General features: G+C 66.1%; 96 protein-coding genes and 2 tRNA genes (2 of these 98 cut by a window edge). 49 read left to right on the top strand and 49 right to left on the bottom strand.

Features of this window, described 5'->3' with window-relative positions; genetic code table 11:
- The 6 genes from ACNO8X_RS23915 to ACNO8X_RS23890 form a co-directional block, all read left to right on the top strand.
- On the top strand, positions 1-1,006 hold the 3' portion of the coding sequence (locus ACNO8X_RS23915; protein WP_418003018.1) for an ABC transporter substrate-binding protein. It extends 446 nt beyond the left edge of the window; 1,006 of the gene's 1,452 nt are visible here — the last part of the coding sequence; its start codon lies beyond the left edge, outside the window; its stop codon occupies positions 1,004-1,006.
- 28 nt (positions 1,007-1,034) lie between these two features.
- A complete protein-coding gene (locus tag ACNO8X_RS23910) occupies positions 1,035-1,922 on the top strand; it encodes an ABC transporter permease (RefSeq protein ID WP_418003017.1) in 888 nt (295 codons plus the stop codon).
- Complete coding sequence (locus tag ACNO8X_RS23905) at positions 1,919-2,668, top strand: ABC transporter ATP-binding protein (protein ID WP_418003016.1); 750 nt, start codon at positions 1,919-1,921, stop codon at positions 2,666-2,668. The genes ACNO8X_RS23910 and ACNO8X_RS23905 overlap by 4 nt, the downstream gene beginning before the upstream one ends.
- 29 nt (positions 2,669-2,697) lie before the next feature.
- Positions 2,698-4,179, top strand: coding sequence for a SulP family inorganic anion transporter (locus tag ACNO8X_RS23900; RefSeq protein ID WP_418003015.1), 1,482 nt, complete (start codon positions 2,698-2,700; stop codon positions 4,177-4,179).
- A 135-nt stretch (positions 4,180-4,314) separates the two neighbouring features.
- Complete coding sequence (locus ACNO8X_RS23895; RefSeq protein WP_418003014.1) at positions 4,315-4,977, top strand: DsbA family protein; 663 nt, start codon at positions 4,315-4,317, stop codon at positions 4,975-4,977.
- A gap of 398 nt (positions 4,978-5,375) precedes the next feature.
- Positions 5,376-5,576 carry a hypothetical protein gene (locus tag ACNO8X_RS23890; RefSeq protein WP_418003013.1) on the top strand — a complete coding sequence of 67 codons (201 nt, stop codon included), beginning with the start codon at positions 5,376-5,378 and terminating at the stop codon, positions 5,574-5,576.
- A gap of 47 nt (positions 5,577-5,623) precedes the next feature.
- Here the strand turns inward: ACNO8X_RS23890 and ACNO8X_RS23885 are convergent, their stop codons facing one another.
- Positions 5,624-6,214, bottom strand: coding sequence for a TIGR03086 family metal-binding protein (locus tag ACNO8X_RS23885; RefSeq protein ID WP_418003012.1), 591 nt, complete (start codon positions 6,212-6,214; stop codon positions 5,624-5,626).
- Between the two features lie 129 nt (positions 6,215-6,343).
- Here ACNO8X_RS23885 and ACNO8X_RS23880 point away from each other — a divergent pair, with 129 nt between their 5' ends.
- Together ACNO8X_RS23880 and ACNO8X_RS23875 are read left to right on the top strand one after the other, a co-directional pair.
- Positions 6,344-7,762: an SDR family NAD(P)-dependent oxidoreductase gene (locus ACNO8X_RS23880; RefSeq protein ID WP_418003011.1), complete on the top strand. Its 1,419-nt coding sequence runs from the start codon at positions 6,344-6,346 to the stop codon at positions 7,760-7,762.
- A 59-nt stretch (positions 7,763-7,821) separates the two neighbouring features.
- Entirely contained in the window at positions 7,822-8,220 is a 399-nt protein-coding gene (locus ACNO8X_RS23875) for a DUF4267 domain-containing protein (protein WP_418003010.1), read from the top strand.
- Positions 8,221-8,238: 18 nt separating this feature from the next.
- Here ACNO8X_RS23875 and ACNO8X_RS23870 read toward each other — a convergent pair whose 3' ends face one another.
- The 8 genes from ACNO8X_RS23870 to ACNO8X_RS23835 form a co-directional block, all read right to left on the bottom strand.
- A complete protein-coding gene (locus ACNO8X_RS23870; RefSeq protein ID WP_418003009.1) occupies positions 8,239-9,138 on the bottom strand; it encodes a hypothetical protein in 900 nt (299 codons plus the stop codon).
- Positions 9,139-9,146: 8 nt separating this feature from the next.
- A complete protein-coding gene (locus ACNO8X_RS23865) occupies positions 9,147-9,482 on the bottom strand; it encodes a hypothetical protein (RefSeq protein ID WP_418003008.1) in 336 nt (111 codons plus the stop codon).
- Between the two features lie 456 nt (positions 9,483-9,938).
- Complete coding sequence (locus ACNO8X_RS23860) at positions 9,939-13,034, bottom strand: Z1 domain-containing protein (RefSeq protein WP_418003007.1); 3,096 nt, start codon at positions 13,032-13,034, stop codon at positions 9,939-9,941.
- A 1-nt stretch (position 13,035) separates the two neighbouring features.
- Complete coding sequence (locus ACNO8X_RS23855; protein WP_418003006.1) at positions 13,036-13,983, bottom strand: PD-(D/E)XK motif protein; 948 nt, start codon at positions 13,981-13,983, stop codon at positions 13,036-13,038.
- 45 nt (positions 13,984-14,028) lie between these two features.
- Positions 14,029-15,537: an ATP-binding protein gene (locus ACNO8X_RS23850; protein ID WP_418003005.1), complete on the bottom strand. Its 1,509-nt coding sequence runs from the start codon at positions 15,535-15,537 to the stop codon at positions 14,029-14,031.
- The gene (locus ACNO8X_RS23845; protein ID WP_418003004.1) at positions 15,537-18,950 is read right to left on the bottom strand and encodes a Swt1 family HEPN domain-containing protein; all 3,414 of its coding nucleotides are present in this window, start codon (positions 18,948-18,950) and stop codon (positions 15,537-15,539) included. Before ACNO8X_RS23845 ends, ACNO8X_RS23850 begins: the two co-directional genes overlap by 1 nt.
- The gene (locus ACNO8X_RS23840; RefSeq protein ID WP_418003003.1) at positions 18,950-21,781 is read right to left on the bottom strand and encodes a DUF1156 domain-containing protein; all 2,832 of its coding nucleotides are present in this window, start codon (positions 21,779-21,781) and stop codon (positions 18,950-18,952) included. The genes ACNO8X_RS23845 and ACNO8X_RS23840 overlap by 1 nt, the downstream gene beginning before the upstream one ends.
- Positions 21,782-21,931: 150 nt before the next feature.
- Complete coding sequence (locus ACNO8X_RS23835; RefSeq protein WP_418006013.1) at positions 21,932-22,357, bottom strand: very short patch repair endonuclease; 426 nt, start codon at positions 22,355-22,357, stop codon at positions 21,932-21,934.
- A gap of 90 nt (positions 22,358-22,447) precedes the next feature.
- Between ACNO8X_RS23835 and ACNO8X_RS23830 the strand changes: the two genes are divergently transcribed.
- The 3 genes from ACNO8X_RS23830 (at position 22,448) to ACNO8X_RS23820 (ending at position 27,296) form a co-directional block, all read left to right on the top strand.
- Positions 22,448-23,605: a DNA cytosine methyltransferase gene (locus ACNO8X_RS23830; protein WP_418003002.1), complete on the top strand. Its 1,158-nt coding sequence runs from the start codon at positions 22,448-22,450 to the stop codon at positions 23,603-23,605.
- 582 nt (positions 23,606-24,187) lie between these two features.
- Entirely contained in the window at positions 24,188-26,170 is a 1,983-nt protein-coding gene (locus ACNO8X_RS23825) for a hypothetical protein (RefSeq protein WP_418003001.1), read from the top strand.
- Positions 26,171-26,345: 175 nt separating this feature from the next.
- Complete coding sequence (locus ACNO8X_RS23820; protein WP_418003000.1) at positions 26,346-27,296, top strand: metallophosphoesterase; 951 nt, start codon at positions 26,346-26,348, stop codon at positions 27,294-27,296.
- An 87-nt stretch (positions 27,297-27,383) separates the two neighbouring features.
- Here ACNO8X_RS23820 and ACNO8X_RS23815 read toward each other — a convergent pair whose 3' ends face one another.
- The 7 genes from ACNO8X_RS23815 to ACNO8X_RS23785 all read right to left on the bottom strand — a co-directional run bounded on the left by ACNO8X_RS23815 (position 27,384) and on the right by ACNO8X_RS23785 (position 32,479).
- Positions 27,384-27,959: a hypothetical protein gene (locus ACNO8X_RS23815; RefSeq protein WP_418002999.1), complete on the bottom strand. Its 576-nt coding sequence runs from the start codon at positions 27,957-27,959 to the stop codon at positions 27,384-27,386.
- A gap of 87 nt (positions 27,960-28,046) precedes the next feature.
- Positions 28,047-28,310, bottom strand: a complete 264-nt coding sequence (locus ACNO8X_RS23810; RefSeq protein ID WP_418002998.1) for a hypothetical protein — start codon at positions 28,308-28,310, stop codon at positions 28,047-28,049.
- A 32-nt stretch (positions 28,311-28,342) separates the two neighbouring features.
- Entirely contained in the window at positions 28,343-28,792 is a 450-nt protein-coding gene (locus ACNO8X_RS23805; protein WP_418002997.1) for a hypothetical protein, read from the bottom strand.
- A gap of 108 nt (positions 28,793-28,900) precedes the next feature.
- A complete protein-coding gene (locus ACNO8X_RS23800) occupies positions 28,901-29,464 on the bottom strand; it encodes a hypothetical protein (RefSeq protein ID WP_418002996.1) in 564 nt (187 codons plus the stop codon).
- 16 nt (positions 29,465-29,480) lie between these two features.
- The gene (locus ACNO8X_RS23795; RefSeq protein WP_418002995.1) at positions 29,481-31,886 is read right to left on the bottom strand and encodes a TNT domain-containing protein; all 2,406 of its coding nucleotides are present in this window, start codon (positions 31,884-31,886) and stop codon (positions 29,481-29,483) included.
- Positions 31,887-31,889: 3 nt separating this feature from the next.
- Entirely contained in the window at positions 31,890-32,177 is a 288-nt protein-coding gene (locus ACNO8X_RS23790) for a WXG100 family type VII secretion target (protein WP_418002994.1), read from the bottom strand.
- A complete protein-coding gene (locus ACNO8X_RS23785) occupies positions 32,177-32,479 on the bottom strand; it encodes a WXG100 family type VII secretion target (RefSeq protein WP_418002993.1) in 303 nt (100 codons plus the stop codon). Before ACNO8X_RS23785 ends, ACNO8X_RS23790 begins: the two co-directional genes overlap by 1 nt.
- Before the next feature lie 274 nt (positions 32,480-32,753).
- On the opposite strand from ACNO8X_RS23785, the gene ACNO8X_RS23780 reads away from it, so the two are divergent.
- Positions 32,754-33,710: a mechanosensitive ion channel family protein gene (locus ACNO8X_RS23780; RefSeq protein ID WP_418002992.1), complete on the top strand. Its 957-nt coding sequence runs from the start codon at positions 32,754-32,756 to the stop codon at positions 33,708-33,710.
- Between the two features lie 38 nt (positions 33,711-33,748).
- Here the strand turns inward: ACNO8X_RS23780 and ACNO8X_RS23775 are convergent, their stop codons facing one another.
- Complete coding sequence (locus ACNO8X_RS23775) at positions 33,749-34,114, bottom strand: GreA/GreB family elongation factor (protein WP_418002991.1); 366 nt, start codon at positions 34,112-34,114, stop codon at positions 33,749-33,751.
- Positions 34,115-34,466: 352 nt separating this feature from the next.
- Here ACNO8X_RS23775 and ACNO8X_RS23770 point away from each other — a divergent pair, with 352 nt between their 5' ends.
- Positions 34,467-34,844, top strand: a complete 378-nt coding sequence (locus tag ACNO8X_RS23770) for a hypothetical protein (RefSeq protein WP_418002990.1) — start codon at positions 34,467-34,469, stop codon at positions 34,842-34,844.
- Positions 34,845-35,005: 161 nt separating this feature from the next.
- Here ACNO8X_RS23770 and ACNO8X_RS23765 read toward each other — a convergent pair whose 3' ends face one another.
- The 4 genes from ACNO8X_RS23765 to ACNO8X_RS23750 form a co-directional block, all read right to left on the bottom strand.
- The gene (locus ACNO8X_RS23765) at positions 35,006-36,982 is read right to left on the bottom strand and encodes an OPT family oligopeptide transporter (protein WP_418002989.1); all 1,977 of its coding nucleotides are present in this window, start codon (positions 36,980-36,982) and stop codon (positions 35,006-35,008) included.
- A gap of 78 nt (positions 36,983-37,060) precedes the next feature.
- Positions 37,061-38,677: a peptide chain release factor 3 gene (locus tag ACNO8X_RS23760; RefSeq protein ID WP_418002988.1), complete on the bottom strand. Its 1,617-nt coding sequence runs from the start codon at positions 38,675-38,677 to the stop codon at positions 37,061-37,063.
- A 68-nt stretch (positions 38,678-38,745) separates the two neighbouring features.
- A complete protein-coding gene (locus ACNO8X_RS23755; RefSeq protein WP_260940215.1) occupies positions 38,746-40,557 on the bottom strand; it encodes a sulfatase-like hydrolase/transferase in 1,812 nt (603 codons plus the stop codon).
- 186 nt (positions 40,558-40,743) lie between these two features.
- Positions 40,744-42,567: a fatty acyl-AMP ligase gene (locus ACNO8X_RS23750; protein WP_418002987.1), complete on the bottom strand. Its 1,824-nt coding sequence runs from the start codon at positions 42,565-42,567 to the stop codon at positions 40,744-40,746.
- Positions 42,568-42,772: 205 nt separating this feature from the next.
- On the opposite strand from ACNO8X_RS23750, the gene ACNO8X_RS23745 reads away from it, so the two are divergent.
- Both ACNO8X_RS23745 and ACNO8X_RS23740 read left to right on the top strand, forming a co-directional pair.
- On the top strand, positions 42,773-43,168 hold the full coding sequence (locus ACNO8X_RS23745) for a DUF6153 family protein (protein WP_418002986.1): 396 nt from the start codon (positions 42,773-42,775) through the stop codon (positions 43,166-43,168).
- Positions 43,169-43,215: 47 nt separating this feature from the next.
- Positions 43,216-43,863 (top strand): DUF305 domain-containing protein, encoded by a 648-nt coding sequence (locus ACNO8X_RS23740; RefSeq protein ID WP_418002985.1) that lies wholly within the window; start codon positions 43,216-43,218, stop codon positions 43,861-43,863.
- A gap of 182 nt (positions 43,864-44,045) precedes the next feature.
- On the opposite strand, the gene ACNO8X_RS23735 is transcribed toward ACNO8X_RS23740, so the two are convergent.
- Both ACNO8X_RS23735 and ACNO8X_RS23730 read right to left on the bottom strand, forming a co-directional pair.
- Complete coding sequence (locus tag ACNO8X_RS23735; protein ID WP_418002984.1) at positions 44,046-46,409, bottom strand: lysylphosphatidylglycerol synthase domain-containing protein; 2,364 nt, start codon at positions 46,407-46,409, stop codon at positions 44,046-44,048.
- A gap of 48 nt (positions 46,410-46,457) precedes the next feature.
- Entirely contained in the window at positions 46,458-48,239 is a 1,782-nt protein-coding gene (locus tag ACNO8X_RS23730) for a penicillin-binding transpeptidase domain-containing protein (RefSeq protein ID WP_418002983.1), read from the bottom strand.
- Positions 48,240-48,365: 126 nt separating this feature from the next.
- Between ACNO8X_RS23730 and ACNO8X_RS23725 the strand changes: the two genes are divergently transcribed.
- Entirely contained in the window at positions 48,366-49,103 is a 738-nt protein-coding gene (locus ACNO8X_RS23725) for an SDR family NAD(P)-dependent oxidoreductase (RefSeq protein WP_418002982.1), read from the top strand.
- A 235-nt stretch (positions 49,104-49,338) separates the two neighbouring features.
- On the opposite strand, the gene ACNO8X_RS23720 is transcribed toward ACNO8X_RS23725, so the two are convergent.
- Positions 49,339-50,913, bottom strand: a complete 1,575-nt coding sequence (locus ACNO8X_RS23720; RefSeq protein ID WP_418002981.1) for a hypothetical protein — start codon at positions 50,911-50,913, stop codon at positions 49,339-49,341.
- Positions 50,914-51,339: 426 nt separating this feature from the next.
- Here ACNO8X_RS23720 and ACNO8X_RS23715 point away from each other — a divergent pair, with 426 nt between their 5' ends.
- Complete coding sequence (locus ACNO8X_RS23715; RefSeq protein WP_418002980.1) at positions 51,340-51,999, top strand: hypothetical protein; 660 nt, start codon at positions 51,340-51,342, stop codon at positions 51,997-51,999.
- 22 nt (positions 52,000-52,021) lie between these two features.
- On the opposite strand, the gene ACNO8X_RS23710 is transcribed toward ACNO8X_RS23715, so the two are convergent.
- Positions 52,022-53,161 carry an ATP-binding protein gene (locus ACNO8X_RS23710; protein ID WP_418002979.1) on the bottom strand — a complete coding sequence of 380 codons (1,140 nt, stop codon included), beginning with the start codon at positions 53,159-53,161 and terminating at the stop codon, positions 52,022-52,024.
- Positions 53,161-53,895: a response regulator transcription factor gene (locus ACNO8X_RS23705; RefSeq protein ID WP_418002978.1), complete on the bottom strand. Its 735-nt coding sequence runs from the start codon at positions 53,893-53,895 to the stop codon at positions 53,161-53,163. The genes ACNO8X_RS23710 and ACNO8X_RS23705 overlap by 1 nt, the downstream gene beginning before the upstream one ends.
- Before the next feature lie 137 nt (positions 53,896-54,032).
- On the opposite strand from ACNO8X_RS23705, the gene ACNO8X_RS23700 reads away from it, so the two are divergent.
- The 3 genes from ACNO8X_RS23700 to ACNO8X_RS23690 are packed head-to-tail and all read left to right on the top strand — an operon-like array spanning position 54,033 to position 56,759.
- Entirely contained in the window at positions 54,033-54,332 is a 300-nt protein-coding gene (locus ACNO8X_RS23700; protein ID WP_418002977.1) for a hypothetical protein, read from the top strand.
- 50 nt (positions 54,333-54,382) lie between these two features.
- Positions 54,383-55,618 carry a CaiB/BaiF CoA transferase family protein gene (locus tag ACNO8X_RS23695; RefSeq protein WP_418002976.1) on the top strand — a complete coding sequence of 412 codons (1,236 nt, stop codon included), beginning with the start codon at positions 54,383-54,385 and terminating at the stop codon, positions 55,616-55,618.
- Positions 55,611-56,759: a thiolase family protein gene (locus ACNO8X_RS23690; RefSeq protein WP_418002975.1), complete on the top strand. Its 1,149-nt coding sequence runs from the start codon at positions 55,611-55,613 to the stop codon at positions 56,757-56,759. The genes ACNO8X_RS23695 and ACNO8X_RS23690 overlap by 8 nt, the downstream gene beginning before the upstream one ends.
- On the opposite strand, the gene dmpG is transcribed toward ACNO8X_RS23690, so the two are convergent.
- The 3 genes from dmpG to ACNO8X_RS23675 are packed head-to-tail and all read right to left on the bottom strand — an operon-like array spanning position 56,756 to position 58,838.
- Positions 56,756-57,763 carry a 4-hydroxy-2-oxovalerate aldolase gene (gene dmpG / locus ACNO8X_RS23685; RefSeq protein ID WP_418002974.1) on the bottom strand — a complete coding sequence of 336 codons (1,008 nt, stop codon included), beginning with the start codon at positions 57,761-57,763 and terminating at the stop codon, positions 56,756-56,758. The two genes, ACNO8X_RS23690 and dmpG, sit on opposite strands and share 4 nt — an antisense overlap.
- A complete protein-coding gene (locus ACNO8X_RS23680) occupies positions 57,760-58,215 on the bottom strand; it encodes a hypothetical protein (RefSeq protein WP_418002973.1) in 456 nt (151 codons plus the stop codon). The genes dmpG and ACNO8X_RS23680 overlap by 4 nt, the downstream gene beginning before the upstream one ends.
- Positions 58,212-58,838, bottom strand: coding sequence for a TetR/AcrR family transcriptional regulator (locus ACNO8X_RS23675; protein ID WP_418002972.1), 627 nt, complete (start codon positions 58,836-58,838; stop codon positions 58,212-58,214). Before ACNO8X_RS23675 ends, ACNO8X_RS23680 begins: the two co-directional genes overlap by 4 nt.
- Positions 58,839-58,914: 76 nt before the next feature.
- Between ACNO8X_RS23675 and ACNO8X_RS23670 the strand changes: the two genes are divergently transcribed.
- Genes ACNO8X_RS23670 through ACNO8X_RS23655 form a run of 4 tightly spaced genes read left to right on the top strand, consistent with a single transcriptional unit; the run spans position 58,915 to position 63,322 of the window.
- Positions 58,915-60,429, top strand: a complete 1,515-nt coding sequence (locus tag ACNO8X_RS23670; RefSeq protein WP_418002971.1) for a bifunctional 3-(3-hydroxy-phenyl)propionate/3-hydroxycinnamic acid hydroxylase — start codon at positions 58,915-58,917, stop codon at positions 60,427-60,429.
- Entirely contained in the window at positions 60,426-61,295 is an 870-nt protein-coding gene (locus tag ACNO8X_RS23665) for an alpha/beta fold hydrolase (RefSeq protein WP_418002970.1), read from the top strand. The genes ACNO8X_RS23670 and ACNO8X_RS23665 overlap by 4 nt, the downstream gene beginning before the upstream one ends.
- Positions 61,292-62,275 carry a VOC family protein gene (locus ACNO8X_RS23660; RefSeq protein WP_418002969.1) on the top strand — a complete coding sequence of 328 codons (984 nt, stop codon included), beginning with the start codon at positions 61,292-61,294 and terminating at the stop codon, positions 62,273-62,275. The genes ACNO8X_RS23665 and ACNO8X_RS23660 overlap by 4 nt, the downstream gene beginning before the upstream one ends.
- Before the next feature lie 18 nt (positions 62,276-62,293).
- Positions 62,294-63,322: an amidohydrolase family protein gene (locus tag ACNO8X_RS23655; protein ID WP_418002968.1), complete on the top strand. Its 1,029-nt coding sequence runs from the start codon at positions 62,294-62,296 to the stop codon at positions 63,320-63,322.
- A 15-nt stretch (positions 63,323-63,337) separates the two neighbouring features.
- On the opposite strand, the gene ACNO8X_RS23650 is transcribed toward ACNO8X_RS23655, so the two are convergent.
- On the bottom strand, positions 63,338-64,639 hold the full coding sequence (locus ACNO8X_RS23650) for an acyl-CoA dehydrogenase family protein (RefSeq protein WP_418002967.1): 1,302 nt from the start codon (positions 64,637-64,639) through the stop codon (positions 63,338-63,340).
- A gap of 315 nt (positions 64,640-64,954) precedes the next feature.
- Here ACNO8X_RS23650 and ACNO8X_RS23645 point away from each other — a divergent pair, with 315 nt between their 5' ends.
- Positions 64,955-67,807 carry an RND family transporter gene (locus tag ACNO8X_RS23645; protein ID WP_418002966.1) on the top strand — a complete coding sequence of 951 codons (2,853 nt, stop codon included), beginning with the start codon at positions 64,955-64,957 and terminating at the stop codon, positions 67,805-67,807.
- Here ACNO8X_RS23645 and ACNO8X_RS23640 read toward each other — a convergent pair.
- On the bottom strand, positions 67,783-68,394 hold the full coding sequence (locus ACNO8X_RS23640; protein WP_418002965.1) for a TetR/AcrR family transcriptional regulator: 612 nt from the start codon (positions 68,392-68,394) through the stop codon (positions 67,783-67,785). The two genes, ACNO8X_RS23645 and ACNO8X_RS23640, sit on opposite strands and share 25 nt — an antisense overlap.
- A 92-nt stretch (positions 68,395-68,486) precedes the next feature.
- On the opposite strand from ACNO8X_RS23640, the gene ACNO8X_RS23635 reads away from it, so the two are divergent.
- Genes ACNO8X_RS23635 through ACNO8X_RS23610 form a run of 6 tightly spaced genes read left to right on the top strand, consistent with a single transcriptional unit; the run spans position 68,487 to position 73,320 of the window.
- Complete coding sequence (locus ACNO8X_RS23635; RefSeq protein WP_418002964.1) at positions 68,487-69,011, top strand: DUF4242 domain-containing protein; 525 nt, start codon at positions 68,487-68,489, stop codon at positions 69,009-69,011.
- Positions 69,008-70,030, top strand: coding sequence for an acyl-CoA dehydrogenase (locus tag ACNO8X_RS23630; protein WP_418002963.1), 1,023 nt, complete (start codon positions 69,008-69,010; stop codon positions 70,028-70,030). The genes ACNO8X_RS23635 and ACNO8X_RS23630 overlap by 4 nt, the downstream gene beginning before the upstream one ends.
- Positions 70,006-70,725 carry an ABC transporter ATP-binding protein gene (locus ACNO8X_RS23625; protein ID WP_418002962.1) on the top strand — a complete coding sequence of 240 codons (720 nt, stop codon included), beginning with the start codon at positions 70,006-70,008 and terminating at the stop codon, positions 70,723-70,725. Before ACNO8X_RS23630 ends, ACNO8X_RS23625 begins: the two co-directional genes overlap by 25 nt.
- Entirely contained in the window at positions 70,722-71,870 is a 1,149-nt protein-coding gene (locus tag ACNO8X_RS23620) for an ABC transporter substrate-binding protein (protein WP_418002961.1), read from the top strand. Before ACNO8X_RS23625 ends, ACNO8X_RS23620 begins: the two co-directional genes overlap by 4 nt.
- The gene (locus ACNO8X_RS23615) at positions 71,867-72,685 is read left to right on the top strand and encodes an ABC transporter permease (RefSeq protein WP_418002960.1); all 819 of its coding nucleotides are present in this window, start codon (positions 71,867-71,869) and stop codon (positions 72,683-72,685) included. The genes ACNO8X_RS23620 and ACNO8X_RS23615 overlap by 4 nt, the downstream gene beginning before the upstream one ends.
- Positions 72,682-73,320, top strand: a complete 639-nt coding sequence (locus ACNO8X_RS23610; protein ID WP_418002959.1) for an IspD/TarI family cytidylyltransferase — start codon at positions 72,682-72,684, stop codon at positions 73,318-73,320. The genes ACNO8X_RS23615 and ACNO8X_RS23610 overlap by 4 nt, the downstream gene beginning before the upstream one ends.
- On the opposite strand, the gene ACNO8X_RS23605 is transcribed toward ACNO8X_RS23610, so the two are convergent.
- Positions 73,307-74,008 (bottom strand): IspD/TarI family cytidylyltransferase, encoded by a 702-nt coding sequence (locus ACNO8X_RS23605; protein ID WP_418002958.1) that lies wholly within the window; start codon positions 74,006-74,008, stop codon positions 73,307-73,309. The genes ACNO8X_RS23610 and ACNO8X_RS23605 overlap by 14 nt on opposite strands.
- A gap of 158 nt (positions 74,009-74,166) precedes the next feature.
- On the opposite strand from ACNO8X_RS23605, the gene ACNO8X_RS23600 reads away from it, so the two are divergent.
- From ACNO8X_RS23600 to ACNO8X_RS23585, 4 genes are all read left to right on the top strand, one after another.
- Positions 74,167-75,369: a low temperature requirement protein A gene (locus ACNO8X_RS23600; protein WP_418006012.1), complete on the top strand. Its 1,203-nt coding sequence runs from the start codon at positions 74,167-74,169 to the stop codon at positions 75,367-75,369.
- Between the two features lie 123 nt (positions 75,370-75,492).
- Positions 75,493-76,218 (top strand): DUF1906 domain-containing protein, encoded by a 726-nt coding sequence (locus tag ACNO8X_RS23595; RefSeq protein WP_071289652.1) that lies wholly within the window; start codon positions 75,493-75,495, stop codon positions 76,216-76,218.
- Between the two features lie 538 nt (positions 76,219-76,756).
- A complete protein-coding gene (locus tag ACNO8X_RS23590; RefSeq protein ID WP_418002957.1) occupies positions 76,757-86,005 on the top strand; it encodes a fatty acid synthase subunit beta domain-containing protein in 9,249 nt (3,082 codons plus the stop codon).
- 43 nt (positions 86,006-86,048) lie between these two features.
- Positions 86,049-86,441 (top strand): holo-ACP synthase, encoded by a 393-nt coding sequence (locus ACNO8X_RS23585; RefSeq protein WP_020102278.1) that lies wholly within the window; start codon positions 86,049-86,051, stop codon positions 86,439-86,441.
- A gap of 77 nt (positions 86,442-86,518) precedes the next feature.
- Here ACNO8X_RS23585 and ACNO8X_RS23580 read toward each other — a convergent pair whose 3' ends face one another.
- Entirely contained in the window at positions 86,519-87,157 is a 639-nt protein-coding gene (locus ACNO8X_RS23580) for a LysE family translocator (protein ID WP_418002956.1), read from the bottom strand.
- Positions 87,158-87,205: 48 nt separating this feature from the next.
- Between ACNO8X_RS23580 and ACNO8X_RS23575 the strand changes: the two genes are divergently transcribed.
- Complete coding sequence (locus ACNO8X_RS23575) at positions 87,206-88,552, top strand: dipeptidase (RefSeq protein WP_418002955.1); 1,347 nt, start codon at positions 87,206-87,208, stop codon at positions 88,550-88,552.
- On the opposite strand, the gene ACNO8X_RS23570 is transcribed toward ACNO8X_RS23575, so the two are convergent.
- The 6 genes from ACNO8X_RS23570 to bcp form a co-directional block, all read right to left on the bottom strand.
- Positions 88,528-89,796, bottom strand: coding sequence for an amidohydrolase family protein (locus ACNO8X_RS23570; RefSeq protein ID WP_418002954.1), 1,269 nt, complete (start codon positions 89,794-89,796; stop codon positions 88,528-88,530). The two genes, ACNO8X_RS23575 and ACNO8X_RS23570, sit on opposite strands and share 25 nt — an antisense overlap.
- Before the next feature lie 15 nt (positions 89,797-89,811).
- Positions 89,812-90,588, bottom strand: a complete 777-nt coding sequence (locus ACNO8X_RS23565; protein ID WP_418002953.1) for a class II aldolase/adducin family protein — start codon at positions 90,586-90,588, stop codon at positions 89,812-89,814.
- On the bottom strand, positions 90,575-92,197 hold the full coding sequence (locus ACNO8X_RS23560; protein WP_418002952.1) for a class I adenylate-forming enzyme family protein: 1,623 nt from the start codon (positions 92,195-92,197) through the stop codon (positions 90,575-90,577). Before ACNO8X_RS23560 ends, ACNO8X_RS23565 begins: the two co-directional genes overlap by 14 nt.
- A 41-nt stretch (positions 92,198-92,238) precedes the next feature.
- On the bottom strand, positions 92,239-93,009 hold the full coding sequence (locus ACNO8X_RS23555) for a FadR/GntR family transcriptional regulator (protein ID WP_418002951.1): 771 nt from the start codon (positions 93,007-93,009) through the stop codon (positions 92,239-92,241).
- Positions 93,010-93,113: 104 nt separating this feature from the next.
- The gene (locus ACNO8X_RS23550) at positions 93,114-93,350 is read right to left on the bottom strand and encodes a hypothetical protein (RefSeq protein WP_418002950.1); all 237 of its coding nucleotides are present in this window, start codon (positions 93,348-93,350) and stop codon (positions 93,114-93,116) included.
- Positions 93,351-93,514: 164 nt separating this feature from the next.
- Positions 93,515-93,988 (bottom strand): thioredoxin-dependent thiol peroxidase, encoded by a 474-nt coding sequence (bcp, locus tag ACNO8X_RS23545; RefSeq protein ID WP_418002949.1) that lies wholly within the window; start codon positions 93,986-93,988, stop codon positions 93,515-93,517.
- Between the two features lie 91 nt (positions 93,989-94,079).
- Here bcp and ACNO8X_RS23540 point away from each other — a divergent pair, with 91 nt between their 5' ends.
- Positions 94,080-94,304: a DUF3618 domain-containing protein gene (locus tag ACNO8X_RS23540; RefSeq protein WP_043394403.1), complete on the top strand. Its 225-nt coding sequence runs from the start codon at positions 94,080-94,082 to the stop codon at positions 94,302-94,304.
- Positions 94,305-94,313: 9 nt separating this feature from the next.
- On the opposite strand, the gene ACNO8X_RS23535 is transcribed toward ACNO8X_RS23540, so the two are convergent.
- A complete protein-coding gene (locus tag ACNO8X_RS23535) occupies positions 94,314-94,478 on the bottom strand; it encodes a hypothetical protein (RefSeq protein WP_418002948.1) in 165 nt (54 codons plus the stop codon).
- Positions 94,479-94,896: 418 nt separating this feature from the next.
- Between ACNO8X_RS23535 and ACNO8X_RS23530 the strand changes: the two genes are divergently transcribed.
- Positions 94,897-94,969, top strand: a tRNA-Lys gene (locus ACNO8X_RS23530).
- Positions 94,970-95,194: 225 nt separating this feature from the next.
- A complete protein-coding gene (locus ACNO8X_RS23525; RefSeq protein ID WP_043984322.1) occupies positions 95,195-95,548 on the top strand; it encodes a nuclear transport factor 2 family protein in 354 nt (117 codons plus the stop codon).
- Positions 95,549-95,550: 2 nt separating this feature from the next.
- Here ACNO8X_RS23525 and ACNO8X_RS23520 read toward each other — a convergent pair whose 3' ends face one another.
- From ACNO8X_RS23520 to orn, 3 genes are all read right to left on the bottom strand, one after another.
- Positions 95,551-96,120, bottom strand: coding sequence for a GNAT family N-acetyltransferase (locus ACNO8X_RS23520; protein WP_418002947.1), 570 nt, complete (start codon positions 96,118-96,120; stop codon positions 95,551-95,553).
- Positions 96,121-96,209: 89 nt separating this feature from the next.
- A tRNA-His gene (locus tag ACNO8X_RS23515) sits at positions 96,210-96,282 on the bottom strand.
- Positions 96,283-96,339: 57 nt separating this feature from the next.
- Positions 96,340-96,969: an oligoribonuclease gene (orn, locus tag ACNO8X_RS23510; RefSeq protein WP_418002946.1), complete on the bottom strand. Its 630-nt coding sequence runs from the start codon at positions 96,967-96,969 to the stop codon at positions 96,340-96,342.
- 80 nt (positions 96,970-97,049) lie between these two features.
- Between orn and ACNO8X_RS23505 the strand changes: the two genes are divergently transcribed.
- Positions 97,050-98,636: a helicase HerA-like domain-containing protein gene (locus tag ACNO8X_RS23505; protein WP_418002945.1), complete on the top strand. Its 1,587-nt coding sequence runs from the start codon at positions 97,050-97,052 to the stop codon at positions 98,634-98,636.
- 93 nt (positions 98,637-98,729) lie between these two features.
- Here the strand turns inward: ACNO8X_RS23505 and cmrA are convergent, their stop codons facing one another.
- Positions 98,730-99,536, bottom strand: a complete 807-nt coding sequence (gene cmrA, locus ACNO8X_RS23500) for a mycolate reductase (RefSeq protein WP_043394393.1) — start codon at positions 99,534-99,536, stop codon at positions 98,730-98,732.
- 33 nt (positions 99,537-99,569) lie between these two features.
- Here cmrA and ACNO8X_RS23495 point away from each other — a divergent pair, with 33 nt between their 5' ends.
- On the top strand, positions 99,570-100,895 hold the full coding sequence (locus ACNO8X_RS23495) for an MFS transporter (RefSeq protein ID WP_418002944.1): 1,326 nt from the start codon (positions 99,570-99,572) through the stop codon (positions 100,893-100,895).
- Here ACNO8X_RS23495 and ACNO8X_RS23490 read toward each other — a convergent pair.
- Both ACNO8X_RS23490 and ACNO8X_RS23485 read right to left on the bottom strand, forming a co-directional pair.
- A complete protein-coding gene (locus tag ACNO8X_RS23490; RefSeq protein WP_131630662.1) occupies positions 100,892-101,554 on the bottom strand; it encodes an MmpS family transport accessory protein in 663 nt (220 codons plus the stop codon). The genes ACNO8X_RS23495 and ACNO8X_RS23490 overlap by 4 nt on opposite strands.
- A gap of 67 nt (positions 101,555-101,621) precedes the next feature.
- Complete coding sequence (locus tag ACNO8X_RS23485) at positions 101,622-102,236, bottom strand: TetR/AcrR family transcriptional regulator (RefSeq protein ID WP_418002943.1); 615 nt, start codon at positions 102,234-102,236, stop codon at positions 101,622-101,624.
- A 91-nt stretch (positions 102,237-102,327) separates the two neighbouring features.
- On the opposite strand from ACNO8X_RS23485, the gene ACNO8X_RS23480 reads away from it, so the two are divergent.
- Genes ACNO8X_RS23480 through ACNO8X_RS23460 form a run of 5 tightly spaced genes read left to right on the top strand, consistent with a single transcriptional unit; the run spans position 102,328 to position 108,322 of the window.
- Positions 102,328-103,890, top strand: coding sequence for a carboxyl transferase domain-containing protein (locus ACNO8X_RS23480; RefSeq protein WP_418002942.1), 1,563 nt, complete (start codon positions 102,328-102,330; stop codon positions 103,888-103,890).
- A 1-nt stretch (position 103,891) separates the two neighbouring features.
- Entirely contained in the window at positions 103,892-105,871 is a 1,980-nt protein-coding gene (locus ACNO8X_RS23475; RefSeq protein ID WP_418002941.1) for an acetyl/propionyl/methylcrotonyl-CoA carboxylase subunit alpha, read from the top strand.
- Positions 105,868-107,031 (top strand): acyl-CoA dehydrogenase family protein, encoded by a 1,164-nt coding sequence (locus ACNO8X_RS23470; RefSeq protein WP_418002940.1) that lies wholly within the window; start codon positions 105,868-105,870, stop codon positions 107,029-107,031. Before ACNO8X_RS23475 ends, ACNO8X_RS23470 begins: the two co-directional genes overlap by 4 nt.
- Complete coding sequence (locus ACNO8X_RS23465; RefSeq protein ID WP_133761364.1) at positions 107,028-107,516, top strand: MaoC family dehydratase; 489 nt, start codon at positions 107,028-107,030, stop codon at positions 107,514-107,516. Before ACNO8X_RS23470 ends, ACNO8X_RS23465 begins: the two co-directional genes overlap by 4 nt.
- A complete protein-coding gene (locus tag ACNO8X_RS23460; RefSeq protein ID WP_418002939.1) occupies positions 107,516-108,322 on the top strand; it encodes an HpcH/HpaI aldolase/citrate lyase family protein in 807 nt (268 codons plus the stop codon). Before ACNO8X_RS23465 ends, ACNO8X_RS23460 begins: the two co-directional genes overlap by 1 nt.
- Before the next feature lie 78 nt (positions 108,323-108,400).
- Here the strand turns inward: ACNO8X_RS23460 and ACNO8X_RS23455 are convergent, their stop codons facing one another.
- Positions 108,401-109,078 carry a DNA-binding response regulator gene (locus ACNO8X_RS23455; protein WP_418002938.1) on the bottom strand — a complete coding sequence of 226 codons (678 nt, stop codon included), beginning with the start codon at positions 109,076-109,078 and terminating at the stop codon, positions 108,401-108,403.
- On the bottom strand, positions 109,053-111,284 hold the full coding sequence (locus tag ACNO8X_RS23450) for a sensor histidine kinase (RefSeq protein WP_418002937.1): 2,232 nt from the start codon (positions 111,282-111,284) through the stop codon (positions 109,053-109,055). The genes ACNO8X_RS23455 and ACNO8X_RS23450 overlap by 26 nt, the downstream gene beginning before the upstream one ends.
- A 630-nt stretch (positions 111,285-111,914) precedes the next feature.
- On the opposite strand from ACNO8X_RS23450, the gene pdhA reads away from it, so the two are divergent.
- The 3 genes from pdhA to ACNO8X_RS23435 are packed head-to-tail and all read left to right on the top strand — an operon-like array spanning position 111,915 to position 115,262.
- Complete coding sequence (pdhA, locus tag ACNO8X_RS23445; RefSeq protein ID WP_418002936.1) at positions 111,915-113,012, top strand: pyruvate dehydrogenase (acetyl-transferring) E1 component subunit alpha; 1,098 nt, start codon at positions 111,915-111,917, stop codon at positions 113,010-113,012.
- 1 nt (position 113,013) lies between these two features.
- The gene (locus ACNO8X_RS23440; RefSeq protein WP_418002935.1) at positions 113,014-114,066 is read left to right on the top strand and encodes an alpha-ketoacid dehydrogenase subunit beta; all 1,053 of its coding nucleotides are present in this window, start codon (positions 113,014-113,016) and stop codon (positions 114,064-114,066) included.
- Positions 114,066-115,262, top strand: coding sequence for a dihydrolipoamide acetyltransferase family protein (locus tag ACNO8X_RS23435; protein ID WP_418006011.1), 1,197 nt, complete (start codon positions 114,066-114,068; stop codon positions 115,260-115,262). The genes ACNO8X_RS23440 and ACNO8X_RS23435 overlap by 1 nt, the downstream gene beginning before the upstream one ends.
- On the opposite strand, the gene ACNO8X_RS23430 is transcribed toward ACNO8X_RS23435, so the two are convergent.
- A protein-coding gene (locus tag ACNO8X_RS23430; RefSeq protein WP_418002934.1) for an enoyl-CoA hydratase crosses the window boundary here: on the bottom strand, positions 115,263-115,343 show its final stretch. 672 nt of this gene lie beyond the right edge of the window; the window shows 81 of its 753 coding nt (coding positions 673-753); its start codon lies off the right edge, out of view; its stop codon occupies positions 115,263-115,265. It lies immediately after the preceding gene.

Genomic DNA, 115,343 nt, shown 5'->3' with positions numbered 1-115,343 from the left:
GTCCGACTCGTCGGCCCGCGCCCTGGCCGACCTGGCCGGCAAGAAGGTGTCCACCAGCCTGGGATCGGCCGGTGACGGCATGTTCTCGACGGCGGTGAAAACCGTTGGTGTCAGTAAAGACTCGGTGCACGTCGTCAATCAGGACCCGTCCGTCGGCGCATCATCCATCGATGGCGGCCAGGTCGATGCCCTGGCGCAGTTCGTGCCCTGGCCGCAGCTGGTGATCTTCCGCAATCAGGGGCGCCTGCTGTACGACGGCGGCGACAACAATGTGCCGACTTTCCATGGGGTGGTGGCGCGCCGGCGGTTCGCGGACGGCCACCCTGAAGTGATGGCGGCCTTCCTGCGGGCGATGAAGAGCACGACCGACGACATCGTCGCGCATCCGTTGCAGTCGGCCCTGCGGGTCAGCGCGCTGACCGGGATCGAACCCGAGGTGATCTACCTCTACAACGGGCCCAACGGCTTGGTCAGTTTCGACATGACGCTCAAGGATCAGGTTCTCGCGGCGTTCAAGCCCATCAAGACCTACCTGGTCGGTCGTGGTGCGGTGACAAAGGATTTCGATGTAGCCGGGTTCGTCAACGACGGCTACCTGCGGCAGCTGTTCGGAACTGACTATGCGCAGCGTCGGTCCAGCCTGGCGAATCCGATGGCGCTCAACGGTTTCGACGAGGTATGCGGACTGCCGGTGAACGACCCGGCGCAGGCCTCCGAACTGTGGGCATCAGGCACGACCACCGATGTCGCCGCGACTCCGGACTGTCTGCTGCGCCGTCTGGCGGCGACGCCGCACGTCCGGGCTGCCTACGTACCCGACACCTTGACCGGACTTCGGATCTTCGCCGATCACGCTGTCTGGCTGCAGGATCCGGACGCGCCGCCAACGCAGCGGTACAAGCCGTTCGCCACCTCCGCAGGCGCCGACACCTACCGCGCCGCTCATCCGCAAGCAGTCACCGTCGGCTATACCGCCGCAATAGGACAGTCCCGCACCGCGGGCTAGTCACACCATCAGGAGAGAAAGGAATCGCATGACCGAGCTCATGACCCGACCCACGTTGGCCGTCCCTCGCCTGTGGTCACCGTCGAAGCGGACCGGAAAACCGATGCGGCACAGGGTGGCCGATCTGATGTCCGGATCCGTGGCGCGGCGCCTCCCCGCCGTGCTGCTGCCGCTGCTGCCGATCGCGGCCTTCCTGGCACTCTGGCACCTGCTGACCGCCCACAACGTCGTCGCCTGGCTGCGGTTCAACCGGATGCCGGCCCCGGAAGCTGTGTGGCACACGCTGCTGACACGGGTCGGCTCCGGCGGCTACTACGACGACCTGCTGGCCAGCCTGCAGCGGATTCTGTTGGGCTTCGGACTGGCGGCCGTCGTCGGAATCGGGTTGGGTGTGCTGGTCGGTCGCTCGGACATCGCCCGAATGACGTTGCGGCCGTTCATCGAATTGATCCGCCCGATCCCCGCGATCGCGCTGGTGCCGCTGACCATCCTGCTGTTCCCGTCCAGCGAGCAGGGCATCGTGTTCATCACCTTCTTCGCGGCGTTCTTCCCCGTGGTGGTCAGCACCATTCACGCCATGGACTCGATGCCGAAGGTGTGGGAGGAGGCCGCCCAGACCATGGGAGCCGGACGAATGTCGTTGCTGTTCCACGTGATCATCCCGGGCGCGTTGCCCGGCATCTTCGCCGGACTGTCGGTCGCGATGGGTGTGGCGTGGATCTGCGTGGTGAGCGCGGAGATGATCTCGGGCCAGTTCGGCATCGGGTACTACACCTGGCAGGCCTACGGTTTGCTCGACTACGCCGGTGTGGTCGTCGGCATGATCTCGATCGGCGCGCTCGGGCTCGGCACCGCGTGGCTGGTGGAGCGGGTCGGACGGCGGGTCAACCGCTGGCTGCCGAGGGCCGCCCGATGAGCACCGGCGCCGTCAATCTGCAACAGCTGCAGCTGGGTTTCAACGGAGTCGTCGCGGCGAACATCACCTTGAGCATCGAGCCCGGCGAGGTGGTCGTGTTCCTCGGCCCGTCCGGGTGCGGCAAGTCGACCATCCTGCGGGCGCTGGCCGGGCTGCTCAAGCCCATGGGTGGCACCGCCACCGTGGACGGTGCACCCGTCACCGGCAATGCGGCCCAGTGCGCCATGGTGTTTCAGGAGGACGCACTGTTCCCGTGGCGCACCGCCCGTAAGAACGTCGAGTTTCCGCTGAAGCTGCGTGGCGTGCGCGGCAAGGAACTGAAGGAGACGGCGACGGCTCGGCTCGAACAGGTCGGGCTCGGTGCGTACCTCGATCATCTGCCGAGCCAGCTGTCCGGCGGTATGCGGCAGCGCGTCCAGCTGGCCCGCACCCTGGCCTGCAAGCCGCGGGTGATGCTCATGGACGAGCCGTTCGGCGCCCTGGATGCGCAGACCCGGCTGGAAATGCAGCAGCTGCTGATGTCGGTGTGGGAGCAACACAAGATGACGCTGCTGTTCGTCACTCACGATGTCGACGAGGCACTGCTGCTGGCCGACCGTGTCATACTGCTCAGCCACCGGCCGGCGACCGTCGCCGACATCATCACCATCGAGCAGCCACGGACGCCCGAGGCGCAATTCGAGGAGTCTTACCAGCGGCGTCGACGCGCCATCCTCGACTTCCTCGGTCACCGCCCGGCTGCCTGACCGATCTGACTGCCTGCCAAGGAGATTCAATGATCATCACCGTGCCCGGACGGCGCGCGCCCGGCGTCGACAGGCCGTCGCTGTGGTCGCCGGCGGTGCTACGCACCGAGGTGCTCGCCGGACTGGTTGTCGGGCTGGCGCTGATCCCGGAAGCCATCGCGTTCTCGGTGATAGCGGGGGTTGATCCCCGGGTCGGGCTGTTCTCGTCGGTCACCATGGCCATCACGATTGCGTTCGCGGGCGGACGCCCGGCGATGGTGTCGGCCGCCACGGCGGCCGTGGCCCTGGTCGTCGCACCGATGGCCCGCGAGCATGGGGTCGGTTACCTGGTCGCCACCATCGCCTTGGCCGGGATCATCCAGATGCTGCTGGCCTTCTTCGGCGTCGCCAAACTCATGAGGTTCATTCCCCGCAGCGTGATGGTCGGATTCGTCAACGCGCTCGCGATTCTGGTGTTCGTGGCGCAGTTGCGGCATCTGATCGATGTGCCGTGGTTGGTGTATCCGCTCACCGCGATCGGCATCGTGCTGATGGTGCTGCTGCCGAAGGTCACCACCGCGGTGCCGGCGCCGCTGGTTGTTGTGCTGGTGCTGACGTTGGCGGTCGTGGCTTTCGGCTGGCATGTGCCCAACGTGGGAGATCAAGGGGCCCTGCCGGATTCGCTGCCGGTGCTCGGTATGCCGCAGGTGCCGTTGACACTGCACACGTTGCAGATCATCGGGCCGTACGCGCTGGGTGCGGCATTGGTCGGGCTGCTGGAATCATTGATGACGGCCAAACTCGTCGACGACATCACCGACACCCGATCGAACAAGACCCGCGAAGCCTGGGGGCAAGGCATGGCCAACGTGGTGACCGCGGCGTTCGGCGGCATGGGCGGTTGCGCCGTGGTGGGGCAGACCATGATGAACGTCAAGATCGCCGGTGCCCGAACCCGACTCTCGACGTTGCTGACCGGAGTCTTCGTGCTGATCCTGGTGCTGGCCTTGGGCGACCTGGTGGGACGCATCCCGATGGCCGCGCTGGTGGCGGTGATGATCGTGGTGTCGGTGGCGACCTTCGACTGGCACAGCGTTGCGCCGCAGACGCTGAAGATGTTGCCGCGCAGCGAAACTCTGGTCATGGTGATCACCGTCGTCGCGACGGTCGCCACCGGGAACCTCGCCATCGGTGTCTCGCTCGGGGTGCTGGCCGCGATGGTCGCCTTCGCGCGCCGGGTCGCGCACTGCACCTCGGTGTCGGCGGTGGAACCCGGTGCCTATCGGGTACGCGGTGACCTGTTCTTCGTGTCCAGCAATGACCTGGTGCATCAGTTCGACTACGCGGGAGATCCCGCCGAGGTAGTTATCGACCTGTCGGGCACCGCGGTCTGGGACGCCTCGTCGGTGGCGACCCTGGATGCGATCCGGCTGAAGTATTCATCGCGGGGAAAGACCGTGCAGTTCATCGGGCTTGACGACGCGAGCTCGGCCCGACTGAACCGGATGTCGGGGCGGTTGGGCGCAACCTAGACGGTGCGTGCCGGTGGCTCCATCGAAACCGGTGCCCCCAAGATGGTCTTGGTAGCGGGACTCCGACGCCGAGCCAACTACCGGACCTACGGGAAACCGGCTGAACTCGCCGGGTGGGCACGGCATGATGGAGGCATGGATTGGACACGGCTGGCCCGATTGGTTCGCGCGCTCGGCGCTGTCGCAGCGGTGGTCGTGTCGCTGCTGTGCGGCCCGATCGCCGGGCAAGCGAGCGCCGCCGTCGCGGCACCGGCGGGGGACGTCATCTCCATCGGTGACCCCAACGCCCTCGGGCAGGTCGATCTGTACCTCGACCCGCTGTGCCCGTACAGCGGCAAGCTGATCCGGAAAGAGGGCGACGAGCTGGGCCGTCGCATCGAGAGCGGCGCAGTCCGGGTGAACGTGCGGCTGGTGAACTTCCTCGAAAAGTATTCGGCGAGTGGCACATACGATCGTCGCGCGATCTATGCGGCGTTCGTCGTGGCCGGCGAATCGAAATCCAGCGACGTCACGTGGCGCTTCGTCCAGCAGATTTTCTCGAAAGAGCAGCAGCCGAAAGAGGGCGGGCCGACGGACCTGAGCAACGATCAGCTGGCTGTCTTGGCGGGGGATGCCGGTGCGCCGCAGCCGGCTCAGGACCTGATTCGGGCCGGCCTGACGGTCGGCTATGACTCCCGGGCGATTGCCGCCAACAACCTCACGCTCTTGCACGAGTTTCCGAATCCCGGGGTGCCGCAGGTTGTGATCGATGGGCAGATCATCGATGACGACGATTGGCTGAACCGGATTCCGGCCTGAGGTCTGGCAAGTAGCGACGATCCCACCTCGATAGGCCGCTCCGTTCTTCGACGGGGCGGCCTCGTGCGTTGTGGCGTCAGGGGAGACCGTGGCGCCGGTTAGGGGAGATGCGTTCGGGCTCCCTACGTCGAGCGTGGGCCGTGGCGTGATCCGCGTCGGCGTGTCGACACAGAAAGCCGCACGTTCGACGTACGGCGTTTCTCTGCATCTCGGGTGAACGACGGTGCTGCGCCCAGCGGCTGGCCTGGGTGCGGTTCCCCCGATTGGGGGACACGGGATTCAACCGGTGCGGGGGCCGGTTAGCGGATACCCGTCGACCTCGGCGGACGGCATTCTTAGTTCAACACCGGAACACACCGGAAAGAATTTGAAAAGCCTTCCCGCACAAAGGAGTCGACATGAACCTCACCCACCGCATCGCCGCCGGATTCGCCCTCGCCGCCGCCCCGGCCATCATCTTCCTGGGCGCCGCTACCGCGCACGCCGATGTCTCGACCGCCAACACCCCGGTCGGCACCCACCACGCGTTCCCGCATCAGCAGAACGCCCCGCAGCCCGGCTCCCCGGTGCATCACCACCACCAGCACAACCACCGCTGAGACTTTCCGTCACCGCTGAGGCCGCCCCTGTCATCGACGGGGCGGCCTTACGCACTGGGGCTGACAGTCCTGCCGAGGAACGCCATGAGTTTGGTGGTGCGCGAGGAACCGGCCGGCGCGAGTTGCTCCGGCCCGAAGGCGCCAGGCCGTCGGAGGAGCTGCTCCGGAACTGACTGCACCAGCCCTTCGGACAGGGCGAGCAGGTCGTCGGGCAGCTCGATCGATTCGCCCAGAGAATGACGCAGATCCCAGCTGTGCAGCGCCAGATCGGCCACCGGGAACATCAGCGCCCGGCGCAGCGGAACCTCGCCCTGCGGGGACTTGCGTGGCGCGTCGAGATCCGCTGTGGGCAGGGCGTCGCGCAGCCGAATGCCCAACTCGGCCAGCTGCGTGGCAGGGTCGGTGTACACCCAGTCCGACGGTTTCGACGGTCCGTCCCAGAGCTCGCCATTCTCGGCGAGCACGATGATTCTGGTGGCGCTACCCGTTGTGTGCCCGACCAATTCGCGCACCGTCCACTCCTGCAGGTTCGATGGATCGTCCCAGCGTTGTGCGGGAATCTGGCGCACCGAAGCGGTGAACAGGTCGAGTGCCTCGGCGGCCAACACGTCAATCTGGGGAGTCGTGTCTTCGCTCATGAACACCACCGTACGAGCCGGCACCGACAGATCCTGGCTGCCGAATCGAGGGGATGGGCGGCCGGCACCCCGAACTGTGGTCGGTTCGCTAATTGGCCTGTTCAGACCCAGTCCCCGTACCCTTCCACAGTGACCGCGATCGATCCCGACCAGCTCAGCACGTGCCTGCGGGTGCTGTCCGAGGTGAGCGCGCTGCCGCCCGAGCACCCCGACGCCGTTGCCGTGCGCCTGGCCACCGCGAAGATGTTCAAAGCGCTGAAGAAGGAGCGCCGGACCGCCAAACGTGACGCGGTGGCGGCCGCTGACCGTGCTGTCATCGCCGCTACCGCCACGGGTGCGCCGGGACGGATCGACGACGAAACCCAGGGGTTACCGCTGGTATCCACCGCGGTCGGGGCCAGTGCGGGCACACTGCTGCGCTCGCGCGCCTGCTACATCTGCAAGAACCACCACACCGTGGTCGACGCGTTCTACCACCAGCTTTGTCCGGACTGCGCCGCCTTCAACCGGGCCAAGCGGGACGCTCGCACCGACCTGACCGGCCGTACCGCGCTGCTCACGGGTGGGCGCGCGAAGATCGGGATGTACATCGCGCTGCGGTTGTTGCGCGACGGCGCGCACACCACGATCACCACGCGGTTTCCCAACGACGCGGTGCGCCGCTTCGCCGCGATGGAGGACAGCGCCGATTGGTTGCACCGGCTGCGGGTGGTCGGGATCGACCTGCGTGACCCGGCCCAGGTGGTCGCTCTGGCCGACGAGGTGGCCGCGCAGGGGCCGCTCGACATTTTGATCAACAACGCGGCCCAGACGGTGCGCCGCGCGCCGGGCTCGTACGCCGCGCTGGTGGAGGCCGAGCGCACCCCGCCGCCGGAGTTGGTGGACGTGATCACCTTCGACCACGTCAGTGACGCGCATCCGCATGCCCTGGCCGGGAGTCTCGGCGAGCACCCCACCGCGCACACGCTGACGTCGCTTGCGTTGCAGGCCCGGAGCGCGTCGCCGGAGCGGATTGCCGCGGGCCTCGCGATCGACGCGGGTGGGTTGTTGCCGGATACCGCGTCGGTCAACAGTTGGACCCAACGGGTGCACGAGGTCGACGCGATGGAGCTGCTCGAGGTGCAGCTGTGCAACCAGACGGCGCCGTTCATTCTGGTGAGTCGGCTGCGTCCGTCTCTGGCCGCCTCGCCCGCCCGGCGCAAGTACGTGGTCAACGTGTCGGCGATGGAAGGCCAGTTCGGCCGCGGCTACAAGGGGCCCGGGCATCCGCACACCAACATGGCCAAGGCCGCGCTGAACATGCTGACCCGCACGAGCGCAGGGGAGATGCTGGAGCAGGACGGCATTCTGATGACCGCCGTCGACACCGGCTGGATCACCGACGAACGCCCGCATCCGACCAAGCTGCGGCTGGCCGAAGAAGGCTTCCACGCCCCCCTGGATCTGGTGGATGGTGCTGCGCGCGTGTATGACCCGATTGTGCGGGGGGAATTGGGCGAGGATCTCTTCGGGTGTTTCTTGAAGGACTACTCGAAGAGTTCTTGGTAGGGCAGGACTCTCGCGCAACTTGCCCCACAGCGGCGAGGTGACGCCCTACGCTGCGAATCATGTCGATCGATCGTGTTGGGCTCGTCGTCGGTGGTCTCCGCCTTGCATCAGGGGTCTCGTTTCTGGTTGACCCGGCTCGAGCGAATCGGCTGTGGGGTGACCCCGAGAAGCCGACGGGATCGACGTGGTTGCTGCTGCACTCGATGGGTTACCGCGATGCGTTGATCGGCGGGCTGCTCGCCGCGGCGGCGCTGCGGGGTCGGGACACCCGCGGATGGTTCCTGGCCTCGGGTGGCGCCGACGCGGCAGACCTGTTGGGCGGCATGGGCGTTCATCATGAGATGAGGCCGTCGCAGAAGTACATCGGCCTCGGCGGCGCCGTGGATGGGATCGGTGTCGGGTTGTGGGGTGCGACGCGGCGCCGGCCGCTCGGTGTGGGAGCTGCCGGTACTCCCTGACCGTGTTGGGACGCCGCGCTACGCCGCCATCCGTGCCGAGGTGGCCGCCGCGATCTGGTTGAGGTGGTTGGTGGCGACCTGCACCGAGCTCTGGTGGGGGAGTGCGTCGACGTACTCGTAGGTGATGTGCGGCAGGGTCGGCGGGTTGGTGGCGTAGAAGGCGACGGCCCGGTCGATGGCTTCGACGAGAGCGGGGCCACCGACGATCGGATCGATGACGAACGCCAGCACCTGTTGGGCGAGGCTGCCCTGGCCGGTCAGGCCGGCGATCAGCGCGACGGCCGCGTTGATGCTGATGCCGAGTTGGACGGCGGCTTTGTAGACGGCGGTGATGTCGGCGCCGGCTTGGTTGTTGGGTGTGGTGGTGTAGAGGTCGCCGGGGTTGGCGAAGTCCCACCAGGTGTCAATGCCGTTGCTGTCCTTGGGGATTTGTGCGGCGGTCAGGTTGGTGCTGGCGATGCCTCTGCCGCCGGGGTCGGTGCCGCCGGGGAAGGTGTGTCCGGTCAGGCGCCACGGGTTGCCGAAGGTGTAGCCGCCGATCAGGTTGGGCTTGGCCCATTGCAGGGTGCCGGTCATGATCTCGGCGAGGACCCGGGAGGCGGCTTCGGCGCCCTGGCTGTAACCGCCGAGGGCGAAGGTTTGCTTCGGGTAGTTGTTGATCCAGCCGATGGCGTTGGTGACCGCGATCCGCACTGACTCGGCGTAGCTGGGGGAGAGCGGCGCTCCGGGCGGGATGGGCCCGAAGGTCCACGGCGCTTGGATGGGGACTTCGAAGACGAGGTCGGGGTCGGCGGCGGCCACGACCTCGGAGGGGTAGCCAGTGCCGGGTGCGGCCCAGGTGCCGGCGAAGGTCAGGACGGCGTGGCGGACGTGGTAGGTGCCGGCGATGTTGGCGGCGATGTCGCTGAAAGTGGTCATCGCTCAGCTCATTTCGCGGTGGTGGGCAGTCCGTTGGCTTTGCGCCACTGGATGGCGAACTCCATGAGTTCGATGAGGACGTCGCCGCTGTCGCGGGTGATGCCGTCGCTGAAGGTGTGTACCCAGGCGATTTGTTCGGCGGTTGTCACCTGCTGTTCGAAGGCGTCGAAGGTGCCCTGGTAGGTCTGGCCGTTGTGGGTGGAGTTCCACGGTCCGCGGTTGGGGTCGTCGACGATGTCGCCGATGTTGCGGGGGTGACGGGCCAGGACCGCACGCCAGGGTTCGGGCATGCCGTTGGCGGTGACGCCGGAGATGTCGGTCTGGAGCGATTGTGCATCAGCCATGGTGGGGCCTCCTGGTTGGTGGGGTGGACGTGGCTTGGTGCTGTTCGGGCGACCCATGAAAGTCGGTGGTGCTCGGCTGAGATGCTCTGGTGGAGAGCAGGAATGCGATGCGCGCGACTCACGATCGTCGGGTCTGCATCCCAGGATCGTGCTGTGCGTCGCTTCACCGGCTGCCATCGATGTCGTCCGTTGTTTACGGGAACGTCCATTTCCCACAGTAGGCCGGGATCGATAGGCCGTCGAACTTGTCGTGGGCGGTGCGACTATGTGCGGCTCACTCCAATGGGGAGGGCGGCATGAAGAATCTGTTACTGCGTGTAATGACCACAGGGGCGGTCGCCGCGATTAGCCCTGCAGCGACCGTGCGAGGCGACCCTGTTGCCGAAGAGCTTCCTCGATCGTCGCTGTTGGGACACTCGGGAGTATGGCGTACCGCCAGGGTGGGCGCTCGCCGGTTCAGTCGCCTGGCTCTGCTTCGACGATGGCGTCGTCGGGACGGTCCTCTCGGCGCACTTTGAATGCAATGCGGCCAGCGGGTGCCGACGCCAGTGGCAGTGCATAGGAGAACAGTGTCGCGATGTTCTTCGGATCGGTCGGTTTAGGGAGCTTCTTCGGGTCCGTTGTACCCGTCGCGTCGTGGAACCTCGTCGACGAGCTATCCGCCGCGAACGTCAAGAGGAACGCACCCCGGGTTGCTACCTTGAGTTCCTTCAGATGCCCGTATTCGGGCAGTTCGAGTGCCGACGCGATCAGGCCATTCACATCCACCGTCTGCTTGTTTATCCCGTTGGAGATGGCCAGCAACGGGTCACGCTGGCGCTTCGATGATCCCGAGAACTGGCCGTCTCGGTCCTCTCGACGGCTGCGCCGCATGATCGTGAGGTCGCGGCCGCCAACGTTTCTGCGCTCTAGCTCAACGAGGTCGGGCATTATGATCGCCCAATCCCTCAGTGTGCCTTCATCAATCGCGCTATGCATGAAGGCGAGGTAGGGATCGAACTTGAAGTTCTTCGCCCACCGGAATTTCCTGACAACATCGATGAGAGCTCGTGCGTCGACGACTCCGTATTTGGCTCTCCACGGCCGGAGAATCCCGGAATCGTCGATGTGAAAAAACTGCCCTTCCGCGCTGGCAGCATCGAGCAGTGGCTGTACCGCCTCGAAGTGCACGGCGTTCATATCGCCGTCGTGTTTGCCCTGCTGGTTGAAGTCAACGACCTTGCCGCCCTCACCCTGCTCGGTGAGCTCGGCGTTGTACATCTTGTTGCTGCTTGTCGGCTTGAGGTAGGGGAGGCTTTGGTAGACCAGCGGAGGAACATCCATCGGGCGAACACGCGGCCGCCCGTCGTCGTCAAACCCCTGAAACTTCCGTAGCTCCTCGCGAAAGTCCTCCTCGTCACGCACGATGGCCTCGAAGGACTTGTACAGATCGATGACCGTTTTTCTGGGCGCCGGCACGTTGCGGCCGATGTACAGCCGCACGAGGTCGCGATAGTGGGGTCGGTAACCGAACCAACGTCCCATCTGCATCAGCGTGTCGGCGGCGGTAGTCCTGCGCGTGTAGTACGAAACCGTCAACCCTTCGACTGTGAAGCCGCGAGATAGCTTGGTGCCACCGACGAGGATCTTCCAAACATCGCCAGCTTGAAAGTTGATGTCGGCCTGCAGGTAGTCCTTCTCGGCTTTGCCGTTAACGATGACGACGGGGTTCACGCCCTCCTGGATGCGGTCGACCGCGTGCCCGATGAAAGGGATCAAGTCGACGAAGCTGCCGATGGTCGGCTCCTCCGGTGCACGTGCGGCCGTGACTGGCCCGAAGTCGGTCGTCCACAGATCCTGGAGTCGCTTGAGGCCCATCGGCAGGTCGTATCCGGCCGCAGCCCAGACCCGGCGGATGTCATCGGCGAGCGCCGCGTGCTCTGCCGTGCTGACTGATTCGTGGACGAGCATCGTGTGGTGGCGAAAGAGCTTCGGCTTGCTGAGCACCGAGGCCCGGTGGAGCTTGATGGCTCCAGTGAGGACGTAGGCGTCCAGAGCCTTGAGCATTTCGCCGTCCCGGGCGTCCTGGTCATCTGGTCCGGCGAGCAGCGACCGAACGAAGGCCTTCTCGTTCGAGTTCGCGACGGTGTGTTCCTCGTTCGGTTCGCCGTCGTCGTCCGACGCGTCCGCGTCCAGATCATGAAAGGCCTTGCCCCCCATGTACCCCGGGGGCGGTTCGAGACTGACGATGAAGTCCTTCGGGAAGATGTCCTCCGAGTCGTCGACGTCGACGAATACGTTTGCAAAGGGCGTCGCGGTGTAGCCGATGTATTGTGCGCGATGAAGCTCTTTCAGGAGTTGTGCGATCAGACGATTGATCGCCGTACGCTCTTTCTCCTCGTCAGTTTTCTTGTCTTTATCTTTCTTTGGACGCGTTGTGTTGATCGAGGCTTGGTCTGCCTCGTCATCGATGATGAGTGTGGGGATTTCACCGAGGTCTGTCTTTGTGGACTGGAGGTCGTGGACGAGTTTTTTCAGCACCGTCGAGTTCTTCTTCACGACGGCAACCCTGATGTCCGGCCGGTAGAGGTTTTGCGGGTCGTAAAGCGGCCGCGCCGGGTCGACAAGATGGTCGGTCTGACGGAAGTCGAGGTAACCGAGTCCAGCTTTGAGGAGCTTGTAGTCGTCGCGGGCTCCCGTCAGTCGACGGATGCCGGGGAGTCCGAGTTCCTTGGGGTCCTTGCCGTAGGAGACGAACTTCCCCTCGTACCAGTCGATGTCGCCGTCGCCGATGTAGTCGACCGAGGCGGTGAGCTCGGCGTTATCGCGAGGCACCCCACCGAGGATGTTCTCTTCTCCGACGAGCTCCATGTCGAGGCGGCGTTGGGTTTGGCCGCGCAGGAGCTCGATAGTTCCCGTGAGGATGATGACGAGCTTGTAGCCTGCGTCGATCGCCTTGGCGATGACACCGGTGAAGTTCGCAGTCTTGCCGGACTGCACATGGCCGACCACAAGGCCCTTCGACTGGTACGGGTCTTCCCGCGCCGGATTCGCCAAGCGCTTGACCACCTCGTCCGTGGCGCGGTTCAGCTCTCCGATCGCATCCGGGTCCCAGCCCTTGGACTCCAGGACACTGCGATACCCGTCCCAGTAGAAGGTGCGCCCCGCTTCGGCGTCGTACCAAGGATCCCAATCGGCTGGCTGGCCCGAGATGACGACGGCGCCAGACAGATTCACCTGAAATGCATGGTTGATTCTCTCCTGAGCCTCATCGGAGAAGCCGAGAGCTGCGAGGATCGCATCTCGTCGTTGCTGTGAATAGGCCGCCACATTTGTTGCCCACGTCGGGTCAGTCAGAGCGTCCCACTTGGAGAGCTGGATATGAAACTCGTAGCGCGCGGGAGCGTTCACATCGGTGGATGTGATCGCGTCCACCAAGCTGGTCTCCGCGAAGTCATCGCCGACGCCCGCTTCCTCCAGCTCGAACCGCACACGCTTGAGCATCAGCTTGGGCTCACTCTTGCTCATGCCGCGCACGACGCTGACAATTGCGTTGGTATACGTGTCGGTCACGTCATGCCTCCTGTGCGGGTGTTGGATTAGTGAATCCAGTGAGCGGCTCACCGGGGTCTCCCGGCGTGCGCGAGGAGACGTCGACACGGTAGGTCACAGCACTGACAAGATCGCTGTGCGGAACGACCGAATGCAGCCGGCTGTGCGTCACCGCAGGGAAATCATCGTCCACCAGGTACGCAGCGGGCGTGGTGCGAAGGGTGTACGCCGTCGGGTACATGGCTGCGTCGTCGTCTTCCCAACTCTCAGATGTCAGGTACGCCACGAACCGGTCTCGCGTTGCGGTGAGCCGTTCGCGGATTTCCTGGATCAACCCGGGGAGAGTAAACCCGTTCGGATCGCCACCAGCACGGGTGATCTGGATGGACACGAGCCACAGCGGTCGGCCGGGACTTGGTTCGAGCTGCCCCGCTCCGTGAATGACGTGCGTCCGTGATTCGCCGGTGGTGGTCTTGACTTCGGCGTCGAATGCTGGGAACGCGTAGTCGCGTTCCTCGGCGAGCGGGCCTAGCCACCAGTCGATGACCGAATATTCGTCGGATTCGTCAAGTAGGCGGCGGAACAGCAGAAGCTCGCCGACCAACCCAATCTGCTTTTCTTCTGAGATTCGCGGCTTGGCGGCAAGCAGGGTTTTCATGTTCGTCATCGCGGCCGACGTAGCGGCAGCAAACGTCGCGCCGCCGCGCATCGCCTGGACGATGGAGAGCATCAGCCCGTACGCCTCGGTGTACATATTGCGCGCATCGACGGTGATGCAGGCCCACTGACGTCCGTTCCAAGTCTCGAGGCCGGTGCTGAGGCGCTTCAGTTCAGCGGTGTTCTGAACCGTGCCGGTGTGCGGCGTCAGCAGTGAAATCTTTTGGCCCGTACCGTCGATCCTGACGACGGCGTCCGGCGATTCGCTAACAAGATGAGTGGTTACGGCCCCACTGCAAAAGTACTTCTCCAACGTTTCCGGGTTAAGCTCCGACCCTGGCTCACTCAATCTGGACTCTCACTCTCCTTGCGCGGGTTGCGCTCCGATTGCAGCTAGGAGGATGGCCTGCCATGCCTCCTCCTCCCGTTTCTTCTTCGCACCGCCACCTGTCCCAACGAAGTGGTCTTCGAGCAGAAGAAGCAGCAAACTCTTGATGAGTGGCGCATCGTCGACGTCCAGGCTCTTGTGCCCGACAATCGCTGAACGGTACCTCGCATTTAGGAGAAGCTGGTGCTTGTCGATTTCGATGTCGTAGACCTGGTCCTCGGGGAGCAGGCGCCAACGGATGTCAATTGGGAACGCATCGTTGGGCTCTGTGTGGGTCGTGAACGCGTCCTTGACCGAGACCGGGACTCCATTGCCGGGCAGCGGCGCTTCGATGGGGGAGGCCGTACGTTGCCGGGCGAGCGTCGCTGCACGCTTCGCGTGTTCCCGGAACGCTGCGAGCGTCGTGCCGTCCGTCGCCTGTGCACGTGCCAACGCATTGCGCAATTCATCATCGAATGTCGTCCCGATCTTCTCAGGGTTGATTGTGACGTGATCTTCCATTTCGGGCGTCAGATCGATCGCCACGCGCGCGAAGGCCAGATCGACCCTTGATGTGGACAGCCCGTTCCAACCTCCGGCTTGCAGGAGTCGGTCGTGGCGATAGATGTAGAGCCCTTGCGTTTCGGTCTCAGACCTGCCGCCCTGTACGAAACCTGGTCCCCTATCTCGATGCGGCCAGATGTGCAACTGTGCAGTTCCAGTCGCGCCCGGGAGGCTGACGGGCAGTTCTTTTGGATAGCCGGGCTGTCCCACACCTCGATACGCGAAAGGGTCAATGGCCTTGACTGGCCGTGGTGGGCCGGGGAACTCAAAACCGATGTCGAAGGTATCGACGGTTAGCGTCAGATCGCCTCGTTCCAGGATTCGATGTAGTACCAAGCCGAGATGGTTGACAAGCTCCTGAATGGTTTGGTTTACCCAAGCCCGCTGTTCGTCGTCGTGCGATGAGGTCAAGAACGTCTGGACGTCCTGCCATTCGACGATGGTGCCGGTATCTATCGAGAAGCCAATTGCCGGATCGGCCAGGCGTTCGGCGGCGTCGGTCGTGGAGAACTCCTCGACCACGGGACCGCTGTCGATGGTCTGCTTGCACAAGCGCCGGCCGACCGGCGGTGATCCGTAACGTTTCGACCACACGATCAACGTGTTTGCCTGACTAAGCGAGGCCGCCTTGAGCCCGATGCCGAAGTGGCCGAGATCGTGGCCGTTGTACTCGCGCTTCTTGGCGTAGGTCATCGCGTCATCGATGGCGACGGAGTCCATGCCCGACGCGTTGTCTATAACCTGTAGGCCAATTGGTCGTGGCCCTTGCATCAGGAACCGGACCAGGACGTCCGTTGCGCCAGCATCGATGCTGTTGTCCACCAGATCGGCCACGGCCGTTGCGAGCGTGTGATGGCGGCCGATGGCCGAGGTGATGGATGGATCGGGGGGGACGGTCTTAGATCCGATCGGTTGTGGCGCGGAATTCAACACCACTAGAGGTCCTTGAAGCGGCAGTCCGTCACGCCGAGGTCGCCTGCGTTCTGTGTAACGGCCCGAACGATATTCGCGTCGAAACCGTCGGCCTTTTGAGCGTCCACGGTCAAGGTGATGTCGAGGACGTCGGGGCTGGCGTTGTGCAGCACGTCGAGGATCTCTTTAGCGATCGTCTGAAGCTCACCTGGCATGTCGGTAGTGGGGTCGACAACGTACCGGAGCGAGAATGTCGCGTTGGTGACCACTTGGGGCACATGCCTCGGCGAGGGCGACGGTGCAGGCGTCACCCGGGGACCCTGCGTGGTTGTTGGCTCCGGGTCGGGTCCGGGCTCGCTCTCTTTGTCCTGTTCTCGCTTTCTCTGCTCGACTGCAAGGTCGGGCCGCACGACAAGCGTCTTCTCATCGAACGGGCCGAACTCTGTGTCCTCCAACGGAACCGAAAGTCCGAGGAAGTCGCCAGTCGCCGAGTCGAATCCTGTCGCAAGTGCGAACCCGGTCTCGACGAAGGCGGCGTCGAGCAGCGATTCCTCCAGGGCTCTGACGAGCACGGACTTGTCACGCAGCCTATGCAGGTACGGGTAACGGCAGTAGTAGCTCCACAGCTCGGTGAAGTTGATGAATCCGCGGGTCCACCGCGCCCGCAGGAACTCCTCAATGTCCAGACGGACGACGCGGTTGGCAACGTACGAGTGGGCGGCGTCGACGGAGGCGAGTTTGGCGCCGATGCGCTTGGTAAGGTTCTTCTCCTGTCCGTCCGCGCGAACTTGTCCGACTACGAACGGTGCCTGCGGGTTGTCTTGCACCGCATGCAATCCCCATATCCACGTGTGGGCCAATCGGTCGTCCACAGTCCGATTGGTGGTCTCCAGCGTTGTCTGCGCCTGCCCGGCAGCTGAGTGGGTCAGATCAAGTCGTGCGGTCTCGTCGAATATCGAGCTCCAGGCTAGGTACGAACGTACAGCAGATTCCAAAGTGCCCCATTGCTTTTCGTCTGCGGCGACCGCAACGATAGTGTTGACGTTCGAACGCGGCGCGTTGCCGCGCTGGCGCAGTAAATCGTGTACCCATTTGGAGGCGCTGGACTCTTTGTCTTTGCCGTTGTGGGTGCAGCGCGGCGGGACGACAACCAGGCGAAGGTAGTCGGCCTCGTCGACATCGGACGATGACTCGGGGTGTACGACGTCGGCGATCACGTCGGTGGAGCCCTTGAACACCCGCTTGAGCCGTGCCGTTACCTCGCCGTGGACGGCGTCCACCGACAGCTGCGAAGCTCGTTCGGCGGCGAGGCGATTGAGCGACGGCTGGGTGTCGTACCAGTACCGGCCGTCGTCGAAGTAGTAGTGGGACGATTTCTCCTGGAGCCCCTCCAACGCCGATCCGATATTTCCGAGCACGTCGCCAGGCATGGCGACGCCGAGCGTAATGCTCTTGCGGTCCTTGCCTTTGAGCGCGGCATCGAGTGTTGGCGTGGCTTCGACGAAAATCGTTCGCGCCGTTCGGAGCGCGAGCGCGCGGTCCTTCAGTACCGGACGTTCGGCGTCCACGATCCGGGCGACAGCGTTGTCGCCGTCGATCTCGGACTGGACGATTGCGTCCCATGTGTTGTCGACGTACTGCGTGATCTCCGACCGCACGGACTGCGCATCTAGCGGAACTGATCCGGGCATGATGAGCGGTGATGGGTCCTGGCGTACATACAGTTGGTGGATCACGTGGCTCATTAGGCGCAGCACGCCTCGGGTGCGTTGAAACTTCTCCAACGTGGACCAATCGGAATACAGACGGTCGAGTAGTTCAGGATGGATCGGGTAAGCGGCCCTGAGGCGCGACTCGTAGGCGGACTCTCCAACCCCTGTAGGGAACTCCTTGGGGTGGTGGCGGTAATAGTCAGAGAACCGACGCGCCGCAGTGGCGATGGTTGCGATCGCTTTCGCGTCCGGCTCGACGAATAGCCGGCGTCGCACTATTTCGTACGACTCGTCCCGCGTTGCCGGACTCCACTGGTAGGCCACCCGTCGTATGACGTAGTCCAGCCGATGCAGGGCGTCGTGTCCGCGCTGACCGCCGACCTCAAGATCGCTCGCAGTCGCCTCTGCAAGCTCCGTATCTCCGTCGCCGGAATCGATCTGTCGCCCTTCGCTGGCCGGTACGGATACCAACAACAGTGTTCCGGGCACGTTCTCCGCCGCGAGTGTCAATGCCTGTGCAAAGGTGAACTGTGTCTCGAACAGACCGGCTGCCACGCGCCGGGCGTGCGGGTCAGTCTGGTCGTAGTTATCTGGGAGCTGGCGAGCGTAGGCGACCCACTCGTCGATCAGGACGACGGCAGGTCCGAACTTCGTAAACAGTTCGCGGAGCAGGTTTCCGGGATTAGTGCCCGTCTGGTCGGCATCGGCGACGATCGCGTAGCCTGCCGCACCGCCGAGCTGCCATGCGAGTTCGCCCCAAAGGGTATGCACGACGGTGCCGTCGGGTTTCGGCGTCGGGGCGGCTGGCGGGATTTCATTGCCCACGAGTGCGGCCTTGTGCACCGGTTGGCCGAGGATGCTGGCGTTTTCGCCCGCCAGTACGTCCTGCACGCTCTGCGGGAACTCATGCAGCGCCCGACCCGAGAACAAGTGCCAGACGGCCAGCATCGAGTGCGTCTTGCCGCCGCCGAACGTGGTCTGCAGGTTGATTACTGGGTTGGCCGACTCCGATCCGGCGACGCGGTCTACCGCCCGGCGCAGCAGTTCCTTAAGACCGTCGGTCAGGTAGGTCCGGCGGAAGAACTCGACCGGGTCCTGGTACTCCTTGGCGGCGTTCTGTTGCACGGCAACGGAATAGAGGTCGGCGGCGAACTCGGCGTTGTTGTACTGGCCAGAAGCCACGTCGGGGTGCGGCTTGAGCACCTCACGCCACGGCGGCAACTCGGTGTCCGGAGTGCCGGGCAGGGAGGCCGCCTCGCGAACGGCCCTACGTGTCTGTTGCTCGAAGCTGCCCCGCAGGATGTCCAGGCGCGACGTCCGCACCGCGTCGGCTTCTCTCACTGCACCGATCGCGCGCATTACGCGCTCGATCGTGTCCAGTGCGCGGACCGCGTCGTCGGGGGAGAATGGCTTGAAATGGGCGACGTTATTGCGCACATTGCGCAGCTCGCCGACGAAACCTTGTTCTCCCCGCGATAAGTGGGCGTTGAAGATGTACCCGAGCGAGGAAATCGGCTCGGTGATGATCCGGAACTGATCCTGCGGGTCGGTACGCGAATAGTCTTTGCCGCGGATACCTTTCTCGGCGTCTTTGGCTGCGAGCAGTACTGTCCAGTCCTTGCCTGCCGGCACGTGCTTGGCCGTGATCTGTTCGATGTACGGATCGAGGACGTCAGAAAGGGACTGCAGCGCTGTGCGGACCACATCGATGTTGCTTTTCGACATCAGTTCTCATCCTCAAAGTCGATTTCCGTCTGCACAGCGTCAGGGCCGCGTACGTGGCCAGCGGCCTCGGTCAGGTCCGTCCATGATCCCCCGACCAGGTTGAACAGCCGTGCGTCATCCGTACGCGACGTCTTGGTCATTTCGTATAGCCGGTAAGCCAGCCGTTGCACGGCCTCGAGGTCGATTTCGGTGCGTGTGGCCGCGGCAGCCATGAGGTCCGCAGCCGGCTTTACTCCTCCGTCCTCGGCAGAGAGCATCCGACCTAGGTGGCACATCACCTCCCACACGGAGATACGGGCGTCCTTCGCGGGATCCCAGGACGTCGGGAGATCCTCGGGTGCGATGAGCTGAACGACGCCCTCGCCCTGCGTCAGTACTCCGGAGTCTGCGATGCCTCGAACCGACGTGTTGAACGACCGCGCTAGCACGTCGGCTTCACCGAAACGACCCTTTTGCCAGCCATATTGCTCGTACCACTTGAGGCAGAATCGGGTGTCTGCATCGAGGTCACCTTCGCCCTCGGCTAGTACTTCATCGAGTGCCTGATTGATCAGCCTCAGTGCCGCTTTAACATTCATGTCTGTGCCATCGTTCTCGACCACGCGGTCGTAGCGTGAGAACACAGCCATCCCGGGCCCGACGGTCGCCTGGGTGAGGTCGACAGGGGCGATAGCCCCCTGGCGCAGCTTTTCTAGCGCCGCCGGAAGCTCACGCCTCAGCGATGCGAGGAATCCGCGGCGCGTGGTCTGCCCCGCCGTTTCCTGACGTGGTCTCAGTACCAGGACGATCGACGAGGCGAGCGCATTCGAGCCGACGTCGCGCATTCGGCCTGCACGCTCCGATCGCATGGGCCAAGTGGCCGTGATCGCCCAACCTTCCCGGATCATGCCTTCCAGGATGGCGGCCCATCCGGTACTGGTGATGCCCTCGGCCGTCAGCTCGGACTGCTTGAACGCGTAAAACACCGTGATCGGGTATTGACCAGATGCCCCTTTTCGCGCTCGGGCGAATACATGCTCGAATCCCGTCGCGAAGAATTGCTCCGCACCGTCGCTCCCACCGTGACGGTACGGGTTCGCGACGAGTTCCTCTGTCTTTGGCACGAGCATCGAGGCGAACAACCCCGGATGGATGGCACGGAGCGAACGCCGCAGCCAGACGTAAAAGAAGTCCGAGAGGTCCGAATATCCGATATTGTCGTAGTACGGAGGATCGGTCGAGACAACAACAGACGTGTAGTCCTGCGATGCAGCGTCGGCCTGTGCGGCGTGGGCAGCGGGCCGAGCGGGCAGATTCTCGATAGCGTCCGCCTGAGTTTTAGTCGCTATCGACAGGTCACCCGCAGCACGCGCGAATGGTGAAACTTCGACGAAATCCCATGCCATCGGAATCGCCTGACGTGCGAAGAGATTTCGCGCCTGGTCGCGAGAGTTGGACCAGGTGACTAGCGAGTTGTTGAGATCGGTCGTGCGGCTCACTCCCATGCTGAGATAGGTGGCGACGGCGTCCGCGTAGGCCTCGGCCCCGTCTCCGCCGTCGGCAAGGCGGTCGCCCATTGGGAGACCTGAGGCGACGGCATCGCTAAGAACCTTCTCGCGCGCTGTTAGAACGAGGTCGCTGAACGTCGTAAGCGCCACCAATTGCCGGTTGGTGAACAGATCCGACCATCTCGTGAGCCCGTAGCCCTGAACTCTGAAGCCAAGTGCTGCCGCAGGTAGTGCCCCCGAGGGAACCCACTCAGGGCGCGCGCAGCGAGCTGCTTCGATTTGGACGCCATCCGGCGACACGTAGACGCGTCGCCGGTTTCCATCAGCGACGACCGCCATAAGTAGAGCGCGCAACCGGTTTGCGCGGCCCTCTTCACGAATGTATTTGAATTCGGCTGCAGAGCCGCAGGCCAAGCAGATTGCGCCCTGGCGACTGACGGTTCCATCAGTAGCAACGGCGGGTCCCTTCGCTTTGTCGTACCCGATCGTAAACGCGACTCGCCGGCCACCGGGCGCACTAGCGTCCTCGACCACGTCGGGCACGACGTACGCTTCCTTTCCCTTCTTCTTACCGAGCCACCACGAGTTGACGAGGGGCATCTCGATGCCGCAGGCCGGGTTGGGGCAGATGACCGTGCGTGCCCAGATCCAGGCGATCGTCGTTGCGCTCGACTTCCTTCCGGTCTTCTCGTCGACGATGGTGGCGTCTGGGTAGAGATGCCCGATGCGTTCCTCAGCTTGATCACGCATCCAGGCGCCGTAGCGACGTACGTCGTCAGCCAGTCCGGTGGCGCGCGGCCAGTCTCCGAGCCTTGCTTCAGCAACACCGGGGAAGACTGGTGATTGGCCTGCGAACTTTGGCGGGATTTCTATGAGCGCCTTGGCGATGAGTACGGCCACCGGGTTGAGATCCGAGGCACGCGCCTGCAGACCGAGGCGCTGGGCTTCGAGAGGAATTGAACCGCCACCGGAGAAAGGGTCGAGGATGGCTGGTGGGTTCCCGCCGGTGGACTTGAGGATCTCCTCGTGCGCCTCGCGGAGCAGGACCTCGTTGTTGATGTTTTCCCATTTGACAAGTCGTCGAATGAGCCCATGTAGGCGCTCACGCTCGACCGTTTGCTCGCGCTCTGTCAGCTCCGGGTCCGAAGAAGGGTCGTCTACGAGTTGCGCGAAGAGCACGGCGCGAGCCGTGGCAAGCGGCTTCCGAGACCACCACAGGTGCAGCGTTGAGGGGTGGCCGTGCCGGATGGATTTCTCTCGCGCGGATTCGGCGTTGATCTCTTCCAGAGGTATCGACACCTCGATCAGCTTCTTGCGGATCGGAGTGTCAGGGGGCGTCGTCATGCGTGAAAACTCCAGGTGGCTCGGGTGCTCCGATGCTAGCGGCCGGACCCGACATCCAGTCGTAGGTCGGGCAGTCGGGTCCCACGCTTCTCACCGGGCGTCACGCGACGATATCGACTACATCCAGGAGCAACGCCCGATGTAGTGAAGCTAGCTGCTTCGATCGGCGCCTGACACGTAGGCGTTGGAACTTGCGGCGAGAAGCCGAGCGCGGCGGACAATCTCTTCTATGTCGGTGGCTGCGTGTGTAATGTCTTCGTGTTCCCAGACTCGGAGCACAATCCACCCCAGGGAGCGCAGATGAGCATCCGTCTCACGATCCCGTTCGATGTTCCGCGCGAGTTTGGCCGCCCACCACGCGCCGTTCGAAGTAGGCGCGGTCTTGTGCTCGGGACAGCTGTGCCAGAAGCAGCCGTCGACGAACACAGCGACTCTGGCACGGGTGAAGAGGATGTCCGCACGTCGACGGGACAGCCCGGGAAGCGATGCGTCGACGCGGTATCGCAGACCTCGTCGATGGAGCTCGCGTCGGAGGAGCATTTCGGGCCCGGTGTCGCGAGTTCGTTGACGGGACATGCGTCGAGAAGTGACGACGTTAGTCGGCGTCGGGGAACTCGCCGAGGTCTTCATGGCGTGCCCTCCCAGGGCCGGCTAATCTGACGTACCATGCCGACTTCCTTGACATTATCCGACTCTGCGCTGACTGCGGCAAAGTCGCGGGACCAGGTCGCGAAGATCACGACGTTGGATCTGTTCGCTGGGGCCGGTGGGCTGTCCGAAGGGTTGAACACCGCCCCCGGCAAGAGATTTCGGGCCGCGCGGGCGGTGGAATGGGAGCTTGCAGCTGCGGCCACCTACACCCTGAATCACGGTGGGCGCCTGCGTGGGGGAAGGATCGAAGGAGGCTCTGTGTATGCGGGCGCGATCGAGGACTGGCTCGCCGAAGACGACGTTCCAGAGGTTGATGTGGTCGTCGGAGGGCCACCGTGCCAAGGGTTTTCGACACTGAACCGCGACGGCGTCGGAGCTCATCGGAACGAACTCTGGCGCCTCTATGCGCAGACTGTCCAGAAGGCCACGCCGAGGTATTTTGTGTTGGAGAACGTTCCAGCCTTCCTGAAGTCCGACCAGTGGCGCGTGTTTCAAGAGGCGCTTGAGTGCGGGATCCTCGGGGACTACAGGATCGATGTCGACGTCCTCAACGCCGCGGATTACGGAGCGTTCCAGGCACGCAAGCGAGTGATCGTTATCGGCCACCATAAGGATGTCCCGGCGCTCGGCTTGCCCAAGCCAACCTATGCCGGTGGACACCGCCATCTTTCGGAGGCGCTCCTTGGTGTGCCTCACGCCGTTGACCGAATGGGTATCCCGGACGGCACCGTCGCGTTCCGGGAGGAAGAGCTGCCTGGCGCCTTCTCCACCCGCGACCTCCACTTCGGCCGTTTCTATACGCAGCTGTCGCTCGATCGGTTCAGGTCGATCTCACGCAACGGTGGCAGCCGATCCGAGCTGCCCGACCACCTCAAGGCTCCGTGCTGGCTTAAGCACAGCAAGGGCACCGGCGACGTTATGGGTCGGTTGACCTGGGAGAAGCCGTCGGTCACGATCCGAACTGAGTTCTTCAAACCGGAGAAGGGTCGCTACATACATCCCGATGAGGACCGCGTCATTACGCATTACGAGGCCGCGCTCATTCAGGGGTTTCGGCAGGACTATCGGTGGGTTGGGACTCGCGAGGAGATTGCACGTCAGATTGGCAACGCGGTGCCGATTCCTCTTGGCGAAGCCATTGGGCGCTTGCTGATCGATGCGTTCGACGGATAGGCCGATTCACCTCGACGCTTCTCATAGGGAGCAGTCGGTAGCTGGTGGTCTCGTGAGGTGTCGGTGAGCGATGCGACGATCGGTTTGCGTGCGGTTCCGGCACTGCGTTGTGGCCAGATACTCCTGGTCCTGGCCACCAGATGGTGTTTTGTCGTTCAAACATATTGCATTGGAGCCCAAGCGGTTTCGATGAGATCACTCGAGCGCCAGCCATGGGGCAGATACAGGCAACGCTGACCGTCTGCTTGGCGTCGGCAACGACTTGGGGGCCAGACCGGCAGGACAGCGGCAAGCGTGGTGAGCTCGGCCCGGATTTCGTTCTGACCGAATCTGTGTAACGGCTGGTGGTCGCAGGGGAATGCAGAGCAGCTCACGGCGGTACAGGAGACCACGTCTCGACCATCGGGCATTGAGCAGAGCTACGCCGCCTAAGGTCTTGTCAACATCACTGCCCAAGAAGGCGGGGCAGTTCCCATTGGTTTCTATCGATGGTGTGGGCGTTTGGGTTGGGACTGCGCCGAACTGGAGTCGGCGCGCGTGTCAACGCGGGTGGCTGTCGCCATCATTCCTTACCGTCTGGGTATGCCGTTGCCTCTCGACGCCAGACAGCGTCTTGCTGCGCCTTTGCGCAACGAGATGCTCAGCAATGCTGGCTTTCGCGACATTCATTCTCTGCCAGTGTCATCGCAGTCGTGGGCGTTTCATTCGACGGCCCTCAGCTCCGTTATTGCTGAGCTCGCGACGGCGAGCTCGCCGCAAGCAGACGGCTTCGCGATGTGTCGGCAGCGTGTGGCACAGGTTCAAGCGCTCGCAGGTAACGCGCTATCTATGTTGCTGGCGATCCAGCCGTTCGTTCCTTTCGACCGTCCGACGGCAGAACGCCTCGTAGTGCTGATTGCTGGCCGGATGGGGGCTGTAGCAGATGGGATCGAGGGCGCCACTGATGTCGCCGTAGACGCTGAGTTGCTTGCTGAGAGCGAGAGGTGGAGTGAGATTGCGGGCGTGGCCGACGCACGAAGCGCTCTCGGCGATGCGTTCGCGATGTCTGATCCGCCAATTGATGACGCTGGTCGGTTTCGTCCAGAGTGGGTTTTTCAGCACTACGCCTATCGCCTGAATGATTTGATGTCCTGCTTGCTGCCGCACCTCGCATCGCTAGGTGTGCCGGGCCTCCGCGATGCCCTGACTGCAGTAACTGTCGTCGGCGAGATTCTTGCGTGCGATGATTCCGTCGGTGCCTACGTTCATATGGACGCCCTTATCGGCAGCTTTCTGACTGCAGATCCTGCGACGAAGAGTCAGGCACGCCAACACCTGACTGAGATGGAACCGGCAATACATCGCGCCAGGGATGCTGCCGCACGATCGTGGCACGTGGTTAGAGACGTCAATGCCGAGAATGAGATACGGGCGAATGCGCTCGCCGATTGTTACAAGCGCCTAGTAGAGGGCCCGTTTCGTCAATTCGCTTGGGCGTACTACTGCCTCAATATGGGGTCATGGCAGCGTCCACCGATGCTTGGTGTGCTTCGGGACCGCATGGTTGCTGTCGGCGGGGGACACGCGGAGGTGGCTTCGCACGTCGTAATCCCCGAACTCAGGAATGGCGAAGCGCATGAGACCGTCGTCTGGGATGGTTTCGCTGAGCACTATTCGACCGAGGGCGTGCATATACCGCCGGACAGAGTCGTAGCGAGTACACAAATTGCCCGTTCGTTCGTTGCGGGGTGCGAGGCCGCAATTGCGGTCGTGAGATTCCTCGATCTTCCTACTGAGATTCCGCCGCTACCGCTCTGCGATGAGGAAGGACGTATGCCAGCGTGGCGACGGGTTCAGGCGTTTTTTGGCACGAACGGTATGCGTTTACACAATGCAAGCCTTAACACCAGACATGCTTCGCTACAGGTAAATGGACTGTTGCAGAAAGACGTCAACCCTTGCTTTCAAGCGCTTGTACTCGCGCATCGCTTGATGCCTAATATCGAGAGTTTTTCGGTCGGGGTTGCTGATAGTGAACCAACTATCGTCGTCACGGTGGGTGCGTTGGCTGCGTGTATGCCGGCATGGGAGTTGGCGGTATCGAACCTCGACAAGATCCCATTGTCGACTTTCCTTCCTGCAAATCTTGATGCGCGATTGGAGCATGAGCCGGATTCGGTCGCAGTTCGTTCGGTGGCCTGGATCGCGGTGGATGATGTCCTCGATGCTATCGACGGGAGCCCGGCGACATGGACCGACGTCGACCGTCGGCTCCTGGATGTGCGCCTGAACATAGTTGAACTTTCTGCCCAATCCACTGAGCGTTCGCTGGATTCACACGCTGCGAGGCTAGAAAGTGTGGCGGAGTCAGTTGCATCGCTTAGGGAGTGGATTTGTGACGAGTCGCCAAACGCCGCGCATCTGGCGGAACGCAAGCTGGAGATGGTGCGGCTACGGGCACAGTGGGAGAGTTGGGGACCGGTGCCGCGGCATCCACTAATCGCTATCGACGGCGGACCCGGTGGAATCGAGCGTCAACCTGGCTTGCAAAAGGGGCCCAAACTACCGCGTTATCATGCATTTTGAGGCGATCAGGCCGCTGGGGTGTCTAATGCGGGCCTTCGATGGTGGCTACAAGTCTGCAATTGTTCGCAGTGTCCGCGATGGACCGCCTGTGCTTTGACGCTGTGAGTCATGGTTGAGCCGTTCCTGTATTCAGCTGGCAACGGCAGTGTGCAAGCATGGGTGCGATGATCAGCCTGTGGCCGGTTACGACGTCATCGGAGACATCCACGGCTGTGTCGACCCGCTGGAATCCCTGCTGGATGTGATGGGATACCAGCACGCTGATGGTGCGTACCGGCACCCGAGCCGACAGGCCGTGTTCGTCGGCGACCTGATCGACCGTGGACCGCAACAGCTGCGTGTCCTGGACACGGTGAAGGCGATGGTCGACGCCGGCAGCGGACAGATCGTCATGGGCAACCATGAGTTCAACGCTGTCTGCTACGGCATTCCCGGCATCGATGGTGAGTACCTGCGCCTGCACTCGGAGAAAAACGCCCGACAGCACCAGGCGTTCCTGGAGCAGCTGACCGCCGACCAGCAGCAGTACTACCTGAACTGGTTCCGCACCATCCCGCTGTGGTTGGACCTGGGCGGGTTGCGTGTAGTGCACGCCTGCTGGCACCAGCCGTCGATGAAAGTCGTTGAGCTGGAACTTGGTTCGAACGTACTCGGCAGCGACGATCACTTCGCCAACGCCTCGATCGAGGGCCACCCGCTGTACGAGGCGGTGGAAACCCTCATCAAGGGCCCAGAGCTGAGCCTGACCGACCACGGGCAGCTGCCATATCTCGACAAGGATGGGCACCGTCGCCGGCGGGCGCGACTGCGGTGGTGGAGTACCGGCTCAACGCTGCGCGAACTCGCGGAGATGACAAGAACTTTCACCACACCGGACGGGGCGCCGTATCCACAGCTGCCGTCAACTGCCGTCGAGAACGATGACCACGTGTACGCAGGCGACGTGCCGGTGGTCTACGGCCACTATTGGCGGACGGGAACGCCGGAGCAGGGACTCGACTGGACCGATCGCACGGCTTGCGTCGACTTCAGCGCCGTGAAGGGCGGGGCGCTGACGGCATACCGGTGGTCGGGGGAATCGACTGTACGGGTGGAGAACTACTTTCAAGTCCCGAACTGGCCATAGCGAGGTTTTCGCGAAGCTGCAAGGACTCGAACTGGCGATGGCTAGTCAAACTCCAGCCTCGGATCTTTCGCCGGCATCGAGGCGGCGTCACCTTGCGTTATCGCGCTTAGCCTGAATCGCGCTCAGGGTCGAATGCGCCGCCCGCCGCACCCACTCGTCGTCACGTGCCTCGCCATGGACGTACCACTGCCAACTGCCGACGTAGGTCAGCTCATTGTCGTGGATGCCGGGAAAGCCTATTTGGATGATCTGGTCAGCGGTGCCTGGACGCGGCGGGGGAGCAGATAGGCGTTTGATTATTTCGAGTACGACTTGCGCTGAGTTGCCGACGTACATCGCATGGCCTTCGGCCCACTGTCGGATCAAAAACTCGGAAGGACCTTCCGCTCGGGTGGATTCTCCGTTCGCCGCAACCCAAACCACGATGCCGGAGTGGCTGATGCGCACCGTGCGATCTGTCGCCACGATCGAAGCGTTGAGCTGCAGGAGCCCTGCAGCCATGGTTGCGATCTCGTCGTGTGGGAACGTCCATAGGGAGTGGGATGGCTCGCAGCCGCCGATTGCCCACTTCCGCGCGTAGGGGACCGTCAATCCGGCACCGACGCGCATTCGTTGGCGCAATACCGCGACGATTTCGTCGTGTGTGGTTATTTCTGTGGTCATTTCCGTCTGTCGATCGGTATGTAGGTTCAAGCATTGCGAGGATCAGAGGGAGTAACTCGACAAGGGGTGAGCTGTTGGCGGGCCGCGTCACACTGGTGTGCCCCGGTTGGTGCCCGGTTTCTGAATCAGGAGGTCGTCGTGCTGACGCCGCCGACATTCCTCGGCGAACTCGACCGCCGCCGTCCTGTCAGCCAGAAAGACTTCGGACTGTTGTGGTGAAATCGCGTAGTACTCTTCGTAATCCACCAGCCCGTTGCTCATCGGGACCGCAATGTAGTCGACGTTCGAATCGAGTTCGGTGCCGATCGAGTACCGATCTCCTCTGGAAACGAAGACGTCGCTGAACCTCATGTCAGCCTCAGGATCTTTCGTCCGCCGCGAGGTCAAACCCCGCCGGTGAGGTTATTGGCCACTGCCGACTCGGAGAACTCGGGCTGTTCGCGCAGACTCCAGCCGTCGGGGACGGCGTGAGTGTCGTAGTAGTGCAGGAAGAGTTCGATGGCGTCGGTGGCTGTGAGCACCTCGGAGGGGCGCACCAAATAAGTGTTGTCGCCGTTCTGGATTGGCTCAGTGGCGCCTGATTCTTGCGCAACGTCTTGGTATCCGATCGTGTACAACCGGTGCTCGCCCTTGGCGTCTCGTTGCTTGATTTCGACGGTCAGGCGCTCTGGCGCGACACCTGTCGCTTGTATCCATTCGTGCGAATAGGGGAGCTCGTCGTACGGCACCTCGGGGGCGACGGGATAGATCGAGTAGTAGGTGTACCTGCCGTCGCCGAGGCGGTTGATCCCCGCAGCGATTTGACCGGGAATCTCTTCGGTGAATTCGCTCATGCGCATCTTTGCCCTGTTGGACTCAAGGATATGTGTCGCCTGTTCGAGTCTCATTCGGTCGATCTTTCAGTATGTGAGAAACGGGCACTGCCCGCCTGTCCACGTCTGCTACAGCTGGGACAAGACGGATTCGGGCATTCCGGCGAGCAACTGGGCATCCAGTTCGTCGTATGTCAAAGGCAGCAGATGGTTTGCGGGTTGAATGCCGCCGGCGCGCAAGATGAAGTACCTGTTGGGTTCTGACTTCAGCGTGTACTTGGACACATACTGTTCTAGTGATATCTGTTGGACGCGCGGGTCCAGCCCAGCGTCTTCCCACGCCCACATTATTGGGTCTAGTCGGCATGACATTCGGAGTGATTCGCCGACATTCCAGATGACGTACTTTCCAGCGTCGTCGGCATCGGTGAAAAACCCGGACAGGCTCTCAAGCGGTTCGTTCCGGCGCTCAGTGGTTGCGGTAAGGACGTTGTATCCACCGTCGATCGGCTCGACGATGTACGACGTCCAGTCCGGGTACGGATATCCTCGTCGAAGGTGCAGACGATCTGCTTCCCACACGGGTGCGTCGCGCGCAGGCTGGCCAGCAAGTGCGTAGATGCGCCGCCAGTTGTCGTAGTGATTGATCAGCTCTTCCAGTCGCGAATCCGAGCTTGATTCAGTTCCTGTCATGTTCACCCTCCCTGCGTCATTCCCCAGTTGTTTCGCGAATCAGACGCCATAGTTTCAGCTCTTCGATCGAAACAGGTCTGCCGGTGTCCAAGTTGATTGCCGCCCATTGCTCAGCCCCGCCGGGCTGACCGAAGGCCGCCTTGGCGGGTCCGTATTCAACCCTCCAATTGAGGCCATCAGGTATCGGCCGCCCGGTTCCGACAAACGTGTGATAGTCGTTGGCGACTCCAGGCGGCATCGAACGTGTGGAGAGAGGTGCCCCTTCATCTCCCATGAACCCACCTCCGTTCGATCCCAGCCGATCGAGTTGATGCCCAGCAGGAATGTGGTCCGAGAGCGACGGCGGCCCATCGAACCCATTGTTGGGCGCTTGTCCGTCCCAATCCCATTGGAGCCGACCCTTCCCGTCGACTGTAGTGAACTCGCTCTTGAACTCTGCTTCAGTCCGGCCCGCAAGCGGGTCATATCCGTCGGTGACGCTGGGCGGTACGCCACCTTCATGAAGTCGGGCAATGTCGTCCGCAGGGTTCTTTACATGCTCAAAAGCGCTGTCGGGTGGGAAGCCGTAGTCGTGACCCGCAACGGGAGGGGGAGGAGTTGAGGGCTGGGCGTGGTGGCTGGGCTCAGGCGGCGGTGGGTGGTTGTCGATCGGTCCGTCGGCGGCGCGTGGAGATTCTGATGGGGCGCCGGCGTGGTGTTCGCTTGGGCTGCCGTGATCGGTCGGGCCGTGTTCCACGGGTGCGGGAGTATGCGGCTCGCTCGGCCCCGTCGGCTGAGATGTATGCGGGGCAGGTGCCTCCTGTGTCGGTGGTGGGGGAGGTGCGGGCTCGGGCTTCGGAACCGGCGCCGCCTCCGGCTTCGGCGCAGCAGCCGGCGGTTCCACCGGCGCCTTCCCCGCAGCACTTGGCTCGGGCGCTGCCTCGGGTACGCCAACCTTGTCGAGGTTCTTGGTGATGTTTCCGGCTCGGCCGGCCACCTCGTCGGCGCCCGCTGCGGCCGCACCACCACGAGACGCGACGGCACCCGTATCGCGTGCGACGGTGCCACCCACCCGCGTCTCCGCTTCAGCGCTGGCCGCACCGACGCGCGCCGCCCCGCCGGCAGCGTCGGCTGCCGGTGCCGCCTCGCCCACGCCGGGAATGATCAACGATCCGACTTGTGCTGCGTCGTAAGCGAGTCCGCGTAACGGGTGGCCGTTCTTGAAGTCGTCGAGGTCGATCATCGACTTGCCGAGATTCGTCACGTCGTTGCGGATACCAGGGTTCGCGAGCGCCAACGGAGCGGTAAAGGGATCGCCGACCAGCGCCATTTCACCTAGCGCCTTGGCGGTGCCCAGCCACGATTTGCCTGCACCCTCGGGGTCGTACAGGAAGCGGGTCGGATCAAGCTGTTCGAGCCCTTCTGCCGTCTGGGCGACGAATTTGAATCCGCCTTCGGTGATATCAGCCAGGGCAGTGAAATCCGCGCCCAGCGCGCCGCCGACTTCCTGCCCGAACACCTCGACGAACTCCTTGTTCGCCCACGCCTCCAGTTTGTTGGTCAACCCGTCGAGGTCGTTGATGCCCTGGCTGACAGCCTGATCCATGGCGTTGGCTTCACGCTTCATGTTGTTCAGGACGGTGTCGATGTCGTGGGCGATCTGCTTGATCTTCTCGATGGGATTGTGACCCTCGAACATGCCGCCGATGGTGCTGAGAATGCCGCTGGGACTCAACTGGTGGAGCAGATCGCGGATGGCGTTCTGCGCGTTCTCGACAGTGGTTGCGAACGAATCGATCTGGCCGGCCAGCGCTTGCGCCTGCTTGTCGATGTTGGTCAGGCCGCCGCCGATGTCGTTGGCGGCCTTCTGCATCTGCGGCGCTTCGGGAATCTGAAAACCACCCAAAGTCGTTCCCGCAGCGGTCATTGCGCCCGAACCGCCACTGATCGACGAGCCGAACGTGCGCCACGCGGCGGCCGTCGCGCGCATCTGTGCAGGGTCGCCGTCCGGCCACACCCCGCCGACGAAGGCCTCGACAATGCCCCAGCCGATCGGGGCGGCGATGGCACCGCCGAACACCGACGGCACACCCGGCGCCGAGAATTTTCCGGGATCACCCGGTTTCGCCACGGGCGACTCGCCGCCTCCGACCGTGGAGTGGGCGTTCGCGGTCCCGTAGTTGTAGGCGGACATCTGGATGCCTTGCCCCGTGCGCCGTGACGCGTTGACGGCCGACGCCGCCGAGTGCAGCAGTGCGTTCGCCGCATTGGTGTAGCTGCGCGAAAACACAAACGCGGCGGCATCATGACCGAATCCGGACTCGTGCCCAGACAGTGCAGCCGTCAGCGTCGAGATGGCGCTGGTGACAGCGTTGGATTCAGCGCCGACCGACGCCCCCGCTGAGTTGAGCGCCGTCGGATCGACCGTGATCGGGCCGGTCACAGATCAGGACCACATCTGGTGGTTCTTGCTCGCGGCGGACGAGTAGTTCTCGTGAGCGCCTTCCGCGATCTGGCGGAGCCGTGCCAGCGCCTCCCGCATCTCCCGGGCGCCTTCGTTCCACTGCGCCTGCGCCGACCGTTCCGCCTCGCCGGCGTCGCCGTACCAGCTGGAGCCCAGGCGGGCGACCGAACCGGCCGCCTGCGCCAGGTGGGCTTCGAGGTCGGAATCGAACTTCGTCATCCGATCGATGACCGCCGCCAGTGCCGCCGGGTTGACGCTGAACTCGCTCATCAGAGGCCCGATCCCGCGATGTGGGCGCCACCGGCGGCATCGGTGCTCGTGTACTTGGCCGCCGCGTCATTGAGCAGGCCCGACATGCGCGTCAGGCCGGCAGCCACCTGGGCCGCGCCTTCATGCCATTCCTTCCAGACACCCGCGTACGCAGAGGCCGCGGACCCCGTCCACCCGGTGCCCATGAGGCCCGAGACGTCGTTGTCCAGGGACGTGATACCAGTGCGGAGCCCGTCCGCGACGGTGGACAATTCGTGTGACACCGCGACCAACTCCGACGGTTCGACCTGTAACTCGGCCATGCGATACCCCCAACGCGTTTGGCTGACGAATGGAGCTTACCGAGGGCGCCAGGGGGTCGCCGACGCGAATATCCTTGTCGCTCACAGGTTTTAGACAGGTTCCTGCCAGATTGCTGGCAGGATTGACTCTCGGGCGGCGTCGTCGTTGTGAGCCCCGCAACGATGAGCCCCATCGACCGACTGGATCTCTCGGCGACGGAAACCCGCTGGTGCAGCTTGCGGCCAAGATTCGCCGTGGCCAGGGGATTCGGCGACCTCTCGTAGGGTCGAACCCGTGCATGTCTACCAACTGGCTTTCGAATGGACCGAAACGAACCGACACTGGCTGGTCGAGGTGCCGATCCGCATCGTGTCCTACGGCGTCATCGCCCTCATCGCCCGGTTGGTGCTGCATCACCTGATCGACAGCGCTACCACCGGCCGGGCCGGTAAGACCATGGCCGTCGACGAGGAGTCGCAGGCCAACCGCCCGCCGCTGCTGCGCTACCTCCGCGACCGGACGTCGTCGTCCAACGCACGCAAGGCCGCCGAACGGCGCCGCCAGCGTGCCCAGACCATCGGGTCAGTATTGAAGTCCACGGTGTCGATCCTGCTGCTGGTGTGGCTGGTGCTCGCGATCCTGAGCGTGCTGGGTGTGAACATCGCGCCGTTCATCGCCTCGGCCGGCGTCGTGGGCCTGGCGATCGGTTTCGGCGCCCAGAACCTGGTCCGCGACTTCGTCAGCGGCATCTTCATGCTGCTCGAGGATCAGTACGGCGTCGGCGACAACGTCGACCTCGGCGACGTGACCGGCGAGGTGCAGAGCGTCGGCCTGCGCGTCACCACCGTCCGCGACGGCGACGGCACCCTCTGGTACGTCCGCAACGGTGAGATCAAGCGCGTCGGCAACATGAGCCAGGATTACGCCGTTGCGCACGTTGAGGTTCCGGTCGCGCTGACCGCGGACCTCGACCGGGCCGAGCTGGTGGCCATCGAAGCGGCGGAGGCCGCCATCCTCGATCCGGCGATCGCCGCCAACGTGCTGGGTGATCCGGAAATGCTTGGCGTGCAGGAGCTCTCGCCCGATCTGCTCATTCTGCGGATGTCGGTGAGAACCCGGCCGAACACGCAGGGTGCGGTGCAACGCCGGCTCCGCCGCGAGGTTCTGCGCGCCTACGACGAGCACGGCATCGCACTGCCGTATCCGCAGGGGCGGATTCACGCGGTGGTCGGCGGTCGCACAGCGGAGTAGTGCCTTGGGCTCCCCGAACAACATTGGTCGGGGAGCGGTCAGCGCCCCGCCGTTTCCTTCGGGTTCACCCCGTCGACGGCGAGGACCGTGATCGCCATGCTCCGACCGGATTCTGTCACGTATCTGCGTGTTTCGCCGACATGCGTGGCGACGAGTGCTTTGCCCAGCGGGCATTCCACGGAGCAGGTGTCGCCCAGTGGCTTGGCGTCGGCGGGGAGAACGAGCTGGAAGACGTCGGTGTCGTTGGGGTCGCCGTTGAACGACACGGTGACCCATGCGCCCGGCACGGCCTGACCCTCGAGGATCAGCTCGTCGCGGGCATCGATTGTGTTGGTGGATGAGGTTTCTCGCGGGTGCCGGTCTGCGATGACCGCACCGTGTTGTCCAGCGGCATTCGGTGACACCGGGTGTGAGGGTGGAACCCTTGACGCGGTGTTCGGGTGAATTACAGCGTCCACATCTTTACTATCCGTCGACGCGCGGGTCGCGACGCGTGCACGCGAGCTTGTTTGCCGTGATGTCACGCGATGTACGTCCGGGTGTCAGGCGGGCGGTGAAAACGGCGGCGACGTTGTTGTCATAGCCCGGGCGTAGCGTCCGCGACATGACCGACAAACGACGTTTACGGAGCCTCAAACAGGCTCGACGCGATGTGCGGCGAGCGAAGAAACGCAACGCGGAAAGTGCGGCCGACGGGTCTCTCGTCGGCGCGATACGTAGGGCGCTGACGGCGAAGGTCGACCTCCGGCGAGCGATGTGGAGTTCGACGAACAGCTGTCTGACAAGTTCTTCGCGAGTAGATCGGGAGCGCCATTCACTGAGTCCGGGCATCGCGAGCTGCTGATGGAGCTGTTCGAAAGTGGTTCGGGCGATCCATTGCGGTGGAGTGCGGCCCGGGTCCATCAGGCGCTCGATGACCCGTACTACGACGACTACTGCAGGCTTCCCCTCGAGGTCGTGCTGGACGTTCCCGACCTGCTTCGTGCGTTCATCCCGTATGCACATGTCCTCAGTGGGATTCGCGAAGGGCTTACGGCGCAGGCGCTCGGCGTCATTGATGAGCTGAGATCGGGTTACAAGAAGGAGATTCTCGAGCAGGCGCAAAGGATGTGGGGATACGACGACGCGGGGTAGCGGCGGTACGCGGACTCTCCTGCGGCACACGCGATTTGGAGCCGTCAAGGAGACTTGACGGCTCCAAATCGAACATGTCAGGAGAGCTGGCCGGCGACGCAGCGAGCGTGCGCAGGGATCGCAAATCGGCTCAGCGACGCGCTGGCCGCACGCTCGAAGGGTCAGCCTGCAGAAACCGGCTCGCTCCCCGCAATCGTGCGCGTCCGCTTGTACATCCACGTCAGCACCGCCGCGAAGGCCACGACGCCGATCACTTCAGGAACTGACCCGCCAAAACCCGAGAACAGCGCGAAGGGTTCATCGGAACCAGTCCCGGCGACGAACCCCGCGAACACCACCCCGTACAGGCTCTCGCCGACGATCATGCCCGTCGCCAGCAGCACGCCGAGCCGCTTCTTGCGCTCGACATCTCCGCCCGTCCGCACGGCCCAGCGGTTGTAGAAGTACCCGAGGACGGCGCCCAAGGGAATGATCAGCGTCAGGCTCATGGGCAGGTACATGCCCATGCCGACAGCCAGCGGTGGCAGCGCGAATCGTGATGTCCGGGTGAGGGTCTCGTCGACGAGAATCGCAGCCACCCCGATCACCGCGCCGAGGCCGATCAGCCCCCAGTTCAAAGACCCGCCGAACACCCCCTTGGCCAGCGACGAAATCAATGCGGCCTGCGGTGCGGCCAAGGCATGGTCGCCGGCACCGGGTGCGCCGAGGAACCCGAACGCACGCTGCATCAGGTTGAGCACCGGCGGGATGATGGCCGACCCGAACACCACGCCAATCACCAACGCCACCTGCTGTTTCCACGGTGTCGCCCCGACCAGCTGGCCGGTCTTGAGGTCCTGCAAGTTGTCATTGGAGATGGTCGCAACGCCGAACGTGATGGCCGCCGCGAACAACGTGTAGGCGACCAGCGCCAGAGACTGGCCACTGTCGGCACGGCCGAACACCACCTTGATCAGCACCGCGGCGATGAGCACCGTCAGGATGCCGACGCCGGAGATGGGGCTGTTCGACGAGCCGATGAGCCCGGCCATGTACCCACACACCGACGCGATGACCATGCCGATGACGAAGATGAACACCAGGCTCGCCACGATGATCCCGGCCGAATGCCCTTGCAGCGCAGTGCCGCGACCGAAATCCCACAGCAGCACGGCGATCGGCAGCAGGAGCAGCACGACGGTGCCGATGACGATGGGGAAGGGGATGTCGCGCTCGGTGAGGTCGACCAGTTGGCCCTGGCGCCGGTTGCGCGCCGACGTCAAGGCGTCGGTAATGCCCTTGATGATGGGCCGCAAAATCTTCAGCAGCGTCCAGATGGCGGCGACGGCGATCGCGCCGGCGCCGACGAACCGCACCTCGTGCACGAAGATGCCGTCGATGATGTCGCCGATCGGCTCACCGGTCCCGAACGCCCCGATGGTGCGGATCGGCAGCAGCACCCCGAATGAGATGACCAGCCCGACGAGCATCGCGATACCGACCGTCATCCCGATCAGGTGCCCCACGCCGATCATCGCCATCGACAGACCGGCGCTGAACATCGTCCCGCCGGCACCGATACGGGCATACGCCGTAACGGAATTCGCGAGCAGCTTCATGTTGGCGAGCAACCCGAAGGCCGCCGAGACCAGGGAACCGAAGACGATCACCCGCAGCCCGGTGCGGTTGGCTTCCGCGCCGCCGGTGCTGTCACCGACCTTGAGCACCTCGGCGGCAGCGACCCCTTCGGGGTATGGCAGGTCCGAGCCGGTGACCAGGGCGCGCCGCAGCGGGATGGAGTACATGACGCCGAGGGTGCCGCCGACCGCGCACACGGCGAGGGTGATCCAGTAGGGGAATCCGGTCCACCAACCGATCATGATGAGGCCCGGCAGCACGAAGATGATCGCGGAGAGCGTGCCCGCCGCCGAGGCGATGGTCTGCACGATGTTGTTCTCGACCACCGAGTGGTTGGCGAAGCTGCGCAGTACCGCCATCGAGATCACCGCGGCCGGGATGGACGTGGCGAACGTCAGACCGACCTTCAATCCGAGGTAGACGTTGGCGGCAGTGAACACCAGCGTGATGACACCGCCGAGCAGAATCCCGCGGACGGTCAGTTCACGCAGGGTCGGGGTGGCGGGGGTCGCGACGGCCAACTCGTCGTCCTCTCTCTTACGGGTGCTCTACACCGTAAGGGCTCAGGACCGACGTGCGCCCGCTATGAGGGCGTGCCGCTAGCTTTCGGCTGCGGCCACCAGAGAGCGCAGCTTCACCGACGGGTTGTCCCGCTGGAATCCTTCGAGGCGCCACGGCGTCGAGAACAGCACCAGCAGGACGCCGTCGGAGCGGGTCAGCACCTCGCAGGACACCTGCTTGTTCATGAACTCGGCGTCCTCGGGGTCGACGACCCGCGCCACCTGGTACGGCAGCGATTCCATCGTGATGGCGGCCCCGATCTCGGTCGCCATCCGGTGCGCCGCCACCTCGAACTGCATGGGGCCGACGGCCGCGAACACCGGCGCCTGCTCACCGCGCTTGTCCGAGCGCAGCACCTGGACGACGCCCTCTTGGTCGAGCTGCTCGATGCCCTTGCGGAACTGCTTGTGCTTGCTCGGATCCTTGCCGCGGACCACCGAGAAGTACTCGGGGGAGAAGCTCGGGATCGGCGGAAACTCCACGGGCGCATCGCGATACAGCGTGTCGCCGGGGCGCAGCGCCGCCGCGTTGGCGAGGCCGATCACGTCACCGGGCCACGCGTCGTCCAGCGTCGAACGCTCCCGGCCGAACACCGACTGCGCGTACTTGGTCACGAACGGCTTGCCGGTCCCGGCGTGGGTCAGCACATCACCGCGCTCGAACGTGCCCGAGCACACGCGCGCGTAGGCGATGCGGTCGCGGTGCGAGCTGTCCATGCCGGCCTGCACCTTGAACACGAACGCGCTGAACGGCGAATCCACCGGACGCGGCTCTTTGGCGACGTCGATGATCGCCCCGGGCGAGGGTGCCAGCTCGACCAGCACGTCGAGCAGCTGGTTGACGCCGAAGTTCAGCGCCGCCGAGGTGAACAGCACCGGCGAGGACTCGCCGGACAGGAAGGTCTCGCGGTCGTAGTCCGAGCCGTCCATCGACAGCAGTTCGGACTCTTCGACGGCGGTGTCCCAGTCACCCTCGGCGGCATCGTGCGCTTTGTCCGCGGGAATGTGCTCTTCCGGCGCGGCGGTGGCGCCACCGGCGGTGCGGGTGAAGCGGATGTAGTGGCCCTTGCGGCGGTCCATCACACCCTTGAAATCGCCGGCGATGCCCACCGGCCAGGTCAGCGGCGTCGTCCGCAGCCCGATGCGCTCGTGGATCTCGTCCATCAGCTCCAGCGCGTGCCGGCCCGGACGGTCCCACTTGTTGATCACCGTGATGATCGGGATGCCGCGGTGCTTACACACCTGGAACAGCTTCAGAGTCTGCGGCTCAAGGCCTTTCGCGGCATCGATGAGCATCACCGCGCAGTCGACGGCCGTCAGCACCCGGTAGGTGTCTTCGGAAAAGTCGGCGTGGCCTGGGGTGTCCAGCAGGTTGATGACGCAGTCGCGGTACGGGAACTGCAGCGCCGTCGAGGTGATCGAGATGCCGCGGGCCTTCTCCATCTCCATCCAGTCCGACACCGTGGACTTGCGGCCCGCCTTGCCGTGGATCGCGCCCGCCTCGGTGATCACCCGGGCATGCAGGGCCAGCGCCTCGGTCAGCGTCGATTTACCGGCGTCAGGGTGACTGATGACGGCGAAGGTACGGCGACGGGCGGCTTCGGTCGCGACCCGGCCGGTGGCGCGGGTATCGCTGGCGGGGGCGGTGTCGGTCATAGCACCAGACATGTTATTGGCCGACCAGGCAAAACCTGTAATCGCGACGGCGTGACCTGCAGGTTTACCTACGGGCGGAACCGGCACAGCAGGCGGCGGACGGCGCTGCCCGGCTCCGGTGGCCGCCGGCTCACATACGGCCACGGATCGTTGCGCTCCGGTACCGACGCCGTCCGGACCAGCTTGAGCTGTGTCCGCAGATGCTGGCGCAGCTCGTGCAGGCTGGGATCGGCCCAGCGGTTGGAGGCCTCGATCGGGTCGGCGGTCAGGTCGTAGAGCTCCCACTGATCGTCGAGCGGGTCGGTGCGGTAGGTGTCGCCGCCCCGGCTGTTCGCCGCCAGATGCCGGACGCCCGGTTCGGTCCAGGTCGCCGGATCGTCGAACGTGCGCACGAGCTTCCACAGGTGTCCGGATCCACCGGACGCCTCGGCGTTGGTGACGCGCGAGACCAGCCCTTCGAAGTTGGCCGCGACGTTCGCGGGCACCTTGATGCGCAGCAGCGCAGGCGGATTCGTGTTGGCGCCGATGGCCTGCGCCGCGCCCGACGCCCCCGTGTCACCCTCGAGGATGTTGTCGCGGGTCATGATGTAGATCGGCCGATCCTGTTCGGCCACAGCGCCATTCACCACCGGCATGAGGTCGCGGCCCGGCAGGGGATGCACTTCGCTGAACGTGGCGGCCAGGGTTTCGGCGGTCGCGGTGACGTCGACCCCGGCGGCGCCGAGCAGTGTCGGCACCAGGTCGACGTGTGACGTCGGCGCTTCGACTTCGCGGGCCGCGGTCGCGTCCGCGCCGATCCGGGCGATGACGAACGGCACCCGCGTCGCCTCGTCGTACAGGTTGAACCACTTCTGGTGCAGCCCGCCGTGCGCGCCGAGCAGGTCGCCGTGATCGGAAGTCCGTACCAGCACGGCGTTTTCGGACCCGCCGTCGGTGACGGCCCGCCGCACCCGGTCCAGCGGCCCGTCGACTTCGGCGTGCAGCCGGTAGTAGAGGTCGCGGTACTGCTGCGCGTTGCGACGGTAGGTGCGCTCGATCACCGCGGCCGGGCCGTAGCCGGAGTAGTAGGCCTCGCGGAACGCGGCCTGCGCGGCCGGCTTGTCGCTCAGGTCTTCGGTGGCAGTGGGCGCTGCGGGCACATGCGGCGGTTCGAGGACGGGGTAATCGAGCAGCGGGCTGCGGCGCACCCAGCCCGGAAACAGCACGATGTCATGGGGATTGACGAAGCTGGCCACCAACAGGAACGGGCGCAGCGCATCCGCGTCGCCGGCGCGCCGCCGCGCGTACCGGTCCTCGAGCCAGGACACCACCCGATCGGCGACCAACGGGTCGCGTCGAAAACCACTGTTGGACATGGCCGCTCCGTGCGGCTCGGGTCCGACCCAACCGGAGAAGCCGTACGGCCCCAGCGGATCGGCATCGAGGTAGGCCTGCACGGCCACGGGGTCGACGACACCGTCGGCGTCGTTGGTGGCCAGCGGCTTGCCGGTCTTGGGGTCCTCGAGGTCGGCGTGCGAGATGTGCCACTTGCCGTCGTAATGCGTGTCGTAGCCCGCGGCCCGCAGCCAGTTGCCTAGCGTCGGCACCTCGCCGCGGCGTAGCCACCGCAGCCGTGAGTCGTCGTACCGCTTGCCGAGGCCGTCGGTCTGCGTGACGCCGTGCAGGTCGGGGTACTGGCCCGTGAACAGGGTCGGCCGGCTGGGGGCACACGCCAGCGAGCCCGTGTAGTGCCGGGTGAAGCGCACACCGTTCTCGTCGAACCAGCGCCGGCCGGTGAGGGTGCGGTGGCGCCAGTCCATAACGTCGTCGGCCTCGTACGGCGGGATCGCGCGCTCTTCGTCCGTCATGAGGATGACGATGTCGGGCCGCTGCGGCGTCATCTGGGTGCTCCCGTCGGAGGACTGGCCTATGTGGGCTACAGCGTCATCCAACACGAGCAGCGACCGCGACGGTGCAAATTGGCATGATCGACAAATAACGTTCTGTTAACTGGAGACGACTCGTGCCCCAGTGGGCCTAGGCGCCCCAAAACAGAAGTGCCGCAACCGCGCCCGACCCGCCGGCCGTCAGTCGAATTGACCGGACAGAAACTCCGCGCGCGAAGCAGTGCGGGCCAGTTTTCCCGACGTCGTGCGGGGGATACGGCCGGCCGCCACCAGTCGCACCTCGGCGACGCGAACCTGGTGATGACGCGACACCGCGGCCCGCACGGCCTCGGCAACAGGCTCCAACTCGGCGCGGCCGGCACCCACCGCGCGCTCTGCGACCACGACCAGTTGCTCGCCCGAATCACCAGGCACAGCAAAGGCTGTCACGTAGCCGGAGCGCACGGCCGACGAGGCGCGACTGACCGTCGCCTCGATGTCCTGCGGGTAGTGGTTGCGCCCGTCGACGATCACGAGATCTTTGATCCGGCCGGTGACGAACAGCTCGTCGCCCACGTAAACGCCCAGATCGCCTGTGGCCAACCACAATGCGTTGTCCTCGGCGCCGTCGGCGTGGCTGACGGTCTGCCGGGTCTGCAGCTTGTTGCCGAACACCCGCTCGGACTCCTCGGGCCGGCCGAAGTAGCCCCGGCCGATGTTGTTGCCGTGCAACCAGATTTCGCCGACCGTGCCGTCGGCGGCCTCGTCGCCGTCGGGGGTCACGATGGTCACCCACTGGTCGGGGATGGCCCGCCCGCACGACACGTGGGGGACCGCGCCGTCGGCATGCCGGCCGACCACGGCGGCCCGGCCCGCCGCGAGCTCGTCGCGGTCCAGATATGTGGCGCACGGCTTTTCGTCCGCGGCGATGCTGGCCACCGAGAGCGTGGCTTCGGCCATGCCGTACGACGGCTTCACCACCGTCTCGGGCAGCCCGTACGGCTTGAAGGCTGCCATGAACTGCTCGATGGACGGCAGCGTCACGGGCTCGGATCCGTTGAGCAGCGTCACCACATTGCTGAGGTCGAGCGGTTCACCGGCCGGCGGCAGGCCCCGCTGCGCACACAACTCGAAGGCGAAATTGGGTGCGGCCGCGAAAGTCCGGCCGTGCGCGGCCTCGTCGGCCAGCCGCCGGATCCACCGGTAGGGCCGGCGGACGAACGCCATCGGGTCCATCAGGCTGATCTGGCCGCCGCACAGCGCGGGGAACATGATCATGATCAAGCCCATGTCGTGGTACAGCGGCAGCCAGCTGACGCTGCGGATGTCGGTGTCGAGGCCGCCGGCCAGGATCATCTGAATGACGTTGGTGCACACATTCCGATGTGTGATCTCCACGCCGGCGGGGGTGCGCGTCGAGCCCGAGGTGTACTGCAGGTACGCGACGTCGTCGGTACCCGTTTCCGGGCTGACGTGCATCTCGGCCAGGGTGGCGGGAACGGCGTCGACCGCGATGACCCGCGGGCGCTCGGCGGCGGGCAGCGTCTTGATGAACGCGCGGACCGCTTCCGCGGCGGCGGTGGTGGTGAGCACCGCGGAGGGCTTGGCGTCGGACAGCACCGCGGCCAGTCGCTCGGCGTGCCCGGCGAGGGCGGGCGCGAACAGTGGGACGGCGATGTTTCCGGCGTGCACGGCCGCGAAGAACGCCGTCACGTAGTCGACGCCCTGCGGCGCCAGGATCGCCACCCGGTCGCGGGGCTTGGTTACCTGCTGCAGCCGGGCCGCGACAGCGTTGACCTGAGCCCAGAGGCCGTTCCAGCTGAGTTCGATGATCTCGCCGTCGGGGTTCTGCGCGTAGTCGATGAACCGGTACGACGGGCTGTCGCCCATGGCCGCGCGGTTGCGTTCCAGGAACGACGTCAGCGTGATGCCGTCAGGTATGACGATCCTGCCGTCCGGCTGAACGTATTGCTCCAGCGACTCTGCCGCCCCAATAATGCTGTGACTCAAGGCTTCCCGACCCATATGTCGACACTAGTAGCGGGTCTAACTAAGTGGCGAGTCTGACAACGGTGAAAGTCACCACTGCGAATGACGCGATGTGATGCGGCCCACCGACGATCTGCCGTGGGACGCGGTCCCGCATGTGGTGGTCGCGAATTTATTCCCGGAGATATACCCCCCTCGGGTACTATAATTTGAGAAACCGATACCCGAACCGGAGGCCGACGTGACGCATCGCAGCACGCGCGTCCATGTCGGCTGGCGGGTTGTCGGGCTGCTGGTCTTGATCGCGGGCATCATCGGCATGCATTCGCTGATCGTCACGCCCGGGCATGGTCCGTCGCATCATTCGCAGGTGGCTGTGCATCAGCACGCGAGCGTCCCGGCTGCGCAAACCTCCTTGTCGGATGCCTGCGACTGCAACGGACACAACGGCTTTCACGCCTGCGTCTTCGTCATGACCGAACTGCTGACCATCCTGGGTCTGGCTTTGCTGTACTGGCTGGGCGTCGCACCTGCGCAGAATGTGCAGGCCCGGATTCGGCAGGCGTTGCGGCGCAGGCAAAGAGCCCCGCCGTGGACGGTGCTCACCCTCGCGGAACTGTCCCTACTCCGAATCTGATGGGCCGCGCCCCGCGTCAACCCATCCAATTCTCAAGGAGTTCAACCATGTTCAAAATCGCCTCAATCGCCACCGTTGCGGTAGCCGGAACCGCTGCTGCCATCGCACTCGCGGCGTGTAGCCCGCCCAGCGAGCACGCCTCGACCATGCCCGCGACCAGCTCGTCCATGCCGATGTCGGGCCACAACATGCCCGGGCATTCGATGCCGGGTATGTCGGGCACCAGCACTGCGCCGGCCGCCAATTTCAACGACGCCGACGTGATGTTCCTGCAGATGATGTACCCGCACCACGCCCAGGCCGTCGAGATGGCCAAGCTGGTCCCGACCCGCTCGCAGAACCAGCAGGTCAAGGATCTCGCCACGGCCATCGAGAACGCCCAGGCCCCCGAGATGCAGCAGATGACGACGTTGCTGGCCGGCTTCGGCACGCCCGCGCCGTCGGCCACCATGAGCCACTCGATGCCGGGCCTCATGACCCCGCAGCAGATGACTGAGCTGACGGGCCTGTCCGGCGCGGCGTTCGACAAGATGTGGCTGCAGATGATGGTCGAGCATCACCAGGGCGCCATCACCATGGCCAACGACGAGCTGAAGAACGGCACCAACGCGGACGCCAAGAAGATGGCTGAAGCGATCGTTGCCGCGCAGCAGGGCGAGATCACCACGATGAACGGCATGCTCGCCAAGATGTAGGGCAATGCCGAGGCACTGTAGTCACAGCTGTGACTGCAGCACCGGTGTCTCTTGGCAGTCTTCGCTGGGAAGCGTCAACTTTCCCTGACGCGTCAGGGAAAGTTGACGGCTCCAGATCGCATGTGTCACAAGACAGAACGACACGCCGCCGACGACACGCCGTGGCACGCGCAGGCCAGCGCTCAGATCATGTCCTTCTCGGTCAGCCAGCGCATGACGGGCCAGCCGATGAACACCGGCAGCCAGCACGTCAGCACCCGGTAGAGCAGCACCGACGGCACTGCGACGGCTGCGGGCAGGCCGAACGCGGCCAGACCACCGATCAGTGCGGCCTCCACGGCGCCCACACCGCCGGGCGTCGGCGCCGCCGAGGCGAGCGTCCCACCGATCATCGTCACGACGCACACCGTCACGAACGACGTCGACCCGCCGAAGGCCTCGACGCTCGCCCACAGCGCCAGCGCCGCACCTAGAGTCGTTGCGGCGCAACCCAATACGATCAGCCCAAGGCGCCGGGGTTGGCGGGCCAGATCCACCAGGTCGGCCCAGACCTCGGTCAGGCGGGGGCGCACCGCCGTGCCGAGCCAATGCCGGGCCCGCGGCACCAGCATGAACGTGCCGACCACGCCGAGCGCGGCACCGGCGAGCAGATAGAGGACCGTCGATGACGGGACAAAATGCGACAGGTCGGCCGACGCCCCCGCGGCCGCGCTGAAGAAGATCAGCAGCGCCACGTGGGTGAGCACCTGCACCGACTGCTGCAGCGCCACCGCGGCCGTCGCCCGCAGTGCGCCGAGCCCGGCCTTCGTCAAGAACCGGGTGCTCAACGCCAGGCCGCCGACGCCGGCGGGCGTCGTCGTCGCCGCAAAGGTGTTGGCCACCTGCATGATGGTCAAGTTCTTGAAGCTCACGGCCTCCGACGCGCTGGCCCACAACGCCGCAGCCGCCCCGACGTACGTCAGCGCCGAGACCGCCAGCCCGAGCAGGGCCCACCACCAGTTGGCCGACCGCAGCTCGGAGAAGAATGTCGGCACCGTGCTGATGAACGGGTAGGCCACGTAAACCAGGGCGATCATCAACACCAGCTGGATGACCTGGTTGCGGGTGAAGCGGGTGATGGTCTCGGTCTGGATGCGGTCGGCGCCGGTCTGGTGCTTCACCTCGTCGCGCGCCGCGGTGATCACGGCGCGCGAATCGGGCAGCGACTCCCGTAGCCGCAGCGGCATCGCCGACTTCGTCAGCCGTCGTGACGCGGTCAGCACGGTCTCCTCGCCGAACTGCTCGATGGCCGCCGCCACCGCCGGCTCGGCGCCGTACATGGCGGTCGTCGTCACCAGCAATTGCGCCATGTCGGATTGCAGCTGCACATCCGAGGCCCCGTACTCGGCGTTGCCCAACCCGCCGAACACCACCGTGCGGTCGTCGACGGTGATCTCGGAGGCGCGTAGGTCGCCGTGCGAGATCTGGTGGTGGTGCAGCGCGTTGAGCGCCTGCCACACGTCGGCGACCGGCGTCTCGTTGGTCAGTGGGACTCCGCACGCCGGGGTGTGCGCGAACATCGTCCAGCCGCGGTCGAGCGCCGCGAGCGCCACGGTCCGGGTGTTCGCCAGCTCGAGGTCGCCGACCGCGATGGTCATGAGCGCGCGGTGCTCGACGGCGCGGCGCATCGAGGTTTGCAGGGGAGCGGTCTCGTCGTTGCGCAGCGTGATCTTGCGCCAGAGCTGGCTCATGGCGCCGCCCACGCGTTGGTTCGGCCCGTACAGCTCGACGACGGCACGGGTGCCGTCGGCCGAATCGGCGCTGAGGACCAGCGGCCCGGTCCCGGCCGGTCGGATGACCGTCAGCGCCGACACCTCGAACTGGCGGCGGGCCAGCGCCTGGACCCCGCCGGCCAGCGGAACTTCCAGGGCCGGGGTGCCGCTGACCAGAACCACCAGCGCGCCGACGAACCACCCGACGGCCAGGCCGAGCAGCGACCGGGCCGGCACGATGGCGCTGACCACGAGGTGGATCGGCACGAACGCCAGCAGCAGCGTCCACCACCAGCGGCGCAGCCGGGCCGGCTGCCAGGGACCCGATACCGTCAGCACCGCGGCCAGGAGTGCGATCCAGCGCGGGTCGTCGAGGAACTGGGAGAAGACGGTGTTGAGGCGGTCGGAGAGGTCGAAGTGCCAGTTCGGTGCGGCGATGCCGTTGGAGTTGATGGACAGCGACAGCACCGCGAGCAGCCCGGCGGCGGCATACGGACCCAGCAGCTTCCACTGTCGCGTGACCAGCAGGCTGAGCAGGATGACGAAGGGCAGCGCCAGGATCGCGATGGCGTAGGCGATGTAGACCAGGTTCGACTGGGTCGGCGTGAGGACGCCGACGATGCGCGACACCGACCGTTCCAGCCGGACCCAGTCGTTGCGGGTGATCAGCGAGCTGGTGACGACGGTGACCAAGAAGGCCGACGCCGCCACCAGTCGAAGGATGTCGTTGGTCCGCCGGGTGATCGGTTGCAGCAGGCTGCCCGAGACCGCGACCTCGCGTCCGTCAACCCGCATCAGCCCAGAATCCCAAGTACCGGGCCGGTTGGTGAAATTGGCACGCCGTTATCCGGCCAGCGCGGCACGCAGAAAGTCCCCGCTGACGGCCACCGCGGGCGCTGACGAGTCCCCGCCGACCACCAGCGTCGCGAACGCGAGGTCCCCGTCGATCCCCGCGAACCAGCCGTGCGAGTGGGTGTTGTCGCCGAACTCGGCGGTTCCGGTCTTGCCGCCCAGGCCGTCGATGTCCTTGAGTGCGGTCGCGGTGCCCTCGGTGACGGTCAGCCGCATCATGGCGCGCAGGGCGTCGGCGGTCGGCTTGTCGACCGGCGCCGACGGCGTGCTGGCCGTGGTCTGCTCGCCGGGCAGCAGCGTGGGGGTGATGGTCGAGCCGTGCGCCAGGCTGGCCTCGGCGACCGCCAATCCGAACGGGCTGACGGTGACGGTGCCTTGGCCGATGCCGTTCTCGACGCGCTGGGCGGGCGTGTCGGCATTGGGCACCTTGCCGGTCACCGTGGTGATGCCGGGGACGACGAAGTCGACGCCGATGCCGAGGGTCTTGGCGGTGTTGGGCAGCGCGTCGGCGGGGAGCTTGTCGGCGAGCGCCCCCATGGTGGTGTTGCAGGAGTGTGCGAAGGCCTGCGCCAGCGGGACGGTGCCGAGGTCGAACTTGTCCTCGTTGGGGATGGTCCGGTTCTCGATGGTCACGGTGCCCGGGCAGGGTTCGGGGGTGTCGGCGGTCGCGAGCCCTTTCTCGAGGGCGGCCGCGGTGGTGACGGTCTTGAACGTCGACCCCGGCGGGTACAGGCCGGTAAACGCGATGGGTCCCTGCGCGTTGGCGGCGTCGTTCTGGGCCGCCGCGAGGATCGCGCCGGTGCTGGGTGCGATGGCGACGAGGACCGTCGGGCGCGGGTCGGTGGCCACGGCATGCTGCGCGAGGAGCTGCAGGCGCGGGTCCAGGGTGGTGCGGACGGGTTTGGTGTCGGCGGGGCCGTTGTTCGCGAGTTCGTCGGTGGGCTGGCCCTGATCGTCGACCAGGTCGACCGACCAGCCGGCGGTCGCGTCGATGGTCTTCTGCCAGGCCTCGGGTAGTCCGCTGATGGCCGGCGAGTGCAGGTTCGGGTCGGCGGTCAGCAGCGCGCCCTGCTTGGTGACGGTGACGCCGGGAATCTGGGTGAGCTCGTCGGCGACCTGGGCGAGGTCGGCCTCGCGGAGCTTGATGACGGTGACTCGGTCGTCCTGATTCCCGTTGAACTCGCCGGCGATCGACTCGGCGGTGATGGTGTCGTCGAATCGGGCAACCACCGGAGCCAGTGCCGCGGCGGTGTCGAGGTGGTCGCGGCCGAGGGTGATGACGCCGACGGTCTGCCAGTTGAGCAGCGGCTGGCCGTTGCGGTCGACGACGGGCGTGAGCAGCGCTTTGTCTTCGCTGAACTGGAATGTGCCGCCCTGCCGGAGCTTGGCGTGCAAAAGCGCCGGGGCCCAGCGGATTTTCCAGTCCTCGCCGACCTTGGTGGCGATTGCCGTTGTGTCGTAACGGAATTCGCGACCAGGTCCGAACGACCAGGTGTAGGCGAGTTTGGCGGTCGACTTGTTGTCGCCCTCGCCGGCAGTGGCCTTGACATCCAGTGTGGCGTTTTTGCCCATGCCATCGAACATCGACTTGATGGCGGGTTCCGATGCGGCGGCGTCGGTGGTGTCCTTGGCCGCGGCGCTGGAGTCCTTGCGGTGCAACGCATCAGCAAACGCGTTGAAGGCGTCCTCGGGCTCGGGGCTGTCGAACATCGAGCATCCGGTGGTGCCGAGGAGCAGCGTGCAGGTCAGTAGCAGCGCAATACGTTTCGTCATGACCCTTCGAGCCAACCATGAGTGGCTATGAATTCCGGCGTTGAAACGCTGGGGTGGGCCGGTATCGCGTAGTGTCCGAGCCGATCAGCATTCCGCTACGGAGCGGAGCGTATTGAAAGGTCTGGCATGAGTGGTGTGGTGGTTACCGGTGGCGCATCGGGTATCGGCCTGGCGTCGGCCAAGGCGCTGATCGCCGACGGTCGCGCGGTGTCGCTGTTCGACATTTCGCCGCAGGTGGTGGCAGTGGCTGAAGCTCTTGGGGCGCACGGCGTCGTCGTCGACGTCAGTGACACCGATTCCATGGCCACCGCTGTCGAGCAGGCCGCTGCGGCGATGGGCGGCATCGACGGCCTGGTCCACGCCGCCGGCCGCGTGCTGCCGGAACCGGTCGGGATGTTCACCGTGGAGTCCTGGGACGCCGTCGTCGACGTGAACCTGCGCGCACAGGCGCTGCTGTCCCAGCTGCTGCTGCCGCATTTCGAGAAGGCACTGGCCGCCGGTGCTTCGCCGGCGATCGTGGGGATTTCGAGCATCGAGGGACTGGTCGGCAATCCGTTCATTCCGGCGTACTGCGCGTCCAAGGCCGGGCTGCTGGGCCTGACCCGGTCGATGGCAGGGCAGTTGGGGCCGTTAGGAATTCGCGTCAATGCCGTGTGTCCGGGCTTCATCGAAACCCCGATGCTGGCCGACGCGCTGGCCGTTCCCGAGGTGAAGACGGCCTTTGTGTCGGCGGCGCCGCTGGGCAGGCTGGGACAACCCGAGGAGATCGGGGCGGCCGTCGCATTTCTCATGTCGCCCAAGGCGTCGTTCATCACCGGCACCCAGATCGTGGTCGACGGGGGAGTGACCTCGCGGCACGCCTAGATGGCGGTTCTGACGTTGCGGCGTGTCGCGAGCTGGGCGTGTCGGCGCTACCCAAGGTGTGTGCGATCCGGAGCTGTCATCATGTGCTGACCATGTCATCATGCGTTGACAGTGTCAGCACATGATGACAGCTCCCAGCGCGAAGTGGTGGGGAGAGCGCGGCCAGTGTGATGGCTTCATCGGCGTCACTGCTGCCGCCGATGAAGCCACCCCTCGACACTGGTTTCTGGCAGGGCTACTTGCCGCCGCCGTGGTCCCCACCACCACCGTGGGTTCCGGTGCTGCCGTGCCCATCGCTGGTTCCGTGACTGCTCGACCCCGCCTTGCCCGACGAGTGCTGCAATCCGTCACTGCCATGAGAGCCGTTGCCGCTCTTGGTCTCTCCGGCTCCGGTCTTGCCGGAGCCGGCTTCGGTCTGACTGTTGCCGGGCTGCTCCGAGTCGGTGGACTTGCTGTGCTTGCCGCCCGGCTTCAGTCCGGTCTTGAATGCGCCGGTCTTGTCGGTACCGGACTTATCGGAGCCCATCTGGTCCGACTTCGAGCCGGCAGCAGTGTTGGGTGCTGTCACCGCCGCGGTGGGCTTGCTGACCTTGATCAGGTTGGTCTGCACCTTGGGCACACTCGTGGCCGCGAGCGGCGCCGCTGCCGCTGGGACGAGGCCACCGAGACTCGCGACGAATTGTCCTGCCTGCGAGACGATTCCGCTCACGGTGTTGGTGAGGGCAAACCGCAGGGCGTTCGGCAGGTTGGTGGTGAGTAGTCCGAGCAGCGCCTGTGGGGCCAGGGTGTAGGGCAGGCCCGTCACCAGTGGCACGACCACTGGCGCTGCGACGGCCAACGGCAGATTCACCGCGTAGGCGACGTCGTTGGCGACCATCGACACCGCGGATGACACCACATTGCCCACGCCGCCGACCACGTCCTGCGGCGCGGAGATCGAGGGGCTGATGGCGGGCGTCACTGCCGAGGCGGTCTGCACCTTCGGTGCGTCCGCAGCTGCCAGCGGCGCCGCTGCGGCTGGCAGCAGACCCGCGAAACTGGCGAGGAATTGCGTTGTGGTACTGACGATTCCGGAGATGCCGCCGCTGAGGTAGGCCTGAATGACGGGCAGCGCATAGCTGGTGAAGAAGTTGACAAGTAGGTCTGGGTGGAACAGCAGCGCCGGCCCATCTGTGAGCAGCGGCCAGCCCACTCCGACGCCAATATTCAAAGCCGTGTTCAACAAGTAGGCCGCGTCGGTCCACGCCGTGCCCAAAGCGCCGGTCAGCACGCCTCCGAGGCCGCCAATCACGTCCTGTGGCGTGGCGGCCGCAGGGGTGATGGCCGGCGACAGCGCCGCGTTGGTCGCCGCATTGGGCACCAGATTGCCGGGCAAGGGCAGAGGAATCCCCAGTTTCTCCAACAACGTCACGGCTGCCGGAAACAGGGCGCTCGCCGGGGCGGTGAAGTCGACGAGCGAAGCGAGCACCAGGTCGTAGAAGTTGAAGCCCGTGAGGCCCCCGCCGGAAAAGGCGGTGGGAGGGAAAGCCGCATTCTTGAAGTACTCCTGCAGAGCGGCCTCGACCGCCGGCGCCACCGGTGTCGTGGCAAGCGGCGACAGCAACGTCGTGACGGCGTTCATGACCACCGGCGCGGCCGCGGTATCGAGCGCGTAGAGCGCGCTGTCGGCAGCCACCAGCGGCTGCGCCGCGACGTACGCCAAGTTGTTGATCCATTGCCCGTTGCCGAGGAGCTGTTGTACGACGGTCGTCGGCAGCGCCAGCAGGCCCTGGATCAGCGAGATCGGGTCCGAACCAGCAGTCAGCTTCACCTGCCTCGTGATTTCTGGCAGTTGAGCCACCGCCGTCTTGGCTTGTGGACTGGCCGCGACGAAGCTCGCGCTTACCGCCGTAGCGCTAGCTACGAGAGCCACCGCCACCTTCTGGGAGTTTGCTGTGGATTTTCTGGCATGTGTAGCCGGCATGACATGGTCCCCGCTTCCGTGATCGCTAATGCCAGCGGCCACAGCGTCGTCTACGGTAGGCGCATCAACCCCGCCCCGTGTGTCATGGTCGCCGACGATTGAACCCCGTACTCAAAATACCAACAGTATGTTTGCTGAGTCAATAACTGATTAGCCGAATAAATTAGCTGTTGAACCGCCGATCGAACTGCTCGCTTGGCCGTCTGTGCGACTACCTCGAAGGTGACGAACTCCTGCCGCTCCGGCATTGGGGCGCGTGTGAGAATTCGGGGCATGGGGAGTACAGGGGGCCGTAGCCCGATAGGCCGAGTGATCGGGACGCTGTTCGGGTTCGGGATGTTGGCACTGGCGGTGATGGTCTTTCTGGGCTCCCAGAGCGAGCCGGGGGCATCGATCAGATCAGGTGGCGTGGTAACGCCCACCGACAGCAGCTACGTCGTGTATCTCGAAAAATCGCAATCGAACATTCGTTGTACGGCAACGACATCTGATGGGAAGACGCAGTCGTTGGCGCCCTTCACCGGCGCGCATCCCGAGAAGAAATTCGGTGGCAAGCGGCGCCTTTTCTTCTCCAGGGGCAAGACCTACCGCGCGGTGGGAGAGCTGCCGCGCGACCGCGGGCCAGTGACAGTTCGATGCCCCGGCGCGAACAACATCCGGGTGAGTGCGCCGCACAACGGCTGGTCGTGGCCCATCGTCGTCTTCGTCGTGCTCGGGGTGGCGTGCCTCGTGGTGTTCATTGTTGTGACGTTGCGCCGCCGGGGCAGTCAGAACGGCGGCGGGCAGAGCGGCGGTTCGGGGCCGTCGTATCCCATGCCGCCGCAGCAGGGGTATCCCGGCTATCCACAACAGGGTTATCCGGGCTATCCGCCGCCGGGATATCCCAACCAGGGCCACCCGCCGAACCCCAACTACCCGAACTATCCGGGCTAGTTGTCGTACCTGGGCGTCGGGATCAGGACTCGCGCGAACCGGCGAGCGACGTTGCGCGGCTGGGTAATTCCAGGGTGAAGGTCGCGCCCGTGCCGACGCCGGCACTGGTCGCGGTGATCCGGCCGTGGTGGGCGTCGACCAGGGCCTTGGCGATTGCCAGCCCGATGCCCGAGCCGCCATGTGCCCGGTCGCGCGCCGAGTCGGCCCGGTAGAACCGCTCGAACAGTCGCGGCAGATGCTCGGCGGCGATGCCGTCGCCGTCGTCGCAGACCTTGATCTGCACCGATCCGCCAACGGATGTTGCCGTCACCCGCACCGTGCCGCCGGCTTCCGTGTGTCGCAGCGCATTGGTCAGTAGATTGGCCAGCACCTGGTCGAGTCGCTGCGGGTCGGCCCAGAGGTCCGGCAGGCGCGGAGCGATATCCGACGTCAATGCAACGCCTTTGGCGCGATACGGCGCTGCGAAGGCGTCGACGGCAGCAGCGATCACGGTCGCCGGGGCGACGGACTCGGTGTCGACGAGCGCCATGTCGCGTTCGGCATCGGACAGTGCCCGCACGTCGGAGCTGAGTCGGGTGAGCCGTCGGGTCTGGTCGCGCAGCACGCCGATGGTGGTCGCGTCGAGAGGATGGATGCCGTCTTCGATCGACTCGAGATAGGCGTCGATCACGGAGACAGGCGTGCGGAGCTCGTGGGCGAGATCGGCCAACAGCTGGCGACGGGTCGTCTCGACGGAGCCCAGCTGCTCGGCCATCGTGTTGAAAGCGTCTGCGATGGCGTCGAATTCAGTGCCCAGATGGGGCGGGGAGACTCGGATGTCGTAGTTCCCGTCGGCCACGGCGGTCGCCGCGGCGGCGAGCTCGGCGGTCGAGCGGTGCATCCGTCGGCTCAGATACCAGCTCAGCGCCAGCGCGGTGGTCGCGGCCACCGCGAGCGACATGCCCACCGAGACGGCGGTAGCCTGCCGGAACACATGCTCGTAGGGGTGCGGGCCGGTGCGGCCGGGAACCAGCACGTCCTGCATCACCTGCCGGAACATCGGCGGGCCGATGATCAGGGCGACGGTGGTCGTGGTGGCGATCGCCGCGACAACCACCACCGCATTGGTGACGAGCAGGCGGCTGCGGATTCCGTGCTTGCTGCGCGGATGGTGCTGGGCCATCAGCCTTCTCCCATTCGATAACCGACGCCGCGGACCGTCGTGACATACCGCGGCTCGACCGAGTTGTCGCCGAGCTTGCGCCGCAGATGCCCGACGTGGACGTCGACGACGTTGTCGTTGCCGAACCACGACTCGCCCCATACGGCTTCCAACAGTTGGTGCCGCGTCCACACTTGACGTGGACGTGACGACAGGGCCGCCAGCACATCGAACTCGGTGCGGGTCAGCATGATTGGCGCGCCACCGAGCAAGGTCTGTCGGCTGTCGGTGTCGATGTGCAGCTCCCCGAAAACGCGGGGCGGTGTTCCTGTTGCCGGGACGGGATCGGGAGTACGCCTGGGTCGTCGCAACATGGCGCGGATCCGTGCCACCAGCTCGCGGGGACTGAAGGGTTTGGTGACGTAGTCGTCCGCGCCGACCGACAGTCCGACGATGGTGTCGATCTCGGTATCGCGGGCGGTGAGCATGACCACGTACGCGTCGGAGAACACCCGCAGCTGGCGGCACACCTCGATGCCGTCGAGCCCGGGCAGACCGATGTCGAGGATCACCACGTCGGGGTCGAGTTCGCGGGCCGTGACCAGGGCCGACGGGCCGTCGGCGGCGACGCGCACCTCGAACTGCTCGCGCTTGAGATAGCTGGCCACGACGTCGGCCAGCGCCGTCTCGTCGTCGACGACCAGCGCGCGCAGGCTCGGCGTGGGTTCGGTGCCGTTCACCTGCTCATGGTGCACCCGCGTGGCGGCCCGGTCGACCGGTTGGCCTGGTCGGCGGCGGGTTCTTTAACGAATCTTCATCGTTCCTCCGGGGAACCCTTGTCGGCCGATTCGAGGCTGGAAGCCGTCAGCACCTCAACTTGAAGGGAACCGAGATGACCAGCAAGATCGCATTGATCTCCACCGCCGCCTCAGCTCTGGCAGTCGCCGCCCTGACGGCCGCCGGCCCGGCGCAGGCCTCCAGCGTGTCCGGGAACAACGGCGCCGACGTCGTGTCCACACTGCGCAGCGAGGGTTACAACGTGCAGGTCGATGGTGCGCCGAGCGCACCGCTATCGGCGTGCACGGTGACCGACGTGCATGGCCTGCCGAATGCGGCGGACCCGACCCAGCGCGCTGACACCCGCATGATCAACAACGTCTACGTCGACGTGACCTGTGCGTCGGACTCCTGAGTGGGCGGCCCGCAGCGCGCCCGCCGGCGGCGGCATGGTTATGTGAGGGTGTGACCGAAGCGTCGTCGCTGCCGCTGGCCGGGATCACCGTCGTCGCGATGGAGCAGGCGGTGTCCGCGCCGATGTGCACGCGCGTCCTGGCCGACTTCGGCGCCCGGGTGATCAAAGTCGAGAATCCCCAGGGCGGCGATTTCGCCCGCGACTACGACGACGTGGTGCTGGGCCAGGCCGCACATTTCGTCTGGGCCAACCGGGGCAAGCAGTCGGTCACCCTGAACCTCAAGTCCGACAGAGGCATTGCGGTCCTGCACCAATTGCTCGATGGTGCTGACGCGTTCGTCTCCAACCTGGCGCCCGGCGCCACCGCGCGATTGGGTTTGTCCCCCGAGGAACTCGGCAAGCGGCACCCGCAGGTGATCCCCGTCGAAATCGACGGCTACGGCCCGGGTGGTCCCCTTTCCCAGAAACGCGCGTACGACCTTCTGGTGCAGGCGGAGTCGGGATCGTGCGCCGCCACCGGCTTTCCGGAGATGCCGGCCAAACCCGGTCCGCCCGTCGCCGACATCAGCACGGGCCTCTACTCGGCACTGTCGATCATGGCGTTGCTGTTGGGCCGGGCCCGCGGGGTGTCGGTCGGCCCGGCACCGTCGGTCGCCGTCAGCCTGTTCGACACGATGACCGACATCATGGGATACCCGCTGACCTACACCCAGCATTCCGGCGTGAACCAGCAGCCGCTCGGCATGGCGTCGCCGGCCGTTGCGCCATATGGCGCCTTCGGAACCCGGGATGGTCAGACCGTGGTGCTCGGCACCACGAATGACAGGGAATGGCAGCGGCTGGCACTGGAGATCATCGACCGGCCCGACCTCGCCGCGGATCCCCGCTTCGCAAGCAACTCGGATCGCTGCGCGCACCGCGACGAGCTCCATTCAGCCATCGGATCCTGGTGCGCAGAGCGCGATCTCGAGGATATTCAGCGGATCGCCGACCAGGCCGGGATCGGCAACTCGCGGTACAACCGGCCCAGTGAAGTGATCGCGCATCCGCACCTGCAGGCCCGTGATCGGTGGCGTCAGGTCAGCACGCCGGGCGGCCCCATCGAGGCCTTGTTGCCGCCACCGGTGATCAGCGGACTCGAGCTGAACATGGGTGCAATTCCAGGGCTAGGCGAGCACACAGATGTGATACTCGGCGAATTGGGTTACAGCGCTGAAGATATTGCCGGCCTACGAGCCGACGGTGCCATCGGAGATGTCTACGGAGCAGGGAGCGACCATGCGTGAAGTCGTCATTGTGGAGGCCGTGCGGACCGCCGTCGGCAAGCGCAACGGAGGATTGGCCGGCCAGCATGCCGCCGACCTGTCCGCGGTGGTGCTCAATGAACTGATGGAACGATCCGGGGTGGCACCGGATCTCGTCGACGACGTCGTCTGGGGCTGCGTCTCGCAGGTCGGCGACCAGTCCAGCAATATTGCCCGCTGGTCGGTGCTGGCGGCCGGCTGGCCCGAGTCGATTCCGGGGACGACGGTCAACCGGGCCTGCGGATCATCCCAGCAGGCACTGGATTTCGCGGTACAGGCGGTGATGTCGGGGCAGCAGGACATCGTGGTGGCCGGTGGCGTCGAGGTGATGAGCCGGGTGCCGCTCGGCGCGGCCCGCCAGACGGGGGAGCCGTACGGGCCGAAAGCGCTTGCCCGGTATGACGGTTTCAATTTCAATCAGGGCATCTCGGCCGAGATGATCGCGAAGAGATGGGGACTGTCGCGGGCGCGGCTGGACGAATACTCCGCGCGGTCGCATGAACTCGCCGCGGCCGCACAGGATTCGGGCGCGTTCGTCACGCAGATCGTTCCGGTGTTCACCGACGACGGTGGTGTGGTGCACGAGGACGAGGGCATCCGGCGGGGGACGACCGTCGAGAAGCTCGGCGGACTCAAACCGGCTTTCCAGGAGGACGGCGTGATCCACGCCGGCAACTCGTCGCAGATTTCCGACGGTGCGGCAGCGCTTTTGGTGATGACGCTGGAGAACGCGTTGCAGCTCGACCTCACCCCGCTGGTGCGGTACGTCGGCGGCGCGGTGACGGGCGCCGACCCGGTGCTGATGCTGACCGGCCCGATCCCGGCCACGCAGAAGGTGCTGCGCAAGACGGGCGTACGCATCGACGAGATCGGGGCGTTCGAGGTGAACGAGGCGTTCGCCCCGGTACCGCTGGCCTGGCTGGCGGAGACCGGCGCATCGGAAGCAGCGCTGAATCCGCTGGGTGGCGCGATCGCGCTGGGGCACCCGCTCGGCGCGTCCGGCGCGGTGCTGATGACGCGCATGATCAATCACATGCGGGACAACGGTATTCGCTACGGCCTGCAGACCATGTGCGAGGGTGGCGGTACCGCGAACGCGACGCTGGTGGAGCTGGTCGCCTAGCCGGTTTCGGCGCGTGTGAGGTCCAGCGCGATGTCGACCAGCATGTCCTCCTGGCCACCGACGAGCCCGCGCCGCCCCGCTTCCTCCAACAGCATCCGGGCATCGACATCGAAACGCCCGGCGGTGATCTCGGCGTGCCGCAGGAAGCTCGAGTACACACCTGCGTAGCCGAGTGTCAGGGTTTCCCGGTCGACGCGGACGGGGCGTTCCTGCAGCGGCCGGACCAGATCGTCGGCGGCGTCCTGCAACGCATGCAGATCGCAGCCGTGCTCCCAGCCCAGCTTGGTGGCCGCGGCGATGAAAACCTCCAACGGTGCGTTGCCGGCGCCGGCACCCATCCCGGCCAGCGACGCGTCGACGCGGGTCGCACCGTGTTCGACTGCGGCTATCGAGTTCGCGACACCCAACGACAGGTTGTGGTGGGCGTGGATACCGATTTCTGTTGCGGGGGCCAGGGTTTGGCGTAGCGCGTCGACACGGTCGGCGACATCCCGCATCGTCATGGCCCCACCGGAGTCGACGACGTAGACGCACGTCGCGCCGTAGCACTCCATCAACTTCGCCTGCCCGGCGAGCGCCGCCGGCGTGGTGAGGTGGCTCATCATCAGGAACCCGACGGCGTCCATCCCCAGTTCGCGGGCAGCAGCGAGATGGCGCGCGGAGACGTCGGCCTCGGTGCAGTGGGTGCCGACGCGGACGACGGTCACGCCGGCGCGATGGGCGTCGCGCAGCTGCCGCACCGTGCCGATGCCGGGCAGGATCAGCGTGGCGATACGCGCGCGGGACACCGCGGAGGCGACGGCAGAGATCCACTCCAGGTCGGTGTGCGCACCGAAGCCGTACACGCAACTGGATCCGCCCAGTCCATCTCCGTGCGCGACCTCGATGGAGGCGACACCCGCGGCGTCGAGCGCGGTGGCGATCTCGACGGCCTGCGCGATGCTGTACTGGTGGCGCACGGCGTGCATGCCGTCGCGCAGGGTGACGTCGCTGATGTAGATCATGTTGGGACTCCGGCGCTTTCGCTGGCGACCTCGACGAGTGCGGTCACCTTGGTGCCCGCGAATGCGCCGATTTCTGGGATGTGTATCGGGCCGATGCGCTCGAACTGCACGGCCTGCTTGAGTCGGAAGCCAGGAACCTCGGCGCTGACGCGATCGACCGCGCTATGAACGTCGCGTTCAATGGCATCGCGGTCGACGTCGCCGTCGACCAGGCAATAGACGGTGTTCCGCGCTGCCGGAGCTGGGCTGAGTAGAGAGATGACCTTCGCCTGACGGGCGCCCGCGATCTGCATTGCAGCACAGGTGGTTTCGATGAGATCGTCGATGCCGGCGCGGATATCCGGTCCTGCGGACCCCGTGGGGATCGACGACACGATCTCGGCATAGGTCACGCACCCCGATCGCGCGACGGCGGCAACGATGGGCACGGCGGCCCCGAGGGTCTCGGTCATTGCGCGTTCTCGGCGAGCATTCGGAGCGCCGTGTCATAGATGGCATTGGCGTGCATCTCGAACAGCTCGAGCAGGTCGACCGAGTCGCCGCCGAGTTCCTTGGCGACAAACAGGCCGTCGGCGCCGGCAATCGAGTAGTTCACCAGCAGCCGGACTTGGGCGTCGGTGAGGCCAGGGGCCAGCTCGCCGAGTGCTTCCGTGAGTGACGCGGAGGCCTGCGTTCGCGCTTGAAGGAACTGTGCACGGGCTCGCGGTTCCACCGGCCGGCGCTCCAGTGCGAGCATCAGCCCGAGGCGCAGGAAGTCCGGATGGTCGAGCAGACCTTTCGCGAGCTGCGTGGCCAGGCCGATTACGCGTTCGCGCGGCTGGCCGTCGAAGGGGAGCTCCCAGACGCGCAGCCAGGTCTCGAAGCTGCGATCGATGACTGCGGCCAGCAGATCGTCCTTGTCCTTGAAGTGCCAGTAGATGGAGCTGGCGGGGAGCCCGCACTTCTTGCTGACCAGAGCGATGCTCGTGCCCTCGTAACCGCGTTCGGAGGCAATCTCGTTGGCGGCGTCCAGGATTCGCTCGCGGGACTGTTCGCCGTCGGCGCGCTTGCGGCGAGCCTTGGGTGCTTCGGTCACTTTCACTCCCCACTATTGACTCTGTAGCGATCACTACATTACCGTAGCGATCACTACAGAACAAGCGGAGGCATCCATGAGTAGTGAAAGCACGTACGACGTGGCCGTGATCGGATATGGCCCGACGGGTGCCACTGCGGCCAACCTGCTGGGGCAACTGGGTTTGAAGGTGCTGGTGATCGAGCGTGACCCGGACATCTACAGCCGGGCGCGCGCCATCTCGACCGACGAGGAAGTGCTGCGCGTCTGGCAGTCGGTCGGACTGTCCGAACGACTCCAGCGCGACATGTTGCCGGACCGCCCGGTCGCGTTCGTCGACGCCGATGGGCGCCCGTTCATCGAAACCGTGATCTACGGACGCGGCTGCGGGCATCCGCCGCAACAGTTCCTGTACCAACCGGCGGTCGACTCGGTGCTCCGCGAGGGCGTCGCGCGTTTCGTCAACGTCGAGGTGCTGCTGGAACACGAATGCCTGCGGGTGACCAACCGGAGCGACGACGTCGAGCTGCTGCTCGCCGATCTGCGTACCGATACCTTCAAGCGGGTGACGGCCCGCTACGTCATCGCCTCGGACGGCGGATCGTCGGCGACGCGCGGTGTACTCGGTATCGGATACAGCGGACGCACCTACGGCGAGCGTTGGGTCGTCATCGACACCAAGGTGCTCAAGGAATGGGATGCCCACGACCGCTTGCGGTTTCACTGCAATCCAGAACGACCGACTGTCGACTGTCCGACCCCGCTGGGGCATCACCGGTGGGAGTATCCGGCCCGGGCGGGGGAGGACGAGAAAGACCTCGTCAGCGATGCGGCGGTGTGGAAGGTGTTGCGGGAGCAAGGCGTCACGCCCGAGCATGTCGAGGTCCTACGCGCCGTCGTGTACAGCCATCATGTGCGGGTGGCGGACCGCTGGCGCGTCGGCCGGGTGTTCCTGGCCGGTGATGCCGCACACGCCATGCCGCCGTGGATCGGCCAGGGCATGTCCGCCGGCGTGCGCGATGCCGCCAACCTCTGCTGGAAACTCGCCGCAGTCCTGCGGGGGCAGGCTCCCGATTCACTACTGGATTCGTATGCCGCAGAACGCAAACCACACGTCACCGAGGTCACCCGACGTGCGGTGCTGGTCGGCCGGGTGATCACCGAACGGCGGCCCTGGCTCGCCGCGATCCGCAATCACGTGGTGCGCGCGGTGACCAGGATTCCCGGCGCCAACGCCGCGGGTCAGAAGTTCTGGTGGATTCCTGGCGCGCACTACGACGACGGCTTCTTCGCGGCGAAGCATCCCGCCGTGGGCTGGCAGATTCCGCAGCCGGCGGTGGACGGCGTGCCCCTCGACGACCTGCTCGACGGGTGCTGGGCGCTGCTCTACTCCGGCGCGGCGCCGGTCGGGGCTGCGGCCTGGGCTGACGCGGGTGTGCCCAGCGTGCGGGTCACCGAACCGAGCCTCGTGCGGTGGTTGGGTGACCGCAAGGCCGACGCCGTCGTGCTGCGGCCCGACGGATTCATCTATGCCGCAACCACATCCGGCCAACCGATACCGGCCCCGCCGGTCGGACTGAACCTCACCACCCTGACAGGAGCGCACGCATGACCACCACCCTCACCGAACACACCGTCACCGTCGGCAATCGGAAGATCTTTGTCGCCGAGGCCGGTTCGGGCCCCGCGGTGATGCTGCTGCACGGCGGCGGCCCCGGCGCCTCCGGCGTCACCAACTACTCCCGCAACATCGCCGCGCTCGCCGCGCGCTACCGCGTCCTCGTGCCCGACATGCCTGGATACGGACGCTCCTCCAAGGGTATCGACAAGTCCGATCCGTTCGGCTGCCTGGCCGACGCGATGCGAGGATTGCTCGACGAATTGAGCATCAGCACAGCACATCTGATCGGCAACTCGTACGGCGGAGCCGCGGCACTGCGGTTGGCGCTGGACACCCCTGGCCGGGTCGGCAAGCTCGTCTTGATGGGGCCCGGCGGCATCGGAACCACGCGCGGCCTGCCGACCGCCGGCCTGAACAGCTTGCTGGCGTACTACGGCGGCACCGGCCCCAGCCGAGAGAAGTTGGCCGAGTTCATTCGCAATTACCTGGTCTACGAAGGTGATTCGGTGCCGGACGAACTGATCGACCTGCGGTACGACGCATCCATCGATCCCGAGGTGGTGGCTGAACCGCCGCTGAGCCGACCGTCGGGACCGTTCGCACTCCGGACGCTGTGGCGCATGGACCTGACCCGCGACTCGCGGCTGGCATCGCTGCAGACGCCGACGCTGATCTTGTGGGGGCGCGATGACAAGGTCAACCGGCCCTCCGGCGGTCCCATGTTGCAGAACATCATGCCCAACGCCGAACTCGTGATGACCAGTCGCACCGGGCATTGGATGCAGTGGGAACGCGCCGAACTGTTCAACCAACTGGTCGACGAATTCCTCTCGGACAAAACGGTATTCCGGCCATGAGTGTCTTCGGTCACGTCTCGCTCGGCTATCTGGCGGTGGAGACAGAGAGGTTCGCCGACTGGCGACGGTTCGGCCGCGACGCGATCGGCATGCACCTTGATGACCTCGACACCGACGCCATGCGATTCCGGCTCGACGAACAGCAATGCCGATTCCTGCTGCGGCGCGGCCCGGCCGAGGACGTCACCACCTTGGGCTGGCAGGTCGATGACCACGAGACCTTCGACGAGATCCTCCGCCGCGTGCACCGGTGCGGCGTGCCCGTCACCGTCGGCACCGACGAGGAGGCCGCGCTGCGTGGCGTCGAGCGACTGGTACGGATACCCGGCCCCAACGGGCTCGCGCAGGAGCTGTACACCCGGGCACACGTCGACGGCCACCTGACCGTCGCCGGAAAAGGTTTTGTCACCGGCGAATTCGGACTGGGTCACGTCGCCGTCACCAGCACCAAGCCGCAGCAGGTGCGCGGGTACTACAACACGTTGCTCGATGCCCGGCTGAGCGACTTCATCGACGAGACAATGAGCGGGGTGAAGGTCAAGATCCGGTTCCTCCGGGTCAACCGGCGTCACCACTCGGTGGCCATCGCTGCGGTCAATCGGCTGCCGGTCAATCCGATTCGGACCCGCGTGCAGCACCTCAACATTCAGGTCGCCGAACTCGACGATCTGACGGACAGCTACCAACGCGTGCGGGCACTGGGGTTCGACATGGCCCTGGGCATCGGTCAGCACACCAACGACCGCGAGCTGTCGTACTACGCCGTGACACCATCGGGTTTCGAATGGGAGGTCGGCTGGAACCCGCTGATAATCGACGAATCGACGTGGAAGCCAACGACACACCAGGGCATCAGCATCTGGGGCCACGAGATGCAGACCAGTGTCGACAAGCTAGGGCAGTTCACGGCCGCGGCCCGGTCATTGCTGCACCGCGAAGACACCGTCCCCGCGTTGGCGGGCGCGGGCATCCCCGACTGATCAACCGAAGGAAGCATCATGAACCGCATTGACACCCACCACCACATGGTCCCGCCGGAATACCGAAAAGTGTTGGACCAGGCGGGCATCGCCGACGCCGGTGGGCGAGCGATGCCGGCCTGGAGCCCGGAGGCATCCTTGGACGCGATGGCGAAACTCGGCGTCGCGACCGCCATCCTGTCGGTCTCCGCGCCTGGCACAACGATGTTCCCGGCCGCGGCTGACGCGGCGGCACTGGCCCGAGACCTCAACGACTACAGCGCAGAACTCGTTGCCGCCCAACCGGACCGGTTCGGGTTCTTCGCCACGCTGCCGATGCCGCACCTGGACGCCTCCGTCGCTGAATCGGTGCGAGCACTCGACGAATTAGGTGCGGACGGGGTGTTCCTGCTCGCCAACAGCGTCGGGACCTATGTCGGTGCGACGGGCCAAGACGCGTTGTTCGCGGAGCTCGACGCGCGGTCGGCGGTGGTGTTCATCCACCCCGCCGAGCTGCCGGGACCCACGGTCGACGGAGTGCTGCCCTTCGCCGCCGACTTCCTGCTCGACACCAGCCGGGCGGCATACCTGCTGGTGCGCAACGGTATTCGACGCCGCTATCCGAACATCAAATTCATCCTGAGCCATGCCGGTGGCTTCGTCCCGTATGCGTCCTACCGGATGGCCATGGGTATCGCCAGTGATGTCGGCGGCAGCCCTGCCGACCACCTCGACGACTTCGCGGGGTTCTACTTCGATACCGCGCTGTCGTCCACGGCGGCCGCGCTGCCATCACTGCTGGCCTTCGCCAAGCCCGGTCACATCACCTTCGGTTCGGATTTCCCATTCGCGCCCGTAGAGGTCAGTCAGCTGTTCGCGGCCGGGCTGGAAACGTACGGGGAACTGGACGATGCCGGGCGGCGCACGATCGACCGCACCAATGCGCTGGCCCTCTTCCCGCGGCTGGGTGCCGCGGCGGCACCGCCGGCACCGTCGCTGATCGAGCAGGTTCGCCATACCGCCAGCAGGACCGTGATGCGAAGCGTAGTCAAGCTGATGACGCAGTAGCGATTTGGGCAGCAGCTACAGGTTCCCCACCTCCAACTCCAGGTACTCGGCGTACTTCGCCTGTGCCGCTTCGCGTTTACCCGGCAGCCACTCGGTGGGCCACAGTTCGTCGGTGCCGGTGTAGTCCCGCAGCACCTGCTTGGCCACCGTGACCTTGTGTACCTCGGTCGGTCCGTCGGCCAGCCCCATCACCGCGGCGCCGGCGACCATGCCCAGGAACGGCACCTCATTGGTCACGCCGAGGGCGCCGTGCACCTGCATTGCGCGCCAGGCGATATCGTGCAGCACCGTCGGCATGACGACCTTGACCGCGGCGATGTCCTTGCGGACCTTCTTGTAGTCGTTGTACTTGTCGATCTTCCAGGCGGTGTGCAGCACGAACAGCCGGAACTGCTGCAGCTGAGCCCAGGAGTCGGCGATGAAGCCCTGTACCGCTTGCTTGTCGGCCAGCAGACTGCCGGCGGTGTGCCGCGACAGCGCCCGCTCGCACATCATGTCCAACGCCTTCTGAGACAGCCCGATGGTGCGCATCGCATGGTGGATGCGGCCGCCGCCGAGGCGCGTCTGGGCGATGACGAACGCCTGGCCCTCGCCGCCGAGCACGGCCGAATTCGGCACGCGCACATTGTCGTAGTGGATCAGGGCGTGCGAGCCGTGGCCGTCCGATTCTCCGTAGATCGTCGAGTTGCGGATGATGTTGACGCCCGGTGTGTGGGTCGGGACGAGGAACATCGACATGCCCTGGTACGGGCTGACGTCGGGGTTGGTCACCACCATGACGATCAGGAACGTGGACGTCGACGCGTTGGAGGAGAAGAACTTGTAGCCGTTGATCACCCAGTCGTCGCCGTCGCGGACCGCGGAGGTGGTGAACTGTGTGGGGTCCGCACCGCCCTGTGGCTCGGTCATCGAATAACAGGAGAAGACCTCGCCGCCCAGCAGCGGCCGAAGGTACTGCTCCTTCTGCTCGGGGGTGCCGTAGTGCGCGATGATCTCGGCATTGCCGGTGTCCGGGGCCTGACAGCCGAAGATGATCGGTGCCCACTGACTGCGCCCCAGAATCTCGTTCAGCAGTGCCAGTTTCAGCTGTCCGAAACCCTGCCCGCCGAGTTCGGGACCAAGGTGGGTGGCCCACAGGCCTTTTCGGCGCACCTGCTCCTTGAGCGGGTCGACGACCCGGCGACGGGTCTCGTCGAGCGCGGTGTACTGCAGGTGCGGCCAGATCAGGTCGAGCGGCTCGACCTCGTCGCGCACGAAGGCATCGGCCCAGTCCAGGAGCTCCTGGAACTCCGGATCGGTTTCGAAATCCCAAGCCATCCGGACTCCTTCAGTTCAGGCCACCGCGGCACTCACGCACCCGTCTGTCGTTTGTAACGCACCAGCGACGGTTTGGGAATGCCTAGCGGAGCTAAGCGACCGCCGACGAGAATTTTCCATCCCGTCAACGCTACGGTCGAAATCGCGGCAAAAGACCCCGATTTGTCCCATTTCGTGGGAGGTCGAGGCACATTTTGTGTATCCGCTATGGATAAAAGTTTGGTGAGCTAGGTATATTTCGCCCGACAGTGATTGTGTAACGCCGCCGCGCTCCATTTCCATGGACCTGCCGGGCCTGATGGAAGGGTGCCCCGAGTGAGTGCCACCAACACCGAGCGATCCAGGATCGGTCACCTGATCTGGGTGCTCGCGGTACCCATCGTGATCGGCTGGTTCGTCCTCAACGTCGCCACCAACACACTGGTCCCGCCGCTGGAGAAGGTCGGCGAGGAGCACACCGTCGGGCTCAGCGCCAAAGACGGCCCGGCGATGATCGCGATGAAGCAGATCGGCGCCAACTTCCAGGAATTCGACTCCGACAGCAACGCCATGGTGGTTCTGGAGGGCGAACAACCTCTCGGCGCCGAGGCGCACCACTATTACGACGGCCTTGTCGCCAAACTGACCGCTGACACCGCGCACGTTGAGCACGTCGCGGACTTCTGGAGTGATCCGCTGACCGCCGTCGGCTCACAGAGCGCCGACGGCAAGGCCGCGTACGTCCAGATCTACCTGCACGGCAATCAGGGGGAGACGAAGTCCAACGACTCCGTCGCGTCGGTCCGGCAGATCGTCGCCGACTCGAAGCCGCCTACCGGCCTCCATGTCTTCGTCACCGGCGGCGGCCCGCTGATATCCGACCAGCACCACGCCGGCGACAAGAGCATCGCCAAGGTCACCGCCATCACCCTGCTGGTGATCGCCGTGATGCTCCTGCTCGTCTACCGGTCCATCGTGACGATGATCCTCATCCTGCTGATGGTCTTCCTCGAACTGGGCGCCGCCCGCGGTGTCGTCGCGTTCCTGGCCAACGAGAACATCATCGGCCTGTCGACGTTCGCGGTGAACCTGCTGACGCTGATGGTGATCGCGGCCGGCACGGACTACGCCATCTTCGCGATCGGCCGCTACCAAGAGGCGCGCGGTGACAAGGAGGAGCGTCAGACCGCCTACGACACCATGTTCCGTGGGACGGCGCATGTGGTCCTGGGATCGGGTCTGACGATCGCCGGCGCCATGCTCTGCCTGAGTTTCACGCGGCTGCCGTATTTCCAGACCCTGGGTGTGCCTTGCGCGATCGGCACGCTCGTTGCCGTCATCGCGGCGCTGACGCTCGGTCCCGCCGTCATCAAGATCGGCAGCCGGTTCGGGCGCTTCGAACCGAAGCGGGCCATCAAATCCCGAGGCTGGCGTCGCATCGGCGTCCTCGTGGTGCGTTGGCCCGGCCCTGTCCTCGTTGGAACTCTGGCGCTTGCCCTCGTCGGCCTGGTGACGCTGCCGGGCTATAAGACGAACTACGACGCCCGCCGCTACGTGCCCGCGGAGCTGAGCGCCAACGTCGGATATGCCGCCGCCGAACGGCATTTCAGCGCCGCTCGGATGAACCCTGAGCTGCTGATGGTGCAGAGCGATCACGATCTGCGGAACTCAGCCGACTTCCTGGTGATCAACAAGATCGCCAAGGCCATCGTGCACACCCAGGGTGTCGCGCGGGTGCAGACGATCACCCGCCCAGACGGAAAACCCATCAAGCACACGACGATTCCGTTCATCATGGGCATGCAGGCCGTCACCTCGAAGATGACGGAGAAGTACCAGTTGGATTCGATGGCCAACATGCTGCAGCAGGCCAACGACATGCAGGTCAGCATCGACACGATGACCAAGATGCAGTCCATCACCACGCAGATGGCTGCCACCACGCACGACATGTCGATGAAGACCGCCAACATGGCGCTCGATGTCGCCGACTTGCGGGACCACATCTCCGATTTCGACGATTTCCTGCGGCCGATCCGTAACTACCTGTACTGGGAACCGCACTGCTACGACATTCCGATGTGCTGGTCGACGCGGGCGCTGTTCGACACCCTCGACGGCATCGACGTCATGACCGACGACATCCAGACGCTGGTGCCAGATCTGATGAAGATGGACAAGCTGACGGCCGAGATGGTGACGGTGATGCCGCCTCAGATCGAGGTCATGAAGAACATGAAGCAGTACATGCTGTCCATGTACCAGACCCAGAAGGGTCAGGTGGATCAGCGTGCGGCGTCGTCGGACAACGCGGCGGCGATGGGCGAGGCGTTCGACGTCTCGCTGAACGACGATTCCTTCTACCTGCCACCGGAAGCCTTCGACAACAAGGACTTCAAGCGCGGCATGAAGAACTTCATCTCGCCGGACGGCAAGTCGGTGCGCTTCATCATTCAGCATGAAGGCGACCCGGCCACGCCCGAAGGCATCGCCCACGTCGACCCGATCAAGCAGGCCGCCAAGGAAGCCATCAAGGGCACGCCGCTGGAAGGCTCCAAGATCTATCTGGCCGGCACGGCGGCCACCTACAAGGACATGCACGACGGCGCGCAGTACGACCTGATGATCGCCGGAATCGCCGCGGTGTCACTGATTTTCATCATCATGCTGCTCATCACCCGCAGCATGGTGGCCGCCGGCGTGATCGTCGGTACCGTACTGCTGTCGCTGGGCGCGTCGTTCGGCATGTCAGTTCTGTTGTGGCAGCACCTGATCGGGCTCGAGCTGCACTGGATGGTGCTGCCCATGTCGGTCATCCTGCTGCTGGCGGTGGGCTCCGACTACAACCTGCTGCTGGTATCGCGGTTCAAGGAAGAACTGTCGGGCGGCCTGAAGACGGGCATCATCCGCTCGATGGCGGGCACCGGATCGGTGGTCACCTCAGCCGGTCTGGTGTTCGCGGCCACCATGGCGTCGTTCGCCTTCAGCGACCTGAAGGTCATGGCGCAGGTCGGTACCACCATCGCGCTGGGCCTGCTGTTCGACACCCTGATCGTCCGGTCGTTCATGACTCCGGCCATCGCGGCGATGCTGGGCCGGTGGTTCTGGTGGCCGAAGTTCGTCCGCCCGGAGGCGTCCGAGCGGCGGTTGGCGGCCATCGGGATTCAGCCTGCGACAGTGGGCAAGTAGGAATCGATCAGCTCGGCGGTCATCTGGCGGGCCAGGGTGATCGGGGCGGTCGACCGGTCGAGCTTGGACGCGGTCAGGGCGCCGTCGTAGATGAGCTGAATGCGCTGAGCGATCGCGGCGGCATTCGGCACTGCGGCGTCCCGCAGGAGTGCGCTCAGCTGCTCGCGCATCCATAGCCGGTGCGCCCGTACCGGGTCGAGGGTGTCGCCCGGGAACTCGGTGGCCGCATTGGCGTAGAGACAGCCGCGGAACTGGCGTTTGCGTGCCGCGGCGGCCGCGAGGTCGAAGAACGCCAGCAGCTTCTCCACCGGGTCCTCGAGCCCGGATGTCTTCGTATTCCAGCGCTTGCGATCAGCCTGATCCAATTCATTCAGGTACGCGATGACCAACGCGTCCTTCGACCCGTACGAGCTGTACAGGCTGGCCTTGGCCACCCCCGCCTCGCGCAGGATCGTGTCGATGCCGACAGCACGAATGCCCTGTGCGGCAAAGAGATTCGATGCGGTGGTGAGGAGTCGCTGAGCCGGCCCGGCGAGGTCGGTGCGGGGCGCCGGCCGGTCCGGGCGGTGGGTGCGAGTCGCGCTCATATCTGCACCATAGCCGAGGATCGTTGATAGACAGACCGGTCTGTTCGTGCGAGCGTCGTGATGTCATCGCCACCGACGAACAGGAAGACACCGTGACTCTGTACCTCTATGAAATCGCCGGACTGCCCGGCCGGACCGACGTCGATCAGGCCATCAAGACGTTCGACGCGGAAGTGCACCGGGCCGGCGGCGAACTCATCGAGGCTCAGGTGACCGGACAGCACCGGCTGTTCGTGGTGGCTGAACTCACTGATGGCCCGCTGTCGATCGACGCGGCTGCGGCTGGGGCCACAGAACTCACCGGTCCACACGAAGTGCGACTGGTCGGCGCGGAACTGGACCAGCTGAAAGCCGTCCGCCCGACAGCCGGATACCTGGTCGAGTGGGACCTGCCCGCCGACCTGGACATGGAGAGCTACCTGAGCCGCAAGAAGGCGAATGCGCCGAAATACGCGGAGGTGCCCGAGGTCAGCTTCCTGCGCACCTACGTGCGGGTCGACATGGACAAGTGCCTGTGTTTCTACGACGCGCCGGACGAGGACGCGGTTCGGCGGGCGCGCGTGGCCGTGCAGACCCCGATCGATCGGTTGTACGGACTGGAAAGTGGTGGGCAATGACGACTCTGGTGTCCGACGACGTCGCGACCAGGTTGGCGCATGTCACGACCGGGGTGGACGCCCGGGCCGGTGACCTGGACGCGGGGCGCGCCGACGTCCGTGACGATCTGCGTGCCCTCGGCGCTGCCGGATTGTTCGGGCTGCGGGACCTGCCCGACACCGTACGGGTGATCGAGCAGGTATCGGCGGTGAGCCTCGCCGCCGGATTCTCGGCTTGGGCGCATCAGATGGCGATTCACTACCTCGCCGACCGGCCGGACCTGTCGGAGGCGTTGCTCGCCGCACACCGCCCGGGCGTGACCGCCATGGCAGCTGGGCTCAAGCACGTGGCGGGCCTCGGGCAGCTTCCGATCTTCGCCGGGGAGACGCGTCGTGGACTGCGGCTCAGTGGACCAATCCGATGGGCGTCCAACGTCTTTGACGACGCGTTGATCGTCCTGCCGGCGCGGACGGTCACCGGCCGCCTCTACGTCGTGGCGGTCGACGTGAGCGCGGTCGGCGTGGTGGTCGATCCGGCGCCCGCGCTGATGGCCTTGGGTAGCACCGGGTCGACGTCGCTGCGTCTGGAAGAGGTCGAGGTGAACGCGGACCGCATCATCAGCGCCGACCTCACCGGGTTCGTCCGCGGGATCAAGCCGACGTTCCTGCTGCTGCAGACCGCATTCTGCGTCGGCGTCACTGGTGCGGCGCTGACTGCGGCAGGTCGAGCGACCGATGGGCTGGCCGCCCAGTTCGACGGTGACCTCGCCGATCTGACGGCGCAAGCCCAACGCAACCGTCGCCGCCTCTACGAATTCGCTTCGGCACCAGGAGAAGTCGAACTGGCCGACGTGATCCGGCTCCGGCTGGACGCCGCCAACGTTGCGGTGGCGGCGACCCGTCTGGAATCGGCCCTAGCTGGTGGACAGGGCTATCGCGCCGGGACGGCGGCCAATCGCCGGTTCCGCGAAGCAGCTTTTCTGCCCGTGCAATCACCATCGGAAGGACAACTGAGGTGGGAACTGAAGCAGTACGAATAACAGCGGGCAGCAAGAGATTCGGTGACAGCGTGGTGCTCGACGGCATCGATCTGGCCGTCGAAGCGGGGGAGTTCGTCGCCGTGCTGGGGCGCAGCGGCAGCGGGAAATCGACGCTGCTACGCGTACTGGCCGGCCTGGAATCGCTGAGCTCGGGAACCGTCAGCTGGCCTGCCAGCAGCGAGCAGCCGCACATCGGGGTGGTTTTCCAGGACGCGCTGCTGATGCCATGGCTGACGGTGTTGGGCAACGTCTCCTACGCGCGACGATTCGCACGCCGGCGCAATGGATTCGACGCGGACTATGCCGCCGAACTGATGCGGCGCTTCGGCGTCGACGAGCTCGCCGACCGCTATCCCGACCAGCTCTCCGGCGGGCAGGCCCAACGTGTGGCCATCCTGCGCGCGGTGGCGACCCGGCCTCAGTTGCTCCTGCTCGATGAACCGTTCAGCGCACTGGACCCGGCGACACGTGCCGACTTGCAGCAGTGGTTGACCACGCTCACAACCGAGTTGGGTGTCACGGTGCTGCTGGTCACCCATGACGTCGAGGAGGCGCTGGGCCTTGCTCAGCGCGTCGTCCTGCTGGCGGACGGCGGACGCATCCGTCGCCAATGGCACCTGGGTGAAGCGGACCGATCGGGGCTGCGTGACGAAATCCTCAGCCATTACCGGGTTTCCGAACTGTGGGTGGCATGAGCCTGCTGATCTCGCGGCGGCGAGCGCTAGTAGCGGCGGTCGCGGCTGCCGGCGGGGCCTTCGGCCTGGCCGACCTGGCGCACAGTGCCACAACGGATTCCGCGGCGGCCGGGCCGCTGCGGGTGGGTTATCTGCCGATCACCGACGCCGCGCCGTTGTTGATGGCGCACTCCGCGGGTCTGTATCCGGCCGGTGTGGGCAAGCCCGTGCTGTTCCGGAGTTGGGCGGCCCTGGGCGAAGCGTTCCTGAACCGGCAGCTCGACGTCGTGCATCTGCTGATGCCGATGGCGGTGCAGTTGCGGTACGCGCTCGGTGGTGGGGTCCGGGTACTCGGCTGGAACCACACCAACGGCTCGGCACTCACCGTCGCCCCACGCATCCGCGAATTGTCGGACCTGGCGGGAGCGCAGGTAGCGATTCCGTTCTGGTGGTCCATCCACAACATCGTCCTGCAGAAGATGTTGCGGGCCAACGGATTGCAACCAGTGATTCGTCGTTCGGCGTCACGGTCCGAGCGCACCGTGGAGCTCGTTGTCATGAGTCCGTCGGACATGGTGCCGGCATTGGCCACCGGCACCATCGGCGGCTACGTGGTAGCTGACCCGTTCAACGCGATGGCGCAGACCAAGAAGATCGGGCGCATCCACACCTTCCTCGGTGATGTCTGGCGCGACCATGCGTGCTGCGCCCTGGTGACCCGGGACGACGTGATCCGCAGCCGTCCGGCGGCCGTTCAGCGGCTCACGGACGCGGTGGTGGCAGCACAACTCGTACTGTCGAACGACCGGAAGTCAGCGGCCGCGAAACTCGGCGGTGGTCGCTATCTGCCCCAGCCGGTGCCGGCGGTCGCGCTGGCGATGACCTATCCCACGGCGCCCTACCCGCTGCATCACCCGGAGTGGCAGCCGCAGCGGCTCGGCTTTCAGCCGTTCCCGTTCCCGAGCTTCACCACGGCACTTGTCGCGGCCATGCACAGCACCGTCGTCGATGGCGACCGGAGCTTCCTGGAGCGGCTGGACCTCGCCACCGTGCACGACGACCTTGTCGATGACACCTTCGTCCGCAATTCCATTCAGGCTCATGGCGGTCCGGCCGCATTCGGCCTCAGTGATTACACCCGAGCCGAGCAATTGGAGCTGTTATGACCACAACACCCGTCCGCGTGGTGATCGATCCACCGGCGGCGGTACGCCGTTGGACTCCGCCGGTTGCTGCCGTCGCCCTCGCGATCGGTCTCTGGTGGCTGGCGACCACCGTGTTGAGCGCCCCGCACTCGCTGCTGCGCCAGGCCGCGCCACAGCGCGTCGCGCCCGCGATCGTTGACCTGTTCTCCCGAGGTGTCCTGCTGCCGGACATCGGGATCAGCCTGTGGCGGTTGGTGATCGGGCTGGCGGTGGCGGTGGTCATCGGGATTCCGGCCGGATTGCTGCTCGGGCTCAGCGCCACGGCCGAGCGAGCCACGGCGCCGATCGTCCAGTTCGTCCGAATGATCTCGCCGCTGTCGTGGGCCCCGATCGCTGTGGCGGTGTTCGGTATCGGCAACGAGCCGGTGATCTTCCTGATTGCGGTGGCGGCCGTGTGGCCGGTGCTGATCAACACCGTGGCCGGTGTGCGCGCCGTCGACTCGGGCTATTTGGATGTGGCGCGGTCGTTCCACGCCACGCGGTGGGAACTGGTGACGGCCGTGGTGCTGCCGGCGATCCGGGGACAGTTGCAGACGGGCATCCGCGTGGCGCTGGGCATTGCCTGGGTGGTGTTGGTCCCGGCGGAAATGCTGGGTGTGCGTTCGGGTCTGGGCTATCAGGTGCTCAACGCCCGCGACCAGCTGGCCTATGACCAGGTGGTGGCGGTGATCGTGGTGATCGGCGCGCTGGGCTTCCTGCTCGACGTCGTCGCACGCCGGCTCACTTCGTCGGACAGGCGAGGGCTGCCGCCCAACGGAGTTAGGGTGTGGCGGTGAGTGTGTCGGCGATCGTCATCGTGCCGGCCGGCTTGGCGCCGGCCGACTTCACCGCGCCGATCGCCGGTGAACCGGCCCTGGTCCGGGCAGTACGGGCGGTGCGCGACGTGGCGCCGGTGAGGGTGGTGGCCGCTGACAGGTTGGCGGAAGCCGCCACCGAATGCCTTGCGGCGCACGACCTCAGCGACGTGCGTGTCATCACCGCGCTGAATGGCCAGTTATGGCACGAAATTGGCGAAAATGCATGCGATAAGTGGCCACTCGGCGTCGGGGACGGAGTTCTGCTGCACGACGTGCGGTATCCGTTGGCACCCGCTGATCTGGCGGTCCGCGTAGCGGCGGGGCTGGCGGACCACGACGTCGTACTGCCGGTCCTGCCGATGACCGACAGCGTGAAAAGCGTTGCGGCGCAAGATATTGTGCTCGGCAACGTGGACCGGTCGGAGCTCGTCACCGCGCAGTACCCGCGGGCGTTCTCGGCAACGGCCCTGGCCAGACTCCCACGGACCGATGACCTCGCCGCGCTGACCTCCGCCGGACTGCGGGTCGGTACCGTCGACGGGGACCCGAACGCATTCGCCGTCGACCTCGCGCAGGACCGGCGACTGCTGGAAGCGATCGTCACCGCCGGCTGAGCAGCCGCTCGGCCACCTGCACGTCGTGCGCGAACGTCACTTTGAAATTCTGGGCCGACCCGGCGATCGCGTGTACCTCGATATCGGTGAAGCGCTCCACGCATGACGAGGTGTCGGTGCCTTCGAAACCGGCGGCGGCCGCGTCCTGGTAGGCCCGCCACAGCGGCGCGGCCTGGAACGCCTGCGGCGTCTGCACCCGGACCAGAGATTGGTCGATGGCGCTGAGGCCGTCAGCCGTCATCCGCAGCACGTCACCTGACGGCAGCACCGGAATGGCGCCGCCCCGCGTCCGCGCGGTGGTGACGGCCGTGTCCATCAAGTCGGCACCGGCGAGTGGGCGGGCGGCGTCGTGGATCAGCACCACGTCGACCGTCCCGGCATCGATGTCCGCGGCCAGGTAGCTCAGTACGTTGTGTTCGGAGCCGTGCCGGGAATCGCCGCCCTCGACGAATTCGATTGTGGTGCCGGGGAGTTCGTCGGCCATGAGTTGCACGACCTGGTCGCGTTCGCCGCGCCGGAACACCAGGACGGTGCGGGCGACCTCGGGGCTGGCAGCCACCGCCGCGACCGACCACGCCACCATGCTGCGGCCGGCCAATTGCAGGTAGGCCTTGTTGCCGTCGGCCCCGACCCGCGATCCGATACCGGCGGCAAGAACGACGCCGACGGCGAGCGGGGGAGCGGACACGTCTTCACGGTAATGGGACGGGAGCGGGAATCTGCGGCAGGCTTACCGTGACGCAGCCCGGGACCGGGCTGGATTCGCCGAAGGGACACAGCATGGACGGGGTGCAGCAGCACGCGCCTGACCCACACAGCGCGGTGCGGGCCCACCGGCTGACGCCGATGCGGGGACGTGATCCGCACGAGAAGCACCGCGTGGCGACGCCGCTGGAACTGCTGTTCGACCTGACCTTCGTCGTCGCGTTCGGGGTGGCGGCATCGGAACTGGCACACATGCTGGCCGCGGGTCACGTCGGCGCCGGCATCACGGCGTTCGTGTTCGGCACCTTCGCGATCTGTCTGGCCTGGATCAACTTCACCTGGTTCGCTTCGGCCTACGACACCGACGACTGGGCGTTCCGGCTGCTGACGATGGTCGAAATGGTCGGCGTGCTGGTCCTGGCGCTCGGTCTGCCCGCGTTCTACGCCTCCATCGAGCACGGCCACCACGTCGACAACGCCGTGCTGGTCGCCGGCTACGTGGTGATGCGAATTGCGTTGGTGGCGCAGTGGTTACGCGCGGCCCGGCAGGACCCGGCACGCCGGTCGGCGGCGATGACCTACGTGTGGATCGTGTCGGCGGTGCAGGTGGGCTGGATCGGGACCGTGTTCCTGCCGACCAATGTGCCGGTGACGCTGGGTATCTGGGTGCTGCTGGCTCTCGTCGAACTGGGCGGTCCGATGGTGGCCGAGCTGCGGTGCGGCGGCACCCCGTGGCACGCCCATCACATCGCCGAACGCTATGGGCTGCTGGCGATCATCGCGCTCGGTGAAGGTGTCGTCGGGACCGTCGCCTCGCTGTCGGCGGTCGTCGGGGAGCATGGCTGGTCCGCCGACGCGGTGCTGCTGGCGGTCTCGGGCACGGCGCTGACCTTCGGCATGTGGTGGGTGTACTTCGTGGTGCCGGGGGCCGACGCCCTGCATGCGCACCGCGAACGGGGATTCTGGTTCGCATACCTGCACATGCCGGTGTATGCCGCCATCGTCGCGACGGGCGCCGGCCTGCACACCGCCGCGTATTTCATCCAGCACAAAACGGTGCTGGGCTCGGTGGCCACGGTGCTGAGCGTGGTGATCCCGGTCGGCATCTACATCGCGCTGGTCTACGTGCTGTACGCGCGCATGCTCAGGTCGAGGGACACCTTGCACGTGCTGCTGGTGGCGCTGACCGCGGTGGTGCTGGTGGCGACGGTCGTGCTCGCGGGCATCGGGGTGCCGATGGCCGTCTGCTTGCTGGTGGCGAGCCTGGCACCGATGGTGAGCGTGGCCGGGTTCGAGATCGTCGGGCACCGGCACGCCGCCGAGGCGGTTGCGCGCCGAGCGTGAAGAAGGTCGCGAGAAATCGCGAAAATTTGGCGATTTTCTTCACGTTGGGCACCCGCGGCTGGGAAAAGAGTGCACGGGTGTGGCTAACGGGTCTGACGGGGTAGCTGTCATATCCTGAGACTCGTGGCAATTTCGCGTCGTGACCTGCTGAAATACGCTGCAGCCGCGCCGGCGGCGCTCGGCCTGGGGGCCGGGTTGCAATCGGTGCTCGGCGCGACGACCGCCTCTGCGGCCCCGCACGGAGTGTTGCTGGACTACGCGGCGGGGGTGCTCAGCGCAGCCGATATCCGGTCGGCCGGGGCGCTGGGAGCCATCCGCTACGTCTCGGACCGGCGCCCGGGTGGGCAGTGGATGCTGGGCAAACCGATCCTGCTGCCCGAGGCGCGGGACCTCTACAAAGGCGGCTTGAAGATCGTCTCCTGCTATCAGTACGGCAAGGAATCCACCGCCGACTGGCTCGGGGGCCACGCCGCCGGCGTGCAGCACGCCCAGCGCGGATTCCAGTTGCACACCGCGGCGGGCGGCCCGGTCGGCGCGCCGATCTACGCATCCATCGACGACGATCCGACTCCGGCGCAGTACAAAGCGCAGGTTGCGCCCTATCTCCGCGGCTGGGAATCGGTGTTGGGCCACCAGCGGGTCGGGGTGTACGCCAACTCCAAGACCATCGAGTGGGCCGTGCAGGACGGCCTGGGTTCGTACTTCTGGCAGCACAACTGGGGCTCGCCCGGCGGGGCCGCGCATCCGGCGGCGGCGCTGCATCAGGTGGAGATCGACAAGCAACACGTCGGGGGAGTCGGGGTCGACCTCAACCACATCCTCAAGCCCCGCTTCGGGCAGTGGGACTGACGGTCGCGCAGATTACTGCTCAGTAGTTAGCTGGTGCTCAGCTCTAAGAAAACGGCAAACAAGCCCAGCAAATGGCCGCGCGGTAACTTACCGCGCGTATAGACACACAGACCGTCAATGTCGAGTGTTTTCTGGACCGGGTCTTTTCCTACTCATTAGTAAGGTTCGGCGCCGTCGCAAACGCGGTAACGATTTGATAACAATACCGCTTTGATCAGCGATGTTGTTGCTACTCGACCGTAACCACCCGCCAACAGGACGTTTGTCCTGTTGGGTACAGGCGGTCCCAGGACGCGGTGTTACCCAGCCGGGTGGTTACCGATCCGTAGAACTCGTTGGTAACCATTTTCGGCTGAAAGGCGCCGCGAATCTTATGACACTCTTAGTGCAGTCGGCCCGGCTCTCAGGCACCCGAAAACTCGGGCGCCAGACGTAGCACGGGCCTCACGTGATCCGACGTCGCATCGCGTTGCCCCAGGGCCGACTACCAAGACCATGCAGCACCTGACGGTTCGCGCGGCAACGAGGGAGAGACGAAGTGACGATCAACGAGCACCGCAAAGTGACCAGTGGCAACACCGAGGCCGTGGCGGCGAGCGCCCACGCTCTGGTGGACCTGCTCAATGCCGGCGAACCGTATGCCGTCGCGTTCGGCGGCCAGGGTGCCTCCTGGCTGGAGAACCTCGAAGAGCTCGTCAGCTCGGCCGGTATCGAATCCGAGCTCAGCGAGATCGTCGGCGAAGCGGCCCTGCTGCTCGAGCCCGTCGCGCGCGAACTCGTCGTCGTACGGCCCATCGGCTTCGAGCCCATGCAGTGGGTGCGTGCCCTCGCCGCCGACGAGCCGCTGCCGTCGGCCAAGCAGCTGACCACCGCCGCCATCTCCGGCCCCGGCATCCTGCTGGCCCAGATGGCCGCCATCCGCGCCGTGCAGCGTCAGGGCCTGGACCTGGCCGGCACCCCGCCGGTCGCGGTCGCCGGACACTCGCAGGGCATCATCGCCGCCGAGGCCCTCAAGGCCAACGGCACCCGCGACGCCGAACTCCTCGCGCTCCTCCAGCTCATCGGTGCCGCCGGTTCGCTCGTGTCCCGTCGTCGCGGCATGGTCGGCCGGGGCGACAAGTCGCCGATGGTGTCGGTGACCAACGTCGACCCCGAGCGCATCGCCGAGCTGCTCGAAGACTTCTCCCAGGACGTGCGCACCGTGCTGCCGCCGGTCCTGTCGATCCGTAACGGCCGTCGCAGCGTCGTCATCACCGGCACCCCGGAGCAGCTGGCCCGCTTCGAGCTGTACTGCAGCAAGATCACCGAGAAGGACGAGGCCGAGCGCAAGAACAAGCTGCGCGGCGGCGCCGTCTTCAGCCCCGTCTTCCAGGGCGTCCAGGTCGAGGTCGGTTTCCACACCCCGCGCCTGGCCGACGGCATCGAGGTCGTCGACCGCTGGGCCGCCAAGTGCGGCATCGACACCGAACTGGCCCACGCGATGACCGAGGCCATCTTCGTCAAGCCCATCGACTGGGTCGCCGAGGTCGAGCGCATGCACGAGGCCGGTGCCCGCTGGATCATCGACCTCGGGCCGAGCGACACCGTCACCCGCCTGACCTCGCCGATCATCCGCGGCCTCGGCGTGGGCATCGTGCCCGCCGCCACCCGTGCCGGCCAGCGTTCGCTGTTCACCGTCGGCGCCGCCCCGGTCGTGCAGCCCGCGTGGTCCAGCTTCGCGCCGACGGCCGTCGAGCTGCCCAATGGTGACGTCAAGCTGTCCACCAAGTTCACCCGCCTGACCGGCCGTTCGCCGATCCTGCTGGCCGGCATGACCCCGACCACCGTCGACGCCAAGATCGTCGCCGCGGCCGCCAACGCCGGCCACTGGGCCGAACTGGCCGGTGGCGGTCAGGTCACCGAAGAGATCTTCGAGAACCGCGTCGCCGAGCTGACCCAGCTGCTCGAGCCGGGCCGTGCCATCCAGTTCAACTCGCTGTTCCTGGACCCGTACCTGTGGAAGCTGCAGCTGGGCGGCAAGCGCATCGTGCAGAAGGCCCGCCAGTCGGGCGCCCCGATCGACGGCGTCATCGTCACCGCCGGCATCCCCGAGCTCGAGGAAGCCGTCGCGCTGATCGAGGAACTGCACGAAATCGGCATCACCAACGTGGTGTTCAAGCCGGGCACCGTGGACCAGATCAAGTCGGTCATCAAGATCGCCGAAGAGGTCCCGGACCGGGAGATCATCGTCCACGTCGAGGGCGGCCGCGCCGGTGGCCACCACTCGTGGGAGGACCTCGACGACCTGCTCGTCAGCACCTACTCGGACCTGCGCAAGCAGTCCAACCTGACCATCTGCGTCGGTGGTGGCATCGGCACGCCCGAGCGCGCCGCCGAGTACCTGTCCGGCCGCTGGGCCGAGACCTACGGCTTCCCGCTGATGCCGGTCGACGGCATCCTGGTCGGCACTGCCGCCATGGCCACCCTGGAGGCCACCACCTCGCCGCAGGTCAAGCAGCTGCTGGTCGACACCAAGGGCACCGATCACTGGGTCGGCGCCGGTAAGGCCCAGGGCGGCATGGCTTCTGGCCGCAGCCAGCTGGGTGCGGACATCCACGAGATCGACAACACCGCGTCGCGCTGCGGCCGCTTGCTCGACGAGGTCGCCGGTGACGCCGAAGCTGTCGCCGAGCGCCGCGACGAGATCATCGCCGCCATGTCCAACACCGCCAAGCCGTACTTCGGTGACGTCGCGGACATGACCTACCAGCAGTGGCTGCAGCGCTACGTCGAGCTCGCGATCGGCGACGGCAGCAGCACCGCCGACACCAAGCGCGACCACTCGCAGTGGCTCGACATCTCCTGGCGCGACCGCTTCGAGGAGATGCTGCAGCGCGCCGAGGCTCGCCTGAACCCGGCCGACGCCGGCCCCATCGACACGCTGTTCCCCGCCACCGCGGAAGGCGAAGCGCTGCTTGAGGATCCGCAGCGCGCCATCGCCGAGCTGTTGGCCCGGTACCCCGAGGCGGAGACGCTGCGCCTGCACCCGGCGGACATCCCGTTCTTCATCACGCTGTGCAAGACGCTGGGCAAGCCCGTCAACTTCGTCCCGGTCATCGACAAGGACGTGCGCCGCTGGTGGCGCAGCGACTCGCTGTGGCAGGCCCACGACGCCCGCTACGACGCCGACCAGGTCTGCGTCATCCCCGGCACCGCTGCCGTCGCCGGCATCACCCGCGTCGACGAGCCCGTCGGTGAGCTGCTGGACCGCTTCGAGCAGGCGGCTATTGACGAAGTAGTTGCAGCGCTGGCCGCGAATGGCGAGGCACCGGTTCCGGTCGTGTCCCGCCGTCAGGCCCGCGCCGACATCACCGGACCGCTGGCCGTCGTCCTGGACTCGCCCGACGTGCTGTGGGCCGGTCGCACCGCGATCAACCCGGTGCACCGCATCGGCGCGCCGAGCGAGTGGCAGGTCAACGAAAACCGTTCGGCCACACACCCGTCCACCGGTGCCCGGCTCGAGCTCGACGGTGATTCCGTCACCCTGAACGTGCCGCTGTCCGGTGTCTGGATCGCGATCCACTTCACCCTGCCGGCCGCCACCGTCGACGGCGGTATGCCGGTCGTCACCACCGACGACGCCTCGGCTGCGATGCGTGCCGTGCTCGCCATCGCCGCCGGCGCGGACGGCGTCGACGCGCTGCCGGTCGTCACCGACAACGTCGCCACCGTCACCGCCGACTGGGACCCGGAAGAGGTCGCCGACCACACCGGCGTCACCGCCACCTTCGGCGCCCCGCTGGCGCCGGGCCTGACCCTGGTGCCCGACGCCCTCGTCGGCCGCTGCTGGCCGGCCGTGTTCTCGGTCATCGGCGCTGCCGTCACCGACGACGGCATCCCGGTGGTCGAAGGTCTGCTGAGCCTGGTCCACCTGGACCACGCCGCGCACCTGCTGGCCCCGATGCCCGCCGAGCGCGCCGAATTGACCGTCACCGCAACGGCTTCCGCCGCGTACGACACCGAGGTCGGCCGCGTCGTCCCCGTCTCTGTCAGCATCACCGATGCGGCAGGCACGGAACTGGCCCGCCTGGAAGAGCGCTTCGCCATCCGTGGCCGCAGCGGTGCCGCCGAGCTGACCGACCCGGCCCGCGCCGGCGGTGCGATCACCGACAACGCCACCGAGACCCCGCGTCGTCGTCGCCGCGACGTCACCGTCACCGCGCCGGTCGACATGAGCGCCTTCGCCGTGGTGTCCGGTGACCACAACCCGATCCACACCGACCGCGCCGCCGCACTGCTGGCCGGTCTGAAATCGCCCATCGTGCACGGCATGTGGCTGTCCGCCGCCGCGCAGCACGTGGTCACCGCCACCGACGGCCGGGCCACCCCGCCGGCACGCCTGGTCGGCTGGACCTCGCGCTTCCTGGGCATGGTGCTGCCGGGCGACGAGATCGAGTTCCGCGTCGACCGCGTCGGCATCGACCGCGGCGCCGAGATCATCGAGGTCACCGCGAAGGTCGGCGGCGAACTGGTGATGGCCGCGTCCGCTCAGCTGGCCGCGCCCAAGACCGTCTACGCCTTCCCCGGCCAGGGCATCCAGCACAAGGGCATGGGCATGGAGGTCCGTGCCCGCTCCAAGGCCGCCCGCAAGATTTGGGACTCCGCGGACAAGTTCACCCGCGACGTCCTGGGCTTCTCGGTGCTGCACCTGGTGCGCGACAACCCGACCAGCATCATCGCCAGCGGTGTGCACTACCACCACCCGGACGGCGTGCTGTTCCTGACGCAGTTCACCCAGGTGGCCATGGCCACCGTCGCGGCCGCCCAGGTGGCCGAGATGCGTGAGCAGGGTGCCTTCGTCGAGGGCGCCATCGCCTGCGGCCACTCCGTGGGTGAGTACACCGCGCTGGCCTGTGTGTCCGGCGTGTACGAGCTGGAGGCGCTGCTCGAGGTGGTGTTCCACCGCGGCAGCAAGATGCACGACATCGTCCCGCGTGACGCCAAGGGTCGCTCCGACTACCGGCTGGCCGCCATCCGGCCGTCGCAGATCGACCTCGACGACGATGACGTCACCGACTTCGTCGCCCGGATCGCCGAAGAGACCGGCGAATTCCTGCAGATCGTGAACTTCAACCTGCGTGGTTCGCAGTACGCGATCGCCGGTACCGTCCGCGGCCTCGACGCCCTCGAGGCCGAAATCGAGCGGCGCCGCGAAATCACCGGTGGCAAACGGTCGTTCATCCTGGTGCCCGGCATCGACGTGCCGTTCCACTCCGAGGTGCTGCGGGTCGGCGTCAACGACTTCCGCCGCGCGCTCGACCGCGTCATGCCGCACGGTCAGGATCCGTCGATCCTGGTGGGCAAGTACATCCCGAACCTGGTGCCGCGGCCGTTCACCCTGGACAAGGACTTCATCCAGGAGATCCGTGACCTGGTGCCGGCCGAGCCGCTCGACGAGATCCTCGCCGACTACGACACCTGGCGGAACGAGAAGCCGTCCGAGCTCATGCGCAAGGTCGTCATGGAGCTGCTGGCCTGGCAGTTCGCCAGCCCGGTGCGCTGGATCGAGACGCAGGACCTGCTGTTCATCGAGGAAGCCGCCGGCGGCCTCGGTGTCGAGCGGTTCGTCGAGGTCGGTGTGAAGACCATGCCGACGGTTGCCGGCCTGGCCACCAACACGCTGAAGCTGCCGGAGTACTCGCACAACACCACCGAGATCCTCAACGTCGAGCGCGACGCCGCGGTGCTGTTCGCGACCGACACCGATCCCGAGCCCGATTCCGATCCTGCCGACGCTGCGGCTCCTGCTGCCGCTGCTGAGGCGCCGGCGGAAGCCGTTGCGGCAGCACCGGTTCCGGCCGCCGCTCCGGTGGCCGGAACCGGTGGTCCGCGTCCGGACGACATCACCTACAACGCCGCCGACGCCACCATGGCGCTCATCGCGCTGTCGGCCAAGATGCGCATCGACCAGATCGAGCCGCTGGACTCCATCGAGTCGATCACCGACGGTGCGTCGTCGCGACGCAACCAGCTGCTCGTCGACCTGGGTTCGGAGCTGAACCTGGGCGCCATCGACGGTGCCGCGGAAGCCGACCTGTCCGGTCTGAAGGGACAGGTCACCAAGCTGGCCCGTACCTACAAGCCGTTCGGTCCCGTCCTCTCCGACGCGATCAACGACCAGCTGCGCACGGTGCTCGGGCCCTCGGGCAAGCGTCCGGCGTACATCGCCGAGCGCGTCAGCAAGGCTTGGGAATTGGGCCCCGGCTGGGCCAAGCACGTCACCGCCGAGGTGGCGCTGGGCACCCGTGAGGGCAGCAGTGTTCGTGGCGGCGACATGGGCGGCCTGCACACCGGTGCACTGGCCGACGCCAACGCCGTCGACAAGGTCATCGACGCCGCGGTCACCGCGGTCGGCGCTCGTAAGGGCATCGCCGTGTCGCTGCCGTCCGCCGGTGGTGCCGGTGGCGGCGTCGTCGACTCGGCCGCGCTCAACGAGTTCGCCGAGAAGGTCACCGGCCCCAACGGTGTGCTGGCCGGCGCCGCCCGCTTGATCCTGGGCGAGCTGGGTCTGCAGACTCCCGTGTCGGTGCCCGAGGCCACCGACTCCGAGCTGATCGACCTCGTGACCGCCGAATTGGGTTCGGACTGGCCGCGTTTGGTGGCTCCGTCGTTCGACGGCCGCAAGGCTGTGCTGTTCGACGACCGCTGGGCCAGCGCCCGTGAGGACCTGGCGCGCATCTGGCTGCTCGAAGAGGACGACGTCAACGCCGACTGGGCGAAGCTCTCCGAGAGCTTCGAAGGTGCCGGGCACGTCGTGGCCACGCAGGCCAGCTGGTGGCAGGGCAAGGCGCTTGCCGCCGGCCGCACCCTGCACGCCGCGCTGTACGGCCGCGCGGCCGCCGGTGCGGAGAACCCAGGCAAGGGCCGCTACGCCAACGAGGTCGCGGTCGTCACGGGTGCCTCCAAGGGCTCGATCGCGTCGGCCGTGGTGGGCCAGCTGCTCGCCGGCGGCGCGTCGGTCATCGCGACCACGTCCAAGCTGGACGACGACCGGTTGGCGTTCTACCGGACGCTGTACCGCGACCACGCCCGGTTCGATGCGCAGTTGTGGGTGGTGCCGGCAAACATGGCCTCCTACAACGACATTGACGCGCTGGTCGAGTGGGTTGGTACCGAGCAGGTCGAGAACCTGGGCCCCAAGGCCATCCACCTCAAGGACGCGCAGACCCCGACGCTGCTGTTCCCGTTCGCCGCGCCGCGCGTGGCGGGGGACCTGTCGGAGGCCGGCGCCCGCGCCGAGATGGAGATGAAGGTTCTGCTGTGGGCCGTGCAGCGGCTCATCGGTGGGCTCTCGCACATCGGTTCCGACCGCGACATCGCCTCGCGTCTGCACGTCGTGCTGCCCGGTTCGCCGAACCGCGGCATGTTCGGTGGCGACGGTGCCTACGGCGAGTCGAAGGCCGCGCTGGACGCGGTCGTCGCCCGCTGGAAGGCGGAAACCTCGTGGTCCGGGCGGGTTTCGCTGGCACACGCGCTGATCGGCTGGACCAAGGGCACCGGCCTGATGGGCCACAACGACGCCATCGTGGGTGCTGTCGAAGAGGCCGGTGTCATCACGTACACCACCGAAGAGATGGCCGCCATGCTGCTGAACCTGTGCAGCATCGACGCCAAGGTGTCGGCGTCACGTGAGCCCATCCAGGTCGATCTGACCGGTGGCCTCGGCGACATCGAGCTCGACATGGCCGAGCTGGCCGCCAAGGCCCGCGAGGAGATGGTGGCCGAGGCCGCTGCCGGCGAAGATGAGGTGGAGGACGCCGCACTCACCATCTCGGCACTGCCGTCGCCGCCGCGTGGCTACCAGTCCGCGCCGGCTCCGGAGTGGGCCGACCTGGACATCGACCCGGCCGACATGGTCGTGCTGGTCTCCGGTGCCGAACTTGGCCCGTACGGCTCGTCGCGTACCCGCTTCGAGATGGAGGTCTCCGGCGAGCTGTCGGCCGCGGGCGTCCTGGAGCTGGCCTGGACCACCGGTCTGGTCAAGTGGGAAGACGACCCGAAGCCGGGTTGGTACGACACCACCACCGGTGAGCTGGTCGACGAGTCCGAGCTGGTCGAGCGCTACCACGAGACCGTGCTCGAACGTGTCGGTATCCGCCAGTGGGTGGACGACGGCGCCCTCGGCTCCGATCACGCTTCGCCGCTGCTGGTTTCGGTGTTCCTCGACAAGGATTTCTCCTTCGTCGTGTCCGCCGAGGCCGACGCCCGGGCGTTCCACCAGTTCGATCCGGAGCACACCGTCATCGCGCCGGTGCCGGACAGCAGCGACTGGCAGGTCACTCGCAAGGCCGGCACCGAAATCCGCGTGCCGCGCAAGGTCGAGCTGTCGCGGACCGTCGGCGCCCAGGTGCCGACCGGCTTCGACCCGCAGGTCTACGGCGTCACGCCGGACATGACCAGCTCGATCGACCGCCTGGCGCTGTGGAACCTGGTCACCACGGTCGACGCGTTCCTGTCGGCCGGTTTCAGCCCGGAAGAGCTGATGCGTTGGGTGCACCCGAGCCTCGTGGCTTCCACGCAGGGCACCGGTATGGGCGGCATGACCTCGATGCAGACCATGTACCACGGCAACCTGCTGGGCCGGAACAAGCCGAACGACATCCTGCAGGAAGTCCTGCCGAACGTCTTCGCCGGTCACGTCGTGCAGTCGTACATCGGTAGCTACGGCGCGATGATCCACCCGGTCGGCGCGTGCGCCACCGCGGCGGTGTCCGTCGAAGAAGGTGTCGACAAGATCCGTTTGGGCAAGGCCGAATTCGTGGTCGCCGGTGGTTACGACGACCTGACGCTGGAAGCCATCATCGGCTTCGGCGACATGTCGGCCACCGCCGAGACCGCGATGATGCGGGCCCGTGGCATCAGCGACTCGAAGTTCTCGCGCGCCAACGACCGTCGTCGTCTCGGCTTCGTCGAAGGCCAGGGCGGTGGCACCGTCCTGCTGGCCCGTGGTGACCTCGCGGTGAAGATGGGCCTGCCCATCCAGGCCGTCGTCGCCTACGTGTCGTCGTTCGGTGACGGTGTGCACACCTCGATCCCGGCCCCCGGCCTGGGTGCGCTGGGTGCCGGCCGCGGTGGACGTCAGTCGCAGCTGGTGCGCGATCTGGCCAAGCTGGGCGTCACCCCGGACGACATCGCGGTGATCTCCAAGCACGACACCTCGACGCTGGCCAACGACCCCAACGAGACCGAGCTGCACGAGCGGCTCGCCGCCTCGATGGGCCGGTCCCCGGGCAACCCGCTGTTCATCGTCAGCCAGAAGAGCCTGACCGGACACAGCAAGGGTGGCGCCGCGGCGTTCCAGATGCTGGGTCTGTGCCAGGTCCTGCGCGACGGCGTCATCCCGCCGAACCGCAGCCTGGACTGCGTGGACGACGAGCTGGCCAACGCGCAGCACTTCGTGTGGGTGCGCGAGGCGCTGAAGTTCGGCGACCGCCTGCCGCTCAAGGCCGGTCTGGTGACCAGCCTCGGCTTCGGTCACGTGTCGGGCCTGATCGCGCTGGTCCACCCGCAGGCGCTGGTGGCAGCCCTCGATCCGGCCGAGCGTGAGGACTACCTGCGCCGCTCGGGTGAGCGGGTGCTGGCTGGTCAGCACCGGTTGGCCTCGGCGATCGCCGGCGGGCGTCCGCTGTACGAGAAGCCGGCCGACCGTCGCTTCAACCACGATGCGCCGGAGAAGCGTCAGGAAGCCGACATGCTGCTCAACGCCGATGCGCGCCTCGGCGAGGACGGTTGGTACGCCCGCTCGTGACGCCTTCTGAGGTATCGGGATTGGGTCCGCTAGGTTGTTGCCCATGAGCATCCTGGGTGTGGGCATCGACCTGGTCTCGATTCCCGATTTCGCCGAGCAGGTCGACCAGCCGGGCACCGTCTTCGCGGAGACGTTCACCCCAGGTGAACGCCGTGACGCCGCCGACAAGAGTTCGTCGGCGGCACGGCACCTGGCGGCCCGCTGGGCGGCCAAGGAGGCCGTGATCAAGGCTTGGTCGGGCTCGCGGTTCTCGAAGCGTCCGGTGCTGCCCGAGGGCATCCACCGCGACATCGAGGTCGTCACCGACATGTGGGGCCGGCCGAAGGTCCGGCTGTCCGGCGAGATCGCCGAGCACCTCAAGGGCGTGGCCATCCACGTGTCGCTGACCCACGAAGGCGACACCGCGGCCGCCGTCGCGGTCCTCGAGCAGGACTAGTTCTTCTTTCCGCCGAAACGGCATTCCAGCAGGAAAAGTGCGAGTAGCGACCTGCTGGAATGCCGTTTCGGCGTTATTTAGTCTTTGCGGCCAGTGACTGCGAGGCTGACGCCCAGGCCGACCATGGCCAACCCACCGGCACCGCCGATGGCCGCGATGCGGCGCGGTGACTGGGCGAACCAATCCCGGGCCAGCCCGGCTGTCAGCGCCCAGATGCTGTCAGAGACCACCGCGATGGCCAGGAACACGACGCCAAGCACGAGCATCTGGGCCGACACGTTTCCCGCGGTGGGGTCGACCACCTGCGGCAGTGCCGCGACGAAGAACACGATGGTCTTGGGGTTCGTCAGTCCGACGACGAAACCGTCGGCCAGCACCCGGCTCGGCCGCTTCGCGGACGTACTGCCGGTGAGCACCTCGCCGAGGCCATGTCGATGCCGGATCGCCTGGGCGCCAAGGTAAATCAGGTATGCCGCGCCGATGAACTTGATGGCGCTGAACGCCAGCGACGAGGCCAAGATGAGCGCGCCGGCGCCCAGGGCCACGGCGAGGATCTGCACGTAGGCGCCCATCGCATTGCCGGCCACTGTCAGCAACGCCTGGCGTCGTCCGACCGTCAGCGCCCGGCCAACGGTGAACAGGACGCTCGGGCCGGGCACCACGATCACCAAGAACGAGATCAGCCCGAACGCCAACAGGTGACCCATCGACGGCATGCGGTGACGATACGCCGCTCGGCGATGGGGCGCACTACGCTCGACGTCATGGCTGATCTCGTCGCCCGCGTCCGTGAGGTGCTGCCGTCGGTGCGCGCCGACCTGGAGGACCTGGTCCGCATCCAGTCGGTGTGGGCCGACCCGGCCCGGCACAGCGAGGTGCACCGCAGCGCCGCGCTGACCGCAAAGCTGTTGTCCGATGCGGGCTTCCGTGAGGTGCACATCGTCCAGGAGGGCGGGGCTCCCGCGGTGATCGCTCGTCATCCGGCACCGGCAGGCGCCCCGACCGTGCTGCTGTACGCGCACCACGACGTGCAGCCCGAGGGTGATGTCAGCCAGTGGGACTCCGCGCCCTTCGAACCGACCGAGCGTGACGGCCGCCTCTACGGCCGCGGCAGCGCCGACGACAAGGCCGGCATCGCCGTGCACCTGGCCGCCATGCGAGCGCACGGCGGCAACCCGCCCGTCGGCGTGACGGTTTTCGTTGAAGGCGAAGAGGAATCAGGCTCGCCGTCCCTCGGGGCATTGTTGAGCGCGCACAAGGACCTGCTGGCCGCCGACGTCATCGTCATCGCAGATTCGGACAACTGGAGCACCGAAATTCCGGCACTCACGGTGTCATTGCGGGGTCTGGCGGACTGCGTCGTCGAGGTGGCGACGCTGGATCACGGGCTGCACTCCGGGCTGTGGGGCGGGGTGGTGCCCGATGCCCTGAGCGCGCTGGTGCGGTTGCTGTCCACCTTGCACGACGACGACGGCAACGTCGCGGTCTCTGGTTTGTACGAAGGTACTGCGGCCGACGTCGACCGCGGCCCGGACTGGGTGGCCACCGAGACCGGGTTGCTCGACGGCGTGCAGCAGATCGGTTCCGGCTCTGTGGTGCAACGACTTTGGGCCAAACCGGCCATCACCGTCATCGGTATCGACACCACCTCTATCGGCAAGGCATCGAACACGCTGATCCCATGTGCTCGCGCGAAGGTCAGCATGCGGGTCGCCCCGGGCGGCGACGCCCTGGCCCATCTGGCCGCCTTGACCCGTCACCTGGAGAGCCATGCCCCCTGGGGCGCCAAGGTCACGGTGACGCCCGGCGACGTCGGGCAGCCCTATGCGATCGAGGCCAGCGGCCCGGTGTACGACGCGGCCCGCTCGGCGTTCGCGCAGGCGTGGGGGACCGTGCCGGTCGACATGGGGATGGGCGGATCGATCCCGTTCATCGCCGAGTTCGCCGAGACATTCCCTGACGCAACGATTTTGGTCACCGGCGTCGAGGACCCCGGTACCCAGGCGCACAGCATCAACGAGAGCCTGCACCTCGGCGTGCTGGAGAAAGCCGCGATCTCCGAGGCGCTGCTACTGGGTGCGCTCGGTCAGAACGACTCGGGATCGCGCTGAACCGACTCGGGCACCGGGTGCTGGTAGAGCCGTGAGGCGTTCTCCCAGGTGATCTTTCGGATCACGTCGGCGGGCAGGGTGCCGATCTCTTCGTGGATGGTCGCCTGCGTGTGCGGCCAGGTCGAGTCGCAGTGCGGGTAGTCGGCCTCGAGCATGATGTTGTCCACGCCGATGCGGTCCCGCTGCACGAACGACGACTGGTCTTCCACCGCGCAGAACCAGAAGTTGCGGGTGAAAACCTCAGCCGGAGTGAGTTTTTCGCCGAGCCGTTCCCACGTGCCGTACATCGAGTGGTAGCTGAGCATGTGGTCCAGCCGGTCCAGCAGGCCGGCGACCCAGCCGATGCCGCCCTCGGACAGACAGATCTTCAGGTCGGGGAACCGGCTGGGCAGACCGGAATACAACCAGTCCACCGCCGCTGAGATTGCGTAGGCGAAGAACAGCACGCCCTGCACGTCCGGCGGCGCGTCCGGGGTGGTGGAGGGGGAGGAGCCCGACGATCCGATGTGCAGGTTGACGACGGTGCCGGTCTCGGCGCAGGCCGCCATCATCGGATCCCAGTAGCCCGAGTGGATGGTCGGCAGCCCCAGCATCGCCGGGTTCTCGCTGAAAGTCATGGCGTGGAAGCCACGTTCGGCGTTCTCGTAGATCATCTTGGCGCCCACGTCGGGGTCCAGCAGCCACGGCAGCTGGCAGGGGATGATCCGGTCCGGGTACGAGCCGGCCCACACGTCGAAGTGCCAGTCGTTCCAGGCCCGCACCGAGGCCATCGCCAGCTCGCGGTCGGTGGTGACCTGCTGCAGGCGCTGACCGGCGAACCCGGGCAGGAACGACGGGAAGTTCAGCGAGGCGTACACCCCGTTGAGGTCCATGTCGCGGACGCGCTCGTGGATATCCCAAGCGCCCCGGCGCATCTCGTCGAACCGGACCGGCTCGAAACCGTACTCGGACACCGGCCGGCCGACCACGGCGTTGAACCCGACGTTGGGCAGTTCCTGGCCGTCGTACACCCAGGTCTGGCCGCCGTTGTCGGTGTCGACGACCCGCGGCGCCCGGTCGGCGAACTTGCTCGGCAGCCGTCCGGTGAACGTGTCGGGCGGCTCGACGATGTGGTCGTCGACCGAGATCACGGTGTACCGGCGCGGGGCACGCGGCGGGTCGGGCAGCAGTGTGACGGTGCGGTCCTCGCCGGTCTTGGCGACGGTGAAGTCGAGGTTGGTGGCCAGATCGTCAATGGATTTCATGTCGTACCAACACCTTTACTGCAGAACAGACGGATCGGATTTGATGGTCATGCGGGCAGCGCCGGTCCAGTACACGTCGGCCGCGCGCTCGATCAGGGAGGCCTTCATCCCGACCATGTCGGACCACTTCATCTCGGTCGGCTTCAGGCCCGTGAGCATGACGTCATAGGCCAGCTTGCAGACCCGCTCGATGGAGGCCGCCCGGTACACCGCCTCGGCCAGGTTGCGGCCGGTGGCGATGACGCCGTGGTTGGCCAGGATGGTCACGTTCGCGATTCCGATCCGGACGGCCAATTCGGCTGCGCGCGCGGCACTGTCGACCTCTCCGTCGTACTCGTCGACCAGGCAGAGGTCGTCCAGGAACAGCGATCCGGTCTGGTGCAGCAGTTCCGGCAGCCGTCCCAGCGCCGCGAGTACACACACGTAGTAGGGGTGATTGTGGATCACCACGCGTGCGTCCGGGCGGGCGCGGTGCAACTCGGTGTGGATGTGGATGGCGGGAGTGACGTCCCAGCGACCCCGCTGCACGCAGGCGTCCTCGTCGACGACGCAGATGTCGGAGGCGGTGACCTCTTGCCACCACAGACCCCACGGGTTGACGTACATGTCCGTCTGGCCGTCGGGCTGAAAGGTGATGTGCCCGGCCAGGTTCTCGGCGAAGCCGATGCTCGCGAGATGCCGGAACGCGATGGCCATGGCCTGTTCGTCAGAGAGGTCGACACCGATCGGCGGCGTCACCGAGGGTGCCCAGACTTCGAGTCCGCCGCGGCGCGGTTTTTCAGCTGCGGTCATGTCCGTCTCCCATCCGGGTTCGAATATCTTCGCGCAGTTGGCCTTTGGCGACCTTGCCGCCTGAGGACCGAGGCAGTTCGTCGACGACGATCAACCGTTCGGGCAGCAGTTCCTTCGAAACGTCCTGGGCCAGTAGGTGTGCGCACAGTTCGTCGAGGCCCAGCGTCGCCGAGCCGACCAATTCGACGTAGACACAGACCTTTTCGCCGAACACCGGATCGGGCATGGCCACCGCCGCGGCCAGTCCGACCGCCGGATGGGCGGTGACGAAGTCCTCGACCTGGGCGGCGCTGATGTTCTTGCCGCCGCGCACGATGAAATCGGAGGTCCGGCCCGTCACCCGTAGGTAGCCATCGGTGTCGATCTCACAGATGTCGCCCATCCGCATCCAGCCGTCGACGGTGAACAGCTTGTCGTGGTCGGTGCCACCCAGATAGCCGAGACTGGTCGCCGGGCCGCGGCACGCGGGCTGGCCCCGGCCGGTGTCGGTGACGTCGGTGTCACCGTCGAAGAGGCGGACGGCCATGTCCGCGACAATCCGGCCGCCGGTGCGCAGCCGATGCTCCAGCGAGTCGTGCACCGTGGTGCCGCTCAGCAGGCCCGTCTCGTTGGAGCCGTAGAACTGCAGAATCGTTGCGCCGGTCAGCTGTTCGAACTCGTGGGCGGGACGGTACGGCAGCGCCTCACCGCCGGTGAACACCACCCGCAGTGAGCTCAGGTCGTAGTCGCGGGCCACCGGGTCGGCCATGATCATGGTCAATTGGGTACTGACACAACACAACACGGTGACCTTGTGACGCTCGATGGCCGCGCACGCCGCCGCGACAGTGAAGCGGTCCAGCAGCACGTTGGTGGTACCCAACAGGATCGGGGTGATGTGGGTGGTCCACAGCCCGAAGCCGAACGGGGTCGGGATGACCGGCAGGAACACGTCATCGGAGGTCAGTAGGCCGTTGGCGACCGCTTGTTGATGGAAGTAATACCAACGGTTCTGGGTGTGCACCACGCACTTGGGCAGCCCGGTGGTGCCCGACGTCGAGTTGATGAGGAAGACGTCGTCGGGACCGAGTTGTGCATCGGGGCTCAGGTCCGCCGGGTCCGTGCCGACGGACAACTCGTCCAATATCAGCAGCGGGCAACCGATGGCAGTGGCCACGGTGTGGGCCTGAGCCTGGCGCGGGGGATCGGTGACCAGCAGCCGGGGCTCCGAACCCTGCAGAATGGCCGTGACCTCGCGGATGCCGGCGCGCGCACCGACACCGACCACCACCGCGCCGCATCGTTCGATCGCCACGAACAGCACGTGGATCGCCGTGGTGTCGCCGTGCCACACCGCGATCCGGTCCCCGGGGCGGACGCCGGCGCCTGCCAGCTGGCCCGCCAAAGTGGTTGCCGCGGCATCGAATTCGCGCCAGGTCAGCGACCGGTCCGGGTGATCCACATAGGCGACGCGGCCCGGGGTGCGAGTGACGTTGGCGCGCACGGCATCCGAGATCGTGGTGTCGGTCCACCAGCCGTTGGCGTAGAAGCGGGCGACGTCCTCGGCAGTGAAGGCGGGCGAACTCGTGACCGCTGTCGTCTCCGTGATGGTCGCCTCCGTCGGCCGCATCTTCAAATCATATGAAAATAAGCGCGTACCTTGTCAAGGATTCACGAAGAACGGGTGCGGGTCCGCACCATCGCGGGGTCGACCACCCCGGCCGAACCCGGATAGTGCTGGGCGTCGAGCAGATGCGTCGCGGCGAGCTCGCGCGCCCGTTCAGCGTCACCGGCCTCGATGGCATCGATGAGCTTGCGGTGGTCTTCCAGGGCCGCTCGGCGCTCGTCGACGGGAATGCTGGCGTGATCGGTGAACTGTCGTGACCAGCTCAGTTCATGCGACGACCAGAGCGCCTCGAGTGCGCCGGCGAGGATGATCATCGTCTCGTTGCCGCAGTGCTGCACCAGCGCCTCGTGGAAGCGCCGACTGGCGGAGGTGACCAGCACCAGATCCTCGACCGAATCGACCGACTCGGCATGGATCCGCCGAAGGACCGGCACCACTTCGCTCTTGCGGTCAGCGCGCTGCGCACACAACGCCGCGCAGGCCGGCTCCACCTGCTGCAGCGCGGAGCCGACGTCGCCGAGGCTCACCTGATTCGCGCCGAGTACCAGACCCATGGTGTACGCGACGTTGCTCGCGCTGGGCCGGTGCACCACCGAGCCACCGAGCTTGCCGCGGCGGACGCTGAGCAGCCCTTCGGCGTCCAGGATTCGGATGGCCTCGCGCAGCGACGGCTTGCTGATCGGGAACTCGACCAGCAGTTCGTCTTCCGTGGGCAGCACGCTGCCATCGGCGAGGTCGCCGCTGAGGATGCGGCGACGCAAGTCGTCGGCCACCTGCTCGGCGAGGCGGCGGAAACGGACGTCGGGCGCGGCCACGGGTCGAGTGTGCCAGAGAGGGGCGGCAGGGTGACCGAAGTCGTCACCCCGCCGATCCGGTGTGGCCGGGGGCACGAAACGTCGTCCCCCCGGGCGCCGGAGCTCTACTCGTCGTCGTCCTCGTCGTCTTCGTCCTCGTCGAATTCCAGATCGAGCGGGTCTTCACTGTGGGGGTCCACGGAATACTGCTGCCAGTAGGACGGGCTGAAGTAGATGGTGTCTGAGTGGTCGGCGTCGTCGCCGATCTGGACCCAGAGAATCTGGTCCTTCTCGCCATAGCTCAGTGCCTGGGGGTAGCGAATGCTGCTGTCGACGGTGCGGATGTGAATGTTGTGCGTCACGCCAAAAGTCTTGCACCTGAACGTATCTGCGGCTGTTTGCGGGACACCGGTAAAGACAACGATTGGCCGAATGGCCACGTGGCTGTCACACGTGGTTGGGCGGGGCGCTACGCGGCTCCCAGCTCAGGGCTCGCCGAGCTGGGAACCGACGATGACGCCGATGGTCAGACGGACAGGTCCCGTCGCAGCTTCGCCACGTGGCCCGTCGCTTTGACGTTGTACTGCGCGACCTCGACCTTGCCCTGCTCGTCGATGAGGAACGTCGAGCGGATGACGCCCTGCACGGTCTTGCCGTACATCGTCTTCTCGCCGAAGGCGCCGTAGGCGGTGAGCACCTTGCGATCGGGGTCCGACAGCAGCGGGAACGTCAGGCCCTCGTTGTCCCGGAACTTGGCGAGCTTCTCGGGCTTGTCGGGGGAGATGCCGATGACGTCGAGTCCGGCCTCGTTGAGTTCGGCCAGGCTGTCGCGGAAATCGCAGGCCTGCTTGGTGCAACCCGGCGTCGACGCCGCCGGGTAGAAGTAGACGATGACCTTCCGGCCCTTGTAGTCCGACAGCTTCACGGTGTTGCCGTCGGCGTCGGGCAGGCTGAATGGGGGGGCTTTGGCGCCCACTTCGAGTCGCGGGGTCGGTGCCACCGGGATGTCCCTTCTGTCGGCCAAGCGTTGCTGTTACGGCAAGCTGCTCTAGGGTAGAGCGCCAAGGTGCAACGCGAGCTGGAGGGCTGAAGTGGCTGACCGGAATCCTGACCAGATCAAGCAGGAAATCGATCGTGCACGCGATCAGTTGGCGTTGACGGTGGACGCTCTCGCGGAACGAGCAAATCCCCAGCGCCTGGCTGACGACGCGAAGGCCAAGGCCATTGCGATCGCCTCCAAGCCGGCGGTCATCGCATCGTTCGCCGGACTCGGCGTTGTCGTGCTGGTGGTGGTTATCCGCAAGATCCGCGGATAGCCCGACTTTCTAGTTCCCGCGACGCGGTGTCAGCCAGCCTGGCAGCCAGCTGCGCGGAGGATTCGCGACCCGGCCGAGTCGGGTGCAGTTATAGACGATGACCAGGGTGTCGTCGGCTGCTGTCGCAACGTCGGCGTCGGGCGCTGCGTAGGCGGCAACGGCGATGGGTGTCATCAGCTAACTCCCTTCTGGCGTCGTCATCTACATTTCTACACCATCATACGCGGTTTCAGCTAACTCTGTTTTTATGTGTCGTGGCATAAAATTGCAGGTCTAGTTGATTTTCCCCGCCTTTCTAGCGTCGGCCGCTATTGACGATGATGGCTGTATACAACGTCGCGACAGGTGTTGCGTGGCTACTGACCGGCCAGGATTGGGTCGTGTTGGCATGCGGCGCAGGGGCGTTCGGTGCACATCCGTGGTGGCGCCCGAGCTGCCCCGTCGCCCTGTGTGATGTTGGACACGAACGCGGGCCGTGGCGGTGCTGACCGAGTCATCTTGTCCTGTTGCGCAGCCTGGTTGCGGGGCTCGAATACGGCGTTGACCATACGATTTCACCCTGCGGCCATCGGGCTGTTAAGGTCTCTCTCGCGCGCCGTTAGCTCAGTTGGTAGAGCAGCTGACTCTTAATCAGCGGGTCCGGGGTTCGAAACCCTGACGGCGCACAGAAGCGAAAGCCCCCTCCTTCGGGAGGGGGCTTTCGTCGTTTCTGGTCGATCCGCGGGTGTATTGCTGGGCCCGCGGAGTCAACGCCGACCAGGCGACGCGCCGTGGCGGCGGTGGTGATGAAAACCCAAGCGGCAGAACATCGTTACCTCTGACGTAATCGACTTGCTGCGTCGACGCGGCCAAGCTTTGAGCTGACCAACCCCGATGTGAAAGAGGTCAGCATGAACGACATCGTCACCGCGTACCTGAAGACGTGGAATGCCACCGACCCCGCCGAGCGCAGCGCCTTGCTCGGTGACCACTGGACACCTGAAGCGTCGTACACCGATCCGATGGCCGACGTCAGCGGTCGTGACGCCATTTCCGGCGTGATCGGCGCGGTGCATACCCAATTCCCCGGGTTCGTCTTCTCGCTCGTCAGCGGACCCGACAGCCACCACAACCAGGCCCGCTTCCAATGGGGTCTGGGGCCTGCGGGGGAGCAGCCGCCGATCGTCGGGTTCGACGTGCTGGCGACCGACGCGGACGGCCGTATCCGGTCGGTGCACGGCTTCCTGGACCAGTTGCCCGGCTGAACCTAAGCCTCGGTGGGTAGGAACGTGGCCAGCCGGGCGGTCGCCAGCGCCTGTTCGGCGTCGTACTGCTCGAACGTCGCCACAACACTGAACCCGAGGCGCTCAGCCAGTCGAAGTGAGGCGCCGTTGGCGGTCTGGGTGACGATCACGACAGGTTGGTCGCCCAGCTCGCCGGCTGCGTACTCCAGCAGCAGCCGCGCAGCTTCGCTCGCATAGCCCTGACCCCACGCGTGCGGCCGGAAGACATAGCTCAGCTCGAGCTCGTCGTCACCGGTGTCGAGATGACCGGGAACGTCGGTGCGACGGCGACTCAGCGTGACCGTCCCCAACATTTCGTCGGAATCCGCGGCCGTCGCGATGTAGCAGCCGGGGCCTTCCAATAGTGTTGCTGCCCCGACCGATTCGAGCACGGCGCGAACGTCGTTGACGGGCCGCGGGCCGCCGAGGTACCGGCGCACCCGTTCGTCGGTCTGTGTTTCGATCAGGCCTTCGGCGTCGCCGTCTCGGGCTTTGCGCAGGCGAACTCGGGCCCCTTCGAGACAGACTGCTCGCAACTCAACGGCGTCACCCACGTTCACCACTGTGCCAGCAGGGCGGGTGACCCCTGGAAAACAAACATCGCCTCACCCGCGTTTGCAGGTGAGGCGATGTTCTACCTCGGGGTGGCTGACGGGACTTGAACCCGCGACACCCAGGATCACAACCTGGTGCTCTACCAGCTGAACTACAGCCACCATTGCTGCGGACCTTTCGGCGCTAGCAGCGTCGTAGATATTAGCGCCTTCGGCCCGCTAAGCCGAATCGGTTACCGCCGAATCGTTCGTCGGCGGGCCCAGCTCGCCCGCGACCGCGGCGATTTCGCTGGTAGACGGACCGGGTGCGGGCACGAACGCGGTGCCGCGGTAGTACTTCAACTCGCGGATGGACTCGTGGATGTCGGCCAGTGCGCGGTGCGCGAGCCCCTTGTCCGGTTGCCCGAAATAGATGCGCGGGTACCAGCGGCGGCACAGTTCCTTGATCGAGCTGACGTCGATCATCCGGTAGTGCAGAAACTCGTCGAGGCGCGGCATGTCCCGCGCGATGAAGCCGCGGTCGGTGGCGATCGAATTACCGGCCAGGGGAGCGGTTTTCGCCTGCCCGATGTGGCTGCGGATGTAGTCCAGCACCATCTGCTCGGCCTCTTCGAGGGTGACGGTGGCGGTCCGCACCTCCTCGATCAGGCCCGAGCGGGTGTGCATCTTCATCACTACGTCAGCCATACCGTCGAGTGCGGCATCGTCGGTGTGGATCACTACGTCCACGCCTTCGCCCAGCACGTTCAGGTCGCTGTCGGTGACCAATGCCGCGATCTCGATGAGCCGGTCGGACTTGAGATCCAGCCCCGTCATCTCGCAGTCGATCCATACAAGTTCGTCACGCACGGTGTTCCAGACTATTCCCAGCCCATCAACGGGGTGTCCATACCCGGCCACCAGGGACCCGACGAAGTAGGGTCAGGCGCATGACGACAGCATCGAATGCATCCCCCGCGCAGCAGATCGCCGCTGGTTACGCCGTCGCCGGCCAGGCGCTGAACCTGGGCGCGGTCGTCGTCGACGGGACCGTCGACCCGAGTGCTCAGGTCAAGATTCCACTGGCCACCATCAACCGCCACGGCCTGATCGCCGGCGCGACCGGCACCGGCAAGACCAAGACGCTCCAGGTCATCGCCGAGCAGCTGTCGACGGCTGGGGTGCCCGTCGTGATGGCCGATGTCAAGGGCGACCTGTCAGGGCTCGCGCAGCCCGGCGTGGCCAACGACAAGACCGCGCAGCGCGCCACCGACACCGGCGATGACTGGACGCCGACCGCGTTCCCCGTCGAGTTCCTGTCCCTGGGGACGACGGGCGTCGGCGTCCCGGTGCGCGCGACCGTCACCAGCTTCGGGCCGATTCTGCTGTCGAAAGTGCTGGGACTCAACCAGACCCAGGAGTCGACTCTCGGCCTGATCTTCCACTGGGCAGACCAGAAGCGTCTGCTGCTCGATGATCTGAAGGATTTGCGTGGCGTCATCCAGTTCCTGACCAGTGATGAAGGCAAAGAGGAGCTCAAGGCACTCGGAGCCGTGTCGCCGGCCACGGCGGGTGTCATCTTGCGTGCGCTGATCAACCTGGAGGCCGAGGGCGGGGACACCTTCTTCGGGTTGCCTGAGCTCAAGCCCGAGGATCTGATGCGGCTGGACCCGCAGGGGCGCGGCATCATCACGCTGCTGGAGCTGGGTAGCCAGGCCGCGCGGCCGGTGTTGTTCTCGACGTTCCTGATGTGGGTGCTGGCCGATTTGTTCACGACGTTGCCGGAGATTGGTGACGCCGACAAGCCGAAGCTGGTCTTCTTCTTCGACGAGGCGCACCTGTTGTTCGCCGACGCGTCCAAGGCGTTCCTGGACCAGGTCGAGCAGACGGTGAAACTGATCCGCTCCAAGGGCGTCGGCGTGTTCTTCTGCACGCAGCTGCCCACCGACATCCCCAACGACGTGCTCAGCCAGCTGGGCGCGCGCGTGCAGCACGCGATCCGCGCGTTCACCCCGGACGACCAGAAGGCCCTGACGAAGACGGTCCGGACCTACCCGAAGACGTCCGTCTACGACCTGGAGTCGGCGCTGACGTCACTGGGCATCGGCGAGGCGGTCGTCACGGTGCTCTCCGAGGTCGGTGCGCCGACCCCGGTGGCCTGGACCCGCCTGCGGGCGCCGCGATCACTGATGGGCACGATAGGCCCCGACGCCATCGCCGCGGCGGCCAAGGCCAGTCCTTTGCAAGCGACGTACGGAGCCACCGTCGACCGCGACTCGGCCTACGAGCACCTGTCCGCGCAGCCGGTGGCGGCTGCTGGCGCCGTCCCGACTGGAGACGCGGCAGCACCCGCTCCCGCGCCGGCCGAAGAGCCTGACCTCAACGCGTCCGGCCGCGTCGAGGTCGAGGCCGAGGGGCCGGGCATGGTCTCCGAGGTGCTGCAGAGCACCGCCTTCAAGAGCTTCCTGCGGTCCGCGGCGACCGTGGCCGGCCGCGAGATCACCCGCAGTCTGTTCGGCACGACCCGCCGACGGTAGGTCGGTTCCGTCGGACGCGCCGAGAAGGACCAAATGGTCGTTGGTGGCGCCGAATAGCAACCATTTGGTCCTTCTCGGCGCACCCGACCAGGCCTAGGAACCGCCGAGCTTCTTGTAGACGGCACCGACGATCGGCGCGACGATCGAGCGCGGGGCGTAGCCGCTCGCGGCCGACATCGCCTTGGACGTCAGACCGGGCACGACGCGCATCTTGTTGCGCTCCAGGCCGTCCAGCGAGACCCGGGCGGTGTACTCGGTGTCGATCCAGAGGAAGTCGGGGATCAGCCGCTCGACCAGTGACTGCTCGGACGGGTCGGGCAGCTCGGTGCGCACCGGCCCGGGCGCCAGCAGCGTGACGTTGACGCCGTGCGGCTTGAGCTCACCGCGCAGCGATTCGCTGAAGGTGTTGGCGAACGCCTTGGACGCGGCGTAGGTCGCGTTGTTCGGGATGGGCGAGTTGCCCGCGGCCGAACCGGAGATCAGGATGCCGCCGCCGTGACGCGAGATCATGCCGGGCAGGACGGCGAGCACCAGGTCGTGCACGCCCTGGACGTTGAGCTGCACCTGGGCCTTCTCGCCCTCGACGGGCAACTCGGCGACGGTGCCGAACGTCGCGGTGCCGGCGTTGGCGCACAGGATGGAGATGTTGCGCTGGGCCAGCTCGTCGCAGAGCTTGTCGCGGTCGGCCGGGTCGGTCAGGTCGCAGGCCCGGACCTCGACGGTGACGCCGTACCGGTCGGTGATGCGCTGGGCGACCTCGGCCAGCACCTCCGCGCGACGAGCCGTGATGATCAGATGGTGGCCGCGGGCGGCGAGTTCGGTGGCCAGCGCTTCACCGATGTTCTGAGAGGCGCCGGTGACGACGGCGCGGGCGTCGGGACTGGGAGCGGGTACAGGCATGGGTGCAATCGTAGGGACCAATAGAGTGGCCCCATGAGCGAGGCTTGCCGAGCGAATCGACGGGCCACGCGCAGCCCCAGCCCGCCCGTCGGCCGGGGTCGCGTCGCTGCCTGGGCGCTGTGGGACAGCGGCGCCACGGGCGTGAACGCGATCGTGACGACATTCGGTTTCAACATCTACCTCATCTCAGAGGTCGGCAAAGGGCTGCCCGGCTCGACGACGCCGGAGAGCTGGCTCGGGCGCGCGGTGCTCGTGGCCGGCATCGCGGTGGCGTTTCTGGCGCCGGTGACGGGCGTGATGGTCGACGCCGCGTACCGGCGGCGACGGGCCCTCGCCGCGCTGACGGGCGCCGTGGTGGTGCTGACGGCGTCGATGACGTTCATCAAGCCCGACTACCACTACCTGTGGATCGGCCTGGCGCTGTTGGCGGCCACCGCGGCGTGCATGGACCTCGCGACCGTCCCGTACAACGCGATGCTGCGTCAGTTGTCGACGCCGGCGACCTCGGGCCGGATTTCCGGATTCGGCTTGGCGGCAGGGTTTTTCGGCAGCGTCGTGCTGCTGCTCCTGGTCTTCGTGGGGTTCAAGGCCGGCAGCGGCGACACCCTCGGCCTCCTGGGTATCCCGAACGCGGACGGCAAACCGGACCGGTACGCCGTCCTGGTGGCCGCGGCGTGGTTCGTCGCCTTCGCGCTGCCGTTACTGCTGACGGTGAAGTCGCCGCCGCACGACGGCACCCCGGCCGTCGGGTTCTTCGGCGCCTACCGCAGGTTGTGGACCGAGGTGGTCGGCGAATGGAAGCGAGACCGCAACGTCGTCTACTACTTGCTCTCCAGCGCGGTCTTCCGCGACGGACTGACGGGGATCTCGATCTTCGGTCCGGTAGTGGGGGTCAGCGTCTACGGGCTGGCGCCGACGAGTGTGCCGCTGTTCGGCGCCGCTGCGTTCACCATCGCGGGGCTCGGCGCGGTGCTCGGCGGGATGCTCGACGACCGGATCGGTTCCAAGCGCGTCATCGTCGCCTCGTTGACCGCGATGGTGACGGTCGGCATCACGTTGATGTTCCTGTCCGGACCGATGGCGTTCTGGATCTGTGGTCTGACGCTGTGCCTGTTCGTCGGCCCCACCCAGTCGGCATCGCGGAACCTGATGTTGCGCATCTCCGCGGACGGCAAGGAAGGCGTGGCCTTCGGGCTCTACACCACCACCGGCCGGGCGGCGCATGTGCTGTCGCCGTGGTTGTTCTCGATGTTCATCGACATCTTCGCGACAACCCGCGCGGGCCTGGGTGGCCTGTGCACCGTCCTGGCTATCGGACTGGTGGGCATGATGCTGGTGAAGGTGCCGGCCCGGCGCTAGTGCCCGTGTCCGCGGCCGCGTTTGGCCGACTGTCGGCACACCGTGAGGCCGGCGCCTTCCCGCTGCTGAATCTGGGTGCCGTCGACAGAGATGGTGCAGGCGATGCCGCGTCCGGCGTTGACGATGCTGACGCTGGCCGAGCGGGCCGCCGGCCGGTTCAACTGGACTTCCTTGGTCCACGGCAGTGCCACATTGAACTCCGTCTGCAGCACCCCGCCGGTGTCGACGTAGGTGATGCTCACGGCGCGGCCGTTGCCGATCACGGCGTACAGCACGGCCTCGGTGTCACCGCTTTCGGCATCCGATGGCGCGGCCGCGGCCGGGGGACTGACGGCTTCGCTGGGCTCAGTGCTTTCGGGCGTCGTGGTGGTCGTCGCAGTCGTCGACGACGACATCGGGTCCTGCGTCGGCACGGGCAGCGGCGGTGGCGCCACCAGGGTCTGTTGCTCAGAACTGTTGACGATGACGACTGCGATCACCATGCAGAGAGCCAGGATCAGCAATGCTCCGGCCAGCGGGAACAGCCACTTGTGGCGGCGGACCTTCGGTGGTGCGGCGACACCGTAGGGATCGGTGAAGGCGTCGGTCTGGTAGCCGGCCGTCTGCATGGCCGGGAGTTTCCTGGTGGCGTCCAGCCCGTCGTCGCGCGATCCGGTCATGGCCACCTCATGTTTGCAGGGTACCTGCGGCGCGCGCCGGGCCGCGGGGACGTTGCGGCGGGCCGGGTCAGTGGTGCGGGGCCAGTGCGGCGATGGTCATGGCGCGCAGCACGGCGCGCGAGGATTCCTCCTGCTTGCGGGCGCCGCCCGCGGTGACACTGTGCGGGGTCGAGTTCAGCAGCCCGAAGGCGGCGTGCGCCATGGTCCGGGCGTCGGCTTCGCTGCGGGACGGGTCGAGCCGGCGCAACACGTCCACCCAGATCTCGACGTACTGGCGCTGCGACCGGCGCACCTGCCGCTTGGCGGCGTCGGGCAGGTTGTTGAGGTCGCGGTCCTGGATGCGGATCAGATCGGATTCGCCCAGGGCGAAGTCGAGGTGGAACTCGATGAGGCCGCTCAACGCGTCGGCCGGATCGTCGCATTCGGCGACCACGGCACGTCCGCCGGCGTGCAACCGGGCGCTGACGCTGACCAGCAGCTCCACCAGGAGCGCTTCCTTGTTGGGGAAGTGCCGGTAGATCGCGGGTCCGCTGATGCCGGCCGCGGAGCCGATGTCCTCGAGCCGGACTGCCAGATAGCCGCGTTCGGCGATGAGCCGTTCGGCGGCGGCGACGAGTTGGCTGCGCCGGTCGGATTTGGCGCGGCTGCGCGGTGTTTCGGCGTCTGCCTCTGATGCCGTCATCGACACCTCCAACCCGGTCTGGACAACTCAGTTAATGAAGACTAACATCGCGTTCGGTTATTCGCCATTAACTCAACCGAATGGAGCGATGATGGCGTCGAGCGTTTCCCAACGGGTATCGCATCGCGAGCAGCACCTGGCACTGGTGGCTGATCTGAAGGACAAGCTGGACACCGCCGCGCTCGGCGGATCGGAGCGTTCACGTGAGCGCCACGTCGGTCGCGGCAAGCTCCTGCCGCGCGACCGGGTCAACGGACTCCTCGATCCCGGCAGCCCGTTCCTCGAGATCGCGCCGCTGGCCGCCAACGGGATGTACGACGACGAATGCCCGGGTGCCGGGATGATCGCCGGCATCGGTCGGGTCTCGGGCCGCGAATGCCTCATCATCGCCAACGACGCGACGGTGAAAGGTGGCACGTACTACCCGATCACGGTCAAGAAGCACCTGCGGGCGCAGGAGATCGCCAGCCAGAACCAGCTGCCGTGCATCTATCTCGTCGACTCGGGCGGCGCGTTCCTGCCCCGCCAGGACGAGGTGTTCCCCGACCGCGAGCACTTCGGCCGAATCTTCTTCAACCAGGCCAACATGTCGGCGCGTGGCATCCCTCAGATCGCCGCGGTGCTCGGCTCCTGCACCGCCGGTGGCGCGTACGTCCCCGCGATGAGCGACGAGGCCGTCATCGTCCGCAACCAGGGCACCATCTTCCTGGGCGGTCCACCCCTGGTGAAAGCCGCTACCGGAGAGGTGGTTACGGCCGAGGACCTCGGCGGTGGCGACCTGCACTCCAAGATTTCCGGTGTCACCGACCACCTGGCCCACGACGACCGCGACGCACTGCGCATCGTCCGTCGGATCGCCGCGACGTTCGGGCCGCGCTCGGAGACGCCGTGGGACGTCGCCCCGACGGTGGACGCAGTGTGCGATCAGACCGAGCTCTACGACGTCGTGCCGATCGACTCGAAGGTGCCGTACGACGTGCACGAGGTGATCACCCGCATCGTCGACGGCGGCGAATTGACCGAATTCAAGGCCGAATATGGCACCACGCTGGTGACCGGCTTCGCCCGCATCCATGGCCACCCGGTGGGCATCATTGCCAACAACGGCGTGCTGTTCGGCGAATCCGCCCAGAAGGGCGCACATTTCATCGAGCTGTGTGACAAGCGGTCGGTGCCGCTGCTGTTCCTGCAGAACATCTCCGGCTTCATGGTGGGCCGCGACTACGAGGCCGGCGGCATCGCCAAGCACGGCGCCAAGATGGTCACCGCCGTGGCGTGTGCCCGGGTGCCGAAGCTGACCGTCGTCATCGGCGGCTCCTACGGCGCCGGGAACTACTCGATGTGCGGCCGCGCGTATTCCCCTCGGTTCCTGTGGATGTGGCCCAACGCGCGCATCTCGGTGATGGGTGGCGAACAGGCCGCTTCGGTGCTGGCCACCGTGCGCGGTGAGCTGACGCCGGAGGAGGAAGAGGCGATCAAGGCGCCGATCCGCCAGCAGTACGAGGATCAGGGAAACCCGTATTACTCGACGGCCCGGCTGTGGGACGACGGCGTCATCGACCCGGCGGACACCAGAACCGTGGTGGGACTGGCCCTTTCAGTTGTCGCGCAGGCTCCGCTCGAGCCTGTGTCCTACGGCGTTTTCAGGATGTGAGATGAAGACCTTCGACACCGTCTTGGTTGCCAATCGTGGCGAGATCGCGGTCCGCGTCATCCGCACGTTGCGGGCCATGGGCATTCGTTCGGTCGCGGTGTTCAGCGATGCCGACGCCGGTGCCCGGCACGTGCTCGAGGCCGACGTCGCCGTGCACATCGGCCCGGCCCCGGCCCGGCAGAGCTACCTGAGCATCGAGGCCATCGTGACCGCGGCCCGGCGCACCGGTGCCCAGGCAGTGCACCCAGGATACGGATTCCTTTCGGAGAACGCAGAATTCGCCGCCGCGTTGCACGACGCAGGCATCGTCTTCATCGGGCCGCCGGCCAAGGCCATCGGCACCATGGGCGACAAGATCACCGCCAAGGCGGCGGTGTCGGCCTTTGGTGTGCCCGTGGTTCCCGGTATCTCGCGTCCCGGCCTGACCGACGAGGACCTCATCGCCGGCGCCCCCGAGGTGGGGTTCCCGGTCCTGGTGAAGCCGTCCGCCGGTGGCGGTGGCAAGGGCATGCGGGTGGTGCATGCCGCCGCGGAGCTGCCGGCCGCGCTGGCCTCGGCCCGTCGTGAGGCCGCGTCGGCATTCGGCGACGACACCCTGTTCCTGGAGCGATTCGTGTTGAACCCCAGGCACATCGAGGTCCAGGTCGTTGCGGACAGCCACGGCAACGTCGTGCATCTCGGCGAGCGCGAGTGCAGCCTGCAGCGCCGGCACCAGAAGGTCATCGAAGAGGCCCCGTCGCCCGTAATGGACGAGGCGACCCGCGCGCGGATCGGCGCGGCCGCCTGCGACACCGCCCGTAGCGTCGACTACCGCGGCGCGGGCACCGTCGAGTTCATCGTCGCGGCCGATCGGCCCGACGAGTTCTTCTTCATGGAGATGAACACCCGCCTGCAGGTGGAACACCCCGTCACCGAGTTGGTCACGGGCATCGACCTGGTCGAGCTGCAGGTGCGGGTGGCAGCCGGTGAAGCCCTGCCGGTGGCTCAGGACGACATCACCATGACCGGGCACGCCATCGAAGCCCGGGTGTACGCCGAAGACCCGGCGCGTGATTTCCTGCCGACGGGCGGCACCGTGCTGGCACTCGCCGAACCTGCCGATGCCCGAGTGGATTCCGGCATCCGGGCCGGCTCGGTGATCGGTAGCGACTACGACCCGATGTTGTCGAAGATCATTGCGTACGGCCCGGATCGGGAGTCGGCGCGTCGTGGACTGGATCGGGCGCTGGCCGATACCGCCGTGCTCGGTGTCGGTACCAACATCGACTTCCTGCGGTTCCTGTTGGCCGACGAGGACGTCATCGCCGGACGCCTCGACACGGGTCTGCTGGACCGCCGTACCGGCGACTACGTCGCCGCCCAGGCCGGAGACGACGAGTTCATCGCGGCTGCCGCGTACCGCTGGCTGCACAGCTGGGCGGACGCGGGTGAGCTGTGGGCCACCCCGTCCGGCTGGCGGGTCGGGGAGCACGCTGCGACGACGATCCGGCTGCGGGCCGGCGAGCGCACCGACCACGTCCACCTCACCGGCACGCCCGCGGCCGCCACGGCACGTATCGAAGATGGCGAACTGCGGAGTGTGGCGGCGTCGTTGGACGGTGACCGGCTGATCGTCACGGTCGACGGTCTGCGCACCGAATACCTGACCGCCGTCGAGGATCACCGGCTGTGGCTGGCCGGTGCCGGCCGAACGACCGTGATCGAGGATGTGCGCGAAGCCCCGGTGCGTGCCGATGACGAACACAGCGGCGACGCCGAGATCGTCAGCCCGATGCCCGGATCTGTTGTCGCCGTTGGCGTCGAGGACGGTGCGGTGGTCGGCACCGGTGACGTCGTGGTCACCGTCGAGGCCATGAAGATGGAACACGCGTTGTCGTCGCCGGTCGGCGGCACCGTGGAATTGCTTGTCGCCGTGGGCGATCAGGTCAAAGTGGGCCAGCCGCTGGCCCGGATTATCGCTGCAACAGAGGAGACCAAGTGAGCGACTTTCTGTCCACCGGCACCCTGCCGGACCACTATGCCGAACTGGCCAAGACGGTTCGGGAATTCGCGCAGACCGTCGTCGCGCCGGTATCGGCTCAGCACGACAAGGACCACACCTTCCCGTACAAGGTGATCGACGGCATGGCCGACATGGGCCTGTTCGGCCTGCCCTTCCCTGAAGAGTACGGCGGCATGGGCGGTGACTACTTCGCCCTGTGCCTGGCCCTGGAAGAACTGGGCAAGGTCGACCAGAGCGTCGCCATCACACTGGAGGCGGGCGTCGGGCTTGGCGCCATGCCGGTGTACCGCTTCGGCACCGAGGCGCAGAAACAGGAATGGCTGCCGCAGTTGGCCAGTGGAAAGGCGTTGGGCGCCTTCGGTCTGACCGAGGCCGGCGGCGGTAGCGATGCCGGCGCCACCAAGACCACCGCGAAATTGGATGGGTCAACTTGGGTTATCAATGGCTCCAAGCAGTTCATCACCAACTCCGGCACCGACATCACCAAGCTCGTCACGGTCACCGCGGTCACCGGCGAATTACCCGGCGGGCACAAGGAGATTTCGGCGATCCTGGTGCCGGTGCCGACCCCGGGCTTCACGGCCGAACCCGCCTACGACAAGGTCGGCTGGAACGCCTCGGACACCCACCCGCTGAGCTTCGACGATGTGCGGGTGCCGGCCGAGAACCTGCTCGGCGACCGCGGTCGCGGCTACGCCAACTTCCTCCGGATCCTCGACGAGGGCCGCATCGCCATCGCCGCGCTGTCGGTCGGTGTCGCGCAGGGCTGCGTCGACGAGTGCGTGAAGTACTCGAAGGAGCGGGAAGCGTTCGGCCGCAAGATCGGTGGCTACCAGGCCATCGCCTTCAAGATCGCCCGGATGGAAGCCCGCGCACACGTCGCCCGCACCGCGTACTACGACGCCGCGGCACTCATGCTGGCAGACAAGCCGTTCAAGAAGGCGGCCTGCATCGCCAAGATGATCGCCAGCGAGGCCGCGATGGACAACGCCCGTGACGCCACCCAGGTGTTTGGCGGCTACGGCTTCATGAACGAGTACCCGGTGGCCCGGCACTACCGCGATTCGAAGATTCTCGAAATCGGTGAGGGCACAACGGAGGTGCAGCTGATGCTGATCGCGCGTGAGGCCGGGCTGTGACCGAGAAGCGGGTCGTCGAGCAGCGCGGGCTCTGGTTCGAGGAGTTCGAGCCGGGCGTCATCTACAAACATCGACCCGGCCGCACCATCACCGAGGCCGACAACGTGCTGTTCACCACGCTCACCATGAACACCCAGGCGCTGCACCTGGACGCCGCGTTCTCCGACGCGTTGCCGCCGTTCCATGCGCGGCTGGTGAATTCGATGTTCACATTGTCGACGCTGGTGGGTCTGTCGGTCGCGCAGCTGACGCAGGGCACGATCGTCGGGAACCTCGGTTTCTCCGACATCGCCTTCCCCAGGCCGCTTTTCCACGGTGACACGCTGTACGCGGAGTCCGAGGTGATCGACAAGCGCGAGTCCAAGAGCCGGCCGGGGGAGGGCATCGTGACGTTCGCCCACACCGGCCGCAATCAGCACGGCGACGTCGTCGCCACGGCGTCGCGCAAGACGATGGTCCGCAAGCGCCCGGCGGACGCGGTCTGATGGCGCTGCAGGCACCCGGTCCCGGCTGGCTGTTCTGCCCGGCCGACCGGCCCGAGCGATTCGAAAAGGCCGCCGCGGCAGCTGATGTGGTGATCCTGGACCTGGAAGACGGCTGCGCCGCGAAAGACCGGCCTGCCGCTCGTCAGGCGCTGATCGATACCCCGCTGGACCCGGCCCGCACGGTGGTGCGGCTCAATCCGTCGGACACGGCCGACCACCCGCTGGACCTGGAGGCGTTGGCCCGCACCCCGTACACCACGGTGATGCTGGCCAAAACCGAATCAGCCGAACAGGTTCGGGCGCTGGCGCCGCTGGACGTGGTGGTGCTGGTGGAGACCCCGCTCGGCGCGCTCTCCGTCGCCGAGACCGCCCGGGTCGACAACACGTACGCCGTCATGTGGGGTGCCGAAGACCTGTTCGCGGCACTGGGCGGCACCGCCAACCGGTGGCCCGACGACAGCTACCGCGATGTCGCAAAGCACGTCCGGTCGCAATCGTTGTTGGCCGCCAAGGCTTTCGGCAAGCTCGCACTGGATTCGGTCTATCTGAACATCAAGAACCTGGACGGCCTGCGGGCCGAGGTCGACGATGCCGTGGCGGTCGGATTCGACGCCAAGGTCGCCATCCACCCGACACAGGTCGCGGTGATCCGCTCCGGCTACGCCCCGACCGAGAAGGAAATCGCCTGGGCGCGCGCGGTACTTGATGCGGCGACCCGCGAGCGCGGGGTGTTCCAGTACGACGGTCTGATGGTCGACATGCCGGTGCTCCGCCGGGCCGAGCGGATCGTCGCCCTGGCGCCCTGACGGTTTCTTCCGCGAGCAGACGTGAAAACCCCTGAATCGGTGGAGATTTAGGGGTTTTCACGTCTGCTCGCGAGGGGACTAGAGCTCCTCGACGCTGAGGATGCCGTCTTGCACCGCGCGGGCGACGAGTTGGGCTTTGGTGGCTGCCGGCCGCCCCGCGGCGGCGTACTTGGCCCGGACGCGTTGCAGGTGGGTCCGGACGGTCGTCGGGGCCAGGTGCAGGCGCTTGGCGACGATGTCCTTGCTCTCGGTCTGAAACCAGGCCTTGAGCACTTCGCGTTCGCGATGGGTGAGCCCGGGGCGGCCGGAATCAGTGTCCGAGCAGATGGCCGCGGCCATCCGGGGCCCGACGTACGACTCATGGGTGCTGGCCGCGCGGATGGCCTCGATCAGCTGGCTCTGGCCTTCGCTCTTGGCCAGATACGTGACCGCCCCGATGGACAGACAGCGCAGAATGACCTCGGCGTTCTCCAGGTGCGAATACACGATCACCGCGTGACCGGCGTCGACGATGGCGGTGACGGCGTCAAAATCGGGCTGGCGGCTGCGTAATTCGAGGTCGAGGATGACTGCGGCCAGCTCGGCACCGGCCTTGGGATACAGGGCAAGGAAGGAGTCGGCGTCGGGATGGTCGGATACGACGCGGATCGGCGGGTCGGCCTTTGCGCACCATGCGGCGATGCCGGTGTGGATGACGTCGTGGTCATCGACGACGGCGATGGCCAGGGGCTCAGGCGGGGTGGCCGGCGAGGTCATGGCTGGCTGGTCTTTCTGCGAGCTGGAGCTGGAAGGTGATCCATACGGTGTCGTCGAGGGTGGTGACGTCGAATCCATCGTTGGCGCCGACGTCGATCTCGGTGGGGATTTCGGCGGCTTTGGCGCCGTGACACACAACGCTGATCTCCGCGCCGGTCGATTCGCCGGTCACAGTGATGCGAGCGGCGGTGGTGGTCGCGGCGAGGGCGAGGTCGAGCAGGTGCGCGATCCGCCGCGCTGCGGCTTCGTCGACGGTGGGTAGTGCGCCGTCGACGTTGATGGCTACCGCGACGCCGCGATCCTGGGCGGCGTCGATGTGCGGACGCAGTTCGCGCAACAGGACATGCTGGAATATCGAAGATTGGTCGAAAAGCGTTCGCAGCCGCTGGTATTCGTTCTGCGCGTGCTGTTGGACGGCGGCGTCCAGCGGAGCGCCGTCGGCGAGGCTCACCAACAGCGGACGGATCGTCTCGGCCAGATCGGCGTAGCGGCGCAGGTACTCGGCCTGAACCGCATCGGCGATCCGGTTCGCGGTCAGAAGTTGCTTGCGCGCAGCGGTTTCGGTGGCCGCATCGGCGGCGGCGCCTCTGATGAGGTTGTCGAAGAACAGGCCGCACAGCTGGATCAGCAGAACGCTCACCGTGCCGTACCCGATGTCGACGAGGTTGTGCAGCGAGAGGTCGTGAACGAGGGCGTAGCCGATCGGGATGGTCCAGCACAGGACCAGGACGCTGATGCTGTAGCGGAGCCTCTCGTTGAGCAGCAGGGGAAGCGTGCACCAGCCGATCGCACCCTGCATCCATTGCACGTCGGCGTCGAGCTGCGCAACCGGCAGGGACGCCGATTGCGCCAGCGAAACAACCAGCAAGGCGGCAATGCCCGCGCGAGTTGGCAGACCGGGCAGGCCGAGGCGACGGACCACGGTCGAGAGCGTGATGGCCGCGGCTACAGCGAGCAGTGCCAACTGCAGCTTGGGGTGTGCAGTCGAGTGCATCGCGGTGGGGGCGATCGCCAGGAGGTTGGCGATGGCATAAGCGGTCAACATCAGGCTGTATCCGGTGCGGGCGCGTTCGATCATCCGCTCCGGATCGGCTGGAGTCGCTGGGGGAGTGGCTGTGGGCCAGCGTAATTCAACGGTGGTGCCGCGCCCCGGTGCTGTTGTCACCACTGATTCGCCGCCGAGCCGCCGCATGCGGGCGGCGATCGAGTTGGCCAGTCCGTATCCATGGGTTGGTTGCGTGGCGTCGAATCCGCGGCCGTCGTCGGCGATGCGCACCAGGCCGGGCTGGATCGCGACGGTGACGCCAGTCGCGGCGGCATGCCGGTCCACGTTGGTGAGGGCTTCCCGTGCCGCGGCGGCGACGATCGTCGCGGTGGCACCATCCAGCCACATCTGGGTTGGTCCGGTCAACGTGACCGGGGTGGTGATGTGTGCGATGTTGTCACGCAGTGCCGCAACAAGATCGGCGGGCGGAGTCGGTGCCCAGGACCGATCGTCGAAGACTTCGAGATCGCGGCGCGCCTGCGTTGCGATACGCGTCGGCGACACCGCGCTGCCGGTGCCCACGATCAGCAGCGTGGAGGCGACGGTGTCGTGCAGCAGCCGCAGCTGTTCCCGGTCGTACTCACGGACGGCCGCATTGACCTCGTGTTGCAGTTCGGCGGCGTGCCGGTCCGCGCGCGCGGCGTCGACCGAATCGGTGACCCGCAACATCAGAACGCGGTTCAACGTCGCCGCCAGCCACAGCACCGCGAAGTAGACGGCAATGTTGCGGCCGACGTGGCCCCACCCGAAAGCTGTGGTGCCGAGAACGTACGCAGCGGCCACGCCGAGGGTGAGCACGACATTGACCCATGGGGAGAAGACGGTGAAGCTGATGATCGCTGTCCCGGCAATGGCCACCAGGCTGAAGGTGGACAGGCGGACATGGACGTCGGACGCCAGCATCGGGATGGTCAGGCAGGCGACGATGGTGATGGCGTAGTCGACTGCGAAGACGCGTGCTGTCGCGGAATGCGTGATCAGCCGATAGGTGGCCCAGGTGCCGGCCGCCAGCGCGAAAGCTGTGCCGACGGCACTGACCGAATGCTCGGTGGTGACCATGACGGCGTACACCAGCAAGCTGCCGCCATTGCGCAGGACCAGGCTGAGCAGCATCGCCTGACTCAGGAAGTTGCGCCGGGCGGCGTCCGCCGTGTCACGCATGGTTGGCCTGACCGTCTTCCGTTACCCGGATGCGGCGGCCCGGCCACAGTACGTCGCACCGGGAGCAGATGCAGCGAACAATTGAGATGACATCGGCACACCCGTGGCGGCCATCGCGGACGGCTTGGCGATTCCTTTGCTGGAACGCCGCGCGGAGGTACGGGCCGTACCCCCGACTGTTGGACGAATTACCAGTTGAACGTCGGTATTTACCTGCGGTGAACGCCCCGTCATTCCCTCGCACCTCCGCACATTTACGATGCTGGCGTATTGGTTTTAGCACGTTCGGACGACGATCTCCGGCCGAGTGCGCGAATCGACATGGCAAACGGCTATCAATCCAGGTGTTTCGTACGTTCGGCGGACACGCGGCGGGTCCGGATTCGCCCGTCGCCTCCCCGCCGCGACACGTATTCACTCCGTTACCTGCGATGACCACGGCCGGATCAGGTTCGGGCGCATAATGGCGGTGATGCCCCAGCACTGCGGCGAGCAGAGCGGATCATCCGACTGATGCCACACCCCGGCATCGGCCGGCGACCCCCATCACCCGGGGGTTGCCCTGGTCGCCACCGCGCTGAGCTTCTCGCGGACTGACGGCCGAACATGCCGTCACCGAAAGGAGGCGGTATGGCTGACGTGACGGTCCCTGGCCTGGACAACCGGGTGGACCTTGAACCCGTGCAACTCATCGCGCCCGACGGCGCACCCACCTCCGAAGCGCGGTACCGCCGCGACCTGCCGCCCGAAACGCTGGGCTGGCTGTACGAGGAGATGGTCGTCACCCGCGACCTGGACGGCGAATTCGTCAATCTGCAACGTCAAGGCGAGCTCGCGCTGTTCGCCTCGTGCCGCGGCCAGGAAGCCGCGCAGGTCGGCGCGGCGGCCTGCTTGCGCAAGACCGACTGGCTGTTCCCGCAGTACCGAGAACTCGGCGCCCTGCTGGTCCGCGGCATCACGGCGGCCCAGCTCAGCGCTGTGTGGCGGGGCCGCTGGCACGGCGGCCTGGGATTCACCGAAAAGCACTGTGCGCCAATATCGATAGACATCGGCACACATGGTCTGCACGCGGTCGGCGCGGCGATGGCCGCGCAACGGCTCGGGGAGGACTCGGTGACCGTGGCGTTCGTCGGCGACGGTGGTACCTCCGAAGGCGATATGCACGAGGCGCTCAACATCGCGGCCGTCACCTCGGCGCCGTGTGTGTTCTTCATCCAGAACAATCAGTGGGCCATCTCGGTGCCGGTGCGTCACCAGCAGGCGGGACCGTCGATCGCGCACCGCGCCATCGGCTACGGCATGCCCGGAATCCGGGTTGACGGCAACGACGTGCTGGCCTGCTACGCGGTGGTGTCGGAGGCGGCGCAGCGCGCCCGCGACGGTGGCGGTCCGACACTCATCGAGGCCGTCACCTACCGGATGGGGCCACACACCACCTCCGATGACCCGACCCGCTACCGCGACCCTGACGAGCTGAAGCGCTGGGAGGCACGCGATCCCATCGCGCGCTACCGGGCCTACCTGGAAACCGTCGGGGTGTGGACCCCGCGACTGCAGGAGCACGTGGAGAACCGCTCGCGCCGACTGCGCGCTGATCTGCGTGAGTCTGTCCTCACCGCACCGGACTTCGACGTCGCGGACATGTTCGACAACGTCTACGCCGACATCACACCCGAACTGGCCCGGCAGCGTGCCGCGTTGCTGGCCGAATTGGATTGGGAGGGTTGATATGACGCAGATCATCGAGCGACCGTCGTGGTCCGGTGATGCGGAGCCCGACGAGCCGAGACCGCCGGCCGGGTCGCCCACGGCGACCACCGTATCCATGGTGCAGGCCATCAACCGCGCCCTGCACGACGCGATGGCCGCCGACGACCGGGTGCTGGTCTTCGGCGAGGACGTCGCCCAGCTGGGCGGGGTGTTCCGGGTCACCGATGGTCTGCACGAAACCTTCGGGGAAGCACGGTGTTTCGATACCCCACTGGCGGAGTCGGCGATCGTGGGGATCGCCATCGGCATGGCGATCCGCGGCATGGTGCCGGTACCCGAAATCCAGTTCGACGGATTCGCCGCCCCGGCCTTCGATCAGATCGTCAGCCATCTCGCGAAGTACCGGATGCGCACCCATGGCGATGTCGACATGCAGGTGACCATCCGCATCCCGTCGTTCGGCGGTATCGGTGCGGTGGAACATCATTCGGAATCCACGGAGTCGTACTGGCTGCACACCGCCGGGCTGAAGGTGGTGATTCCGTCGACGCCGTCGGACGCGTATTGGCTGTTGCGCGAGGCCATCTCGTCTCGTGACCCGGTGATCTTCCTGGAGCCCAAACGCCGGTACTGGACCAAGGGGGAGCTGGACACCCGCGTGCCGGCGCCTCCTATCGGGCGGGCCGCGGTGCGGCGCACCGGGCGGGACGTCACCGTCATCACCTACGGCTCGCTCGTCGACACCGCGCTGGCCGCAGCCGATCTGGCTGACGGTAACGACCTGGAAGTCATCGACCTGCGGTCGCTGAACCCGCTCGACTTCGACACCATCGCGGCCTCGATCCGCAAAACCGGGCGCGCGGTGATCATGCACGAAGGGCCGCGCACCCTGGGTTTCGGTGCCGAACTGGCCGCCCGGATCTCCGAGGAGCTCTTCTACGATTTGGAGGCACCCGTGTTGCGCGCCACCGGCTTTGACACTCCCTATCCGCCGGCCCGGCTGGAGAAACTGTGGCTGCCCGGCGTGGACCGCCTGCTGGACTGCGTACACCAGGCGATGAGCCAGCCATGATGGCGACACGCGACTTCCTGGTGCCCGACCTCGGAGAAGGCTTGGAGGACGCCACCATCACCTCCTGGGCAGTGGCGGTGGGGGACACCGTCGAGCTCAACCAGGTCCTGTGCACCGTGGAGACCAACAAGGCTGCCGTGGAGATCCCCAGCCCGTACGTCGGTGTGGTGACCGAACTCGGTGGGGCAGAAGGGCAGACGCTCGCCGTGGGCGCTGTGCTGATCCGCATCGCCGCCGATGCGCCGGTGGTGGCGGAACCTGCACCCGAGCCACAAGCTGAGCCCACAGCAGAGCCGAAAGCCAAAGCACCCCAACGCAAACCCGTGCTGGTCGGATACGGCGCGGATGCTGAACTCGATACCACCCGGCGCCGGCCCCGGGCCAAACCGCGGGTGCGCAAGCTGGCGGCCGAACTACATGTGGACTTGACCGGGGTGTCGCCGTCCGGACCGGACGGCATCGTCACGCGTCAGGACGTGCTCGCCTCGGCGCACCAGACCGTCGACGCCGACCTGGTTCCCGTGACCGGAGTACACGCCGAGATGGCACGCCGGATGTCGGTGTCACGCAAGGAGATACCGGACGCGCATGCCTCGGTGCAGGTGGACTGTGCCGAGTTGCTCCGGGTGCGCGACACCTTGGCCGTCGCCGACGGCACCGTCACACCGTTCGTGTTGACGCTGCGACTGCTCGCCATCGCGCTGCGGCACCACCGCGAGTTCAACGCCACCTGGGTGCCGGCTGAACACGGTGCGGGCGTGCATCTTCACGAATCGGTGCACCTGGGCATCGGCGTCGCGACCTCACGTGGATTGCTGGTGCCGGTGGTTCGGGACGCCGAGCGCCTGTCCACCCGGGAACTGGCCTGGACGGTGGACGGGCTGATCTGCGCCGCCCGCGAGGGCACGCTGAAACCCGCCCAGCTGCACGGCTCGACGTTCACCGTGTCGAACTTCGGGGCTCTCGGTCTGGATGAAGGGGTACCCGTCATCAGTTATCCGGAGGCGGCGATCCTCGGGATGGGGACACTCAAACCCCGCGCCGTGGTGCGCGACGGCGAGGTGGTGGCGCGGCCGACCATGACGCTCACCTGTGCCTTCGACCACCGGATCGCCGACGGAGCCGGGGCGGCCGCGTTCCTCGGTGAGTTGCGGGCTCTCATCGAGACGCCCGAACTGGCGCTGCTCGACGGATAGTCAGCGCTGCTTGGCAGCGGCCAATCGCGCAGCGAACTCCGGTGATTCGATCGATGCCGCCTGCGGGGCGATCTCGATGTC

Origin of the sequence: Mycobacterium sp. PDNC021 (assembly GCF_048282635.1) — a bacterium.
In the GTDB taxonomy this organism is placed as follows: domain Bacteria; phylum Actinomycetota; class Actinomycetes; order Mycobacteriales; family Mycobacteriaceae; genus Mycobacterium; species Mycobacterium llatzerense.
This window is presented reverse-complemented; position numbering and strand designations above follow the sequence as displayed.

Bases quoted from the DNA above. Each gene is read 5' to 3' on its own strand.
- ACNO8X_RS23910 (WP_418003017.1), top strand. From the start codon at position 1,035: ATGACCGAGCTCATGACCCGACCCACGTTGGCCGTCCCTCGCCTGTGG.
- ACNO8X_RS23905 (WP_418003016.1), top strand. From the start codon at position 1,919: ATGAGCACCGGCGCCGTCAATCTGCAACAGCTGCAGCTGGGTTTCAAC.
- ACNO8X_RS23900 (WP_418003015.1), top strand. From the start codon at position 2,698: ATGATCATCACCGTGCCCGGACGGCGCGCGCCCGGCGTCGACAGGCCG.
- ACNO8X_RS23895 (WP_418003014.1), top strand. From the start codon at position 4,315: ATGGATTGGACACGGCTGGCCCGATTGGTTCGCGCGCTCGGCGCTGTC.
- ACNO8X_RS23890 (WP_418003013.1), top strand. From the start codon at position 5,376: ATGAACCTCACCCACCGCATCGCCGCCGGATTCGCCCTCGCCGCCGCC.
- ACNO8X_RS23885 (WP_418003012.1), bottom strand. From the start codon at position 6,214: ATGAGCGAAGACACGACTCCCCAGATTGACGTGTTGGCCGCCGAGGCA.
- ACNO8X_RS23875 (WP_418003010.1), top strand. From the start codon at position 7,822: ATGTCGATCGATCGTGTTGGGCTCGTCGTCGGTGGTCTCCGCCTTGCA.
- ACNO8X_RS23870 (WP_418003009.1), bottom strand. From the start codon at position 9,138: ATGACCACTTTCAGCGACATCGCCGCCAACATCGCCGGCACCTACCAC.
- ACNO8X_RS23865 (WP_418003008.1), bottom strand. From the start codon at position 9,482: ATGGCTGATGCACAATCGCTCCAGACCGACATCTCCGGCGTCACCGCC.
- ACNO8X_RS23845 (WP_418003004.1), bottom strand. From the start codon at position 18,950: ATGTCGAAAAGCAACATCGATGTGGTCCGCACAGCGCTGCAGTCCCTT.
- ACNO8X_RS23840 (WP_418003003.1), bottom strand. From the start codon at position 21,781: ATGACGACGCCCCCTGACACTCCGATCCGCAAGAAGCTGATCGAGGTG.
- ACNO8X_RS23835 (WP_418006013.1), bottom strand. From the start codon at position 22,357: ATGTCCCGTCAACGAACTCGCGACACCGGGCCCGAAATGCTCCTCCGA.
- ACNO8X_RS23830 (WP_418003002.1), top strand. From the start codon at position 22,448: ATGCCGACTTCCTTGACATTATCCGACTCTGCGCTGACTGCGGCAAAG.
- ACNO8X_RS23825 (WP_418003001.1), top strand. From the start codon at position 24,188: ATGCCGTTGCCTCTCGACGCCAGACAGCGTCTTGCTGCGCCTTTGCGC.
- ACNO8X_RS23815 (WP_418002999.1), bottom strand. From the start codon at position 27,959: ATGACCACAGAAATAACCACACACGACGAAATCGTCGCGGTATTGCGC.
- ACNO8X_RS23810 (WP_418002998.1), bottom strand. From the start codon at position 28,310: ATGAGGTTCAGCGACGTCTTCGTTTCCAGAGGAGATCGGTACTCGATC.
- ACNO8X_RS23805 (WP_418002997.1), bottom strand. From the start codon at position 28,792: ATGAGCGAATTCACCGAAGAGATTCCCGGTCAAATCGCTGCGGGGATC.
- ACNO8X_RS23800 (WP_418002996.1), bottom strand. From the start codon at position 29,464: ATGACAGGAACTGAATCAAGCTCGGATTCGCGACTGGAAGAGCTGATC.
- ACNO8X_RS23790 (WP_418002994.1), bottom strand. From the start codon at position 32,177: ATGAGCGAGTTCAGCGTCAACCCGGCGGCACTGGCGGCGGTCATCGAT.
- ACNO8X_RS23785 (WP_418002993.1), bottom strand. From the start codon at position 32,479: ATGGCCGAGTTACAGGTCGAACCGTCGGAGTTGGTCGCGGTGTCACAC.
- ACNO8X_RS23760 (WP_418002988.1), bottom strand. From the start codon at position 38,677: ATGACCGACACCGCCCCCGCCAGCGATACCCGCGCCACCGGCCGGGTC.
- ACNO8X_RS23755 (WP_260940215.1), bottom strand. From the start codon at position 40,557: ATGACGCCGCAGCGGCCCGACATCGTCATCCTCATGACGGACGAAGAG.
- ACNO8X_RS23750 (WP_418002987.1), bottom strand. From the start codon at position 42,567: ATGGGTCGGGAAGCCTTGAGTCACAGCATTATTGGGGCGGCAGAGTCG.
- ACNO8X_RS23740 (WP_418002985.1), top strand. From the start codon at position 43,216: ATGTTCAAAATCGCCTCAATCGCCACCGTTGCGGTAGCCGGAACCGCT.
- ACNO8X_RS23735 (WP_418002984.1), bottom strand. From the start codon at position 46,409: ATGCGGGTTGACGGACGCGAGGTCGCGGTCTCGGGCAGCCTGCTGCAA.
- ACNO8X_RS23730 (WP_418002983.1), bottom strand. From the start codon at position 48,239: ATGACGAAACGTATTGCGCTGCTACTGACCTGCACGCTGCTCCTCGGC.
- ACNO8X_RS23725 (WP_418002982.1), top strand. From the start codon at position 48,366: ATGAGTGGTGTGGTGGTTACCGGTGGCGCATCGGGTATCGGCCTGGCG.
- ACNO8X_RS23715 (WP_418002980.1), top strand. From the start codon at position 51,340: ATGGGGAGTACAGGGGGCCGTAGCCCGATAGGCCGAGTGATCGGGACG.
- ACNO8X_RS23710 (WP_418002979.1), bottom strand. From the start codon at position 53,161: ATGGCCCAGCACCATCCGCGCAGCAAGCACGGAATCCGCAGCCGCCTG.
- ACNO8X_RS23700 (WP_418002977.1), top strand. From the start codon at position 54,033: ATGACCAGCAAGATCGCATTGATCTCCACCGCCGCCTCAGCTCTGGCA.
- ACNO8X_RS23690 (WP_418002975.1), top strand. From the start codon at position 55,611: ATGCGTGAAGTCGTCATTGTGGAGGCCGTGCGGACCGCCGTCGGCAAG.
- dmpG (WP_418002974.1), bottom strand. From the start codon at position 57,763: ATGATCTACATCAGCGACGTCACCCTGCGCGACGGCATGCACGCCGTG.
- ACNO8X_RS23680 (WP_418002973.1), bottom strand. From the start codon at position 58,215: ATGACCGAGACCCTCGGGGCCGCCGTGCCCATCGTTGCCGCCGTCGCG.
- ACNO8X_RS23670 (WP_418002971.1), top strand. From the start codon at position 58,915: ATGAGTAGTGAAAGCACGTACGACGTGGCCGTGATCGGATATGGCCCG.
- ACNO8X_RS23665 (WP_418002970.1), top strand. From the start codon at position 60,426: ATGACCACCACCCTCACCGAACACACCGTCACCGTCGGCAATCGGAAG.
- ACNO8X_RS23660 (WP_418002969.1), top strand. From the start codon at position 61,292: ATGAGTGTCTTCGGTCACGTCTCGCTCGGCTATCTGGCGGTGGAGACA.
- ACNO8X_RS23655 (WP_418002968.1), top strand. From the start codon at position 62,294: ATGAACCGCATTGACACCCACCACCACATGGTCCCGCCGGAATACCGA.
- ACNO8X_RS23650 (WP_418002967.1), bottom strand. From the start codon at position 64,639: ATGGCTTGGGATTTCGAAACCGATCCGGAGTTCCAGGAGCTCCTGGAC.
- ACNO8X_RS23640 (WP_418002965.1), bottom strand. From the start codon at position 68,394: ATGAGCGCGACTCGCACCCACCGCCCGGACCGGCCGGCGCCCCGCACC.
- ACNO8X_RS23630 (WP_418002963.1), top strand. From the start codon at position 69,008: ATGACGACTCTGGTGTCCGACGACGTCGCGACCAGGTTGGCGCATGTC.
- ACNO8X_RS23620 (WP_418002961.1), top strand. From the start codon at position 70,722: ATGAGCCTGCTGATCTCGCGGCGGCGAGCGCTAGTAGCGGCGGTCGCG.
- ACNO8X_RS23615 (WP_418002960.1), top strand. From the start codon at position 71,867: ATGACCACAACACCCGTCCGCGTGGTGATCGATCCACCGGCGGCGGTA.
- ACNO8X_RS23600 (WP_418006012.1), top strand. From the start codon at position 74,167: ATGCGGGGACGTGATCCGCACGAGAAGCACCGCGTGGCGACGCCGCTG.
- ACNO8X_RS23585 (WP_020102278.1), top strand. From the start codon at position 86,049: ATGAGCATCCTGGGTGTGGGCATCGACCTGGTCTCGATTCCCGATTTC.
- ACNO8X_RS23580 (WP_418002956.1), bottom strand. From the start codon at position 87,157: ATGCCGTCGATGGGTCACCTGTTGGCGTTCGGGCTGATCTCGTTCTTG.
- ACNO8X_RS23575 (WP_418002955.1), top strand. From the start codon at position 87,206: ATGGCTGATCTCGTCGCCCGCGTCCGTGAGGTGCTGCCGTCGGTGCGC.
- ACNO8X_RS23570 (WP_418002954.1), bottom strand. From the start codon at position 89,796: ATGAAATCCATTGACGATCTGGCCACCAACCTCGACTTCACCGTCGCC.
- ACNO8X_RS23565 (WP_418002953.1), bottom strand. From the start codon at position 90,588: ATGACCGCAGCTGAAAAACCGCGCCGCGGCGGACTCGAAGTCTGGGCA.
- ACNO8X_RS23560 (WP_418002952.1), bottom strand. From the start codon at position 92,197: ATGCGGCCGACGGAGGCGACCATCACGGAGACGACAGCGGTCACGAGT.
- ACNO8X_RS23535 (WP_418002948.1), bottom strand. From the start codon at position 94,478: ATGACACCCATCGCCGTTGCCGCCTACGCAGCGCCCGACGCCGACGTT.
- ACNO8X_RS23525 (WP_043984322.1), top strand. From the start codon at position 95,195: ATGAACGACATCGTCACCGCGTACCTGAAGACGTGGAATGCCACCGAC.
- ACNO8X_RS23505 (WP_418002945.1), top strand. From the start codon at position 97,050: ATGACGACAGCATCGAATGCATCCCCCGCGCAGCAGATCGCCGCTGGT.
- cmrA (WP_043394393.1), bottom strand. From the start codon at position 99,536: ATGCCTGTACCCGCTCCCAGTCCCGACGCCCGCGCCGTCGTCACCGGC.
- ACNO8X_RS23495 (WP_418002944.1), top strand. From the start codon at position 99,570: ATGAGCGAGGCTTGCCGAGCGAATCGACGGGCCACGCGCAGCCCCAGC.
- ACNO8X_RS23490 (WP_131630662.1), bottom strand. From the start codon at position 101,554: ATGACCGGATCGCGCGACGACGGGCTGGACGCCACCAGGAAACTCCCG.
- ACNO8X_RS23485 (WP_418002943.1), bottom strand. From the start codon at position 102,236: ATGACGGCATCAGAGGCAGACGCCGAAACACCGCGCAGCCGCGCCAAA.
- ACNO8X_RS23480 (WP_418002942.1), top strand. From the start codon at position 102,328: ATGGCGTCGAGCGTTTCCCAACGGGTATCGCATCGCGAGCAGCACCTG.
- ACNO8X_RS23475 (WP_418002941.1), top strand. From the start codon at position 103,892: ATGAAGACCTTCGACACCGTCTTGGTTGCCAATCGTGGCGAGATCGCG.
- ACNO8X_RS23460 (WP_418002939.1), top strand. From the start codon at position 107,516: ATGGCGCTGCAGGCACCCGGTCCCGGCTGGCTGTTCTGCCCGGCCGAC.
- ACNO8X_RS23455 (WP_418002938.1), bottom strand. From the start codon at position 109,078: ATGACCTCGCCGGCCACCCCGCCTGAGCCCCTGGCCATCGCCGTCGTC.
- ACNO8X_RS23450 (WP_418002937.1), bottom strand. From the start codon at position 111,284: ATGCGTGACACGGCGGACGCCGCCCGGCGCAACTTCCTGAGTCAGGCG.
- pdhA (WP_418002936.1), top strand. From the start codon at position 111,915: ATGGCTGACGTGACGGTCCCTGGCCTGGACAACCGGGTGGACCTTGAA.
- ACNO8X_RS23440 (WP_418002935.1), top strand. From the start codon at position 113,014: ATGACGCAGATCATCGAGCGACCGTCGTGGTCCGGTGATGCGGAGCCC.
- ACNO8X_RS23435 (WP_418006011.1), top strand. From the start codon at position 114,066: ATGGCGACACGCGACTTCCTGGTGCCCGACCTCGGAGAAGGCTTGGAG.